The sequence below is a fragment of the Rhizobium sp. BK289 genome (assembly GCF_014193575.1).
Taxonomy (GTDB): Bacteria; Pseudomonadota; Alphaproteobacteria; order Rhizobiales; family Rhizobiaceae; genus Rhizobium; species Rhizobium tropici_C.
The window spans coordinates 743240-828498 of the sequence record NZ_JACHZO010000001.1 but is presented as its reverse complement, the minus strand read 5'-3'; the positions used below and the strand labels follow the sequence as shown (position 1 = coordinate 828498).

Here is an 85259-nt window from a genome sequence, read left to right as displayed (position 1 = left end):
CCGGCATCCCAAATCCCATCCGAGATGAAATGATGTAGGCGGTCGTAGCGATCAGGTGCCAGACGTTCCGCCATCGGCTCGATACTCTTGCGATCGCCAGGTCCGATGAGGCCCGAAATATAGACCGGGCACATCTGCCGCCGCTTCTTGTGACCAAGCTTCTCGACGAACGGCTTCAGCCAATCTGCCAGCGCAACATCCAGTTCCGACATCTCGCGCACCCCTGTGAAAGTGCCCAAGATGGCCCATCATCGTAAATGACCGGTTAATCTGCCAAAGTAGTGTTAGTCTTTGGTGATGAAATCCACGAGCACGATGGCGTGATTGTGCTCGCTGTCTTTCGCACCGTAAAGAAGCGTCGCAGTCGATTGTCCGATCTCGTCTTTAAGCTGATCCACCGCTTTGGCGTTCTTCTTGAGTTCATCCTGATAGCGATGGCGAAACTCGTTCCATTTGTTCGGATCGTGAGCGAACCACCGCCGCAGATCAGCGCTTGGTGCGACGTCCTTCAGCCAGACGTCGATATGGGCATCGCTCTTGGCTATGCCGCGGGGCCATAATCGGTCGACAAGGATACGCTTGCCGTCATGCTTGTCTGCAGGTTCATAAATTCGCTTGATGCGCACGGACATATCGGATCTCCGCCTTCAGCAGATGTCGCCACGAGAACGCCACAGGCATCTTATGCCTGTGCGCGGCGTAGCTCCGTCGGTGATTGCCCAAATAGCCTTCGGAACAATCTGGCAAAGTGCGACGCACTGTCAAAGCCCACTTCAAGTGCAATTTCGATGAGCGGCGCCTGCGTCTGAAGAACCAGTTGCTTGGCGCGCTCCATGCGAATGCGCGTGTAGACAGCTCCGGGAGACGTCTTCATTTCCTCCAGGAATAGGCGCTCGAGTTGTCGCCGAGACAGGCCGACGGACGCGGCAAGATCTTCGGTCGGCACGACGTCCTCGATATGGCTTTCCATGGTGATGAGCACGGCTTTCAGACGCGGGTCCTGGCATTCGATGGCGAGCGGCTTGCGCGGCTGGATATCCAGGCCGGATCGAGCCCGCTCGATCTGCAGCACTTCTAGAGCATTTCGTTCGGCATCCCTGCTGATATGCCGTCTGACAAGGAAGGCCGCCATATCGGCAGCGCTGCTTCCGCCGGCACACGATCCGCGGCTGCGATCGAGATTGAACAGGCGGTCGGAACGAACCGGATTGTCGGGAAATTGCTCTCGATAGGCCTGGTAGTGCAGCCAGCTGACGCAGGTCTGGTGTGTTTTCATCAGGCCGAGGCGCGCCAGAATGAAGGTGCCGGTGCAAACGCCGATGAGCGGGATTTTTTGAGCCGCGGCCTTCTTCAAATAATCGGCGGTCTGATTGTCTATCGTGATGTCCGTGTTCAAAAGTCCACCGACCACGACGATGTAGTCAAACTCCCGCGGCTCGATAAAGTCCGATGTCGGTGCGACCTGAACCCCGCAGCTGGAGGTGATGAGATGCCGTGTGCTACCCAACACCTGCCAGTCGGCCAGGACCCTGCCGGACTTATCGGCCTCATCGCTCGCCAGTCTTAGCGTATCGATAAACAGCGCGAAGGCGGAAAGGGTAAACGATCGCGCGAGAATAAATCCGACCTTCAAAGGACCATGCTTCAATTCATGCTTGCCGGATTTCATCTAATGCCTCGCCTGATCAAGCCCTTCTACTTGATCTGGAAACCATACGCCAAGGGATAACGATCGTCGACGAAGATCGTATTGTGACCGACGATCCGCGCGCATCCGCTAACGCTCGGCTTGATGCCCTTGAAGTGCCCGATGTCGGCCTCGGCTCTCGAATTCGCACGATTTGATCCGCTTGGAGCGGGCGGCGCCTCTATTGGATTGCCGTTCCCTTTTTGAATAGGCAATGTGGATAGCGATGATGGTAGTCCGTTTGATGAAACATGGAACGATATGAGCGTATCGCATTTGGAGAGCAGCGGTCTGCGCAAGACCAGGCTCTATGAGGAGCTTCACGGGCGATTGAAGGCCGAGATCTTGGCGGGAGCCGTGCCGGATGGACTTGTGGTGACGGAGGCGGCACTTGCCGGCCTGGTCGGCAGCAGCCGCGCGCCGGTGCGCCAGGCGCTGCAGCTGCTGCTTGAGGATGGTCTTATCGCCCGGTTCGATGGCCGAGGCTTTATTGTCGGGGTGCCGGGAACACCGCCGAAACGGGTTAAGCTCGACAATTATCTCGGCAACTTGCTTGATGAAAACAGCGGCAGGCCCGCATTTGCCTGGCAGGCGCTTTATGAAGATGTCGAGCGCATCGTCGTCCATCGCTCCGTCTTCGGTCGTTATCGCATCAATGAAAACGAATTGGCGCGGCATTTCGGCGTCGGGCGCGGGGTGGCGCGCGATGTGCTGCTAAAGCTCGAGACGCTCGGCATTACCGAGAAGGACGACAATTTTCGCTGGTCGATCGTACCGCTCGACGCTCAGCGCATCCGCGACCTATATGAGGTTCGCGAGCAGATCGAGCCGGTGGCGCTCGCCAGCGCCTTGGATGGACTTTCCAGCGACCACGTCGAGGCGATGCTTGCGCGGCTGTCGCAGGCGCTTGCGGATTATCCCGATGTCACGGCCTCGACAATGTACGAACTCGAGCTCGATCTTCATCTGCGCAGCCTGCAGGCCTGTCCGAACAAGGAATTCCTGAATATTCTGAAGCGGACGCATTGTATCCTGACGTTGAGCAAGCACATCGTCGGTAGTCGCATCAAGAGGCCGGACCATGAGCCGTTTCTTGCGGAACATATCGGCGTGTTCGAGATGGTGCAAAAGCGCGACGAACAAGGGCTGCGGAAAGCCATGCGCGATCACATAAGCAATTCGCAGCCTAATGTGCAGGCGCGTGCCGCCTATATCCGCGAGCACTACCAGCCGGACGAATACAGCTTCATCACCTGATTTTGACGGCGTCAGGTAATGGCGCCGACCTGCCAGGGAACGAATTCATTGTCGCCATAGTCGAAGGTTTCGCTCAGCGTCTTCTTGCCGGAGGCGACAGCGATGATTTCCTCGAAGATCCGTTCGCCGGCCGCCTCGATCGTGTCGTCGCCGCTGACGATGTCACCGCAGTTGATATCCATATCCTCGCGCATATGGTTGTACATCTCGGTGTTGGTGGCGATCTTGACGCAGGGTGCCGGTTTGAATCCGGACACCGATCCCCGGCCGGTGGTAAAGCAGATCACATTGCAGCCGCCGGCCACCTGGCCGGTGACGGCAACGGGATCGTAGCCGGGGGTATCCATGAAGACGAAGCCGGGTTCATCGACGATCTCCGAATATTCGTAGACGGCCTTCAGCGGCATGGAGCCGCCCTTGGCGACCGCACCGAGCGACTTTTCGAGGATGGTCGTCAATCCGCCGAGCTTGTTGCCGTAGGATGGGTTGTTGTTGAGTTCCGCGCCGTTGCGGCGGGTATAATCGCGCCACCAATCAATTCTGGAGAGCAGCTTTTCGGCGACTGCGGGCGTGACCGCTCTGCGCGTCAGCAGATGTTCCGCGCCATAGATCTCCGGCGTTTCCGCCAGAACCGATGTACCGCCATTGCGCACGAGAAGATCGGAGGCATAGCCGAGCGCCGGATTGGCCGAAATTCCCGAATAGCCATCGGAGCCACCGCATTCCAGGGCGAGCTTGATGCCCGAGAGGGGCTGAACGGTGCGCTTGGCTGAGTTCACCTCGGGCAACATGTCCTTGATCATTTCCGAAGCAGCCGCGATCGTTTTGCGGGTACCGCCGAGATCCTGGATCGTCATGGTGCGCAGCCGGTTTCCTTCCTCGAGCTTGTAATGTTCGAGAATGGGCGCGATCTGATTGGTTTCGCAGCCAAGGCCGATCATCAGGATGCCGCCGAAATTCGGATGACGGGCGTAACCCTGCAGGGTGCGGGCGAGATAGCGATAGCCTTCAGACTGGGTATTGATGGCGCAACCGCCGCCATGGGTCAGTGCCACCACGCCGTCGACATTGTCGAAGCCGTCCAGGCCTCCGGTGCGATTGAAATGCTCGGCGATATATTTTGAGACGGTCGCAGAGCAGTTCACCGTGGTGATGATGCCGATAAAGTTGCGCGTGCCGACACCGCCTGCTCCGCGATCGAAGCCCATGAAGGTCCGACAGTCCTCGCGCGGCAGCATGCCCGTCTCTTCGATATCGACGCTGAACTGGTAGGGGTGTTCGGATTCGATGACTGCCAGGTTCTGCAGATGGACATGGCCGCCGGCCGGAATGAACTGCGTCGCAACGCCGATCGGCTGGCCGAATTTGCGGATTTCCTGGCCCGACTGGATGTCGCGGACTGCAACCTTGTGGCCGCGCGGGATCTGGTCTGCAGCAATCAAGCCGTCGATGCCGGTGGCGCTGCCGGCGCGGATCATCACGCGGGCAACCGCGACATCGTCGATGGGATTGAGCAGGATGACAGGCGAAACGGCGGACATGAGAAATTCCGTATGGTTGGATTAATGTCTATTGCTAGCAATAGACAATTATTCGGTAGAAGACGTCAAGCGTGATCGACGCCGGCGGCAAATTCTGTCACTCAATCGTGGGGCTGGCGGGCGAGCCAGCCGGTAAGATCGGTTTCCGCCCGCTCCAGAGCACTATGATTGAGCAGCTTTCTGAGAAACGCCACGGCCACGGCGCGGGCTCTTAGGTTGAAACGGCTGTCGTCGTCCTGATTGCCGAGCGGCTGATAGACCCCGAGCTTGATGTAGAGCTGCTGTAATCGATTTTGAACGCTGCGCACTGAGAGATTGCGCCTTTGGGCAATGGCGCGGTCGGTCAATCCCAGTGCGATATCGACCAGGATCTCATATTCGGCTTCGGTGAAGCCGTTGACATTTCCAAGGCTTCTTTGCTGCATGCCACGCACTTCGCGGTCGATCACGCACTGGCTCTCGATGAAGATGCTGCGCAGCGCCAGCTTCAACCTGTCATCTGAAGCCGATTTCAAAACATAGCCATAGACGGCACCGGCCGGCACGATGCGGGAGACGCCGCGAACATAGGCTTCATCGGAATAGTTCGACCAGAAGAGGATACGCGTCTCCGGCCGCTCCTTCCATATGGTGCGCGCCGCCTCGATGCCGTTGCGCTGGCTCATCTGCAGATCCATGACGATATGGGCAGATTTGCAATCCCGCGCCAGCCGTTCGCCGCTGTTGCCGTTTTCGGCTTCCAGCACGCCATCGCATTCGGGAAGTGCGGCTCGGATTGCTTCGTTGAGATAGGAGCGATGAAGCGGATCGTCCTCGATGATCAGAACCTTCATGCCGCGGCTCCTCCCACCGGCTGCGCCTTGGCGGGCAGGGTGACGCTGACCAATGTTCCTCCGGATGCGCCGGCCGGTTTGATCGCAAAGCGTGCCGAGATCAGCCGCGCGCGGGTCCGCATATTTTCGATGCCGCCACCTGACGGCCTGCGGGCATTTCCAAGTCCAAGACCGTCATCCGTGACGTCAATGGTCACCGCGCCCCCGGCCGCTTTCAGGTGAACATCAATGTTGCTGGCATGGGCATGGCGTATGGCGTTATTGATGGCCTCCTGCGCGATGCGGAAAAGGGCAATGGAAACTGGCTGTTCGAGGCAGTCGATGGCGCCGCCGGTCTCGTCTTTCAGCGTCCAGGCCAAAGTGGCGCCGCTCTCCTGAATCGACCGCTCAAGATGGTTTTCCACCGCTTGCGCAAAGCCGAACAGCTGAAGGACCGAGGGCTTGGCCTCCTCGATGATCTGGCGAAGATCGTGCATGCTATGCTGCAAACCGCGAAAAAGCGGTTCAAGAGCCTCACCGGTGACATCGGGCTGGCTGGCAAGCCTCTCCAGCCGGCGGGAGAGGCGGGTCAGATCGGCCAGAATCTGATCGTGCAAATCCATGCCGATACGTTGCCGCTCGGCCTCCAATGCCTCAGTCAATTTCAGGGCACCGAGGCGAAGACCTTCTTCGCGGGCGCGGGCTTCGGCTTCGACGATGGCCGAGAGCTTAGCCTGGTCGGCGGCACGGATGGCGAAGAAATGGGGTGCCAGCAGATCGGCAATGACGCGGGCGCTTTCGACATGCTGCATGGTGTAGAAGCCGGTCTGATGGCTCGAGCAGGAAAGCGCGCCGATAACGTGCCCCTGTACTTTCAGTGGTACGTGCACGCGGCTATGCAGCGATTGGTGAAAGATCGGGTGTGAAAAAGCGCCCTGGAAATGGAACTGCGGGTCGCTCCAGGCATCGTCGGTCAGCAGATAATCGCTCTCGCCCCAGAGAAGCGTGCGGATGGGGCTGTTGCTGACCGGCGCCGGAAACCGGCGTCCCCAATCGGTTTCGAGCCCGCTCTCGTAGGCCGTGTGAAATTGCTCGTCCACCAGCAGGATACAGACGTCGAGATGATCGTGCGGGATCACGTGGCTGATTTCGGCTGCGACTGCTCGGATGACGGAGTGAAAGTCGAGCTGGCCGGCGAGTAGCCTCGATATGTTGAGATAGTGGTCGAAGACCGATTGCGGCGCCAGATCGCGCAAGGCACGCCCTCCCAGGCAATGCGTCGACCGCTTCTCCTCCGGTCGATCGCAGCATAAGGATTTCCGACGCTATTAAGCGCCGATCCGAGCCGTTCGTCCTGCGGGCTTGCGCATTTTTTCTGCGGGATCCCGCAAGGTCCCGCAGCTTAAGCGCCTGTACAATCGAAACAATCTCGGACATCCTGTTTGTACTGACAGGGGAACCTTCAGTGCAAATATTATTTTCGGTCGTTCGTTGAGGAGCGCGCTCGAAAATCTTGGCCTGGAAGAGGAAGTACGGGCTCATTGGGAGGAAAATATGAATATTGCCAAGATGCTGCTGGCATCCGCCGTCATCGCCTGCGTTGCCGTGCCGGGTTCCGCTTTTGCTGATACATCATCCAAGAAAATTGCGTTGTCGAACAATTACGCCGGCAATTCCTGGCGCCAGGCCATGCTGACCAGCTGGCAGAAAGTCACGGGCGAAGCCGTGAAAGCCGGCGTGGTGGCTGCCGCCGATCCGTTTACGACGGCGGAAAATCAGGCAACCGAACAGGCAGCGCAGATTCAGAACATGATCCTGCAGGGCTATGACGCGATCGTCATCGACGCCGCGTCGCCGACGGCGCTGAACGGTGCGATCAAGGAAGCCTGCGATGCCAAGATCGTCGTCGTTTCCTTCGATGGCATCGTCACCGAACCCTGCGCCTGGCGCATCGCCGTCGACTTCAAGGGCATGGGCGCCAGCCAGATCGAGTATCTCGCCAAGAAGATGCCCAAGGGCGGCAACGTCCTCGAAATTCGAGGCCTTGCCGGCGTTTCCGTCGATGACGAGATTTCCGCCGGTATCCATGCGGCTGCCGCCAAATATCCGCAGTTCAAAATCGTCGGCTCCGTGCACGGCGACTGGGCGCAGGACGTCGCGCAGCGCGCCGTCGCCGGCATCCTGCCGAGCCTTCCGGATATTGCCGCGGTCGTGACGCAGGGCGGCGACGGCTACGGTGCTGCACAGGCATTCGCCGCTGCCAAGCGCCCTATGCCGACGATCGTCATGGGCAATCGTCAGGACGAGCTTGCCTGGTGGAAGAAGGAGAAGGATGCCAGTGGTTATGAAACCATGTCCGTCTCGATCGCCCCCGGCGTTTCGACGCTTGCCTTCTGGGTGGCGCAGCAGATCCTCGACGGTCAGCAAGTGAAGAAAGATCTGGTCGTGCCGTTCCTGCGCATCGATCAGGACAATCTCGAAGCCAGCCTGGCCACCACGCAGGCGGGAGGCGTCGCCAATGTCGAATACACGCTCGATGACGCCAAGAAGGTCATCGCCGCAGCGAAGTAATCCATATCGACAAGCAAATGAAGGCCGGTGCCGCCGATAGAGGGCGGCGCCGGTTGGATACAACGCCCGGCCGGACGATCCATGATTGCAGTCAAAGACAATAGTTCGATGAAGGAAGACACCGAGCCGCATGCCGTCGTCTCGGCGAGAGGCATCAAGGTGCATTTCGGCGCGGTGAAGGCGCTCGATGGTGCCGATCTGACCATTCACGCCGGCGAATGCATCGGCCTTGTCGGTCACAACGGTGCCGGCAAGTCGACGATCGTCAACGTCATCAATGGCGGTCTTAACCCGCATGAGGGAACGATTACCTACGACGGCAACGACAAGGCGCACGGCATCAATGCCGCACGGGCATACGGCATTCGTTGTGTCTTTCAGGAGCTGTCTCTTGCTCCCAATCTGACCGTTGTCGAGAACATGCGGGTCGTTCATCACGGTCTTTCCGGCTGGAACTGGCGCCGGCAGGCGGCTGGGATCGTACGCGCCAAGCTCGACGAGATTTTTGCCGGCCACAAGATCGATGTTATGCGCAGCGTCGGTGAGCTTTCCATCGCCGAACGGCAGATGGTGGAGATTGCGATCACCTTCTGCACCGTCGGTCAGAAGCCGAAGCTGGTTATTCTCGACGAGCCGACCTCATCGCTGGATGCCGGATTGGCCGAGCAATTGATGACCTATGTGCGGGCATTCGTGCAGGCAGGCGGCGCGGTGATGCTGATCTCGCATATTCTCGGCGAGATTCTTTCGACGGCGAGCCGCATTCTCGTCATGAAGGATGGCCGCGTCGTCGCCGATCGCGCCGCCCAGGACTTTAATGTCCGAAGCCTTGTCCAGGCCATGGGCAGCGTCGTCAAGGAACAAGACCGCAAGCACGGGAATGAGGAGCGTACCGCTACACCTCCCATCCTCACCTTGCCGTCGCGCAGGGGCAGGGGCCTGACCTTCGAGGTCCGAAAGGGGGAGGTTGTCGGACTTGCCGGACTTGCCGGTCATGGCCAAACCGACATGCTGCTCGATCTCCATCGCTCCTTGTCGGGCAATTGGCTGCCGGGCAGGCGGGAGAATATTACCTTCGTCGCCGGCGATCGCAGCCTGAACGGAACCTTTCCTCTGTGGAGCATCTTGAAGAACCTGAGCATCGCATCGCTCGGTGATCTCTCGAAGATGTCGCTCGTCAACAAGGAGAGTGAGAAAAGCCTCGGAGCCGAATGGAAGGGTCGCATCGAAATCCGCACGCCAACGATGGAAAACGGCATCCTGTCATTGTCCGGCGGCAATCAGCAAAAGGTCCTGTTTGCCCGCGCGCTTGCGACGACGGCACCGATCGTGCTGATGGATGATCCCATGCGCGGTGTGGATATCGGTACCAAGCAGGAGGTCTATCGCATCCTGAACGATGAGGCTTCAGCCGGCCGGACCTTCATCTGGTACTCCACTGAAATGGATGAAATCCGCCTTTGCGACCGTGCCTATGTCTTTCGAGACGGCGTCATCGTTGCGGAACTGGTCGGAGAGGAAATCACGGAGGAAAACGTGCTGGCAGCGTCCTTTGCCGGAGAGGGCGCATGATCCGTCCATCGTCCACCACCTTGCGCCTGCTTATCCCCGCGCTGTCGCTTGCTGTCTTGCTGATCGCGGTCTTCTATCTCCAGCCGCGGGCCATGAGCTATATCGGGCTCAATCTGCTCTTCAATCTCGCCGTCCCGATTGCGCTCGCGACGATCGCCCAGATGATGATCATGTCGGTGAACGATCTCGATCTGTCGATGGGAACATTCGTCAGCTTCACCGCTTGCGTGGCGGCGACCTATCTTCATTCGTCACCGCTCCTGGGCATCCTCATTCTCGCCGCGGCAATCGCCGTTTACGCCATCATAGGGGTGATCATCTATGTCAGGGACCTGCCGTCGATCGTCGTCACCCTCGGCATGAGCTTCGTCTGGGGCGGCTTTGCGGTGCTGCTGCTTCCCGCGCCGGGTGGCACGGCGCCCGACTGGGCCCGCTGGCTGATGACCTCGAAGCCACCGTTGGTTCCTATGGCGATCGTTGCGAGCGTCGTCATCGCGCTGATGTCCCACCTGATCGTCATGCGCTCTTCCTTCGGCGTGCTGATCCGTGGCGTCGGCGGCAATCAACGTTCGCTTGAGCGGGCCGGCTGGTCCGTCGTCGCCCTGCGTGCGGCAGCCTATGGGCTGGCCGGCCTCTTTGCGGTGCTATCGGGCATCGCGCTGGTCGGGCTTACCACCTCGGCGGATGCAAATATCGCGTTGCGCTATACGCTTCTGTCGATTGCCGGCGTCATCCTTGGAGGCGGGGAATTCATAGGCGGCCGCGTTTCCCCGATAGGGGCCGTAATCGGTGCACTGACCCTGACCTTGGCAGGTTCGTTCCTGTCGTTTCTGCGGATCTCGCCGGATTGGCAAATCGGTGCCCAGGGCGCCATCCTGATCATCGTGCTGGCGCTACGGCTCTTGCTCAACCGCGTTGAAAAGCGGGAGAAACAATCATGATCGCTTTTCGCGTGCTTGGCCGGAAGCCCTGGATCTGGTCCTTCTTCGCCACCATCATCGTTTGGCTCGTCACCGTGCTCTTCACGGGCGGCGCGAGCTCCATCGGCCTCTCGCAGGCAGCGCTGACCTTCGCCGCTTTTTCCGTGATCGTCGGCATCGGCCAGATGTTCGTCATTACGCTCGGACCGGGCAATATCGATCTGTCGGTACCTGCCACGATGACGCTTGCCGGCACGGTCGCGCTCAAGCTGATGAATGTCGAGGACGGCATGATCGTGCCCGGTCTCTTGGTGTCGATCCTCATTGGCCTTGGCATCGGTATCGGCAATTATGCCCTGATCAAGCTTTTGCGCATCCCGCCCATCATCGCGACACTCTCGATGAGCTTCATCGTCCAGTCGACCGCCATCTGGAGCAATCGCGGCCTGCGCATCAAGCCGCCGGATCAACTGGCCGATTTCACCACGTCCGGTTTCCTCGGTGTGCCGAATGTCGCGATTGTCGCTCTTCTGCTCTCGGTCGTTGCCTGGGTGCTTTTGGAGCGGACGATCTATGGCCGCTGGATATCGGCAATCGGGCAGAGCATGTTCGCGGCGCGCATGGCGGGCATTCCTGTCGACGGAACACGGCTTGCAACCTATGTGCTTTGCGCTGTGCTCGCCTCGATCTGCGGCTATCTGCTCGCGAGTTTTTCCGGCGGCGCCGCTTTGAACATGGGGGCCGAATATCTGCTGATGTCGATCGCCGTCGTTATCATCGGCGGAACGGCGGTCGCCGGCGGCGATTCGAACGTGCCGGGCATATGGGGCGCGTCGCTTTTCATGTTCCTGGTGGTCTCGATGCTGAACACCTACGGCTTCGGCGCCGGGCCGAGGCTCATTCTGACCGGCCTCATCATCATTGCCGTCATTCTCGTTGCAGGCGGCCGCCCCATCGGCGGGCGCTGACACTGTTCTCCAGCAGTTTTAGGACAATCAAATGTCGAACGACTCCTCGTCCCTTTACGAAATCTACGATACCCGTTTCCGGAACCTCATTGTTCCAAGTGCCGGGCTGGAGGAGCTTTATTCGGACTGCCGCTGGGCGGAAGGACCTGTCTGGTTTGCCGATACCGGATGCCTGATCTGGAGCGACATTCCCAATGAGCGCATGCTGCGCTGGGTGCCGGGCGGCGGCGTCTCGATCTTCCGCGCGCCGTCGAATTTCGCCAACGGCAACACGCGCGACCGGCAGGGGCGATTGATATCCTGCGAACATGGTGGCCGCCGGGTCACACGCACGGAAATCAACGGTTCGATCACGGTGCTTGCCGACAGCTACAAGGGCAAGCGCCTGAATTCGCCGAACGACGTGATCGTTCGTTCCGACGGATCCATCTGGTTCACCGATCCGACCTATGGCATCCTGTCGAACTACGAGGGCTACAAGGCGGAGCCAGAGCAGGCGACCCGCAACGTCTACAGGCTTCATCCGTTGACAGGCGAATTGGACGTCGTCGTCGACGATTTCCGCCAGCCGAACGGCCTGGCATTTTCTCCCGACGAGACGAAGCTCTATGTTGCCGACTCCGCCGCCAGCCACGACATCAGCGCCCCGCGCCACATCCGCGTCTTCGATGTCGTCGATGGGAAGAAACTCGCAAACGGCCGGGTCTTCTGCAACATCGATACCGGCATACCGGACGGTTTCCGCGCCGATATCGATGGCAACATCTGGACCAGTGCCGGCGACGGCATCCACTGCGTCGCGCCTGACGGCACCCTGATCGGCAAGATCAAAATACCCCAGACGGTCGCCAATCTGACTTTCGGTGGTCCGCGCCGCAATCAGCTGTTTATCACTGCGACGCAATCGCTTTATCGGATCTACACGACGGCGACCGGGGCGCAGGTGCCGTGAAGGCGCACTTGTTTGTGCTTGCCAGTGGGGCTGGTGATACCGCTGGCCTCAATAATCCCCCCCCGGCTGCGGATGCTTGGCGAGCATGAGGTCTCTAAGTCCGCGGCTGCCGTCGCGGTTGCCGGTGGCGGCGACGGCGGTGAAGATGCGTTCGGCGTCGTCGTACATTTTGAGATTGAGATAGCAGTATCCGCGTAGCACCATGAGATCGACCCGCTCCTGTTGCAGTTGCGCGCGCTGGTCGAGATAGAGCAGCGTCTCGTGATAGCGTTTGCCCGAGAAGGCTGACAATGCCCGATCGGAGAGTATCGCCACCTGCAGTTCGGCGGCACGTTGGTGGCTCATCGAGGCCTTGGTCGCGGCAACGGCCGCATTGTTGGCGAGGCCGGCGCGGAGATAGGCGAGGCTCTGGCCATAGGCGGCCTCTTCCCGGGATTTGGGATCGGCATTGTTCAACGCGACGCCGAAGGCTTCCACCGCCTCCATCGGCCGATTGAGGTTCATCAGGCACCAGCCGCGCGACAAGGCATTGGCCGGTGTGAGCAGCTCTGCATTGGTTGTGGTCGCGCATCCGGACGGCTGTCGCGCTGCGCGCGCAGCCGTTCTCGTGCGGGGTGTCGGTTCGGCATAGTCGACGGACGGGGCTCGACGAGCAGGCGTGAGCGGCTGCGTGGCATTCGGCGCGTTGACGTTAGATTGCGCCATGGGGGCTTGAGTCGCCGCTTGAGGAGTGACCGGCGCTGTATATTGCGGGCTACCCTGTTGTGTTGTCTGGGACGTTCCTTGCGGTGATGCCTGCTGTATTGTCTGCGCCGCCTGGTTGGGAGAGGGCAATGGTGCCGAGGCAGGTGCGCGCGGCGCCGGCTCACCGAGAACGGCGATGCGCTGCGAGCGGCCGGCCCAAAGCCGTTGGATCTCGGCGACACCCTGCCGGTCATTCAACTGATCGCGTGTGATTGCGAGGCCATAGGCGGAAGGTTCGTCATCCGGTTTCCAGCGCAGCGCCGTCTCGAACCAGCGGGCGGCCGCCTGCGGCTGATTGAGCGTGCGGGCATACCAGCCGAATTGCTGCGCCGTCGGCACATATTTCTCCTTCACGATCTCAGCGGCAACACGCTGCAGCACGTCCTCGCCAAGATTGGCGGGCGGTTGCAAGGCCATCAGATTGGCGGTCGCAGCGAGATACGTCGCCATCGCATCCTTGGATTCGTTGCGCCATTTGTACATGACGTCTTCGGCTTCCTGCGGCTTGTGATCGGCGATCAGAACCAGTGCCAGGCCCTGCGAGATCGTTGCGGAATCCTTTTTCTCATGTGCTGCTTTGAACCATTGTTCCGCATCGCCGTAGTTGCTGCGCCGCAGATAGTACCAGCCGAGGAGCGCATCATCCGATGCCAGGCCCTGGCTGCGGGCGATACGCTCGACCTGAGACAGATAATCCTGTGCAATGGTCAGCTTCGGGTCTTCATTGCCCTGGGCCACGAAACGGCGGGCAAGATCGATCCTTATGCTGTCGAACTCCCGCCCACCATTGCCGTCGGGTTTTTCAAGCGCCAGCAGCTCCTGCATCGGTTGATACGACAGCAGGCTCGCGGCCTTCTGAATGGTGGCAATTCTTTCCTGCGGGTTGGTGCAGGTCTTTAGAATATATTTGTAGGCATCCTGGCCGCGCGCGGCGCGATCCGTGCGGATGAAGGCTTCGGCAACGCGCCAGAGGATGTCGATGTCGCTGCAGGTCAGCAGGCTTGGCGTATTGGCGCCGACGGCGATCACGGTCGCGTATTGCTTGAGGTCGGAGGCGTTGACAAGGCGGGTGCGGGCTTCCGCTATCTCGAGGCGCTCAAGGAGATCAGTGGGCGGCTGCCAGCCGGTTTCGGCCGTCTGGCGATCGGCAATGGCCTTGCGCACCTCTGCATAGCGGCCCTCCGAATAGAGCTGCCACATGGCCTCGAGCTGCTTGTCGCCATTTTGCGGGACGGCCAGCGGATCGGCGGGCGGCGTCCAATTGGGATAGAGCGCCTGCAGGCGCGAGATCTCGGCCTGTAGCCTTGCCTTGTCGCCACGGCTGGCAAAATAGCGCAATGCGCTTTCATCCACCTTGGGCGGGTTACTGCCTGGTTGAGCCTCGCCCTGTTGCTGCGAGGATGGCTGCGGCTGTGATTGCGATGGCGGCGTGGTCTGTGCGACGACGTCCGGTTCGGCCGAGCCCGCCTGCTGCGTGCTCGAAGGCTCGGAGAGAACCGCAGAAGGCGCGTTTGCCTGTATGTGATCGGCAAGCGCCCGCAGGTCGACAGGCTGTTCGGGGGTGTCGCCCCGCGCCATCTCCCCAGCGAGCGCGATCTGCGGTTCCAGGCGACTGGATTTTGCCAGCCTGATCTTGTCCTCAGGCGAGTCATGATCCTTCGTCGCGAGCGTGAACCCCGCCATGGCGACGGCCATGAAAGCCATGATCAAGGTGGACTTTATAAACACTCCGGGTGTTTCTCCGCGATGAAAGCCAGGCTCAGCAGTTGCAAGGTGGCTGGATAGTAAAGCGATGGTGCGAACTGCCTGACCGAAGCTGGCAGTTTTGTTCCGTTCACCACACACGCCACAACATGGTTAACAATTTCATAACCGGGATCGGAAAGCAGGTCCTTCGGCTTGCCGGTTGTAAGGTCGATCGTCGCCGGCACATCTCCCTCGACACTCATGCCTTGCCGCAGACGCGTGAGCAGGGCTTTGTCGTCTATGCCAGCTCGCGCCAGGTAGAGCGGGATCCTGACGGCATTATAGCCGAATTCCGCCTCGAAGCCGTCGGCGGGCTCCGGCTTGGCCCTCAGGCTGATCCAATCGGCCGGGAGCTTGCGTGGGCCGAACTGTATCGTGTGCAGCAGGGCCAGACCATCGTCGCTCAGCTTCCGCCAGCGATCGGAAGGCGCCAGCAGGGCCATGACGGGAAACGCTTCGAAGATCCAGTAGGACGGATTGATGACGGGGCCATCCTTGCGCCCAGGCGGCAGATACCCATCCACACCCGGGATGAGCAGCGTCCGCCCTCCGGAATTGACGACTACATGCGAGAGAATTGCCTTGGCCATATTCGCCGCCGCCTGCAGGTAATCCTTCCTGTCCCAGGCCGATCCCGCAAGCGCCAGGGCATAGGCGATCAACAGGTCGCCATCGGAGGCGTCATTCGTGTCGGTGACGTGAGGTGTGACCGCCGGATCCCATTTCCAGACGGCGAGACCATCGTCGCGGAGCAGGAGTTCCGTGCGGGTAAAATACCAGATCTGCTCGAAATCAGCCTGGCTATTGGCAAGATAGGCAAGAAGGAGACCGTAGCCTTGCCCTTCGCTGTGGCTGACACCATTATTGCCATTGTCGATGATACGGCCGTTCTGATCGAGAAACTTCGCTTTATAGGCAGCCCAGGCTTGCGCATCGATCGCTGCGCGCTGAGCGGCGACCGGTTGGGCCACCATCAGGGCGGTTGCGGTGCAGATCGCAAGAAGGGAGCGCCAGCCTCTCATTCACGCCTGCCGATCTTGGAAAGGACGCTCGCCGTGCTGACGCCGAGCAGAAAAGAGGCGGCTACAAAAAGAAGTGCGTAGGACAGGATGTTGCTGGAAAGCCAGTTTGCAGCGATCAATCGATAGTTTGTCAGCGACCAGGGCTGGGTTGTGACAAAGGTGAAGCGGCTGATAGGGACCGTATCGATCTTTCCGGTCTTGCCGGAATAGACGGTGATGCGACCGCTGATCTCAGGCCAGGTGCTCTGCATGGTCATTGCCTCGACACCGGAGCGCAGGTCTTGGGCGCTCGGTGCGGTCACGGCGGTCCAGGTTGCATCATTGGTCGGATTTGCCTCCTGGGCGATCAGAAGGCTGTTGGCGTTCGATGGCGTGAACACCTGCTCCGAGCTGGGCATGAAGCGCAGCGAGCTCAGCGTGATATCGAAATTGCGATGCATCCATTGCTGGAAATGTTCCATCTGCCCCTGCAGCAGTCCGCCGCTGATACGGGAGCGCCAATCGGCGATCGTCACGGAAGCCTCCGGCGTGCCGGTCTGCCCCGGGGCTGGCGGGCGCCATGCCACCTGGGTCGATGAGGCGATGTTCATTTGCGTGAGGACCGTCGAGGGCAGTTGCGAGACGGAGCCGATGAACAGCGCATTGCTGGACCCGACGGTGTTTGAGGAGACCGTCGGGTCCACGCCGATGGGATGTCCGGCAACGAGCGCCATTCGACCGAGGAGTGTCGCGGCCGCAGATAGCGTGTCGGCATCCGCCCGGTCGATGAAGAGTGCGGTCGGTTCACTGCTGCGATTGTAGGGATAGCCGGTACCGGCAAACGCGGCAAGGTTGGGCCGCTGTGCGACCCTTGCAAAATCCGGCACGCGGAACTGGCTGGTATCGAACAATGCAAAACGCGGTGTCGTGCTCGATGTTGCCGCAGGCGTACAGGCTCGATCCTCGTCTGCGAGCAATATGGCTTCCAGTGTGATTGTGTTCAGGCCCGGCTTGAAATGGCGCATGGTGATGCGGACGGGCAACTGCCGGAAGATGCCGCCTCCGGTCGCCGTGATCGGCTTGGTCGTGGCGATGCTGCCGTTGACGTAGACGTCGATATGGCTGCCCGGCCGCACATCCCTGGCGTAGGCTGCGTCAAGCAGGATGGTGGCTTCCCCATAGGCGTTGGCATAGAAATCGGATGGAATTGCCACATTGAAGCTGGTGTGGAAGCGCCGCCCTGAGAATTCGGTGGTCTTGATGCCCAGCTGCTCGAAGGAAAGGCTGGCGCCGGAGTAGATCAGCGGCGCATCCGGAGCCGACCATCGTTGCGTCACCAGCACATCCCGGCGGGTATCGGGATCTCGGTCGGTCGGAGAAACCACCATATCGATCGCAGAGGAAATCGCCTGCCAGGATGGACCGCTGATAAGCAAAAGCTGCTGACCGCTGCGCGGATCGGTCGCAAACGTCGCCAGAGCTCCATTCTGCGCCGAGGCCGGAACGGCAAAGATCGGTTGCAATTCCGCCGGCGTGCCGACGATAACAGCCATTTTGCCGGAACCGGGCGGGGGCAGTGCGTCCGTATCGAACGAGAAGATCTCGTTCGGCATGCCGCTAAGGAGTGCAAGGCCCTGTGCGAGACGGAGGATCGGCTTGGTCGTTCCGGGTTGTGCGAGCGCCGGCACGACAAGATTGAACTGCGTCTTGCCGGCTCCGTCGACGCCGATCGCGCGGATTGCATCGGTCGTCGACAATTTTTCCGCCTCACTGCTGGCGAAGCTCAGATAGGTTCTCGCGGGATCGATGTCCGACCAGAGCTCGTAGGTCGAGGGGATATCGCAATCGACGCGGTGGCGTTGCGCCGCCTCGAAGATCAGCAGATTGGCGCCGGGTTGCAGGAGCCCGCGCGGGATGTCGAACGTGACATCCGATTCACTGTCGGAAGAGCCGATCTGCTGTTGGTGGACTACGCGATCGTTCAAGAGGACGGTAAGCTGCGATGCCTCCGGAGCAACGACGACGGCGTTCTGATAGGCAAAGCTCAATCTCGCCGGTGCGGCTGCCTGTTCCGGCGTCAGATAGATCGACCAGGACCTGCGATCGGCCTCCCCCTCCAATCGCAATTTGGCGAAGGGAACGACATAACGCCGAAATGGCGTGGGTGCGACAGCGGCTGCCGGTTTTGCCTTCGGCATTGTCTGTGGGCTTGTCTGCGCCGGGGCGGCGGGCGTTGTGGCCTGCGGCGCAGCGGTTTGCGGCATGGCGGCGGGCGGCGCCACGACCAGGGGCTGGGTAACCGGTGGAGCAATGGCCTTAGGTACAACGGCCGGAGGAATTGCGGCTGAAGGCGCCGTCGTCTTGGGCCGTTCGGCCTGTGGTACTGTCGTGCGGGGTGTAGTGATCTGCGGCACCGTCGGCGATGCGTCTTTGGGCCGCTCGCCCGACATGTCGAAGGGGGCGGTCTGCGCCTGCGCGGCCGCAGGGCCCCAGAGAACAAGGAGAATAGCAAGAGCAGGAAGGATAAGGGTGGACAGGATACGGTTCATCAGCTTCTCGCCTTCGCCTCCTGCCGCTGCTGGGTGCGATCCGAGCCGACGCCCCTGAAAAGGTAGATCAAACCGCGACTGGTCTGATAGAACGACAGGCTCAGGAACCAGATCGTTCCCCGGATGATGCCGGGATTGCGCCGTCGCGCTTGCTGGAACTTCGTCCATTGGTCGGAATTGGCGAAGACGAGATCGGCGATCAGGCGATGGTCGGCCGCGCCCTTCGGAACATACTGGCATCCAACGGCCGTGATATCGCCCGTTTGTTCGATATTGCGGATCACGACCGACAAGGTCACCATGTCGGCGCCACTATAGGGCTGGAAGCGAATGGTGGCTTCCGAACCGACCTTGATCGGTTCCATCCCCCTGTTGAAGACGTTCAGCCTGGCGCCATGGACGGAAACATCCTCGATGGATGCGGAGTTCCAGTTGCCGTCGGTCCCGAATTCGCTGCGCCGATCCACCCTGACGCGCCGCGAGGAGGCGCGCTCCCCGCGTTCCGAGACGACGCCAAGTGCGCAGCCGGACAGGATAAGGTTGATGAGGTTCCAACCACCGACGACGAGCGTGACATCCGCCTTATAAGGTTCCGCATAGACGCGGTATATGGTGACCGCCAGCGCGATGATCTGAACGGCGAAGATGACGAAAAACGGACGGCTGATCTCCGAGAGCCGGCTGACGGCGATCGATTCGTCCTTGGCAGTGACCTTGAAGGTCGGCTTGCGCGGATTGAGCATGACCGAAACGACGGCAGGCAATAGATGCACCGTCTGGACATATTCATAGAGCTCGGAAATCCATGGCCAGCGGAACGAGCCGTAGAGATAATTCTGCATCATCAGGTTCACGAGCATGTAGGCAAGCGTATAGGCGAGGAACTCGCTGCCCGACGCCGTAAAGATCTCGAGGTCGAAGAACAGATAGAAGAGCGGCGCGAACAGGAAAATGACGCGCGGGAACGGAAAGAGCCAAAAGAGCGTCGACGACATGTAGCAGAGGCGCTGCGGCAGCGTCAGGCCGCGCTTCAGGAGAGGAAAGCGGAAGCGCAGGATCTGCATCATGCCCTGCGCCCAGCGGCTGCGCTGGCCGATGAAGCTTGCAAAGGTCGCCGGCTGCAGGCCGGCAATAAGGGGCTTGTCGACATAAATGCTGTTCCAGCCGGCCCCGTGCAGGGCAAGCGCGGTTTCGCAATCCTCGGTGATGCTGATGCCGCTGAAGCCATTTTGCGATTCCAGCGCCCGGCGGCTGAGCACGGCGGCGGACCCGCAGAAAAAGGCCGCATTCCATTTGTCCAGGCCGCGCTGAATGATGCCGTAGAACATCTCGTTCTCGCTCGGCATGTTGTCGAAGGTGCGCAGGTTGCGCTCCAGCGGATCCGGATTGATGAAGAAATGTGGCGTCTGCACGAGGAAGAGCTTTGGATCGTCCTCGAAATATCCGACCGTTTCGCGTAGAAAATCGCGAGCGGGCGCGTGGTCGGCGTCGAAGACGGCAATCAATTCGCCGTTCGAATGCTCCAGCCCGTTGTTGAGATTGCCGGCCTTTGCATGTTCGTTGCGCTCGCGTGTCAGATATTCGACTTCCAGATCGTCGCACAGCTGCTTGAGCTCATTGTGGCGTGCGATCGCAGCCTGTGATTCCAGAACCTTCGTCGAGTTGCGCTTTTGCGCGGTACCACCGTCGTCCAACAGCCAAACCCTGAGCTTGTCGGGCGGATAGTCCATCGCCTTGGCCGAGGCGAGCGTATTGGCAAGCAGGTTGGTGTCTTCATTATAGGATGGTACGAAGACGTCCACCGTCGGGAAGTTCTGTGTCTTTGCCGCGCGTGCGGTACGCGGGGGCAGGGGTGTCGCGACGATGAAGAGGCTGAGCATCAGCATCGCGACGTTGTACATTTCGGCGAGATAAAGCAGCAGGCCCGGGATGAAGTTTTCCAGCTGGTTGACCGGCGGCAGCGTGTAGGAGGTGCGCCAATAGACATAGCGCAGCACGATGGCGGTGCCGAAGGCGAGGGCGACCAGGCGCCATGTTCCCTGACGCTTGAGAACCTTGATGATGGCCATGATGGTAACGACCACCGTGCCGGCAATCAGCTGGGTTTGAAGGTTGACCGGCAATGTGATCAGCACGATGCCGCATAGCGCTATCACGGCCCATATCAAGATGCTGCGTGCTGTGTGCATCGGTGTCCCTTCAAAGGTATTGCCAGACGCCATCCTGGCGTCCCTAAGCCGTTCCGCCTGCTAGCGGCACTCCTGGGATATGCCAGCTTCTCCGTTACAGTCGGGTAAAGGCACGACGATATTGCTTGCCGTATTGATTGACGGCGGCTGCCCGATCGAGGTTGGCCCGCTTGCACCATTCGTCTGTGGCGGCACACCTTGTCCGTCGGGCAAGGGTACCCGCGGTCCGATCATTGGCGGCAGGGTTGGCTGGACCGGCGGCTGCGGCTGCACCGCGGCCGGGCGGCGGATGACAACGGTGCGCGCTGGTGCGGGGCGGTTCTGGTAGCCGATGCCGATCGGCGCCGCACGATAGGTCGTCGCATCGGGATAGACCAGTTCGCCCGGCTTGCCCAGAACTGCATCGGCTCCGCGCGGCCCGCCGAAGGGGTTCAACGCGGCACCGGCAAAATGGCCGGCGATCGTATAGCCATAGACGGTGCTCAAGAGCTGGCGTTCGGTCGCATGGGCGTCGCAGAGCCGGATGCGCACCTGCACCATGCCGAAATTGCGTTGCTCCTGCGAGGGGGCAAAGCCGGCCTTCACCTGCTGCCAGGCATAGAGACAGGTATCGCCGGCCCTGCTTTGGCCGGAGGCATAGCCAAAGGGACCGTAGCTGTTCTGGACGAATATCGCCGAGCGAGAGAGCCGCACGCCGGGGATTGCAGCCGCCATTTCACGCGCGATCGCGCCCTCGCTGACCGTCTCGAAGGGCCTGCTCCCGAGCCCGGGATTCGAGCCGGTTATGCCGAGAAACTGAACCTTGAGAAAATTCTGGCCGGGAACTGAAGATGAGGTGTAGAGCGAGATTGTCTGCTCGACATCTTTCGCGCGCCTGCGCTCCACCACATTGACAATCGCCGGTCCGCCCGGAGGCGGAAAGGCCAGCGCCTTGTCGGCGGCAATGGTTTCCACGCCGATCGACTGGCGAACCTGGCCGGTTGTCGTGCATCCGGCACCGAGGCAAGCCAATATTATCAACGCTATCGCTTTTGAAAAATGCATCTCGGGATCGCGGCAATCGTGTGTGGTCGCATTCATCGCAAATTGCGCGACGCTCTTTAGAATCAAGCCCTTGTATTCAATATAGCAAAGAAAGGTGATTATGGTTAACCAGGGGTTAATTTTGCTTGATCGACTCTCCGAAATGACGGGAAATCCGCGCCGAATACGCCTGTCGCGCCGGCTACGCGAGCAGGCGACGTTGCTGAAGAATGCGGTGAAGCCGCAAGTGGCAAGCGGATGAATTTTCTAACTATTTCATCCTGCGAAATGCGATCTGTACAGCCCGGTTCAAAGCGACCGGAAGCACCGACATATGGTTCTCTCCGGCGTATTCCTCAAAGCTTATAGCTCCTGTGGATGAGGTCAGCTTAGCCCATCTGTGCGCCATCTCGCGGGCGAGTTCCACCGTGCGCGTGTCCTTTGCGCGTTCCAACCGCTTTTGTTCTTCCGGCGTACCCTTGTGGAAGGGCGCAAGAGTCTCGCCTTCATACTGGCCGGCGGAGAGGTGCAGTTCGATATCGATAGCGTCGTGATACTTATCTAGGAATGCACTCTCGGTCGAAAGAATGGCAGCGTCTTCCCAGTAGATCGCGGGGCTTGCCGAAATCCAGCTGCTGAAAGCAGTTGGTTTCGTCATCAGCGCGTAGAGCACGAAAAGGCCACCGAATGAATGGCCGAAAAGTATCTGACGCGATCGGTCGATCGGAACCTGCTCTTCGACCCAGGGTTTCAGTTCGTTTTCGATCAGCGTCAGGAAATGCTTCCCTCCGCCTGTCCTCACGTCGGGTGTGTCTGGAAAAAATGGTGGATAAACCCGGCCCGGCGGTGGGCTTAGATCCCAGGAGCGGCGAAGCGGATCATACGGCTCGTCCGTGGGATAGCCGATGGCGACGATGACGCCTTCGCCGACATTGGTCCCATTCGGGTAGCTCGCCTGCACCTTCAGCGCATCGACGGAGGTGGCAAAGCAGGCGTTGCCATCCGTCAGATAGAGGACCGGCCATCCCTCCGGCGGCGCCGGCTTGCTGGGGCGATAAAGAAAAATCCTGTGCGGCTGATCGGCATTCTCAAACGTCAGATCGGCAAACGTGCAGCCGCCAAGCGTAACGGGTGCCTGGACACCGGCTGTTTCAGGTAATGACGGTTCGGACATGATTTCTCCGGCTGACCGAATATTTGGAACATCGAATTGCGCGGCGTCCCGACGAAAAGATGATTTTATCCCTCATATTATCGGAGACGCAATCTGACAAGCCACTCAAATGAAGTGGCAATGCAAATTATGGTTGTGCATTTTCTGCCGGCCGTGGACCAGGCAGGCCATTTTGCAACAAGGATTCGGAATTCAGAAAAAAAGATGACTTAATAACTCATGTATTCTTGACGCCGGCTGCACCCGCGAACTAGTTTGCGCCATCTTTTTTCAGGAACGGGCAGGCGAAAAGGGAATATGAAGCAGGGATCGTATAATTATATCAATAACTTGACGCGTCGGAGATTCCACCTTACGGGCAGTGCTACAGCACTTGCCACTGCGCTTGCGCTGGGCGGAAATGCCTTTGCGCAGGATTCCAATGCGGACAGCGGCAACGCGACCAAGCTAGCGCCGATCGTCGTCAGCGGTCAGTCGAGCGATGCAAGCGACAATACGACGATAGCGGCAAAGAAAAGCCAAGGCGCCACCAAGATCAGTACGCCTCTGGTTGAAACGCCACGCTCCGTTTCGGTCATAACCAAAAAGGAGATGGAAGAACGAGGCGCGCAGGATATCATCGAAGCGGTTCGCTATTCTGCCGGCGTCCAGACCGGCTCGTACGGCTTCGATCCGCGTTTTGACCAGATCTATATTCGCGGTAACGACGTCACCACTAATGGCGACTACCGCGACGGATTGCGGCAGCCCTACATGAATTACGGGATGTTCCGAACCGATTCCTATGCGCTCGATCGGGTTGAAGTGATCAAGGGGCCGGTATCGGTGCTCTATGGCGCCGGATCGCCTGGTGGTATCGTCAACAAGATCTCGAAGCTGCCGACGGAAGAAACGATCAGGGAGGTCGGGGTTCTCTGGGGAACGTCGGATCGCGCCCAGACGATGTTCGATTTCGGCGGGCCGGTCAGCAAGGATGACGACACCATGCTGTACCGGATCGTCGGCCTGGCGCGAAAGGGCGACACCAATTTCGATATCGCCGACGACCGCTATTTCATCCAACCTTCCTTCACCTGGAAGCCTGACGATGCGACGAAATTTACGGTCTATGGATCAGCGCAGTCCACCGAGACCGACGCCAATGTCGGCGCACTGACCGGTCCGGACGGTAATGTTCTCAATCTCCGCGACAGCGATCCGGACTATGACTATCAAAAGACTCAGCAGCAGCAGGTCGGCTATCAGTTCGAGCACGAATTCGATGGCGGCTTCACCTTCCGTCAGAACCTTCGCTTCTCGCATCTTGATCTGAAGTCGCGTTATCTCAGCACTTACAGCTGGATCGGCGACGTTGCGCAGCGCGGCGCGACCGCGATCGGCGACAAGATGAATGTCTTCCAGGTCGACAACCAGCTTGAATCCAAATTCGATACCGGCCCTGCTGCCCATACCATGCTGTTCGGTCTCGACTATACCCGCATGAACGATTCGTTCGCATATGGGATGGATGGAACGACCAGCCCCGCCTATGACTTCGATATCAACAACCCTACCTACGGAGTATCGGGTCCGACGCCGGCCTATAATCTCAGCCGGGTCGATGGCAGCCTGCAGCAGTTCGGCGCCTACGCCATGGATCAGATCGAAGTCGACAAGTGGCGCTTCACGCTCGGCGGGCGCCAGACATGGGTCAAGCAGTCGACCGACACCACTATCGTCTCCACTGATACGACCACTGGTGACCGCCTCGACAAGAATGCATTTTCGTACCAGGCCGGCGCCCTCTATCTCTTCGACAACGGCATTGCGCCCTTCACCAGCTATTCGACCTCCTTCAACCCGGTTACCCAGCGATCCGCATCGGGCAGCATCCTCGATCCGACCAAGGGCGAACAGTATGAACTGGGCGTGAAATACCAGCCGCCAGGCACCGACATTCTGCTCTCGGCCGTCGCCTATCATCTCGCCGAGAAGAACAAGCCCGTTCTGGTCGATCCGCTAACGGGCATCTATGCCTCGCTCGGCGAGGTGACCAACAAGGGCATCGAGCTGGAAGCCAAGACGACTATCAGCGACGGCTGGGATGTGATTGCCGCCTACTCATACAACCATTCCGAAATCACCCGTGGTGACGATGCCGGCAATGCGCCCGCAGTGACGCCCAAGAGCATCGCCAGCCTGTGGTCGAACTATACCTTCCAGGAAGATTCGGCAGCAAAGGGCCTCACCGTCGGCGCCGGTGTCCGCTACACCGGCGAGACCTATACCAGCACTGCCAACACCGCCAAGAACGACGCAAGCTTCTATCTGGACGCAGCACTCTCCTACGACTTCGGCGCAATCGACCAGAAATACAAAGGCCTGACCGCCTCCGTCGACCTCCGCAACATCGTCAATCGCCGCCTGACGGTTTGCAATGAGGGTTATTGCTATCTCGGCCAGGGGAGAAACGTCACGGCGTCGTTGAGGTACAGGTGGTAACGTTGCGTAATAGGCGCGCGTTTTTTCGCGGCGCCTGATGTACCTACCAATTCGGCGAGATTTGTCGCTTACTGCTAACTGCATTCTATAGAAGCGGCCAAGATTTTGAGCATCCACTGTCCTTTTTCGCCGTGCTCCACCGGCTCTGGACTGGGCAAGGATGAGGCGGAACAGATTGATAACTCAGCCAAGGTCGGCTTTCTGCGCCAACGTGGTTGGAGTTTTCCGGCGCCTCTCTAAGCGGGATTGCAGCCAGCTTTCAACTTGCAAATCGGTTGCGTTGGACAATGGCATAGCTTCTACAGAAGGTCATACCATCGTTGAGATCTTACAAAGCTTACATGTGAGTTGGATCGAATTTAAAGAATGAAGCGATCATTTTGATCGCTTCATCAGCATCACCAGCAGCAGCGGCGCCCCCACGAGTGCCGAGATGAGGCCGGCGGGCATTTGATAGGGAAATGCGATCATTCTGCCGAACCAGTCTGCAAGCACCGTGAGGCCGCCGCCGGCAAGGGCGGCGCCGGCGAGTTGGGGTGTGGCGCGGCGCAATCCGAGCTCGCGCGCCAGATGCGGGCCCATGAGGCCGATGAAGCTTAAGGGGCCGAGGACGAGGGTGGCGGCGGCGGTCATGGTTGCTGCCAGCGCAAAGAGGCTAGCGCGGGCGAGATTGACGCGGATACCGATCGCTTGTGCTGCCTGCGGCCCGAGCGGCAGCAGATCGAGCCAGCGATGGGCGAGGAAGGCAAGCGCAAGGCCCATTATCGCAGCCGCAGTTGCGGAAATTGCCTTTGGCGTGTCGACAAGATAAGTCGATCCGCTCATCCATTGCATGACGATCATCGCACGTGGATCGCCGCCTGCGGCGAGCACGCTGATGAAGGCATCGAGCATGGCTCCGAGCGCGATCCCCGTTAAAAGGACACGCTCGGGTGCGAAACCGGATCGGATGCCGAAAAGGAAAATGGCAACGAGAACGGTGAAAGCGCCGATACCGCCGAAGCCGAGTTGCGCGGCAATGCCAGGAGCTGGCAGGAGAAAGAGCGCGGCAGTGACGCCCAAGGTGGCGCCCGCGGAAATGCCCAGCACCTCGGGGCTTGCCATCTCGTTGCCGCTCAGCCGCTGCAGGATAGTGCCGACCACGCCCAGCATCGTGCCGGCCGCAAAAGCACCGGCGATGCGCGGCAGCCGATAGGGCAGCACGTCGGGCCAATGCATATAGGTGAGGAGAGTCCATGCACCGTCCGGTGCGCGCCCGAAGAAGACCGCACCGGCCAGCAGAAGGACGAGCGCCGGAACTGAAGCAACCAGCAGCGCTTTCGATGTTCGAATGGCATGGTTCGCATCCTGCGATGGATGCGCAATGTTGCGCTGCACTGTCTTCAGGCGCGGCAGCATCAGAAGCAGCAGCGGCGCGCCGAGCAGGGCTGTGATGGCGCCTGTCGGAAGGAAGGTCGAGGATGCCCCGGAAAGGAGCACCAGTGCTTCATCCGTCAACAGCAATAGGCCGGCTCCGATGAGGGGGGACCAAACGAGCTGGCTCTTCATCTGCCGGGCGCCGGCAAGCTGGGCGATCCGCGGCGCGATCAAACCGATGAAGCCGATGACGCCGACCGCGCTGGTGACGATAGCGGCAAGCGCGATCGCAATGCAGACGGCGGCGATGCGCGTGCGCTTCACCGACAGGCCAAGTCCGCTAGCGCCGCTATCGCCGAGCTCCATGAGTGACAGCGGTTGCGCCATCAACAGGGCAGCTCCGGAGAGGACAGCGATTTTCGGGAGGAGAGACAGCGGAATGGTCCAGCTTTGCTGTGCCAGCGATCCGGCGCCCCAGATGAAGAGGCCGGAGAGATAGCGATCGTTCATCAAGACGAGAATGGCGGCCAGTGCGCCGCTCCAGACGCCGACGATCAGTCCGGCAAGGACGAGTGCCAAGGGCGAGAAGCCGCGTCTCGCGCCGATGAGAAAAACAATAGCCGCGGCGGCAGTACTCCCGAACAGGGCGACAGCATCGCGGCTGAGGCCCTGCAGAGCGGGAAAGGCGAGCATGACGGTGACGAGCGCGAGATTGGCACCCGCGGAAATGCCGAGCGTCGAGGGGGAGGCCAGCGGATTGCGCAGCACCTGCTGCAACAGGCTTCCCGACAGCGAAAGCGCGGCGCCGGCCAGCAACGCCGTCGCGATTCTCGGCAGCGTCGAATAGAGCAGCAGCAGACGCTGCGGATCATTACCTGCTTCCTGCTCGGTCAGCCGTGCGAGATCAGGTGCCAGCTGATGCCAGGAAAGGAGTCCGGCGAGCGCCAGCAGTGTCAGCGCCACAGCCGGAGCGCCGAGGATATTGTTCGCTTCGATGCGGGTCATGCGAATGTTTCCAGATGATCGAGCAGGATACGCGCGAAACGCTCCGCTTCCTGCACCATGCCGAACATCAAGGTGCCTGGCAGCACCGAGACGCGCCCAGCACGCACAAAGGGGAGGCTGGTCCACAGCGGACTATCCTGCAGGTTGTCGAGCACGTTGGGCGGAAGCAGCGGCTCGAATGCGATCAGCCTCAGGCTTTGGTCGAGCGTTGCCAATTGCTCCAGGCCGATCGCTTCAAAGCCCCAATAGTCTCCCGGTCCGGTCCATGCATTCTTCAGGCCGATCCTGGTCATGACGTTCTGGTAGAGGCCGTCGCCGCAATAGATGCGGGCGTGGCGCTGGTCGACGAAATTGATCAGCGCCAGAGGCGGCGGGTTGAGCTTCTTCACCCGGTTTGCGCAATCGTCGAAGAATTGCTCGGACCGGGCGAGGAAATCTTCTGCTTGTGGCCGACGGCCGATGGCGTCGGCAAGCAATCGCGTCGCCGTGATGGAGCGCTGCAGTGCCTCGCCGCCCTCGGCATAGATCGTCAGTTCCATGACCGGCGCGATCGCTTCCAGCCGCGGCTTCAGGGGGGCGAGATAGGGCGTCGTCAGGATCAGTGCCGGCTTGATACTGGCGAGGACCTCGAGATTGATCTCGCTGGTGGTGCCGAGGTCGATGACGCCATCAGGCATTTTCGGCTCGACGACCCAAGTATTCCAATCGGCAAGCGAGGCGATAGCGGCCGGTGTGACGCCGAGCGCAAGCAGTGTCGAGGCCAGACCATAATCCAGAGAGACGATCGGGCCTGATATCGCTTCGGCCGCCATTCCCGCCCGCGGAACGGCACAAAGTGCAGCGGCGGCAAGAAACAACGCGCGACGGGATAATGCCAGAGTCTCGAAGCGACGTTCAGATGACATAGGCGAGCGGCGTTCCATGCACGGGGTGGGCCGTGACGCCCATATTGGTGCCATAGATCGTATGCAGTGTCTCGGCTTTCATGAGGCTTGGCGAAGGCCCCGCGGCAATCAGGCGTCCTTGCTTCAACGCATGAAGATGATCGCAGAAATGCGCCGCGACATTGATGTCGTGCAGGACGAGAATAACGCTCAATTCCTTCGTCCGGCAAAGCTCCCGCACAAGCCCGAGAATTTCCATCTGATGGGCGATGTCGAGCGCCGAGGTCGGCTCGTCCAGCAGCAGGCAGCGGCTATCCTGGGCGACCAGCATCGCGATCCAGACGCGCTGGCGCTCGCCGCCGGAGAGTGTATCCACCATCCGCCCCGCAAGCGTATCGACATGCGTCAGCTTCATTGCCGTCTCCACCTTTTCCCGGTCGCGATCGCTGAAACGGCCGAGCGCTCCGTGCCAGGGATAGCGCCCGCAGGCGACAAGCTCCTCGACCTTCATGCCGGCAGCCGATGTGGTGTCCTGCGGCAGATAGGCGACGGCGCGCGCGAAAGCACGCATGTCGTAGGAGCCGGCGGCTACGCCGTCGAATAGAATGCGGCCGCCCGTCGGCTGGATCTGCCGGGCCAGCAACTTGATCAGCGTGGATTTGCCCGAGCCGTTGTGACCGATCAGACCGGAAATCTCGCCGGCATTGAAGCTGATATCGAGCGGGTGAAGAATGGTTTTGCCATCGACCTCGAAACGCAGGCCTTCCGTCTTGAAAACCGTTGCATGACGCTGATCGTTTCGGGCGCTAGTTTCGTCTTTCATTATCGTTCCTGCTGAAGCCCGGCGGCTCGCTGACATGTCGACTGCCGCTGGGGCGGTTTAGTTAATTGATTGGAATCAATGGTTTGACGAAGAAAAGACATGGATCGCTCTCGCGCCAGAGCGTCGGGAATATTTCGGCGCGGATGAAGCCGTTCCTGTCATAAAAGGCGCGTGTCTTTTCATATTGCGGTTCGTCTCTGCCGCGCGGCGCAAGCGTCTTCACCGTCAAGAGCTTGCAATCGGAAGATCGCGCGAATGTCTCGGCTGCCGCCAGCAATCGCTTGCCGACGCCGCTGCGATGGTATTGGCGTCGCGTCGCAATCACCAGGATCTCCATGGCAGCCGGCGGATGCGCACGCAACGAAACGAAACCGGAGACGGTGTCTGTCTCGACGCAGCCGAACATCGGCAGGGTTTCCACAGCTCCTGCGCAGGCTTCGACGACATTGGGGTCGGTGAACCACTCCGTAAGCTCCGACATGATGTCACGACAGATGGCACCTTTGGATTCGGTTATCTCGATAGCTTCCTGCATCTACTTTTCCTTACCTGTCGGTTGAGCGTTGTTGGCAGAAGATGGCGGTGTATTCCCATCAGGCGCGCATTTCCCGAACCCGTGCGGATCGGTGGCGGCGGTGGTTGCTGGTGGCGGCACAATCATGATCGGCTTCAAGCGAGATGGCGGCAAGGCAACGCGAATGCGCCTCCCGCAGAAGGCCGCAGACGAGGGCGCAGGATACGCCTGCCTCCTTGGCGATGATGTTCTGGGGAATGTCGTCGAAATAGTGCTCCTCGTAGAACTTGCGGGTTCTGGCAGGCATGGCTTCGACCGTGCAGCGAAAGGCCTTGTAGGCTTGGGCCTCATGGAGATGTTCTTCAGGGCTTCCATAGGCCGAGGTATTGCCCCCGACCTCTTCCTCGACGAACAGGCCGCGTTCATATTGCTGCCGCCGCATATAATCGGTGGCCAGATTGCGCACCATGCGCATCACATAGGACGCAGGCGCCGCTATGTCTTCTCCCAGCGGCTTTGAGACCAGCTGCAGGAGAACCTCCTGCACGACATCCTCGGCCGTGGTCATGGAGCCCGTGATCCTGCGCGCGACGGAGAGAAGTTTCGGGTAGGCGTGAAGTGCTGTTTGGAGTTGCTCATTGGAAGTCGACTGCGAATGGTTGGCAATCATGTCGGGCTCTCGCTGAAATCCAAAGTTGCATTTCTGTGTGCCCCTCTTTTTGAGAGGGAACCTATAAAACATGACAATGATAGTCAAGATAGCGGAGTGGAAAAGTGCAGCATCTCCTAAATCATGGCGTATGCGCCTGATTCTATTTCAACTTTCCAATGCGATCTATAAGGAAATCCCGTTTATGTGATGCCGCCATTGCGGCTCTGTCACGAGCCTCGATGTCGCGATTGCCCATTGGAAATCCCCAATTTCTCCGTCGCCGACCCGGCCGGAATTGATGAAAATCGGCTCGCTTGATAGCTGGCTTTTGCTGCCAAAAGTTGCATAATCGGGTGAGAGCGTCACGCATCGCGGGTCGGCGAGGAAGCCCCGGCCAAGGCATTTCAGGGCAGCCTCCTTCTGAACCCAGCGGGCGAGAAGAGCATCGCGGCGATATTGCCCGTCCAACTGACGAACTTGATCGAACTCGTATTCGGAAAGGATCATCGGCATGATTTCGCCGGCCTCCTCTTCCGAAAATGCATCGACGCGTTCGATATCGATGCCGATCAGGCCGCCGCGACAGATCGCGAGAGCCACTCGGTCCCGCACATGCGAAATATTGAAGTCGATATCGGAAAAATCGGACAGGTAGGGCCTGCCCGACTGTGTAATCGCAATGGAGAGCGCCTGTGGCGCGCAGCCGAGCAGATCGCCGAGGATGCGGCGACAAAGGAACCGTCCGGCAACAAAAAGACGCCGCGCTTCGGCCGATCGGAATGCCGCCGCTCGGTGTCTTTCCTGTTCACTTAATATCCAGTCCGGGACATCAACTCGGTCGCGCAGATGCAGGCTGTGAAGCTCGACCTGCGCGACGCTTTCTCTCTCTCGGAGGGGAGGCACTTTATTCTGCCGCCTGTCCCATATGAGAGGCGATTTCCGACGAATGCCCCTTCGTTTCCCACTGAACGATAGGATCGAGCTGGCCGATATTGAAATGCTGACGGCCGAGAAGGGTATTGGCGATGACGGCGCTGCGCCACGCAGCCAGGCTGAGCTGCGGTTCCGCGATGCCGTGGCTATGGCGGCCGGCATTGAGAACGAAAATGCGGTTTTCACGCGGGCCGTCCCATGCCAGCGAGAAGTCGCTTTCCAGCACCGGCTCGCCGATGGAGCTCAGTTCGATGCGGTTTTCGAGCGAGTGCAGAAATTCCGGAAGCACGAAGCGATAGCCGGTCGCAAGGACGATCATATCGACAACAAGCGTTTCGATACTGTCGTCGAAGCCGTTGCGCATGGTCAGCCGTATTTCGGGGCCATCCTGCTCGGCCGCGACGACGTTTCGGAAGGGACGCAGAGAGATGCCATGATCCGCGCCGCCTGCGGTATCGAGCTTGCGCTCATAGAGGCGGCGATAGAGCTTTTTCAATGTGGAGGCGGAAACGCCGTCGCTCGCCAGCACCTGCCGGCGCGTATGAGTGAGGCGTAGCTCCTCGGGCAGCCCATGGAAGCGTTCCATATAGCCAGGCGTGAACAGTTCATTGGTAAAGGGCGTGGCATCGAGCGGCTCGAAATTCGGCCGGCGGCTGATCCAGTGAAACGTCGAAACGGCATTCAGATCCAGAAGGGCATCGAGGATCTCGGCCCCACTCTGGCCGCCGCCAATAACGGCGACACGCGGAGCCTTCACGTCGCCGAGGCGCTGCGTCGCTTCGCTGCTGTGGAAGGTCATGGATCTCGATAGCTGCTCGGCCCAGGCTGGACGAGCCGGGACCTTGCCGACGCCGACGGAAAGATTGCGGGCGCCGATGGCGTCATCGTCGGTCGTGATGGAAAAGAAGCCATCATTGGCATGGACTTCGCGCACGCTTGCGCCGAAGCGAAGCGAGGTCAGTCCGCGTGCCACCCATCCAAGATAATCGGCGAATTCCTTGCGCGGAACGGCTTCGTATTCTGCATTAAGAAACTGATAAAAGCGTTTATGAGCAACAAGATAGGAGAGAAAGCTCCAGGGGCTTGTCGGATTGGTCGCGGTCACCAGATCCTTGAGGATGGACGTCTGCATCTCGGCGCCCGGCAGCATCATCCCCGGATGCCAAGCGAAGGATGGGCGCCGCTCGAAGAAGCGGACCGCGAGTTCCGGGACGGAGTCGAGCTGGGCGGCGAGGCTGAGGTTGAACGGACCAATTCCGGCCCCGGCGAGGTCGAGCACGTGCGATGTCATGATGCAGCTCCAGAACGATATCGAGAGAGGGATTACTTGATGATGCCCGCAGGAAGGGGCGCGGGTGCAAAAGCGTGATCGAGCCGTCGCGCAAATCGCTGGTGAAAGGGCGTCTTGCCGATGATCGTCAGGTGGTTTGTGCCGGTGACGATCTCCGAGGCCGTGGCGTTTTGCGAATAGCGCCGCCAGTCGATGACATTGAGGGCGCGTGTAAGGGAATCCTCAGCCGCAAACGCGTGGATGCGGAAATCGGATTGCTGAAGGCGATAGTTTCGGAAGATCATCGCATTGTCGATGAGGATCCAGAACGTATGCTCCTCGGAACCGATATCGGGACCGTCCGTCGGCAGTTTGACATTATGCTTGACGACATGGTGGAGGAACTGTTCGTAAACCTCCTCGTTCATGGCGGCGAAAAGCCTCTTCCAGTCCTCGCGCATCGGTGTGGTGGCAAGCCAGCTCTGCACGGCAGCATGGGTGCGATCGCGAATACCGTCTTCGAAGCGCGGCATGATGCCGACGGTGAATTCCTCGTCCATGTCGCAGACATCGACCATGCCGATCATGCGCAGGTCGATGTCATTGCCGAGCTGACGCGCGGCCTCATAGGCGAGCAGTCCGCCCCACGACCAGCCGAGAAAGGCGCAGGGGCGACCTTTGGCTTTCCTGCGCACAGCCTCGGCGTAGCGCGCCGTGATATCTTCGACGCGGGTGCTCAGCGTCTTGGTCTCGGTCAGCGAGTAGCAGATGAACCCCGTTGCGGGTTGTTCCGGGCCGAGGTAGTCGACGAGGCGCATATATTCGCGCGTGCTGACGAGAAGCCCCGGGAAGCAATAAAGCACCGGCCGGTCACCATTTCGCCGAAGATAGACCACGTCGACGCCGGCCTCGTCGCGATTGCCATCGATCGCGAGCGCAAGATCGCGCACGGTGGGATGATTGAACATATCGGCGATCGTCAGCGGCCATTCGGGATGGCGCATCTTCAGGCGCGAGACGATGCGCACGGCTGCCAGCGATTGGCCGCCAATATCGAAGAAATTCTCCGTAACCCCGATGTCGCCGATGTCGAGGATTTCCTTCCAGGTGTCGAGGATCGCCTTTTCCTTGTCATTGGCAGGTAGCGCCATCTCGCGTTCGATGCGCGGTGTCGGCAGGGCGGCGCGGTCCAGCTTGCTGTTCGGTCCCATCGGCAGCTTGTCGATCAGCATGATCGTTTGCGGCACCATATAATCGGGCAGGGCCGTCATGGCGGTACGTCGCAGCTCCGTCACGCTCAAGCTTTCGCCTTCGCGCGGCACCACATAGGCGACAAGCGAGCTGCGACCGCCTTCATTGTGCAGCAGGATGACGGCCTCTGCGACACGCTGGTCAGAGCGCAGCACGGCTTCGATCTCGCCCGGCTCGATGCGGAAGCCCCGCAATTTGATCTGATGATCGACGCGGCCGGCGAATTCGACGATGCCGTCTTCCCGCCAGCGGCCGAGGTCGCCGGATTTGTACAGTCGTCCGCCCGGTGTGAAAGGATCCGGAATGAAGCGTTCCGCCGTCAGCTCCGGCTGACCGAGATAGCCGCGTGCCAGGCCGCTGCCGCCGATATAGATCTCACCGATCACGCCGACCGGAACGGGCGCAAGATCGGCATCGAGCACATAGATGCGACGATGGCCGACGCCGCGCCCGATCGGTGCGACAGTCCCCTCGAAGCGGGTTCCAGCAGGGATCTTCCAGATCATCGGCGTCATGATCGTTTCGGTCGGACCATAGCCGTTGATCAGCAGCTGTGCCTTCAGGTTCTCGGTGATCATGTCGAACACCGCCTGCGACAAGGCTTCACCGCCGAAGGAATAGAGCCGCAGTCGGGGTATCTCGCTGTTCTCGCCGGCATATTCGGCAAGGCCGCGTACATAGCTCGTGGGCAGGCTGGCATTGTTGACGCCATGGCGCTTCATCATCGCGAAGGCATCTTCGGGCGTGGCAAGCTTGTCTGGTGTCAGCACCACCCCGCCGCCCGCCATCAGCGGCACCATCCAGCGCTCATGACCGCCGTCGGAGGTAAAGGGAAGAACGGGATATTCGCAGGACTCCTCGCTCATCTCGTAGATGCGCAGGGTCGCCTTGCAATGATGCGCCAGCGGGCCATGCTCGACCACGACGCCCTTCGGCACACCTGTCGAGCCCGAGGTGTAGATCACGTAGGCAAGCTGCTGTGGCGCAATGACGGTAGCAGGCGCCTCGCTGCCTTCCGAGGAAAGGTCGACGGCGTCGAGATTGAGGAAGGGGGTCGCAATGTCGCTTGGAAGGTTTGCGATATGGCGAGCGCGCGAAATGACCAGCGAGAGCCCCGGCGCCGTCAGAATATGACGATTGCGCGCTTCCGGGTGATCGGGCTCGACCGGTGTGAATGCCCCGCCCGACTTCAGAACGGCCAGAATGGCGATGATGGCGTCGATGGACTTCTCGAGTGCGATGGCGACGCGCTTCTCTGGGCCTATACCCAGCGCCATCAGGCGGTGGGCCAGCCGATTGGAGGCTGCCTCGAGCTCACCATGCGTTACCGATTTTTCGCCCTGGGCCACGGCGAAGGCATTCGGTCGTCGTTTCGCCTGCGCGGAGATGACCTCATGGATCGGCGTGCCATCGTCCGGTTCCGGCGCGTCGGGATAGGGCGCCGAGAGCTTGTCCAGTTCTTCAGGCGAAACGAACGGAACATGCTTGATCTGCTCGTCCGGACTGGTGTTCAGCCGCACTAGCGCGATGGCGAGATCGTCGGCAAAGCGGAGGATTTGCTCTCGGTCATGCTTTTGCGGATCGAAACCGAAGCCGATGCGCAACGTTCCACTGTGTGCCGGGGAAACGGTGATGACCAGTTCGGCGTCGCGGCGCGCCCGGGGCTCCATGACGCTGTGGCTTGCCATGCCATCGGGCGTTGCTTTCATGAAGCGCAGGGCAGGTCGCACATCGAGAAGCGTCTTGACGAGGCCGGTCGTGTCGAACAGCTCATCCCGGCGCAGCAGGGCATCGGCAAGCGCTTCGAAGGGCAGGGCCTGTTGGGCGGCGGTCTCGATTTCCTCTGCAAATGCCTTACGGACCTCGTGAAGCGTCATGGCGCCGTTGAGGTCTGTCGTGAGGATCAGCACATCCTCACTGCGTGCTGCGACCGTCTGACTTTCCGGCCGAGTGACGAGGCCGATCCTTTGCGTGCCGTAGCCCGAATGCCGGCGAAGGGCGATCGCGAGCGCGGCGAGAAGATCTCGGGAGATTTCTGCGGTGGCCGGCGTCCGGATAAGCCGCCCCGTCACAGGCACTTCAAGCAGATGCTCGAACCACGCCTCGTCGACTATATTCTTCCCCGTCGACGTCTGTGGCGGCAGCGATGCGATATTCTCCTGCCCTGTCAGCCGCTGGAACCAGAAGTCGATCAGCTCCGGTGGCGGATTGCGCGGTGCGCCATTGCCGGTCATCCACGATGCTGCGTCGGCCAATGTGGTTTCGGCGATGCCGGCCGGCCGGCCGCTGTCGATATAGCAAAGGAAATCCGTTGCCAGCAAATCCAGCGTCACCGCATCGGCAAGGATGGCATGCAGCGAAAATACGGCACCAACCGCCTGGCCGTTCTGCACGGCGAGAATGAAGCGCGCCGGATTGCCTTTCGTCAGATCGATCGGGCGGGCCTGTTCGGTGGTCGCGACTGCGGTCAGCGCCGCGTTCAGATCGCCACCGGTAGTCAGTTCCGTCTCGATGATATCGACCGTGCGATCGTTCCTCAGGATCTGCTGAACGGTGCCGCCCGGCCGAGCCTCGAATTCCGATGTGATGAGGGGATGCTGGCGCGAAAGCATTGCAAGAGCCTGATGCGCCAAAACGAGAGAGATTGGAGGGAAGGTGACGGCGAGTATTTGCCGGCCATAGACGGCTTCGTTACCCGTCTCGGACAGAAGCCAGATGCGCGATTGCGTCGGTGACAGCGAGCATTTTGCGAGGTAATCGGAGTCATTCATTGCCTTGGCATTCCGATTATGAATGGTCATTTCTTCGCCGCTCTCCGTCAATATTTCTGAATACATATCCGGCCATTCTGAATACAATAGCGTATGCATAACAATGTCTTGAAATAGACATTGAGTTTAACTTGCCGCTTATGCTGACTTTCTTGTGTCTGTAAGTTCCGATGTTTCGGAAATTACCTTGTTGTAGCTGCATGACGAACGGCCGATGGCGAAATTCAGAGGAATCTCAAAAAATATTTTCGGAAAATATTTTGAATTCTGTCTGACGCCGTTCGTCACTGCGGAATGAACGCCTGTACGGCTTGCCGCTTTAGAGAGTGTGCGGTTTTCGAAATATGGAGAGAAATATGGATGCTTCCGTGGCATTGAGGGGCGAAAAGGCGGCGGAGCGATCATTTGATTTGCGCCTGCCGGCAGCGGGGTTCGCAAGCCATGCACGCGCTTGTGTTCAGCCCCTCATCGTGTCGCCGGGGCAGCTATCCGGCAGTTTCCGCGTCGAGCAAGATGGCCTTGAGGTCGCCTCGGGCTTTCTCTCGAGGCCCGCCGCCAATCTGTTGGTCTTTGACACCATATCTTCAGCCGCTTCGCCTGCTTCCGGTGAGGATATCATCAACGCCGTCTTGGAAGCTATTCTCATATGCAATCCGCACCTGGTTTGCTTCGAGATCGAGCTTGCGGACGGCGGCCTTGCGAAGCGCCTCACAGAAGCGGGCGCGATCGAGCGTCGCGGCGATCGCTTGATCGTGCGCCCCGAATCTTTCTTTCAGCAGGCAAGACCCTGGATTGGAAGCGGAGCCGCTGCCTATCCGGAAGTACCGGTCCTGACAAACAATGTCCTTCATCCGCAAAGGCCGCCGAAGCCCGTCGGTTCCGTATATAACCGCTTCATTCCCTGGCTGAACACGCAGCTTGGCTTCCATGTCGCCGATGTCGAGGCCGATCTTCCGCATTTCCATCGCTGGATGAACGACCCGAGGGTCGCCGCGATATGGGAAGATAGTGGTGATCTTTCCTATCACCGGGATTTCATCGCGGGCCGCCTTGCCGATCCGCGCACTCTGCCGCTGATCGGAACGTTTGGCGGTGTGCCCTTCGGTTACTTCGAACTCTATTGGGCGAAGGAAGACCGGATCGGACCGCATTACGACGCCGACGGCTATGACCGCGGCTGGCATGTGGCCATCGGCGAGGATGATTTCCGCGGAAAGGCCTTCGTCAGCGCCTGGCTGCCATCGCTGATGCATTACATGTTTCTCGCCGATCCGCGCACCCGGCGCATCGTCGGCGAGCCGATCCATCATCATGCTCAGCAGATCCGCAATCTCGACCGTTCGGGTTTTGCCAAGGTCAAGCACATCCAGTTCCCGCACAAGAAGGCGCTTCTGGTCATGCTTTTGCGCGAACGCTTCTTTATGGATCGGTTGCTGTCGCCCGATCTCACCGGCCTTTCCAGCGAGGATGGCCGGCCTGTTCTGGGTTCGCTGCCGCGAGATGCAGCGCGATGAAGGCAGCCGTCGATATGAACGATCCGCGCATCATGCGGCTCGTTCTGGCGGTCGCTTTGCCGGCGGTGGCGGGATTGGCCGCCAGCGCCGGCCATCATGCGATCAATGCGATCTTTCTCGGCGCGCTGGGACCGGATGTGCTGGCTGGCATCAGCCTGGTCATGCCGCTGTTCCTGCTTGTCGCGGCGGCTGGGCAGGGGCTTGGCATCGGACTTGCCACGCTTTTGGCGCGCCATCTCGGCGAAGGCGATCTGAAAGCCGCTTCCTCGGTTGCCACAACCGCGCTCGCGGCAACGATCCCGCTCGGCATAGCCCTCTCCATACCGATTTATCTCGGGCTGCCCGATTTCGTCGGTGCACTCGGCCCAAGCGACAATCTTCTTGCCCCGGGGCTGGACTATGGGCGGCTGCTCGCCTTCGGCGTAACGCTCGGGCTTTCGCAGGCAGTCTGCGATTTCATCGCGATTGCCGAAGGCAATTCACGCTTCTCGATGATCGTGCTGATTGCCAGCTTCGCCCTGAACGCCGCCCTGGATCCAATTTTCATTTTCCTCTTCAAGCTTGGTGCCTCCGGCGCGGCACTGGCGACCGTCGTTTCGTCCATTGCTGCACTCGCCTGCTATCTTGTCTACTTTGCCCGCAAGTGGGGAACGGTTGGCATCACCGCCGGCCTGATACGTTGGCAGCTGTTGCAGCCGATCGCGAGGATCGGCATTCCCGCCGCCGCCGCCAGCATCATGACCGGCTTTGGTTTTCTCGTCCTGATGCGGGAGGCCGCGGTTCAAGGCGGCGACACGGGTGTGGCCGCGACTGCGATCGCCATCCGCCTGATGACTCTGGGGCAGCTTCCGTTGTTCGGCTTCTGCCTGGGCGCCCAGGGTGTCGTCAGTCATGCCTTTGGCGCGGGCGATGCCGAGCGCCTGAAAGCTGTCATCCGGTTCATGCTGGCTGTGACGATACCGGTCGCATTGCTCTATTCCATCTTGCTGTTCCTGGCGGCGGAACCGATCGCACACCTGTTCACCGATAGTTTGCAGGTCGTCGAAGAGGCAGTGCCGTGGCTGCGAGCACTCTTTCCGGTCTTCCCGCTGGCAGCCTTTCAATCCGTACTGCTGGTGATGCTGCAATCGCGGGGCAGGGCCGGCTTGTCCGCCCTGGTCGGGCTCGCGCCGCAAGGCTATCTGCTAATCCCGCTTCTTCTTCTGCTGCCGCCTTGGATGGGTTTTGACGGTGTTTCCGCAGCACCTGCAGCCGCCGCCATCCTCGCCGCCGTTCTTGGCCTTTTCGTCGCCCGGCGGGAATGGCTCGCCATTCTGCCGGTGGATGTACCAAGCCTCGCCGGCCAATCGACACTTCAACCCTGACCCTAGAGGAATGCCATGAACGAGACGCCGAGATTCGATGCCTACAGACACGCCATTCCAGATGCGCTGATGCCGCCGCGCGACGATCCGTTCGACGCGGCAGTACCGCCGATCTACCAGACGTCGCTCTTTCTGTTCGATAGCTATAAGGAGCTGGAGGACGTGTTCGCCGGCCGTTCGAAGAAGCCGATCTATTCGCGCGGCGACAATCCGACCGTGCGGCTTCTGGAGCGCAAGATCGCCGAGATGGAAGGCGCGGAAGAGGCACGTGCCTTTTCGAGCGGCATGGGTGCAATTGCTGCCGCGGTTCTCGCTTTCGTCGGACCCGGCGACCGTATAGTCACCGTACGGCACGTTTATAGCGATGCCTTCCGCTTCTTCGAAAAGGTCCTGAAGCGCTTCGGCGTCGTCGTCGACTATGTCGACGGCACGGATACCGAGGCGATGATCGCAGCGCTTCGGGGCGCCAAGCTTGCCTATCTTGAAAACCCGACCTCGATGGTTTTCGAGCTGCAGGATCTGACCGCCATCGCGGAGGCGGCGCGCCGTCATGGCGTCGTGACCATGGTCGACAATTCCTGGGCAACGCCGCTCTACCAGAAGCCGCTCTCCGTCGGCATCGATATCGTCATCCACGCCGCCTCGAAATATCTTGGCGGACAGAGCGATACCGTGGCTGGTCTCGTCGTAGGCTCCAAGGTGCATATCGACCGGATCAACAGCGAAATTTACCCCTATACGGGTGCGAAGCTCGCTCCTTTCGAAGCGTGGCTTGTCCTGCGCAATCTCGAGACCCTGCCATTCCGCATGCGCCATCATCACGAAGCCGGTCTGGAGGTGGCATCCTGGCTGCAGGCGCAGGGGGACGTCACCAATGTCATGCATCCGGCACTCGGCGATCATCCCGGAAAGCGCACCTTCAGTGGTTTCGGGGCGTTGTTTTCCTTCGAGGTTTCCGAGCGTATCGACGTTGCCGATTTCGTCGACGCGCTACGCCTTATCCGCATCGGCGTCAGCTGGGGTGGGCCGGAAAGCCTGGTGGTGCCGGCAAAGGCAGCGCTCAGCATTTCGCCGGAGACCAATGTTTTCGCGCGCTTCGGCGTCAGCGACCGCACGATCCGCCTGAATGTCGGGCTGCACGCGGCAAAGGACGTCATTGCCGATCTCGAGCAGGCGCTTTTGGCAACGAGACGCTAGGCGGGCTCTTTACCTTGACATCGCAAGGCTGGTGGAGTGGCACTGCCGCTCCGCCCATATTATTATTCATTGTTGATCTATTCCCGCCCTGACCCGATCGAGACAAGATGACCATCCCTTCCAATGAAACGTTAAGCGCGCTTGCCGCCGAATATGGAACGCCGCTTTGGATCTACGACGCTGCCGCAATTCGCCGACGCATCGCGCAACTCTCCGCTTTTGACGTCATTCGCTTTGCGCAAAAGGCCTGTTCCAACATTCATATCCTGAAGGAAATGCGCAGGGAGGGTGTGCATGTCGATGCCGTCTCGCTCGGCGAGATCGAGCGGGCGATGCGGGCCGGCTTTGCTGCCGGCAGCGCCTCGGGCGCGGCGGAGCTGGTCTTCACCGCCGATGTCTTCGACAGGCCAACCCTTGATCGCGTCGTTGCCGACAAGGTCGAAGTGAATATCGGCTCCATCGACATGCTGCATCAGCTCGGCGAGCGCTCACCGGGCCATAGGGTCTGGCTGCGCATCAATCCCGGTTTCGGACATGGCCATAGCAAGAAGACCAATACCGGTGGCGAAAGCAGCAAGCACGGCATCTGGTTCGAGCAATTGCACGAGGCCGTGGCCCTGACGCGTCAATATTCCCTGACACTGGTCGGCCTGCATATGCATATCGGCTCCGGCGTCGATTACGGGCACCTGCAGCGTGTCTGCGGTGCGATGGTCGGCTTCTGTCGTGCGCTTGATGTCGATATCGAGGCGATCTCGGCCGGCGGTGGTCTTTCCGTGCCCTACAAAGAGGGTGAGGAGGAGATCGATCCCGCTCACTATTTCTCGCTCTGGGATGCGGCCCGCCGAGAGATCGAAACGCATTTCGGCCATCCGATCCGGCTGGAGATCGAGCCCGGGCGCTTCCTGACCGCGGATTCCGGCGTATTGCTGGCGGAAGTGAGGGCGGTGAAGATGATGGGCCGCAATCGCTTCGTGCTTGTTGATGCCGGCTTCAGCGACCTTGCCCGACCGGCCATGTATGGCAGCTATCACGAGATATCGGTGATCCCGGGCAAGGCACCTCGCAATGCTGCAGGCAAAATTTTCCCGACCGTCGTTGCCGGTCCCTTGTGCGAATCCGGCGATGTCTTCACGCAGACGGACACCGGCACGGTCGAGACCCGCGATCTCCCGGAAGCCCATGTCGGCGACTATCTCCTATTCCACGGCGCCGGCGCTTACGGGGCGACAATGTCATCGAACTACAACAGCCGCCTCTATGCACCCGAGGTGCTTATAGACGGCGCTGCCCACCGATTGATCCGTAGGCGGCAGAGGTTGGACGAGCTGTTGATGCTGGAGAAGGTATAGCGAGAGCCATGCCGTTGCCTTTAGGTGCCGTCAGAGGCCGCCTTGCAAGGCAATAGACCATCTTAGCATCCAAAGCTTTGCAAAGCGTCACCCTGCTATCCCCAAAACGGCGTTTAGCCGACGGATTTAATGACGCTTTGCCGCAATTAGATGTTCTTAAATCTGCACCTACCCGATCATGGACAGCGTAAAAAGCGCGAAAATGCTTAAGACGCCGAAGATTGGCAGAAGCGTTAGCATGATGCGACGAGCGAGCATTTTTTCGCGGGCAGTCATGAAGTTGCACTGAAGAGTTCCAACCTGTTTAATTTCTAGGAACATGTGGTCGCGTTCGAGCAAACGTTCGGATCGTCGCGGTTCCCAGCCCTGTCGTGGCCCGCACTGGACCCGCTGTCACCGATTCGACATTTCGAACTACGGATGAAAGCGACTGAATACCGGGCTGGAAGAACTACTTTTGGGTTGGTCCATTTCCTTGTCGCTTGATAGCGACAATGGCGAGCGAAGGTCATCCGACAAGAAACTCTGGTCGTCGGACTTTCTTTTGTGACTGCAGGGGCAATGCCTTGAGTATCTGCTCGCCAAATCGTACTTCAGCAGACTGTCGAAGCGTATGGGTTGCCGAGAAGCTGGCAAGGTGGCTACCGCCGCCACTTGAGAGATTTCAACACTTTATCAGATTGCTTTCGACGCGGGGCCAATCCACAGGATTATAGGCAACAATACGCAGGCGAGTATACGGTTTTTTGGCCTCTCGTATGACGATGTAATGACGGTGAAATTAGGTATTTGTCCCGCCGCCGCTTTTTTTCTAGACCCTTTGAGGCGCACCCCACGGATTCTTCGAGCGGAATGTCAACGGAGAGCTCGCCGAACTCGCCCTCAGGCATCAGTTCGCGCGACTGATCGGCACACTTGGGCTTTGCCGCCAAAAATGCCACCAGATTTTCGTGCGCTATCTCCAGTTCGTCAATCAATACGAGCGTGACGGCCTGTCGCTCGACCGCTGTGGTTTGATCCCATCATAGGTGACAATCCGCCTTCCGGTTGTCTGTTGGTAGCATTTTGCCACTGTAACGGCATCAACCACCGAGACACTTCCAGACGTGACTTGGCCGAAAAGCCTCGAAACTCGAAAATAGAGATCTGGTTTATTGGTCTAATGGATCAGAAAGAGAAGCGGCTTTTTCGAGCTATCATAGCCGATCGAGATGTTTTCAAGCTGATCCACAACGAAAGCCCGTTACACCATGGCGTTTCTTTTGATTCTGCCGTTATGTTCGCGCTCCGCATCGAAGCCATCGCGCACAGGTGCAAAGTCGATATCACTGCCCGCCGTAGCCTATTCAGTGCTTTTTCCTGCTTCAAGCTGAAAAGCTCATCGTCAAAGAGGCTCTTGGTATCGTAAAAAGCGTCCTGAGAGTGTTGATTGTGGACCATCCACCGAGCCAAATGTCATGAAGCGAAGCAGTGCTTTGTTGTCGTGAAACATTGGCGTCAACATCATTACGTCTGGAACGGTGAAAACCAGCCCACCAAGCAGCAGCATTTAGACCTCGATTATGGCCTTGATCACTCCCATCTCAGGCCGCAGCCACTCGTTGAACAACGTCGGCGCATCATCAAGCGAACCCCGATGCGTGTTCAATGCTTTCGTTGGCACCCGGCCGTTTTCCATTTGCTTCACGACCTCGGCGAAATCGTCCGGTTGCGCATTGCGGCTGGCGAAGAGGGTGGTTTCGCGTTTGTGGAATTCCGGGTCGGAGAAGGTTATGTCGTCGCGCACGACGCTGACGAGGACGTAGCGGCCACCGTGGGCGACGAAGCCGAAGCCGCGTTGCATGGCCTTGGTGTTGCCGGTTGCGTCGATGACGACGTCGAAGAAATCGCCGTCGGTGAGGCGTTTTGCATGGGCTTCGGCTTCGTCATTGGCAATGAGTGTCCGATCGGCGCCGAGCGCAGCGGTGGTGAAATCCAATCGGTCTTCGCGGACATCCATGACGGTGACGTCGGCGCCGCGTGCCTTAGCGAAGATGATGGCGGACATGCCGATCGGGCCTGAGCCGACGACGAGCACTCGGTCGGCGGCGGTGATGCCGCCACGCTTGACGCCATGGGCGCCGATCGCCAGGAACTCGATCATCGCAGCCTCCTCCAGCGAGGCCTTGCCGGCGGAGATGACATTCCGCTCGGGAACGCAGAGGAATTCGGTCATGCCGCCATCACGATGTACGCCAAGCACGGCGATGTTTTGGCAGGCATTGGTCACGCCGCGTCGGCAGGCAATGCATTTGCCGCAGGCAAGATAGGGAACGATATAGACATTTTCTCCCTTCTTGAGGCGGCTCGAACCATTTGCATCCTCCACCGTGCCGGATAGCTCATGCCCCATGACGCGCGGATATTCGAGAAAGGGATGCTTGCCCTGATAGATGTGGAAATCCGTGCCGCAAATGCCGACGCGTCTGATGCGCACCAGCACCTCGCCTTCGTCGGGCGTCGGAACATCGCGCTCGATCAGAGTGAGCCGGCCGGGTTCGTTGCAGATCAATGTCTTCATGGTAATGCACTCTCGAAAGGCTGGCGATGCCGGCCGCTGGTGTTAAATGTATGCTTGCCGACTTTCCCAAAACGGCGAGCCGACAGTCCTCGGTTCATTCATCATTGCTTCGCGGCGCCTGCGCCTATTTCGAGCGCTTGCCGCACCCTATGGCGCCGCTTCAATCGGGCTATAGCGGGCGGTGATTTCTTTAAGCACAGGCGCATCCAAGGGCTCGTCTGCCTTGTCCGCCCAGTCCAGGAAGGTGCGAATGCGGCGAGCCACTTTCTCGCCGTGGTGCTGAGCGATGTCGGCGATGCGATGGTCCAGAAAGGGATTGAGGAAGCGGTCGAGCGTTGTTGCCACATAGGCTTTCGCATCATCACCCAGGCCGTTTGCGGCAAAGCCGGGCAGCACTTCGTTCTGATAGAGCGCATCCAGCCTTGCGCGTATTTCCCTGTCGGCCAGTATGGCGCGCACCGTCTCGTCCGCCGGCCGGTTTTCGCGTTGCCAGATTTCGGCAAGGACGGTATGGCCGAGATTGAGGATATGCAGCTTCAGGCGCTCGTAGGGCTCAAGATCGTCGGTCAGCACGATGCTCGGATGATTGCATGGCAGGCGGACGCCCGGGGCGCGCTTGATTGCCCACAGCGCATAGGGTTCGGCAACGGCGCCGATCGGCTCTATCGGTTCGGAAACGATACGGTCGACCAGGGTCTCGGCAAAGGCGACATGCTCGTCGAGCCAGGTGAAGAACTCCGCCGGTAAAGCGTTGAGCTTGGCGCAGTCGATCACCGCCTGCTTCAGGATGCGGCCATTGCCTGTCACCAGCTCGCAGGGAAGAATGACCAGGGGGCGAGCCGATATCTGCCAGCGCTTGACAAGCAGCGCGGCTAGCTTGGCTGGGAAGGAGCGCGGCACCTGACGAGCCGCGCCGAAACCATCTTCCTCCGGCCATGTCTGGTAGCCGGTATCGCCGGTATTGGAGATGACGAATTCGGCTTCCTCGGCAAAGAGCTTCGATAATTCGTCCCAGTGTTCGAGGGCGGAGAGACCATGATCGACGCTGGTCACTTGCACGGTGCGATCGACGGGCTGCCCGCCCTCCATGCCGCGAATGATGACCGGATATCCTTCCGCATTGCCAAAGGCGCCGACGCGGCCGCTGCGGCTGCTGGCGCCGGAAACCTGAACGACGGTGATGGGGCCGACATCCTGGCCTGATTGTCTTGCCTCATGCACGAAGAATGCCGCATGGGCCTGCAGAAACCGGCTGGTGCCGAATTGAATGATCCGCGAGCTCACGCCAGGCTGCTCCTACCTTCGATGTTGATTGATAACGCTGGATGGGAGAGTGCCAATATTCACCAGTCCAGTCAGCGTTTGTTTTTTATCCATAGAAAACAGCTAGGCCATCAGTCGTCAAATGTTTTTTATATCGATAAGCAAATGACGGAACGTCGCCGTTTGAAGTGAGGGCGGCGCAGGCGGAATCCAGTCGCGGCTTGAGTTCGCGGCGGGAGATCGAGTGATCTATCTTCGCGGAATTCGAAATGGGCCGCCATAATCCAAGGCAATTTTCTTATGGAGTCACAAAAAAATGTCATAAAAACTGTGATTTTGTTATTTTTATTTGTTATGAATGCTGGCGCGGCAGGAGCGCTGGTTTGTTAATCCTTGGAGACGAGGTCGGGTATCGACGGCATTCTGTTTCTGTAACCGCTCACCGGCGTTGTCCGCGCGATTTTGACCGCCCATCAGGGCCAGGGGAGAATTGAATGGCACGTATCACCTTAAGGCAATTGCTCGATCACGCCGCTGAAAACGGCTACGGCGTTCCCGCTTTCAATATCAACAATATGGAACAGGCGCTCGCCATCATGGAAGCGGCCGATGGCGTCGATGCGCCGGTGATCATGCAGGCGTCGAGAGGTGCCAGGGCCTATGCCAACGACATCATGCTGAAGCACATAATGGATGCCGTCGTCGAGATCTATCCGCATATTCCCGTTTGCGTGCATCTCGATCACGGCAATGATCCTTCGAGCTGCATGACGGCGATCCAGGCTGGCTTCACGTCGGTGATGATGGATGGTTCGCTGAAGGCGGATGCCAAGACCCCGGCCGATTGGGACTATAATGTCGGCGTGACAAAGACGGTGACTGACATGGCGCATCTCGGTGGCATTTCCGTTGAGGGCGAGCTTGGCGTGCTCGGCTCGCTGGAGACCGGCATGGGCGAGGCTGAAGACGGTCATGGCGCCGAAGGCAAGCTCTCCCACGACCAGTTGCTCACCAACCCGGACGAGGCGGTCAAATTCGTGCGCGAGACCAAGGTCGATGCGCTGGCGATCGCCATGGGAACCTCGCATGGTGCCTATAAGTTCACGCGCAAGCCGGATGGCTCGGTGCTGGCGATGAACGTGATCGAGGAGATCCACCGCAAGCTGCCCAATACGCATCTCGTCATGCATGGTTCCTCCTCGGTTCCTGAGGAGTTGCAGGAGATCATCAACAGATATGGCGGCCGGATGAAGCCGACCTGGGGCGTGCCGGTCGAAGAAATCCAGCGCGGCATCAAGAACGGCGTGCGCAAGATCAACATCGACACCGATGGCCGCATGGCGATGACGGGCCAGATCCGCCGGGTGCTGCAGGAGGATCCAAGCGAGTTCGATCCCCGCAAATATATGAAGCCGGCCATGGCGGCGTTGACGAAGCTCTGCAAGGAGCGGTTCGAGCAGTTCGGAACAGCCGGACACGCCTTGCGCATCCGGCCGTTGACCGTCACCGAGATGGCCAGGCGCTACACGTCCGGCTCACTCGATCCGGTTTTCTCCTGAGCCAGATGATCAGCGCATAGCCGGGCCTGCCGCCCGGCGCACGCTGTCTTCGCTCAGCGTCTGGCCGTGGAATTTCGATAGCGATACAACGACATCGTCGATCTCCTTGGCCAGTCGCTGCGCATCCCACTGCAGGGCGGCTGCGGCGATCGCGCCGATTTCCCGTAAACCCTGGATGGTCAGCAGGCCCTCGATCGCCATGGTCGTGCGGCGGAAGACGATATCTGACAAATGAACGACCATCTCCTGCCGGGCGATCCAATCGATCTCGAGCGCGCTATGACGTTGCGCGCCGCTGATGCGCTGACTGTCGCTATAGGTTGAAGGATAGGCGAGGATTGCCGCTGCCGTCGTGCCGTATCGGCCGAGCAACTCATCCACTCTGCTTGCCTCGGCCCCGGTCTTTGCGGCGACCGATCGGATCCAGCTCGCCCGCTCATTGGAATTGACCGGAAAATCCCGGCCGCCGCCGATCGCAAGACGCTCCGTGGATGTCTTGCGGCCACGCTGAAGGCGTGCCAGCACGATATCGGCCACTTCCTCGGCAAAGCCGCGGAATGTGGTCCATTTGCCGCCGACCAGAGAGATGATGGGGAAGGGACGTCCGGCCTGCGGCTCGAAGACCGGTGCGGAGTGATCGCGGCTGATCAGGCCCGGCGAAGAGGCGTCCGAGGCGGGTAGGGGGCGGATACCGCTATAGCTGTAGGTCACTTGATCGCGGTCGAAGCGAAGGCTCGGAAGCAGCGACCTGACGCTGTCGAGGAAATAATCGATCTCCGGCTCTTCGCAGCGGACATTGTCGGGATCGTCGCAAGGGATGTCGGTCGATCCCACAAGCGCCTGGCCGAGATAGCCGTAGACAAGGCAGATACGGCCGTCATCGGCTTCGAAATAGATCATATGGCCGTTCAGGCTGCGCACCAGCTCCGGATGGTCGAGCAGGATATGCGATCCCTTGGTGCCGCCGATCAGATGGGCCGGTGCGCCGAGAGCGGCGTTGACGTGATCGATCCAGGGGCCTGCGGCATTGACGACGAGCTTCGGCTTGACCGAAAAAGCATAGCCGTCCGCGCGCTGGAAGGTCAGCACGCCATCGGCAGCAGAAACGAGCCGGGTCGAATTTGTCGCCAATGAAGCCTTGTTCGCCTCCAGTCCGTCGTTGACCAACTCATAGACCAGCCGTTCCGGCCGGCTGATCTTGGCGTCGTAATAGATGCCGCCCGCCACGATCTCGGGTGTCACATGCGGCATTTCCTTCAGCGCCCGGCGCTTTAAAAGGAACCGGTGGCGCGGCATGACACGGTTGCGCGAACCGAAGAAGTCATAGAGCGCAAGCCCGATCTTGATAAGCAAGGCACCACGGCTGCGCGGGGCGGTGGCCGAGCCCGTCAGCGTGCGGAGGGCTGCCCAGATGCCGCGTGTCCATGAGAAGATCGGCACGAAGGTCGGCAGTGCTTCGACGCAATGCGGCGCGTTCTTGAGCAGAAGGTTTCGCTCAAGCGCCGATTGCGCAACCAGGCCGAATTCGCCGGTTTCCAGATATTTCAGGCCACCATGGATCAGCCTGGATGGCGCTGCACTCGTTCCCGAGCCGAAATCTGATTTATCGACGATCAGGCAGTTTATGCCCTGCAGCGACAGATCGCGAAACAGGCCGGCACCGTTGACTCCGGCGCCGAGGATGACAACATCGACATCTCCGTCTTGAAGTTGAGAGAAGCGTTGTTTCAGATCGGCGGCCATATCGGTCATAACATCATTGTCCTGGTGAACTGCCGCGACAGATGCTGCCTGCGCGGTGCAATTTAGGTTTAGCCTTGGGAGTGCTGGGTTGCGAGATTGCCGATCCGCGGCCAGAGCGGTGTCATTGCTTCGGCGATGTCGCGAAAAAGCTCGTAACGGATACGATAATCGGCGCTACGGGCCGGGTCCGGGTGATAGGTCCTGGCGATTTTGCCGACATCGCGCGGATCGCTCTGCGGGGTAGCGTAGACACCGATACCGGCGCCGGCGCAAAGGGCAGCACCCCAGGCCGCAGCTTCATCGGTTTCCGTCACGGTGACGGGCATGGCGAAAATGTCGGCGAACATCTGTACGACCATCGGATTGCGTGACACGCCGCCCGCCAATCTTGCCTGATCGAAGGAAAAACCGTCACTTAAGGCATCGACGTGAATCTTGTGGTTGAAGGCGATGCCTTCGAGAACCGCTCGCAGCATGTCGCCGCGATCATGCCAGCCACCAAGTCCGAAGAAACTGGCGCTGGCATCGGCACCAAAGGGCGAGCCGAAGAGATAGGGGTGGAAGAGCGCGCTCGACGGCCGGTTGAACGCTGCCTCGATCTCGGGGCCGAGCACGGCGTGGATCGACTGGCCCGCTGCCTCGGCGCTTGCAATTTCGCTGGCACAGAGCTTGTCCAGGAACCATTCATAATTCGCCGATGACGCGGGCGAAATCGACATGTTGTTCCATTGCCCCGGCGCGATGGCGTTCCGGCAGAACCAGCGGCCGTCGACGCGCGGTTCTGAGGAAAGCGTTTCGTTGATCGAATAGGTGCCGGCTATGACGGCGACGACGCCGGCTGCGTAGCCGCCGGCCCCAAGCGCAGAGGCGGTGACATCATGCAGGCCGGCAACGACAGGCGTGCCTTCGGCAAGGCCCGTCCGCTTCGCGACGGCTTCGGTCACGTATCCTACAATTTCGTCGGATCGCGAGACAGGCGGCAAGGCGCCCGTCACCTCGGCAACGCCGAAGAGCTTCAGCGCATCCGGGGAATAATCCTGTGTCGAGACATTGGTGAAGGAGGTGCTTGCTTCGGTACGGTCGGTACCGGCAACGCCAGTCAGGCAAAAGCGGAGCCAGTCCTTGCAGCTTAGAATATGTCCTATCGCTGCGAATCGCTCAGGCTCATTGGCCCTGATACAGGCAAGCAGCGCCGATGGCGCCGAGACGTGTGGCATCTGGCCTGTGAGTGTCAGGGCTTCGTCGGCGAGCGGGCTTTTCAGCCATTGTTCCACGATTGATCCGGCGCGGCTGTCGAGAGAGAGGATGGCGCGTCCGAGCGGCTTTCTTGTCTTGTCCAGCAGATAGATGCCATCGCCATGAGCGGTGGCGGCAATCGCCTGAATATCGCTGGCAGGACGGTTGCTGAGCTTGATCGCCTCGGCAATGGCGTCGGCCGTCCGGGCCCAGAGTTCGTCCATGTCGCGTTCGACATGGCGGGCTTTCGGCATGAACTGGGTTACGCGGCGGCGGGCGACTGCAAGCGGCGTTCCATCGACGTCGAAGATGACGGCCTTGGTGACGGTCAAGCCGCTGTCAATTCCGAGCAGACTCGGCATTCTCGATACTCCTGATCGTGAACGATCCCTGGGCCGGCGGCATGGGCCGGATCGTCAGGATCGCTTCTCGTCGCCTTTGGCGACGACCACATTGATGTTCTTGTTGCGCATGCGCTCCAGGTGCGGGGCGGGTGTCTTCTCGTCGACGATGACGACATCGAATTCACTCAGATGTGCGAAACTATGCAGCGCCCGCCGTTCGAATTTCGTATGATCCATTAGCAAGATGCGCTTGGCGGCGCTGTCGAACATTGCGCGCTTGATATCGACGATCTCGGGTGACTGATGGAAAACGACATCGTCGATGATGGCTGACATCGAGATGAAGGTGACATCGGCTCGCAAACGATTGATCTCGTTGATCGTCATGCGGCCCATGAAGGCGTTGCACCAATTATAATATTGCCCCCCGAGCGCCAGAAGCGTCACGTCATGCATGTCCTTCAGGGCGTTCATCAGTGTCAGCGAATTGGTGATCGCCGTCAGCGGCACCTTGGTGGGCAGCAACGAAGCCATCTGCAGGACAGTGGTGGAATCGTCGAGAAAGACCGCCTGACCGGGCTCGATGAATTGCATTGCGGCAGCCGCGATCATCTTTTTTTCGCTGGCCTGCCGATTGGCGCGGTAGACGTCGCTGGATTCGATGAGGCTGGTGGCAGCGGCGGAAACGATGCCGCGCGTCTTTCGAAAAAGGCCCCGGCTGACCAGCTCGTCGACATCGCGATGCGCCGTCATCAGGCTGATGCCGAAGCGCTCGGTCAGATCCTCGATCCGCATGGAGCCTTCCGCCATCACGGCTTCGGCGATCATCTGGCGCCGGGCGATCTGACGGGAATGCCGGCTGTCGCTCGGCAGTTCATCTTGCAGGAATGATACGGGGCTTGTCTTATCTGTCACGTCGGCCTCTAGCGCTGAGCCTTGCGGATGTTCCTTGCCGCAGCGAATGCCATGCTATGGGAAAAGGCATAAAAAGCAATTCGCTGCTGGCAATTCTGCAAGTCCTGCCTGATGTTCTGGCAGAGTGTCGCCGATGGCGGTCAAAGGGTGGGAGCGCCGGCTTCCAGCGCCCCCGATCGCATTATTCGGACAGAACGAAGGGTGCCGTGTACTTGTCGACATTGTCCTTGGTGATCAGGATGCAGTCGAAGAGTTGCTTTTCGCTGGTGGCACCGGTCTTGCCGGTCTTGATGAAGCTATCGGCCTGCTTGACGGCTTCTGCCGAGAAAGTGGCGACCGGCTGCAGGACGGTGTACTGCAATTCACCGGCCTTGATGGCGGCAACAGCATCAGGCGAGCCGTCGAAGCCGCCGACCTTGACGTTGGCGAGCTTGCCGGCTTCCTTGAGTGCGGCAATCGCGCCGAGTGCCATTTCGTCATTGCCGGAGATTACGCCGGTGATGTCCGGATGCGCCTGCAGGATCGACTGCATCTTGTTGTGGCCCTGGGTGCGGTCCCAGTTGGCAACTTCCTTGGCAACCTTCTTCAGGTCGGGATACTGGGTCAGAACGGTTTCGTAGCCGTTCGAGCGGGTTGCGGCGTTGTTGTCCGAAGGAGCGCCGAAGAGTTCGGCGTAATTGCCCTTGTCGCCAACGGCTTCGACCCACTGCTGAGCGCCGATAGCGGCACCCTGGGCATTGTTGGAGACGAGCTGAGCCTTGGCGAGGCCTTCCTGGTTGATTTCAGCGTTGACCAGGAAAACCGGGATGCCGGCCGCAACGGCCTTCTTGACCGCGCCGACGGAGCCGTCGGCATTGGCGGGATCGAGAATGATGGCAACCGACTTGTTGGTGATTGCCGTATCGATCAGGTTGCTCTCGGTGTTGGTATCGCCCTTGTGAGCGCTAACCGTTGCCGTATAGCCGAGCTTTTCGGCGGTCGCCTTGGCGACATTGCCTTCCGTCAGCCAGTAGGGATTGGATGGATCGTTGACGATGACCGTCATCTGGCCGGCAGCCCATGCTGCTCCCGTCAGAAGCGGTGCCACGGCAACTGCTGCCATGACGGTACGCAAAGCTTTTTTGAACATTAGTCTCTCTCCCTTTTGATGAGCTCTGGTGATGCCGGCGAACCGGCGGTTCTCTCCCCGATCGGCACTCTTCACCGATCGGTGACAAGTTCGTGCGGGCGTCAGCCGGACTTGGTCCGGCGTCCGTACTGGATGCTGTTCATGAGCACGGCGAGCACGATGACCGCGCCGGTAAAGACTGTCTGCCAATAGGCCGACACGCCGATGATGACGAGGCCATCGGACAGGAAGCCGATGACGAAGGCGCCGAGCATGGTGCCGCGCACCGTGCCACGGCCGCCCGTCAAGGCGGCACCGCCGATGACGACGGCGGCGATCGCCGTCAGTTCGTAGGTGGTGCCGGCGGTTGGGCCGGCGGACGTCAGCTGCGAGGACAGGACAAGGCCGGCGATGGCCGCGCAGACGCCCGACAGGACATAGACGATGATCTTGACACGCTTGACCGGAACGCCGGAAAGATCGGCGGCGCGCTCATTGCCGCCGGAAGCGTAGAGCCAGCGGCCGAAGGCGGTGCGGCTGAGAACGAGACCGCAGATGATCGCAAGCACGGCAAGCACGATGACGCCGATCGGGATGCCGGCGAGGCGGTTGAAGCCAAGCCAGTCGAAGCCGGTATTGCCGAGTTCGGGACGGCCGCCGAGATTGTTGTAGGTGAGGCCGTTGGTCATCAGCAGTGCGATGCCGCGGGCGACATAGAGCACGCCGAGCGACGCGACGAAGGCCGGGACGCGCAGGTAAGCAATGAGCACGCCGTTGACGGCGCCGACCACCGCGCCTAGCGCGCAGGTCAGCACGACGACGGCCCAAACCGGGGGATAGAGAATGACGCCGAAACTAGACAGCGTGACACCTTGCATCAGGAAACCGGCGATACAGCCGGCAAGACCAAGGGTCGAGCCGACCGAAAGGTCGATGCCGCCGTTGAGGATGACGAGCAGCATGCCGATGGCGAGGATGCCGAAGATCGCGACATGTGAGGCCATCGTCAGGAAATTGCTGAGCGAGAAGTAATAGGGCGACAGGAAGGAGAAGACCGCGATGATGACGATCAGCGCGAAGAAGGCGCGCCCTTCCAGGATCAGCCGCACGAGACTGAAATTCCGCCGCTGTCCGTTCGAAATTGGTTTCTTTTCTGTGATGTTCGTGACTGACATAATCAGTGCTCCATGAATGCGGCTAGTGCGCGACCACTGCTTCGCCGGAGGCGGCCATGATCTTCTCTTTGGTGACGTCGGGTCCGAATTCGGCGGAAATCTTGCCGCGGTGCATCACGATGATGCGGTGGGCGATGCTGAGGCATTCGGCGACTTCCGACGTCGAATAGATCACTGCGAGACCTTCCTTGGCGCGCTCGGCAAGCAGCTTGAAGACTTCGGCCTTCGCGCCGATGTCGATGCCGCGGCTCGGCTCGTCGAGCAGGATCACTCTCGGCTTGGTCGCCAGCATCTTGCCGATGACGACCTTCTGCTGGTTGCCGCCGGACAGAGAACCGATTGCGGCCTCGCCGCCATCGGTCTTGATGTGCACCTTGCGGATGGAGTCGTTCACCAGCGACCGCTCGCGGCCGCCCGAGGTGAAAAGACCCTTGGTGAAAGTGCCGATGCTGGCAAGCGACAGGTTCGAGCCGACGGTCATCGTCTGCACGAGGCCGTCGCGCTGCCGGTCTTCCGGCACCAGCACCAGGCCTTGCGCGATGCGGCCGGCGATGCTGAGACCGCCGACGTCGGTATTGCCGAGCAGCACACGACCGCCGCTCGATCGCAGGCGTCCCGCCACGCATTCCAGCAGTTCGGTGCGCCCGGCGCCCATCAGCCCGTAGATGCAGACGATCTCGCCTGCGCGGACTGCAAGCGACATGCGGTCGACGGCGTTGTAGGCAGCACCCGAAGGGCCTGGCACGGTGAGATTGTCGATCGTCAGCGCCACATCGCCTATTTTGTGGCCGGTCGGCGGGCTGCCGAGGTCGAAGTTGTCGCCGACCATGTTGCGCACGATCCATTCGAGATCGATGTCCTTGCGCTCGGCATAGGCCGTCATATTACCGTCGCGCAGCACGACGGCATGGTGTGTGATCTGCAGCGCCTCTTCCAGGTGATGCGAGATATAGACGATCGAGACGCCACGGTTCGTCAGGTCGCGAATGACCTTGAAGAGGACTTCGACTTCGCTGGCGCTCAATGCCGAGGTGGGCTCGTCCATGATCAGGATGCGGGAATTGACCGATAGCGCCCGCGCGATCTCGACGATCTGCTGCTGGCCGAGGCGAAGATCCTCGACCGGTGTCATCGGATCGATGTTTTCTTCCAGCTCCTCCATGAGCGCCCGGGTCTGGCGCTCTTCCTCGGCAAAATCGACCACGCCGTTCTTCATGATCTCACGACCCATGAAGATGTTGTCGCGGACACTGAGATTGGGTGCCAGGCTCAATTCCTGGTGGATGATGGAAATGCCGCAGGCGCGCGCATGCGTCGATGACGCAAAGCTGATCGGGTGGCCATCGAGGATGATATCTCCCGAGGTCGGCTGGATGACGCCGGACAGGATCTTCATCAGCGTCGATTTGCCGGCGCCGTTCTCGCCGAAGAGCGTGGTCACTTCGCCGCGGCGAATGTCGAAATTGACGCCCTTCAGCGCATGGACGCTGCCATAGGATTTCGCGACGTTGCGGGCGGCGAGAACGACTTCGCCGGTGGTTGCGCCATTGTGCTGGACCTGGCTCATTTCACGTCGACCTTTACCGGGGTGACGAGCCAGTTCTTCGGATTGATGAGCTTGAAAACGCCGATGACAGTTGCCGTCTTACCCGTGAGCTTTTCGGGGTCCAGGCTGCCGAGGGTCGCCTTCTTCATCTCGTTGTTGATGGCGGAACCGGCGTCCTGATATTCGATCTGGTTGGTGAATTGCCCGAATTCGATCTTGCCCGTGGCATCGCGAAGATCGGTGCCATTGATCGCGGGGCCTGTTTGTACCCGGATGGTGACACCGTCAGGCAGGCCGTCGACCTTGAACTCGTTGAGATTGGCCTTGCGCTCGCCAAAGGTGCCGGTCAGAGAAACGGGAAGAACGGGTCCGGTGGTGGTGGCAACGCCGTATTTTGTGCCGGCCGCCTTCTTGTCGGCCAGAACTGCATTGGCGAGCGTCACGGCATCGACGGCGCGCTTCTCGACATCCGCCTGCACCTTCGGGAATTCGGCAGCGCCATAAGTCTCTGGCTGGAAACCTTGTTCGCGTACGTCATGTTCGGAGCCGATCTTGACGACTTTGGTATCGGCCGCGATGGCGCCGAGCACGATTGCCACGGCGGCGACACCAGCCGCGATTTTGAACTTGGAGCCCGCCTGTTTGGCGGTTGCGTATTGAATCTGCGTATTCATGTTCAAACGACCTTCGGCATATCAGCCGGATTGCCTGATGGAGAGGGGAAAAAGGCGCCGTGATCCGGTTAGCGGAAGCCGCGCCTCGGATTCGGGGCTTGTAGGTGCTCCGTTCGGCTTGCGCTGTCGGAATGGAAATTCAACATCAGGAGCCTCCTCAGCATGCGGGCAGCTGTCTCCTCCAGTTACCCAATTCAGCTTCACAAGCATCGCATGTATGCGACAATTGTGATATAAGTATGTTAATAACTTCGTTTTGTATGTTATAAATTCCCAGACCTGTCAACTGTGGTTTGGCATGTTGTATCTGTCATGCGCCTTCCTGCACTCCAATGTTTTCTTTCTCAGATGAACCGCAACTTCCGCTTGGCGTGCGCTATTCAAGGCTTTTATCGCGGGATTTCTCAGATCGAATTCCTGTAAAGAAATTTTGCTAACTATGTGATTATAAAAATCATAATGGAACCTCATCCGTGATGATTCGGTAAAAGCCCTGTCGTCGCCTGTCGATTGCCGGCGTGCGAATTTCCTCCCATTCGCGGTTCTTGCTGTAGGCGCTTGTGGAATTGACAGCGCTCATTTTATATGAAAAAAATTACAAGACCAGAAAAATTTTACTGATGCAGTGATATCTTTGTGTTATAAGATATGCGTTGTCCGATGGATCGCCATTGCGTCGGATGCGGGTGCTCGGAGTGTCGAGTGTGCAGAATGGCCGTTCACGCTGCTCCCGTGGGCTTGGACGTGGCGGCGATGCGCGCGAGTTGGCAGAGCTGTGCTCGTGATCGTGTGGGAGGAATGAAGATGTTCGTGATGTACGCCAAAGTCCCTATCGTGGGGCGCATGATGGTGGAGCCGGCGCGCAATGCCTAAGGGTGACGGGATCATCATCGGCATCGATGCAGGTACCTCCGTTCTGAAGGCGGTTGCCTTCGAATTGTCCGGCAAGCAGATCGCTTCCGCGTCGGTGCGAAATCGCTATGCGACGGGGGAAGACGGTTCGGTCACGCAGTCGCTCGACCAAACATGGTCGGATTGCGTCAGTGCGTTGCGCGGCCTTGGCGAGAAGGTCGAGCATCTTGCCGCCCGAACGGCCGCGATCGCGGTCACAGGCCAGGGTGACGGAACATGGCTTGTGGGTTCCTGCAATGCTCCGGTCGGCGATGCCTGGCTATGGCTCGATGCGCGGGCCGCATCGACGGTGACGCGGCTGAGCGCCATGGCTGGCAACCGCGCGCGTTTCGAGGCGACCGGCACGGGTCTCAATACCTGCCAGCAAGGTGCGCAGCTCGCCCATATGGACCGTTTCATGCCCGAGCTGCTCGATCGGGCTGAAACCGCCTTGCACTGCAAGGACTGGCTCTATCTGAACCTCACCGGCGTACGGGCGACCGATCCGTCTGAGGCGAGTTTCACCTTTGGTAATTTCCGCAATCGCCAGTATGATCCTGTTGTCATCGATGCGCTCGGGCTCGCCCGCCGGCGTTTTCTTCTGCCCGATATTCTCGATGGAACAGAGATTAGTCATCCCCTGACGGAGGTGGCGGCCAAGGCTGCCGGGCTGCTTGCCGGAACGCCGGTCTGCCTCGGCTATGTCGATATGGTCATGACCGCGCTCGGCGCCGGCATTCGCACCGGCGGCCTGAATGCGGCCTGCTCGACGATCGGATCGACGGGCGTGCATATGCGCGCCAAGGCCGTGCGCGATGTTCAGCTCAACGACGAGGGTACCGGCTACGTGATCGCCCTGCCGATTCCCGGTATCGTCACGCAGGTCCAGACCAATATGGGTGCGACCATCAATATCGACTGGATCCTGGAGATCGCAGCCGATCTGATGTCCGCGGGCGGCAACAAGGTCTCCTATTCGGATCTCATTCCACGCATCGATGCCTGGTTTGCCGAGGCACGTCCGACGAACCTTCTCTATCACCCCTATATTTCCGAGGCGGGCGAGCGCGGTCCCTTCGTCAATGCGCATGCGCGCGCCGGCTTCACCGGGCTTTCGACGCGGCATGGCTTTGCCGACATGCTGAGGGCCGTGGTCGAAGGGCTCGGTATGGCAACGCGAGACTGTTACACCGCTATGGGCGACATGCCCTCAGAACTGCGCATCACCGGAGGAGCCGCGCGTTCGCATGCGCTGCGCGGTTCGCTCTCTGCCGCCGTCAAGGCGCCGGTGCGTATTTCGGACCGGGAAGAGGCGGGTGCGGCCGGTGTCGCGATGATGGCCGCCGTCGCCATCGGCGCCTATCAGGACATGGATAGCTGCATTGCCGATTGGGTGACGCCGTTGCTCGGGGCGGCAGAGGCGCCGGATCCGGAAAACGTTGAGCGCTACGACCGTTTGTTCGATGCCTACAAGGACGTGCGGCAGGCGATTGCGCCTGCCTGGGACAAGCTGGCCGAGCGCTAGCCTCGTTGCCGGCCGGCGAGAGCGTCGCCCAGGAAGATTGATTTGATGATGCCCGGAACATTCGAACAAGGGCATTCGAACGAGGGTATCCGAAGGAGCATGACATGATGGAACCGGAAATCTTTGATCTTTTCGTGATCGGTGGAGGCATCAATGGTGCCGGCATCGCCCGCGACGCGGCCGGCCGGGGTCTTTCGGTTGTCATGTGCGAGAAGGGCGATCTGGCAGAGGGCACCTCTTCGCGCTCCGGCAAGCTGGTGCATGGCGGCCTGCGCTACCTTGAATATTACGAATTCCGTCTGGTGCGCGAAGCGTTGATCGAACGCGAAGTGCTGTTGAGCTCGGCAAGCCATATCATCTGGCCGATGCGCTTCGTGCTGCCGCACAGCCCGACGGATCGTCCGGCCTGGCTCGTTCGCCTCGGCCTGTTCCTCTACGATCATCTCGGTGGCCGCAAGAAGCTGCCGGGCACGCGGTCGCTCGATCTTCATCGCGATCCGGAAGGCGCTCCGATCCTCGACCAATATTCGAAGGGTTTCGAATATTCCGACTGTTGGGTCGATGATGCCCGGCTCGTCGTTCTCAACGCTCTCGATGCCTCCGCCAAGGGCGCACAGATCCTGACGCGCACAGCTTGCGTCAGCGCGCGACGCGATCAGGGCAACTGGGTCGTCCAGACGCGCGACCAGCGTTCCGGCGAAGTGCGGACCGTTCGCGCCCGTGTGCTGGTGAATGCCGCCGGCCCCTGGGTCAATGACGTTATCGGCCGTGTCGTCGGCTCAAACAGCCAGCGCAGCGTCCGGCTCGTCAAGGGCAGCCACATCATCGTCCCGAAATTCTGGGCTGGCCAGCAGGCCTATCTCGTCCAGAACCACGACAAGCGCGTCATCTTCATCAACCCCTATGAAGGTGACAAGGCGCTGATCGGCACGACGGATATTCCCTATGACGGCAAGCCGGAAGAAGTAACGGCCGACGAGAAGGAAATCGATTACCTGATCACGGCGGTCAATCGCTACTTCAAGGAGAAGCTGCGCAGGTCTGACGTGCTTGAAAGCTTCTCCGGCGTCCGCCCGCTGTTCGATGATGGCAAAGGCAACCCTTCGGCCGTGACGCGCGATTACGTCTTCGATCTCGACGAGACCGGCGGTGCGCCGCTCTTGAGCGTCTTCGGCGGCAAGATCACGACGTTCCGCAAGCTCTCGGAACACGCAATGCAGCGGCTTGCAAAATTCTTTCCGAAGATGGGCGGCGACTGGACGCGGGGCGCCACGCTTCCGGGCGGCGAAATCCCGAATGCCGATTACGTCGCCTTCGCCGATACGCTGCGGGCGGCCTATCCCTGGATGCCACGTGCGCTCGTCAATCACTACGGCCATCTCTATGGCGCCCGCAGCAGGCAGATCGTCGGCAGTGCCACGTCGCTGGCGGACCTCGGCAGGCATTTTGGCGGCAATCTCTATGAGGCCGAAGTCCGCTATCTCGTCGCTTCCGAATGGGCCCAGGCGCCCGACGACGTCCTGATGCGACGCACCAAGGAAGGTCTGCGCATGACGGCTGAGGAAAAGGCGGCTTTCGCCGCCTGGTTCGATGCCGAACTGGCGCTGGCCGCCTGAACCACCAGATCTTGCCGGAGAATACGCATGCCCTTGACGCTTTCACTCAACACCAACCCGCTTGTCAATCGCTTTGCCGAGCCGGCCGACCTGATCGAGACGGTTGCGCGTGACCTGCGCATCCGCGATCTGCAGCTGACGCACGAATTCATCAATCCGAGCTGGCAGGCGCCGGTCATTCGCCGCCTGACGCGCGATATGCAGGCGGCACTGAAGCGCACCGGCGTTCGCGTCACGTCGGGCATGACCGGCCCCTACGGCCGTCTCAATCATTTCGGCCATCCGGACAAGGATGTTCGCCGCTATTATATCGACTGGTTCAAGACCTTTGCCGATATCACTGCCGATCTCGGCGGTCATTCCGTCGGTACGCAGTTCGCGATCTTCACCTACAAGGATTATGACGATCCGGTCCGCCGCCAGGAATTGATCGAGATCGCGATCGATTGTTGGGGCGAGGTGGCCGAACACGCACGGGCTGCCGGCCTCTCCTACATCTTCTGGGAGCCGATGAGCATCGGCCGCGAATTCGGCGAGACGATCAATGCCTGCCTTTCCCTGCAGGACAGACTAACGAAGGCGCCGTTCGCCATTCCGATGTGGATGATGGCCGATATCGATCATGGCGATGTCACCTCGTCCAATCCCGACGATTATGATCCCTATGCCTGGGCGCGTGTCGTGCCGAAGGTGTCTCCGATCATTCACATCAAGCAGAGCCTGATGGATAAGGGCGGCCATCGCCCCTTCACTGCGGAATTCAATGCCAAGGGCCGCATCCAGCCGGAACCGCTGTTGAAGGCATTTGCCGAAGGTGGTGCCAAGGACAACGAAATCTGCCTGGAACTGTCGTTCAAGGAGCGTGAGCCCAACGATCGCCAGGTCATCTCGCAGATTGCCGAAAGCATCGCCTTTTGGGCGCCTCATATCGACACCGGTGCCGGCGACTTGCATATCTAGCTGCCGGAATGGCCGAGTCTCGATTCCACCTGAGCTTATCCTTGCGAGAGGACTGTGGATTCGGGGGCATGGTCAGATAAAAAGCAGGCGAGGGGCCATGCGTGACGAAATGAAAGGGAACGGTTGATGACGGATGCGGATGCTTCGCTCGCCGTGCGGGCGGCCTGGTTGCACTATGCCGGCGGGCTGACGCAGTCCGAGGTGGCAAAACGTCTCGGCGTTCCCTCGGTGAAAGCGCATCGCCTGATCGCGCGCGCGGTCGCCGAGGGCGTCGTCAAGGTGACGATCGACGGCGATATCGTCGAATGCGTCGAGCTTGAAACGCAGCTTTCGGCACGTTTCGGCCTGCAATATTGCGAGGTCGCGCCCGACCTCGGTGAAGAAGGCTTCGAGTTTCGCGCGCTCGGCCAGGCAGGAGCCGGCTTTCTGCGGCGCGAAATCGAGAGCGGCAACAACAAGGTCATCGGCCTCGGTCACGGGCGGACACTCTCTTCCGCGGTTCATCACCTGTCGCGCGTCAGTGGCAAGGATCTGCGTTTCGTCTCGCTGCTCGGTGGTCTGACCCGAAACTATGCGGCCAATCCCTATGACGTGATGCATCGCATCGCCGAAAAGACCGGCATGCAGTCGCATGTGATGCCGGTGCCTTTCTTCGCCAATACGCGCGAAGACCGTGACGTGCTGCTCGCCCAGCGCGGCGTCAAGGAAGTCTTCGATCTCGCAAACGGCGCCGATCTCAAGCTCGTCGGTCTCGGTACGGTCGATACAGACGCACAACTGGTCTTATCCGGCATGGTCGAGCCGAAGGAGATCAGGGAGATCACCGCGGCCGGCGGCGTCGGCGAAATTCTGGGTCATTTCTTCGATGTCGATGGCAAAATCCTCGAGACAACGCTGACGGCGCGCACGTTGTCCGCCTCCTTGCCGCGGACGAAGGGCGAGCGGCTGGTCGCATTGTCCGGTGGATTGCCCAAGGTCGAAGCCATTCGCGCCGTCCTCAAGAGCCGCTGTCTCTATGGGCTGATTACCGATGAGAAAACGGCGAAGGCGCTGCTGAAAGCCTGAGCCATTGCGATCTGCACGGAAACATAAAATCATCTCAACGTAACAAATAAAATGTTGAATTGTGAGATTTGGATGTTATATTTTCTCTAGTTCCTTTCGGACTGGTGGCCGGAGTGTAAAGTGAAACGGGAAGAGCGTCAGCAATCGATCATCAATCTGCTCATCGAGCACAAGACCGTCGATCTCGACGATCTGGCCGACCGCTTTACCGTGTCGAAGATGACGATCCATCGCGATCTCGATGATCTCGAGCAGGCCGGTGTGTTGCGCAAGGTTCGCGGCGGGGCGACCATCGATGCCGGGACACAGTTCGAAAGTGATTTTCGCTTCCGCGAGCGTCAAGGCCATGACGAAAAGCTGGCGATGGCGCGCGCAGCACTCGATCTTGTCGAGCCCGGCATGACCGTCATGATCAATGACGGCTCGATGGCGGCCGTTCTTGGCGAGATGCTGCTGCAGAAACGGCCGCTGACGCTGATCACCAACAACGCCGCGATCATAGACCGCATGAAGAACGAAAGCGGCATTACCCTGATCGCGCTCGGCGGCGTCTATTCCGCCAAGTTCAATGCCTTTCTCGGCGTCGTCACCGAGGAAGCACTGTCGCGCCTGCGGGCCGATATCGCCTTCCTGTCGACGCCGGCCGTTTCCGGCAGGCTCGCCTATCATATGGACGATAACGTCGTGCGCACGAAGCGGGCGATGATTGCGTCGGCGACCAGGAGCTGTCTGCTCGTCAGCCATCAGCGCATCGGGCACACGGCCCTGCATGTGATGGCCGACCTTACCGATTTCGACGCCGTGATTACCGATCACGCGCCGGACGACGCCATTCTCGCGCAATTCCGCCGGGACGGTATCACCCTCACCATTGCCTCGAACCAGGATATGACATGACAGACAAGCCTCGCTATTGGATCGGCACGAGCTGGAAGATGAACAAGACGCTGGCCGAGGCGCGTGCTTTCGCCGAGGCCCTGCGCGCTGCCGATACCTTGCGCGATGCCCGCATCCAGCGTTTCATCATTCCGCCGTTCACTGCGGTGCGTGAGGTCAAGTCGATCCTTTTGGGCAGCTCCGTCAAGGTCGGCGCCCAGAACATGCATTGGGCCGACCAGGGTGCATGGACGGGTGAGATTTCGCCGCTGATGTTGAACGATTGCAATCTCGACATCGTCGAACTCGGCCACTCCGAGCGTCGCGAGCATTTCGGCGAGACCAATGAGACCGTCGGATTGAAGACCGAGGCGGCCGTCCGTCATGGGTTGATCCCGCTCATCTGCATCGGCGAGACGCTGCAAGATCGCGAAAGCGGTCGTGCAACCGAGATCCTGAGCGAGCAGGTTATCGGCGCGCTATCGAAGCTCTCCGACGCCCAGAAGCAGGCTGAAATCCTGCTGGCCTATGAGCCGGTCTGGGCGATCGGCGAAAAGGGGATTCCGGCCGAACCCTCCTATGCCGATGCACGCCAGGCCGAGATCGTCGCGGTCGCGCAGGATATGCTCGGCCGCAAAATTCCGTGCCTCTACGGCGGATCGGTCAATCCGCAAAACTGCGAAGAACTCATATCCTGCCCGAACGTAGACGGGCTCTTCATCGGCCGCTCAGCCTGGAACGTCGAAGGCTATCTCGACATCCTCGCCAAGTGCGCCGCCAAACTCTGAGGAGACATCTCATGAAGCTTGCTATTGCTGGAGACAGCGCCGGCGAGGGCCTCGCCAAGGTTCTTGCCGACCATCTGAAGGATCGTTTCGAGGTGAGCGAAGTGTCGCGCACTGATGAAGGTCCCGATGCATTTTATGCCAATCTCGCTGACCGCGTGGCTTCCGGCGTCATCGACGGCACCTATGACAAGGCGATCCTTGTCTGCGGCACCGGCATCGGCGTCTGCATCTCGGCCAACAAGGTGCCGGGCATCCGTGCGGCGCTGACCCACGACACCTATTCGGCAGAACGTGCAGCTCTTTCAAATAACGCCCAGATCATCACCATGGGCGCTCGCGTCATCGGCACCGAACTTGCCAAGGCCATCGCCGACGCTTTCCTGGCGCAGACCTTCGACGAAAACGGCCGCTCGGCCGGCAACGTCAAGGCCATCAACGAGGTCGATGCGAAGTACAACGCCCGTTAAGCCAGTCCCAAGACGCAGACAAGCCCGGCGATCCTTCCGATCGGCCGGGCTTGTCCGTATCTAGGCGATCCTCGCACGTCTGTTATCGAAGGCTATCTGGGCGCGCCCGGTGCGTCGTCTTTGATGTCATCAGCGAATTTGCGCATGAGCCGCACCAGGTCTTCGATATCCCGTTCGTCCCAATTGGCGAAAATCGCCAGACCAATTCTCTCACGCGCCGCGTCGACACGATCAGTCATTGCCTTTCCTTGGCCGGTAATGACGGCCTCGCGAATGCGGCGGTCTTGTGTGCTTTCCTGGCGGTCGACCAGCCCGAGGCTCTCCAGCTTGGCAACCTGTCGGCTGACGGTGGTGTAGTCGCGTCCCACGCGGTCGGCCAGTTCGACAACTCCGATGGGGCCGAGCCTCTCCACCAGAACAAGCAGCGGGAATAGGGCACGGTCGAGCGATATCCCCGCCTCGCGAACCATCGCTTCGTCACGCTGAGGCCGGTTCATGACGCCGACGATTTCGATCAGCGCACTATGAAGCTCACGCAGTTGAGCGCTAATACGTGTATTTTGCACCTTTTTCATTGACGCCCGCTCATGTCTCTCTTAATATGTGCATATTACACATATTGAGGGCGAAATGACAGAGGAATTTGCAGCCGATGTGCTGATTTGCGGTGCGGGCGCAGCCGGTCTGGCGCTGGCGATCGACCTGGCGCGAAGAGGCATTTCCTTCCGCCTGATCGAGAAGATGGGTGGCCCGTTCCACGGCTCGCGCGGCAAGGGCATTCAGCCGCGAACGCAGGAAATATTCGAAGATCTCGGTATCCTCGACAGGCTCGTCGCGATCGGCGGATCGTATCCGCCCGAACGGCGACATCGCGATGACGGCAGCTATGTCGACTCCGACGCGATGACGCATGAGCCCCCGACGGCCTCCGAGCCTTACCATCTTCCGCTGATGGTGCCTCAGTTTCTGACCGAAGGCCTGATGCGCGAACGCCTGGAGGAACTGGGTCATCGACCCGAATTCGGCCGGGAACTGGTCGGCTTCGGACAGGACGCGGATGGTGTGACGGCGCATGTTGCGGGCACGGCCGGCGACGAGATCTTGCGCGTGCGCTGGCTCGTTGGCGCCGATGGTGGCCGCAGCTTCGTGCGCCATGTGCTTGGCATCGATTTCCCGGGCAAGACCCTGGGTGTGCGTGCCATCGTGGCTGATGTCGTGCTGACAGGTCTCACTCGCGACGCCTGGCATCGTTTCAATGAAGGAAACATGGCGCGGCAGATAGCATTTTGTCCGCTCGCCGGGACTGGGATGTTTCAGATTCAAGGCCCGATCCCTCTCGAAGGCGATATCGATCTTTCCGTCGAAGGGCTGGCAGCCATGGTGGCGGAGCGCACCAATCGCAATGATATTCATATCCAATCCGTGTCCTGGGCATCGGCATACAGCATGAATGCACGGTTGGCCGATCGCTACCGCGTTGGTCGCGTGTTCCTCGCCGGCGATGCCGCTCACATTCATCCGCCGACTGGTGGTCAAGGCCTCAACACCAGCATTCAGGATGCCTATAATCTGGGCTGGAAGCTGGCCGCGGTCGCCGACGGTGCGCCCGAGACACTGCTCGACACCTATGAAGAGGAACGCAGGCCGGTCGCCGCAGCAATGCTCGGCCTGGCGACAAAACTTCTCGATGCCTTAAAGCGTGGCGACATGCGTCGTGGCCGCGAGGTCCATCAACTCGATATCGGTTATCCCGAATCCTCGCTTGCGCTGGAGCAGCCAAGCCGGATTGGCGGTCTCCTTGCCGGCGACCGTGCGCCGGATGCACCGATCCGTGGTGCAGCCGGCCAAAGCATTCGGCTGTTCGATTTGTTGAAAGGGGCGCACTGGACGTTGCTCGGCTATGAGGTAGAGCGAGGGGCCGTGCCTCCGCGTCGGGGCATGCATATTCACATATTCGGTTCGAAGGGTGATATGTTCGATGACGAAGGTCACTTCCGTGACGCCTATGCCCCTGCCGCCGGCGATTGGATACTGGTACGTCCGGATGGCTACATTGGTGCCATTGTCGCGAGCGGCGATATGGAGACCTTGGAGACCTATCTCGCGCAGGTAGGGCTCGGCTTGGTCGGCGCCGGTTGCGACTAGCGTTATTTTATCTGCTCAGGCTTAACGGCCCGCCAGCCAGCGTTTGAATTCGACATTCGTGTCGGTCTGGATCGCGCCGACGCCGGCGGCGATAAGCGTTCCCCAGACGCCTTCGGGGTCTTCAAGCGCGCGGCTATCATTGAAGTCGAGATTGTAGGAGACGTCGAGCGTATTGACCCACAGTCTGATGTTCTGGCGTTCCAGCTCGTCGCGGCCCGCGATGAGATCTGCGATGTCGGTAAACTTCACCTCGATCACCGGCGCACGCAGTGCTTCGATTGCCCGCAGGTCCTCGATGAACTTCCCGGGACGGACCGGAAACATCGGCATATGCGGAATAGAGCCGAACCAATCGGCATTGAGAACCGGGAAGTTGTCGCTCTGCGGCTCGACATCCGATTTGATGATGACGTGATCCTCGGCGCCGAGGCGTCGAACGGTGTCAATGACCAGCGGCAATTCATGCGGAAACTTCGTGTCGATATTGACGAAGACGCGCCCGCGCGCCTCTTCAAGTGCTTCCTCGAGCGTCGGCACACGCTCATCCGTCACGTGAGCGGTTTGCCCACCCGCGCCGGCGCGCAGCCGCGCGTCACGGACCGTCTCGAACGTGCTTGCGTCAACGACACCTTTGGCCGACGTGGTGCGGTCCAGCGTCTTGTCGTGAATGACGACAAGATGGCCGTCGGCTGTTGTCTGCGTATCGATTTCGACGAATTCAACACCAAGTTCGGCAGCAGCGCGGATTGATGCCAGCGAATTTTCCGGCGCCGCCGACCAAAGACCGCGATGCGCGATCGTCAGAATGTCGGAATTGGCCCGGGACAGGAGATCATAAATATCCGAAAGACGGGGCGAGGGCGAGGCGGCAGTATGCATGGGGAGTGGCTTTCGTGATCGTTCTGACGGTATGTGCCGCGTGATGTCCGTCATGGAATGCAGACGCCGTTGGCTGCGCGCCGACGCGATGCTCATTGGCACCGGTCGCCTCCATGGCTATTAATACACATAAAGTGTAATATTTATGACGGCTGCCTCGAATATGTTGGACGGGCCGGATTGCGGGCATGGATATAAGAGGGAAGGCGAGTTCAAAGGGGTTGGAATCGCAGTCATGACAGTGCTTGAGAAATCCCCACTGGCAAGCGGAAACGAACGCCTCATCCTCGATATCGTTCGCCGGCATGAGCCGATCCCGCGCGCGACCATAACGGCCCACACCAATCTGACACAACAGTCGGTACACCGCCTGGTCGAAACCTTGATGGCGCGGGGTCTGCTCCGCGCCGGTGCGCCTCTCAAGGGCACGCGCGGGCAACCGAGCCCGACGATCGAATTGGCAAGGCAGGCTGCTTACTCGATCGGCATTTCCGTCAATACCGACGCCGTAATACTGTCGGTTGCCGATTTCGGCTGCGATATTGTCGGTCAGGAGACGCTTCAGGGAGTGCCTGGTGACCGCAAGGCGACGCTGACTGCGCTTGCCCGAAAACTGAACTCGATCCTGACGCGATGCGAAATACCGCGCGAAAGCCTTATCGGCCTCGGCTTCGCCATGTCCGGCTTCTTCGTCGGCGATGATCGTCATTTCAATGCGCCGGAACCTTTGCGGGACTGGTCGCTGATCGATCTGCAGCCGGAGCTCGAGGATGTGTTCCGACTTCCGGTTTGGCTGGAAAACAATGCGACGACCGGCGCTATCGGCGAAAGCCTGCGTGGCGTCGGGCGCTGGTGCCCGACCTTCGCATATCTGTCTTTCAACTACGGATTTGGCGGCGGTCTTGTTCTTGAGGGCAGGCCTTATTTCGGTTTCCACGGCAATGCAGGCGAGTTCAGCGTCATCTACAACCCGGATGAGGCGCCGCGACGGCCAGCTCTGCAATATCTTATCCGCAGATTGCGCGAGAACGGTATCGAGATAGGCTCGGTTGAGGAACTGAAGCAAGCCTTCGATCCTTCCTGGCCGGGCGTGGAGAGCTGGCTTTCCGAAACCATGCCGATGCTCGATCGCCTGATTGCCACGCTGACCGCAGTAATCGATCCGCAGTCGATCGTCTTCGGCGGCCAGCTGCCGCCGGCCCTCGGACGGATGATGATCGAGCGCGTGAACCTGCCCTCGCAACGCCCGCACCGTTATGGCGTTGCGCCGCATGGGCCGCGGCTGGTTCTCAGCGAAACGCAGGGCGATGCCAGCGCGATCGGTACGGCGCTGCTGCCGTTGAAGTTCCGGTATTTCCTGTAGGCTTGGCGAAGAAGGCTGGTTTATCTTTCGGCGTATTCATGCGGGATTACTGGAGTGATGCCGCTTACATATTCGGTATTCGCCATCTTTCCGGTAAGTCGGCAAAATAACCCCACGAGGCCCAAGGGAGATCATTTCTGTTGCTGGGTCGCGTCGCCAACCTCCATTCGGGGGGATCGGGAAACCCATGCCACATCAGCCGCATCAAAAGCATGTCTTCACCGTCGCAGGTCGCATAAAATTCAACATCTGATCCGCGAAGGTCTCCTATTTCGGTGCCGAATACCGACTGGCCGGCATCGAGTATCGAAGCCCAGCTAATTGCCTTGGCTGCCCTGTCCTCAAATCCGGCGAATTGTAAATCCGCCAGCTTGTCGGAAGCATCCCATGGATCAGCCTCCCAGATGTTGGACGCCGAGTTCATGCGATCCGTTTGCTTCATAAACTGTCCACCCGAACTAGCCCCGGCATTGAAAGCGACAGTTTACGGAGCTTTGGCGAGTTCTGCCAGAAGGCCTCTCTTCTTATCGTTGGCCGGCGGGGGCGGTAAACGTGCGTATTTGGCAAACAGTTCAAATTTGATTTCAGTTCCGCATCATCAATGTTTCAGGGCTCTGTCAGACGGCATTGCTAATTCACGGCCGTATTTCGCTGGACAACCGCATTGGCGCGCAAGACTGCAATCATCGTTGGGAATGCTGAGCTCGAGCGCGATCTCTCAGGGGTCGTGGACGACGCGCAATTCGTGATGCGCTTCAACGAGCCGAACCTTGCCGGGGGCATGAGCGGCGAGCGCACCGATATGATCATGATGGCCGCGTCGAGCAAGATCCTGTATCGGCGGCTGCTCGATCCCGGCTTCCTGGACAATGCGGCACTGAAGGCAGCCAAGGTGCTGATGCTGGCTTATCATCCGAACATCATTCGCAAATATCATCCGCGCCCCAACATATTTCAGCGCCTGCGGGGCCAGAAGGCCGATTGGACGATGCAGGCGATCGAACGGATGGGCAATGTCGGCAAGGAAATCCGCATCATGCCGCCACAGACCTATGTTGACAGCTGTAACGAGCTCGGCATTGCCAGGCCTCGGATGCGCGAAGTCTTTCCCAGCACGGGTTTCCTCGGCATCGGTTATGCGCTGGCGAAGTTTCCGCTGTCCGATTGGGACGTCAAACTGTGCGGCTTCAGCTGGGAAGGATGGAAGCGGCACGATTGGCAGAGCGAGAGGCTCTGGGTCGAAAACAAGATCGCCAACGGCCGCGTCACCCTGCTCGCGTGAGCTATCCGATGCGATCAGATTCGAGAACTTTGCGAGACCTCTCCCGCGATTACCGCTCTCCCAGCAAGCCGCGCAGTTCCGGCAGCCGGTCGTTTACCAGCCAGCCATAATAATTCTCTTCCGGCAGCTTCTTGCCGCCTGAAGCATCCGCTGCCTGCCGCAAGGCAAGTGCGCGGCGTCGCGGCTGCCCGACATTATAGAGCGTTGCCGTCAAACCGGGATTGCCGGTGATGTCGAAACCTTGGGCGCGATAGGCATCGATCGCGTCCCTGACGATCGCGGCGATATAGATCACGCTGCGATCGGGGTCCATGATATCTCGGTAGATTGCCTGAGGGTCGTCGACAGACAGTTTCGGCAAACCGCTGGTGGCATGCACCAGATCGGTGACCTCGAGCGCGGTCAGCGGGCTGATCTGGCCGAGACCGAAGGTCTGGCCCGCGAAGAACGGCTGGAAGAAGGCGCGCTGGAAGGTCATGTTCTCATAGGTGACGCCGTCGATGATCTTGCCGCGAAAATTCTCGTCCCAGGTTTCGTCACGGCATTCCCAGAGTTCGGCGCTACCCGTGAAGGCATCGCAATGGGCGAATTCCGGCTTCTTCAGGAAAGTCTGGACGGTCACGTCCTTGTAGGCGAACTTGAAGTCGGATTGCGAATAGGCAAGCGCCTTGATGTAATAGGATTTCACCCTGTTCACGATGGTGATGTTGTAGGTATGTTCGCCGACAAGCGCGCCGACAATATGGATAGGATCGATCTGATAGGCTGCCGCGGCCTTCTTGATCGAAGCCATCAGGTTCTCGTCCTCACGCAGCACGCCGACGATCTTCTGGTATTTTTCCTCATAGGTCGTGTTGAACGCCTTGGCCCGCAGCACCGAGGTGTTGGGTATGGGGGGCTGAACATTGTCGCGATTGCCCGGAGGAACGCGCACGAGCTCATACGCGAAGCAGGCATTCGTCAGGGCGAGGACAAAAAGGAAACCGAGTGCCGGGAGTGTCGACAGGCGTGTTCGCATTCGCAAGATGACTTTCAAAATGTTCCCCGGCACGGGGACAATCTTCATACGCGATCGAGATGCGAAGACAAGCGCGGCTTCTTCTGCCGCCCCGCGAATCACAATAAACTTTCCGCAGAGCAGCTGGCGGCTGTAGAGACCTGCGGCGATCTCACCGCAACGGGTTGCAGCCGCGTCATTCTGGGTGCGGGAGAATGCTGGTGAAACATCTCGTCATGGCAGGCAGCATTCTGCTTGCGGCCGCGCCGGGTGATGCAGTGCCGACGATGGCCGATGCACCAGACCTGGCCAGGGCGGCGGTCGCGCGACGAATAGATGTGCCGCCCGCTGCCATTCACATATTGGCGGCCAAACCAAGCGAACGAATGCCCGGCTTCGTCGTTTGCGGGCGGATCGACCCTTCAGCGGGTGATGACGCCGGAAGTCCCAAGATTGGTCAACGTTTCTTCGTGATCATCCCAGGGGATTTCGCCATTCTGGACCAGGACGGCAAAAGCCTTGTCGATACCTATTGGTCTGCCAATCACTGCGAATGAGCGGCCAGCGCCTTGCTGATCATTGCGAGCTCTTCGGGCGTGCGGCCTGATTCAAGCCGAACCCACTTGTTCGGATCATCGGCAGACTGGCGCTTGATGAAGGTATAGCCCGTGGCGTCCCAGGCTTTGATCGTATCGGTGAGATTATCCAGGATCAGGTCGCCGTCATTCGTGCGGGCCATCAACACGAGATGTCCTTCATTATGCGTGTCCAGAACGACCGTCAGCAGAAGGGCCGAGCGCGGCCAGCCGGCCTCCACGAGCAGTTTCTTCTTCAGCAGGACATAGTCATTGCAGTTGCCGGCGCCGTCGTCCGGATAGGTCCACCAGTTGATAATGCCGAGCTTGTAGATGCCGTAATGGTCGTTATCGCCGATGCCCTGGATTTCGCGATTGACCAGGCTGTTGATCTGCTGCAGCTGCCCCTTGAGCTGGCTGTCGATGGCAACGGCTTCTTCGCTCTTCCGGTCAGCTTCGCATTCGGCGGGCTGAGCCTTGCAGAAGCTGGTCCAGCCGACCGGCACGCTTGCATCCGCCACCACACGGGCGAACTGGTGCGGGTGCACGGTAGTGATGTTTGCCACAGGTTTCGCAGTTGTGGCCGTCGAAAACAACAGACCGGTAACAAAGAGAAAGCTTGCAGCGACTAGGAACGAACGCATACTCGGCTCCATGAACTGGGCTCATGAAATCCGATGCGGTCAAATTTATTCGAAAGAAGATTATTCGCATTTTAGCGAACCGGTTCTTTTGGCCGTTGTGCGGACGAAGGCGTCCGATCCAGCCGCAGAATTTATGATCTCTGGCTGTTATGACGTTGACCGAGGACGAGAAAAGATATGTGATTTCATCAACATATCAGACTAGCAGAAGATCATCAGGCGCGTTTATGATTTGTTTGTGCTAAACGCGAAACTCCGCCAATCCGTGGCGAGGAAGCGACCAGCCATAGTTCGGGAGGTTTTATGATTGACGATATTCTCGACCGGATGACGCTTGAAGAGCAGGTTTCGCTGCTGTCGGGCGCCGACTTCTGGACCACGGTGCCGGTCGAGCGTCTTGGTGTTCCGAAGATCAAGGTCACGGATGGCCCGAACGGCGCGCGCGGTGCGGGCTCGCTGGTTGCCGGCGTCAACGCCGCCTGCTTTCCCGTCGCCATTGCGCTTGGCGCCACATGGAATCCGGCGCTCGTCCAGCGCATGGGCGTGGCGCTCGCTGGTCAGGCCAGGAGCAAGGGTGCATCGGTACTCCTGGCGCCAACGGTCAATATTCACCGGTCAGGCCTGAATGGCCGCAATTTCGAATGCTATTCGGAAGATCCAGTGCTGACGGCCGAACTCGCCGTCGCCTATATCCAGGGCGTGCAGAGCCAGGGTATCGCCGCCACCATCAAGCATTTCGCTGGCAATGAATCCGAGATCGAGCGGCAGACGATGTCGTCGGATATCGGTGAGCGAGCGCTTCGCGAAATCTATCTGCCGCCCTTCGAACAAGCGGTGAAAAAGGCGGGGGTGATGGCGGTCATGTCCTCCTATAACAGGCTGAACGGCACCTATACCAGCGAGCATCCCTGGCTGTTGACCAAGGTTCTGCGGGAAGAATGGGGCTTCGACGGCATCGTCATGTCCGACTGGTTCGGCTCGCATTCGACGGCGCCAACGGTCAATGCAGGACTCGATCTGGAAATGCCGGGCCCGACGCGCGACCGCGGCGACAAGCTTGTGGCGGCTGTGCGCAACGGCGAGGTCAAGGCGGAGACGGTGCGCCAAGCCGCTCGCCGCATTTTGATGCTGCTCGAGCGTGTAGGCGCTTTTGAAAAGGCACCCGATTTGAGCGAGCATGCGCTGGATTTACCGGAGGACAGGGCTCTGATCCGTCAGCTCGGCGCCGAAGGTGCAGTCCTTTTGAAGAATGACGGCATTCTTCCTCTGCGGAAAGCAGGGCTCGGGCATCTGGCAGTCATCGGACCGAATGCGGCCGAAGCCCGCGTCATGGGCGGCGGCAGCGCCCAGATTGCCGCGCATTATAAAGTCAGCCCGCTTGAGGGTATCCGCGAGGCGCTGTCGAATGCCAACAGCATTCATTATGCAGCAGCCTGCCGCAACAATCGGCTGATCAACGTCTTTTCCGGCGAGATGCGGGTGGAATATTTCAAGGGCCGCGATCTCGCCGGCCCGGTAATGGCAAGCGAAACGGCAAACAAGGGCGAGTTCTTCTGGTTCGAGCTGCCGTCTTCGGAACTCGATCCCAGCGATTTCTCCGCCCGCATGATAGCTTCCTACATTCCGACGGAAAGCGGCGAGCATCTATTCGGCATGACCAACGCGGGCCTCGCCAGGCTTTATGTCGACGGCAAGCTCGTCGTGAATGGCCATGACGGCTGGTCGCGCGGCGACAATTATTTCGGCACGGCCAATGTCGAGCAGCGGCAGGCTGTTCATCTTGAGGCCGGCCAGCGATACCAGATAATCGTCGAATATTGTTCGCCGGCGACGAGCGAGGAGGGGATCAACCTGACGGCGGTCCGTTTCGGCGTCGAAAAGCCGCTCGGTGAAGCCGATATGCTGGATGCTGTCGCAAAGGCCGAGGATGCGAATATCGCCCTGCTCTTTGTCGGTCGTGACGGCGAGTGGGATACCGAGGGGCTCGATTTGCCCGATATGCGCCTGCCTGGCCGGCAGGAGGAATTGATTGAGCGCGTGGCGGCCGTCAACGCCAACGTCGTCGTCGTATTGCAGACCGGCGGTCCCATCGAAATGCCCTGGATCGACAAGGTCAGGGCCGTGTTGCAAATGTGGTATCCCGGCCAGGAGTTGGGGCATGCCGTTGCCGACGTGCTGTTCGGCGATGTCGAGCCCGGCGGCCGCCTGCCGCAGACTTTCCCGAAGCGCCTGTCGCACAATTGCGCCATGGTTGGAGATCCGCAGGTTTATCCCGGAAAGGACGGGCATGTGCGATACGCCGAAGACGTTTTCGTGGGCTACCGTCATCATGATACGCGCGGTATCGAACCTCTGTTTCCTTTCGGCTTCGGTATCGGCTACACACGCTTTTCCTGGGACAAGGCAAAAGCCTCGGCAACGCAGATGGGCCTAGACGGCATCGTGGTTACGATCGACGTCACCAATATTGGCGAGAGAACGGGTTCGGAACTCGTGCAGCTTTATGTGCGGGCAATCGATTCCCTGATCGAACGCCCGGAAAAGGAGCTGCGTGCCTTTGCCAAGCTGCGATTGGCGCCCGGCGAAACGGGCACGGCGTCGCTGGTCGTACGGTTTCGTGACCTCAGCTATTTCGATGAGGCAACGAAGACCTTCCGCGCGCCCGCCGGCCGCTACGAGCTCCTTGCTGCCGCCAATGCCGCCGATATACGCTCCGCCGTGGCGATCGAGCTCGCAGATGAATGGATCGGCGAAACCGGCGATCGTTCGATTTGACGTTGCCGCGCGGCGTCGTGTAGCTCCGGGATAGCGATGGAGCGCAAGACATGCGCTCCGGACGATCGGCTCGCATGCCGTTACATCCAGAATATTGCTAACGGCGACGCATGCGTTGTGGCGGGACGCGGCCGGAAAATTGTGATGCTTCGTCCTGGTCGGCCGCCGTCATTTGAAAGATCTGTGCGACGGGCTTTGGGCGGCCAAGAAAGAAGCCCTGCGCTTCGTCGCAGCCTTCAACGCGCAGGATTTCCAGCTGGTGATCGGTTTCCACGCCCTCCGCCAAAACCGGAATCTCGAGGCTCTTGCCGAGTGTCAGCACGGCGCGAACGATCGCCTTTGCCTGTATGCTCTGGTCCACTTCGTTCATGAAGGACCGGTCGAGCTGGATCTTGTCGAATGGGAACGAGCGCAGTGTGTCGAGCGACGAATATCCGGTTCCGAAATCATCGATGGCAATGGTGACGCCGAGCGCCCGAATCTGCCGCAGCACATGCAGGGTGCGGCTCTTGTCGGCGATGATGGTGGACTCGGTGATTTCCAGCTCCAGCCGCGTCGGCGACAGGCCGGTTTCGAGAAGGATCGAGTGAACCAGCCGGGCAAGATCCGCGTGGGCGAATTGTACCGGCGAGAGATTGACGGCGATCTTGTAGGGCTTGTCCCATGATGCAGCCTCCTTGCAGGCGGTGCGCAGCACCCATTCGCCGATGATAAGGATCGTGCCGCTTTCTTCCGCGATCGGAATGAATTCCGAGGGTGGCACGGCGCCGTGCTCAGGATGATGCCAGCGGACCAGAACCTCATAGCCGCAGATCTCGCCGGTGCTGACCGAGGTCTGTACCTGATAATGCAGTTCGAGTTGATCCAACTCGACGGCGCGTCGCAGATCCTGCGCCAGCGTGTGCCGGGCGCGCGCCGCCTCGTCCATCTTGGACTCGTAGAAGCAGACCGCACGACCGACATCGGCCTTGGCGCGGTACATGGCGAGATCGGCATTGCTGACCAGGCGCTCCTGATCGATGCCGTCATCTGGATAGATGGCGACGCCGATGCTCGCGCCGGTCGCCGTTTCGAAATCATCGATGCGGATGGGCTCGAACAGGGTCTTTTCCAGGCGAGCCACGAAATCCAGAAGCTCGCTTTGGCTCCGGAACCGCTTGGCTGCTGCGAACTCGTCGCCGCCGACACGCGCGACGAACTCTCCATCCTTGACGAGACGCGCAAGCCGCCGACCGATTGCCTTGAGGGCCTGATCGCCGGCCTTGTGGCCGCGCAGGTCGTTGATTTCCTTGAAGCGGTCGAGATCGATGCCGATCACGGCAAGCTTTGCGCCGTCTTCTTCGGCATGCTGCATTTCGCCCTGAAGATAATCGGCGAAGCTGCCGCGATTGGGCAGGCCGGTCAGCAGATCATTCAGTGCCATATGCTGGAGCTTCTGGATGGATTCACGCGAGGCGCGCTCATCGATCATATAGCTTGCGACGCCCGTGCCGATAATGATGAGCCCGCCGCCGGCAACCGCCACGGCCATGGCCTTCAGCGCATAGGAATCAGCAAGTCCCGCGCCGGTTGCCAGCGGTGTGACCGATACGGCTGTCATCGCCGTAAAGTGAAGCGACACGATGGCAACGACGAAGAGGATAAGTGCCGCAAATCCCGAAAAATGCCAGGGACGGCGGATCGCCTGATGATGGGCCAGCGCAGCGAAGATCACCGAAAGCACGACGGAGGCGACGACATAACCCTCGTTCCACTCAACAATGCCATCGACGTGATAGGCCATCATACCGGTGTAATGCATGGCGACGATCGCAAGGCCGACGATGGCACCTCCAAATTCCGGCGCCACCCGCGGCAGGCTGGACAGGGCGATTGCGAAACCGAAGGCACAGCCGATCACGGCCAGGAGAAAGGAGGCCATGGTGAGGATCGGATCGAAGGTGACCGGCGCCTCGACCTGATAGGCCAGCATGGCGATAAAATGCGTGCACCAGATCGAGGAGCCTGCCGCGACGGCTGTCAGGAAAATCCATCCGCCCCGTTGAAGTTCGCGCGTCTTTCCCGCTTGCCGCAGCAGGCCGAACGTAATCCATCCGCCGCTGACGCAGACAAATGCTGCAAGAAGGACAAGCCACAGATTGTGTTCCGTGAAAATGCAGGAAAGAACGCGCACGCAAAAAATCCCAATTATGGTCAATAGGTGAGGGGAGCCCTCAACCAGAGCGCCCGTCTAAAATCAACGCGACTGCTTTCGCGGGTGAACACTGAAAATCGGGTAAAGATATTTTCATCAAGACTGCAACAGGGGCGTTATTCCACGATCAGCTCTACCCGGGTTTTCAACCTTGGCTATACTACTTTTTCGCGGAGCCACCGATTGCAGTTCAAGCGGGCATCATTTCCGGACAAAAGAGATTTTTATTTCGTTCTTCCGTCAGGTGGTTTCGCAAACATAGTTCGGGCTTTGGTAAATTTTCCGTGGAAGTTAACAATATAAAATAGAGATATAGCTTTTATCGGAATTTCAATATTTCCATGTGATACTATTAATTAGTATATCTGAAAATGATAATACTTAAAATTGGTGAATATTTTGAGAATGCAACTTTTATAATAGAGAGCTTGCTTGCTGAGGAAATTCTGGATTCGCTCGCAGTCGTTCGATGCAATGCATAGGCTTTTGCGAAAATTGCTCGCGGAGAGATCGGGCAACTTTGGGATGACGACTGCCCTGGTCGCTGTTCCGCTGATCGCGGCAGGCGGCTTGGCGCTTGATGTCACCAATGCCATGCTCGTCAGGACGGAATTGCAAAACGCTGCGGATGCAGCCGCAGTCGGCGCAATCGCAGATTCATCCCCGGCAGTCGCGGCTGCCATGGCCATGACGAAGGACGGCACCGTCACGATCGGTCAGGATGATGCCAACAAGCTCTTCTTCGGCCAAACATCCAGCGATCTTCAGGCCATATCAGTCAACGTCAGCGCTGCGGTGACGCGCACCGGCAATATCGTCTCTTCGACGGTCAATTTTTCTACGAACGTGCCGACTACGCTCAGTCAGGTCATCGGCAAGACATCCATTCCCGTCAGCGGTTCGGCATCCGCGCAGTATCAGACGGCGAATTTCATGGATTTCTACATGTTGCTGGACAATACGCCTTCCATGGGTATTGGCGCTACCCTGGGCGATATTCAAAAGATGGTGACAAACACGCCGGATAGCTGCGCCTTTGCGTGCCATATTCAAAATTCAACGAACGATTATTACAATCTTGCGAAGAATGTACTGAAGATCAATACGCGTATCGACGTCGTTCGTCAGGCGACGCAGTCTCTGACCGATACTGCCGTGAGGAACCGAGTAACATCCGATCAATACAGAATGGCCGTCTATACGTTCGGTCCTGACGCCACGCAAATTGGCTTGACCAATGTATCGCCGCTCTTATCCGATATGGCGCAGGTCAGCAAAGCCACCAGTGCGGTAGACCTGATGGCTGTTCCCAAACAAGGCTATAACAACGACCAGGATACGAGTTTCGATACGATGCTGACGCAGCTCGCGCCGATCATCGGCAACGGCGGCAGCGGTAAAACCGGTTCCGATCGTCAGAAGGTTCTTTTTCTTGTCACTGACGGCGTCGGCGACAGCAACAAGCCCACCACCTGCACCAAGCCAACCACGAACGGGCGTTGCCAGGAGCCGCTCGCCACTGCCTTCTGCCAGCCGCTGAAGAATCAGAACATCAAGATCGCCATCCTCTACACGACCTATTTTCCCCTGCCGACCAACGGCTGGTACAATCAATGGATCGCACCCTTCCAATCGCAGATCGGGACCAATCTGCAGAACTGCGCCTCGCCTGGCCTCTACTTCGAAGTCAGCCCGACACAGGGCATTTCCGACGCCATGAACGCCCTGTTCCTGAAAGTCATTCGCACACCACGCATTACGAGCTGACGACAGGGACCGCGATCGCCAAGGACATAAGAACGATCTAGGCCAGGGTAAGCGATTTGATCAGGCCCACGATCTTTTGACGTGTCCTTGCATCCTTGATCTTTGCAAAGGCGCGGTTGAGTTCGACGCCCTCTTCGGATGAAAGGAACCTGACGAGGTCGTTCTTGAGCGCGTGCGCCTCATGCGTCGAAGCATGGCCGTCCGATGTCGGATTGTCGAAGAAATGCGAGATCGGAACGCCGAGGCTCTCCGCCACGCGTTGAAGGCGACTTGCGCCGACGCGGTTGGTGCCTTTCTCATATTTCTGCACTTGCTGGAACGTCAGATCCAGCTTTTCGGCCAATGCCGATTGGCTCATGCCTAGCAGGCGCCGTTGCGCGCGGATGCGCTTGCCAACTTCTACATCGATGGGACTGGGGAGTTTTCCTTTAGGGCTGTCTTGCACTGGTTCCTCATGTCTTGACCGTGAAACCGCCCATCAAACTTGGGGAGCCGATGGATGGAGGCCGCGAAACTTCTTAATCGGATTCTTGGCGAGCCTTCCGTCTATGACTGCCGGGTGTCATCAAAAACGGCAACGTCAATTCACCTCGATAGAGGCAGAACCATCCGTTTGGTGCGCATTCGGTACAATACCTGCGCAATCTGACTATTCCCTGGAAGGGCTGAGGCTGAAAAGCGCTCCCGCCTAACGAGCGGGCGACTCGCGGCCGATCTGCCGCACCGTGTCGATGAAGGCCCGGAGCTTTGGCGCCAGCTCGGCGCGACGCGGGAAGTAAAGGAAAAGGCCGGCCTCGGTGACGGCATAGTCGCTCAAAAGCTGAACAAGCCTGCCGGATTGGATTTCCGGCTGCACCAGCGGTTCGAAGACATAGGCCAGCCCCACGCCGGCCAATGCCAGTTCGATTGCCGAATGCGATTCCGTGACGATGGCCTGGCCGCTCACCGCAACCGCTACATCCTGCCCGTTCTCGATGAATTCCCATTGATAGAGACCGCCGGAACGCATGAGGCGATAGCCAATGCAATTATGGTTGGAAAGATCGGAAACCGTATTCGGGCGGCCGAAACGTGCGATGTAGCCGGGGGAAGCGACGATGACCGATCGGAAAGGCGGGGTGAGGCGCACGGCCACCATGTCCTGTGCAATCATTTCGCCGATGCGTATGCCGGCATCGAAACCCTCGGCGACGATGTCGGTCAGCCGCTCATCGGAGAAGACCTCGATCTCGACTTCCGGATAGCGCTCGGCCATGGCGGCTATTACGCGGGTGAGCGCAAGCGGCAGGCAAACGCGCGACGCATTGATGCGCAAGAGGCCGCTTGGCCTTCCCTTGACGGCCTTTATGCGCTCGATGCGCTCATGGATGTCCTGCAGCGCCGGGGTGATGGTGCCAATCAGGCTCCTGCCTGCCTCGGTCAACGCCACGCTGCGCGTCGTGCGGGCAAAAAGCGGCTGTCCGAGCCTTTCCTCCACCAGCCGCACTGCATGGCTGACGGCCGATGCGCTCATTCCCAGCTCACTGGCAGCCGCCGCGAATCCACCCCGGAGTGCAACCGCGGCGATAATAGGCAGATGTGGCAGCAGATCCCGGTCCATTCATGCATGATATCGCATAATGCATGCAAATTGAATGGTCTTATCGAATGACCAAAAAGCAGCGAAATTGGATGCATCACAAATTACAGCCCATTCATTCGATCATCGAACTCGGACTGGTGTCAAAGAGGAGCATACAGATGAGCATGGAGTTTTACACACTTGGCAACAGCGGCCTGAAAGTGACGCGGCTTGCCCTTGGCACCATGACGTTCGGCACGGAATGGGGCTGGGGTTCGGACAAGGCGGCGGCACGCGCCATCTTCAATGCTTATGTCGATGCCGGCGGCAATTTCTTCGATACGGCCGATGCCTATACGGGCGGCACGTCGGAAACGTGGCTTGGCGAATTCATCGCCGAACGGGGCTTGCGCGATGATGCGGTGATCGCAACCAAGTTCACCATGAACCTGACCGCCCGTACGCCGAACGCGGCCGGCAATGGCCGCAAGAACATACTTCGGGCCGTCGAAGGCTCGTTGAAGCGGCTCAATACGGATCACATCGATCTTTATCTCCTGCATTGCTGGGATCGCCTGACCCCGCCGGAGGAGGTGATGCGCACCTTCGACGATCTCGTTCGCTCCGGCAAGGTACTTCATGTCGGCCTGTCCGATGTGCCCGCCTGGTACGCCAGCCGTGCCCAGGCAGTTGCCGAGCATCGCGGCTATGAGCCGATTTCGGCGCTGCAGCTCGAATATTCACTGGCTGAGCGCAATATCGAGAACGAGTTCGTGCCGTTCGGCACACGCTATGGCGCGGGGATCATGGCCTGGAGCCCTTTGGCAAGCGGCCTCTTGAGCGGCAAATATCGCCCCAGCGGCGAGGGAGAGACGGCGGGCCGGCTTGAGACGGTCCGCGGCACCACCAATCCCGGTTTTCAAAAATTTACCGATCGCAACTGGGCCATCGTTGCCGAGTTGGAGAAGGTGGCGGCAGAACTTGGGCGCAGCATGGCGCAGGTGGCGGTCAACTGGGCGATGACTCAACCCGGAATAGCCTCCATCATCGTCGGCGCCACGAAGCTTGAGCAATTGAACGACAATCTTGGCGCCTTGGACTTCACGATACCGTTAGAGCTGCGCCGCCGTCTCGACGAGATCAGCGCCTTGCAGCCGAGCTTTCCCTATTCGTTCTTCGGGCCGGAGGTCCAAGGCGGCCTCACCGGCGGCCAGACTGTTGGAGGCAAGCCCGCCGATTACTATCCGGACCTGAATATCTCCGGCCAATTTGCCGGCGTCAGCTAACTCCCTGGCAATTGCCACCAGCGCGCCGGCATTCGCCGGCGTGTTGTCGTGAAATATTATCGGTGCCTTGTTTCCTCCGAGTTCTGCTGCTACAGACCCGCCATGGCTTCGAAAGAGCCAAGAAATCCGGTCGCAGCCCACCCGGTCAAAACAAGGGATCCTGTTTTATGAAGACTATCGTCATCTGCTCCGGCGGATTGGACTCCGTTTCGCTCGCCCATAAGGTCGCAGCCGAACACCAGCTTATCGGCCTCGTCTCCTTCGACTACGGCCAGCGGCATCGCAAGGAACTCGACTTTGCCGCTGCTTGCGCAGCGCGCCTTGGCGTCCCTCACCAGATCATCGATATCACCGGAATCGGCAGACATCTCACCGGATCGGCGCTGACCGATGACGTCGACGTGCCGGACGGGCATTATGCCGAAGAAACCATGAAGGCGACGGTCGTACCGAACCGCAACGCTATCATGCTCGCGATCGCCTTCGGGCTCGCGGCCGCGCAGAAGGCGGATGCGGTTGCCGTTGCCGTTCATGGCGGCGACCATTTCATCTATCCGGATTGCCGTCCCGGTTTCATCGATGCATTTCAGCAGATGCAGAACCACGCACTCGATGGTTATGCAAACGTTTCCCTCTACGCACCCTATGTGACCATCTCGAAAGCGGATATCGTCACGGATGGCGCTCGGCATCAAACACCCTTTGCCGAGACTTGGTCCTGTTACAAGGGCGGCGAACGCCATTGCGGCCGTTGCGGCACCTGCGTCGAGCGGCGCGAAGCCTTCCATATCGCCGGCATCGCGGATCCCACCGATTATGAAGACCCGGATTTCTGGGTATCGGCGACGTCGGGTTTCGTCGCGGCGGAGGTAAAGTGATGTTCCGCATCACCAAGGAGTTTCACTTCTCCGCCTCGCATCAGCTCTCGCATCTTCCTGACGACCATCAGTGCGCGCGCATGCATGGGCATAACTACATCGTCGTGGTGGAGCTTTCCGCCGCCGAGCTCGACGCAAACGGCTTTGTGCGCGACTATCATGAACTGCAGCCGCTGAAGCGCTATATCGACAGTGAATTCGATCATCGTCATCTCAACGACGTGCTCGGCCACGACCGCGTCACTTCGGAATATCTGGCCAAGCATTTCTACGACTGGTGCAAGTCCCGCTTGCCCGAGACATCGGCGGTGCGCGTCAGCGAGACGCCGAAGACCTGGGCGGAATACCGGCCATGAGCGAAGTGCGCATTCGCGTCAGCGAGATCTTCGGGCCGACGATCCAGGGCGAGGGTATTCTGATCGGCCTTCCGACGATCTTCGTGCGCACCGGCGGCTGCGACTACCGCTGTTCCTGGTGCGATACGCTGCACGCAGTCGATAGCGAGTATCGCGATCAGTGGCTGCCGATGTCGGTTGATGAGATCTGGTCGGACGTGACGCGGCTTTCCGGCGGCAAGCCGTTGACGATATCGCTTTCCGGCGGCAATCCCGCAATCCAACCCCTCGGCCCGCTGATCGCGCGTGGTCATGGCGAAGGCTATCGTTTCGCGTTGGAAACGCAGGGGAGCCTGGCGAAGGATTGGTTCGCCGAACTGGATGTGCTGGTGCTGAGCCCGAAGCCGCCGTCGAGCGGCATGGCAACGGATTGGGGCGCATTCGACGACTGTCTGCGCATGGCGGCTGGCAAGCCGCAGGTCGCGCTGAAGATCGTCGTGTTCGACGACGTCGATTACGCCTATGCGCGGGAGGCCGCATCGCGCTATCCCGAATTGCCGCTTTATCTGCAACCCGGCAATCACACGCCGCCACCGCCGGAAGCCGATGATGCTATCGTCGATATCGAGGGCATCGTCGAGCGCATGCGCTGGCTCGTGGACAAGGTCAGCAGCGACCGATGGTTCGAAGCGAGAGTGTTGCCGCAATTGCACGTGCTGATTTGGGGCAACAAGCGCGGCGTTTGAGCCGTTGCGCTTTGGCCATTCCTCACCCTTGAGCCTTGCAGCCTTAAGGGCGACAAGCTGCCATCACGACTTCTTGCCTTGAGCATCCTTGTCTTCGGCGTCCGGCGACATTGGCCCGAGTTCGGCATCGAACAGCTTCGACAATGTCTTCAGGATTTGGTGAACGCCGGGGTGATCGCAGGTATAATATCTGAATTGCGCCTGGCGGCGCACCTTTACGATACCGGAATGATGCAGTCGCGTCAGATGCTGGCTTAGCGCCGATTGCGATATTCCCAGCTTCTTGGCCAGGCTGTTCACATCCTCTTCCTGGCGTGAGAGATGAATGCAAACCTCGAGGCGTTTGGGATTGGAAAGCTGACTGAGAAGATCTGCATGATAGATGAGGCGCTCATCTTCTGTGGTCTGATCTGAATACATGGCGCGGCCGATCGTTGATGTTTAAACTGCAGAGCCCCGGCACCGCGCGATGATAAACGCAAAAGTTGCAAAATTATATCCTAAATTATTGCAAAAACGTTGCACCTTCGCGGAGCAAACGGACCTCCCATCCAGGCCGATCGCCACCGATCGACCTTTCTACAACCGACAACTAGGGTCCTGTTGCGGTTTGGGAATATGTTTCACCTTTCGTTTTGCAATTATTCTGTAACAAAATCGAACGAACTGCCTTGTTTTTGTCCGTCTTTTGACATCGCGCTGCTAATTAAACTGTTTATCTTCTGCTCCAGCGAACAGGAGGTAACCATGACCCATAGGGACTTGACGATCGCCGAAGTTCTCAAAGATCCGCTGATCCGCCAGGTCATGCGCGCAGATCGCATATCCGTCTCCAGGATGGAAAACCTGCTTCATGATGCTGCCCGCAGGCAGGCGCTTGCCTTGTCGGCCAATCTTGCATCGGCCAACATTGCACCGATTGCGCACGTAGCCACGCCCTCCGTGCCGCGGATCGATTTGCGCTGATAGTATCGACTTGGTTTTGCCTGTTTCGAGCGTTCCCACTCTCGTTTTTCGCAACGCGTTGCGCCTGCCGTCAGAGCGCTCCGCTCCGATTGAGCGAGATCGCATAGACACTGGTTGTCGCCGTGATGAAGAGCTTGTGCCTGCCACGGCCGCCGAAGCATAGATTGGAGACGGTCTCCGGCACCAGGATTTTGCCCATAAGATGACCATCGGGCGCGATGCAATGCACACCATCGGCAGCTGAAGACCAGAGATTGCCGTCGCTGTCGAGGCGCATGCCATCGGCGCAACCCGGTGAAATCGCGTGAAACACTTCGCCGCCGGACAACTGCCAGTTTTCGCCGACATTGAAGACGCGAATGTGCTGCGGGTCGCTGCCGTGCATGCGGCCGGTATCGGCAACATAGAGCTTTTTCTCGTCGGGGCTGAATGCCAGTCCATTCGGGCAATTGAAATCCGTCAGGACGGCGGTGACCGTGCCG

At 59.6% G+C, this 85259-nt stretch carries 69 protein-coding genes and 1 pseudogene (1 of these 70 cut by a window edge); 30 read left to right on the top strand and 40 right to left on the bottom strand.

Going from position 1 to position 85259, the window contains the following annotated elements; translation table 11 throughout:
• From FHT84_RS03740 to FHT84_RS31340, 4 genes and pseudogenes are all read right to left on the bottom strand, one after another.
• Positions 1-212: transposase (locus FHT84_RS03740; protein ID WP_183768547.1), on the bottom strand; the 212-nt coding region annotated here is incomplete at its 3' end.
• Between the two features lie 72 nt (positions 213-284).
• On the bottom strand, positions 285-632 hold the full coding sequence (locus FHT84_RS03735; RefSeq protein ID WP_112345132.1) for a DUF488 domain-containing protein: 348 nt from the start codon (positions 630-632) through the stop codon (positions 285-287).
• Positions 633-682: 50 nt separating this feature from the next.
• Positions 683-1669, bottom strand: coding sequence for a GlxA family transcriptional regulator (locus FHT84_RS03730; RefSeq protein ID WP_113250290.1), 987 nt, complete (start codon positions 1667-1669; stop codon positions 683-685).
• 26 nt (positions 1670-1695) lie between these two features.
• Positions 1696-1824: pseudogene (locus FHT84_RS31340) on the bottom strand (proline racemase family protein); the annotation flags it as partial.
• A 124-nt stretch (positions 1825-1948) separates the two neighbouring features.
• On the opposite strand from FHT84_RS31340, the gene FHT84_RS03720 reads away from it, so the two are divergent.
• Positions 1949-2944, top strand: coding sequence for a GntR family transcriptional regulator (locus FHT84_RS03720; protein ID WP_112345130.1), 996 nt, complete (start codon positions 1949-1951; stop codon positions 2942-2944).
• A gap of 11 nt (positions 2945-2955) precedes the next feature.
• On the opposite strand, the gene FHT84_RS03715 is transcribed toward FHT84_RS03720, so the two are convergent.
• From FHT84_RS03715 to FHT84_RS03705, 3 genes are all read right to left on the bottom strand, one after another.
• Positions 2956-4485, bottom strand: a complete 1530-nt coding sequence (locus FHT84_RS03715) for an altronate dehydratase family protein (RefSeq protein ID WP_112345129.1) — start codon at positions 4483-4485, stop codon at positions 2956-2958.
• 101 nt (positions 4486-4586) lie between these two features.
• Positions 4587-5318, bottom strand: a complete 732-nt coding sequence (locus tag FHT84_RS03710; RefSeq protein WP_112345128.1) for a response regulator transcription factor — start codon at positions 5316-5318, stop codon at positions 4587-4589.
• Positions 5315-6553 (bottom strand): sensor histidine kinase, encoded by a 1239-nt coding sequence (locus FHT84_RS03705; protein WP_112345127.1) that lies wholly within the window; start codon positions 6551-6553, stop codon positions 5315-5317. Before FHT84_RS03705 ends, FHT84_RS03710 begins: the two co-directional genes overlap by 4 nt.
• Before the next feature lie 298 nt (positions 6554-6851).
• On the opposite strand from FHT84_RS03705, the gene FHT84_RS03700 reads away from it, so the two are divergent.
• The 5 genes from FHT84_RS03700 to FHT84_RS03680 all read left to right on the top strand — a co-directional run bounded on the left by FHT84_RS03700 (position 6852) and on the right by FHT84_RS03680 (position 12280).
• Entirely contained in the window at positions 6852-7868 is a 1017-nt protein-coding gene (locus tag FHT84_RS03700; protein ID WP_112345126.1) for an ABC transporter substrate-binding protein, read from the top strand.
• Between the two features lie 81 nt (positions 7869-7949).
• A complete protein-coding gene (locus FHT84_RS03695; RefSeq protein WP_112345125.1) occupies positions 7950-9440 on the top strand; it encodes a sugar ABC transporter ATP-binding protein in 1491 nt (496 codons plus the stop codon).
• Complete coding sequence (locus FHT84_RS03690; protein ID WP_112345124.1) at positions 9437-10381, top strand: ABC transporter permease; 945 nt, start codon at positions 9437-9439, stop codon at positions 10379-10381. The genes FHT84_RS03695 and FHT84_RS03690 overlap by 4 nt, the downstream gene beginning before the upstream one ends.
• Positions 10378-11328: an ABC transporter permease gene (locus FHT84_RS03685; RefSeq protein WP_112345123.1), complete on the top strand. Its 951-nt coding sequence runs from the start codon at positions 10378-10380 to the stop codon at positions 11326-11328. Before FHT84_RS03690 ends, FHT84_RS03685 begins: the two co-directional genes overlap by 4 nt.
• Before the next feature lie 31 nt (positions 11329-11359).
• Positions 11360-12280: an SMP-30/gluconolactonase/LRE family protein gene (locus FHT84_RS03680; RefSeq protein ID WP_112345122.1), complete on the top strand. Its 921-nt coding sequence runs from the start codon at positions 11360-11362 to the stop codon at positions 12278-12280.
• Between the two features lie 48 nt (positions 12281-12328).
• Here FHT84_RS03680 and FHT84_RS03675 read toward each other — a convergent pair whose 3' ends face one another.
• The 6 genes from FHT84_RS03675 to FHT84_RS03650 form a co-directional block, all read right to left on the bottom strand.
• Positions 12329-14752: a cellulose synthase gene (locus tag FHT84_RS03675; protein WP_183760817.1), complete on the bottom strand. Its 2424-nt coding sequence runs from the start codon at positions 14750-14752 to the stop codon at positions 12329-12331.
• The gene (locus tag FHT84_RS03670; RefSeq protein ID WP_113250289.1) at positions 14743-15792 is read right to left on the bottom strand and encodes a glycosyl hydrolase family 8; all 1050 of its coding nucleotides are present in this window, start codon (positions 15790-15792) and stop codon (positions 14743-14745) included. The genes FHT84_RS03675 and FHT84_RS03670 overlap by 10 nt, the downstream gene beginning before the upstream one ends.
• Positions 15789-18320, bottom strand: coding sequence for a cellulose biosynthesis cyclic di-GMP-binding regulatory protein BcsB (locus tag FHT84_RS03665; protein ID WP_183760820.1), 2532 nt, complete (start codon positions 18318-18320; stop codon positions 15789-15791). Before FHT84_RS03665 ends, FHT84_RS03670 begins: the two co-directional genes overlap by 4 nt.
• A complete protein-coding gene (gene bcsA, locus FHT84_RS03660) occupies positions 18320-20509 on the bottom strand; it encodes a UDP-forming cellulose synthase catalytic subunit (protein WP_145644278.1) in 2190 nt (729 codons plus the stop codon). The genes FHT84_RS03665 and bcsA overlap by 1 nt, the downstream gene beginning before the upstream one ends.
• Positions 20510-20569: 60 nt before the next feature.
• A complete protein-coding gene (gene bcsN / locus FHT84_RS03655) occupies positions 20570-21553 on the bottom strand; it encodes a cellulose biosynthesis protein BcsN (protein WP_112345226.1) in 984 nt (327 codons plus the stop codon).
• A 250-nt stretch (positions 21554-21803) separates the two neighbouring features.
• Positions 21804-22706 (bottom strand): alpha/beta hydrolase-fold protein, encoded by a 903-nt coding sequence (locus tag FHT84_RS03650; protein ID WP_112345118.1) that lies wholly within the window; start codon positions 22704-22706, stop codon positions 21804-21806.
• A 297-nt stretch (positions 22707-23003) separates the two neighbouring features.
• Between FHT84_RS03650 and FHT84_RS03645 the strand changes: the two genes are divergently transcribed.
• The gene (locus tag FHT84_RS03645) at positions 23004-25187 is read left to right on the top strand and encodes a TonB-dependent siderophore receptor (RefSeq protein ID WP_183760823.1); all 2184 of its coding nucleotides are present in this window, start codon (positions 23004-23006) and stop codon (positions 25185-25187) included.
• A 375-nt stretch (positions 25188-25562) separates the two neighbouring features.
• Here FHT84_RS03645 and fhuB read toward each other — a convergent pair whose 3' ends face one another.
• From fhuB to FHT84_RS03605, 8 genes are all read right to left on the bottom strand, one after another.
• Entirely contained in the window at positions 25563-27548 is a 1986-nt protein-coding gene (gene fhuB / locus FHT84_RS03640) for a Fe(3+)-hydroxamate ABC transporter permease FhuB (RefSeq protein WP_112345116.1), read from the bottom strand.
• A complete protein-coding gene (locus tag FHT84_RS03635) occupies positions 27545-28453 on the bottom strand; it encodes an iron-siderophore ABC transporter substrate-binding protein (protein ID WP_112345115.1) in 909 nt (302 codons plus the stop codon). Before FHT84_RS03635 ends, fhuB begins: the two co-directional genes overlap by 4 nt.
• Positions 28443-29255 (bottom strand): ATP-binding cassette domain-containing protein, encoded by an 813-nt coding sequence (locus tag FHT84_RS03630; protein ID WP_112345114.1) that lies wholly within the window; start codon positions 29253-29255, stop codon positions 28443-28445. Before FHT84_RS03630 ends, FHT84_RS03635 begins: the two co-directional genes overlap by 11 nt.
• A 61-nt stretch (positions 29256-29316) precedes the next feature.
• On the bottom strand, positions 29317-29790 hold the full coding sequence (locus FHT84_RS03625; RefSeq protein WP_112345113.1) for a GNAT family N-acetyltransferase: 474 nt from the start codon (positions 29788-29790) through the stop codon (positions 29317-29319).
• Between the two features lie 58 nt (positions 29791-29848).
• Positions 29849-30439 (bottom strand): sigma-70 family RNA polymerase sigma factor, encoded by a 591-nt coding sequence (locus FHT84_RS03620; RefSeq protein ID WP_112345112.1) that lies wholly within the window; start codon positions 30437-30439, stop codon positions 29849-29851.
• 165 nt (positions 30440-30604) lie between these two features.
• Positions 30605-31324: a 4'-phosphopantetheinyl transferase superfamily protein gene (locus FHT84_RS03615; RefSeq protein ID WP_112345111.1), complete on the bottom strand. Its 720-nt coding sequence runs from the start codon at positions 31322-31324 to the stop codon at positions 30605-30607.
• Position 31325: 1 nt separating this feature from the next.
• Positions 31326-32645 (bottom strand): lysine N(6)-hydroxylase/L-ornithine N(5)-oxygenase family protein, encoded by a 1320-nt coding sequence (locus FHT84_RS03610; protein WP_113250286.1) that lies wholly within the window; start codon positions 32643-32645, stop codon positions 31326-31328.
• A 32-nt stretch (positions 32646-32677) separates the two neighbouring features.
• Entirely contained in the window at positions 32678-36676 is a 3999-nt protein-coding gene (locus FHT84_RS03605) for a non-ribosomal peptide synthetase (protein WP_112345110.1), read from the bottom strand.
• Between the two features lie 326 nt (positions 36677-37002).
• On the opposite strand from FHT84_RS03605, the gene FHT84_RS03600 reads away from it, so the two are divergent.
• The 4 genes from FHT84_RS03600 (at position 37003) to lysA (ending at position 42073) form a co-directional block, all read left to right on the top strand.
• Complete coding sequence (locus FHT84_RS03600; protein WP_112345109.1) at positions 37003-38160, top strand: GNAT family N-acetyltransferase; 1158 nt, start codon at positions 37003-37005, stop codon at positions 38158-38160.
• Positions 38157-39524, top strand: coding sequence for an MATE family efflux transporter (locus FHT84_RS03595; protein ID WP_112345108.1), 1368 nt, complete (start codon positions 38157-38159; stop codon positions 39522-39524). Before FHT84_RS03600 ends, FHT84_RS03595 begins: the two co-directional genes overlap by 4 nt.
• Positions 39525-39539: 15 nt before the next feature.
• Complete coding sequence (locus FHT84_RS03590; protein WP_112345107.1) at positions 39540-40721, top strand: PLP-dependent transferase; 1182 nt, start codon at positions 39540-39542, stop codon at positions 40719-40721.
• A gap of 107 nt (positions 40722-40828) precedes the next feature.
• Positions 40829-42073, top strand: coding sequence for a diaminopimelate decarboxylase (gene lysA / locus FHT84_RS03585; RefSeq protein ID WP_112345106.1), 1245 nt, complete (start codon positions 40829-40831; stop codon positions 42071-42073).
• A gap of 1549 nt (positions 42074-43622) precedes the next feature.
• Here lysA and FHT84_RS03580 read toward each other — a convergent pair.
• Entirely contained in the window at positions 43623-44633 is a 1011-nt protein-coding gene (locus FHT84_RS03580) for a zinc-binding alcohol dehydrogenase family protein (protein ID WP_112345104.1), read from the bottom strand.
• 147 nt (positions 44634-44780) lie between these two features.
• A complete protein-coding gene (locus FHT84_RS03575) occupies positions 44781-45917 on the bottom strand; it encodes a mannitol dehydrogenase family protein (protein WP_112345103.1) in 1137 nt (378 codons plus the stop codon).
• Positions 45918-46390: 473 nt separating this feature from the next.
• On the opposite strand from FHT84_RS03575, the gene fba reads away from it, so the two are divergent.
• Complete coding sequence (fba, locus tag FHT84_RS03570; protein WP_183760826.1) at positions 46391-47455, top strand: class II fructose-bisphosphate aldolase; 1065 nt, start codon at positions 46391-46393, stop codon at positions 47453-47455.
• A 9-nt stretch (positions 47456-47464) separates the two neighbouring features.
• Here the strand turns inward: fba and FHT84_RS03565 are convergent, their stop codons facing one another.
• The 7 genes from FHT84_RS03565 to FHT84_RS03535 all read right to left on the bottom strand — a co-directional run bounded on the left by FHT84_RS03565 (position 47465) and on the right by FHT84_RS03535 (position 56196).
• A complete protein-coding gene (locus tag FHT84_RS03565; protein WP_112345101.1) occupies positions 47465-49207 on the bottom strand; it encodes a glycerol-3-phosphate dehydrogenase/oxidase in 1743 nt (580 codons plus the stop codon).
• A gap of 59 nt (positions 49208-49266) precedes the next feature.
• Positions 49267-50796, bottom strand: a complete 1530-nt coding sequence (locus FHT84_RS03560) for an FGGY-family carbohydrate kinase (protein ID WP_112345100.1) — start codon at positions 50794-50796, stop codon at positions 49267-49269.
• 54 nt (positions 50797-50850) lie between these two features.
• Positions 50851-51606: a DeoR/GlpR family DNA-binding transcription regulator gene (locus tag FHT84_RS03555; RefSeq protein WP_348628032.1), complete on the bottom strand. Its 756-nt coding sequence runs from the start codon at positions 51604-51606 to the stop codon at positions 50851-50853.
• A gap of 268 nt (positions 51607-51874) precedes the next feature.
• Positions 51875-52822 (bottom strand): D-ribose ABC transporter substrate-binding protein, encoded by a 948-nt coding sequence (locus FHT84_RS03550; protein WP_112345098.1) that lies wholly within the window; start codon positions 52820-52822, stop codon positions 51875-51877.
• 101 nt (positions 52823-52923) lie between these two features.
• Entirely contained in the window at positions 52924-53976 is a 1053-nt protein-coding gene (locus FHT84_RS03545) for an ABC transporter permease (RefSeq protein WP_112345097.1), read from the bottom strand.
• Between the two features lie 22 nt (positions 53977-53998).
• On the bottom strand, positions 53999-55543 hold the full coding sequence (locus FHT84_RS03540; RefSeq protein ID WP_112345096.1) for a sugar ABC transporter ATP-binding protein: 1545 nt from the start codon (positions 55541-55543) through the stop codon (positions 53999-54001).
• Positions 55540-56196, bottom strand: a complete 657-nt coding sequence (locus FHT84_RS03535; protein ID WP_112345095.1) for a DUF2291 domain-containing protein — start codon at positions 56194-56196, stop codon at positions 55540-55542. The genes FHT84_RS03540 and FHT84_RS03535 overlap by 4 nt, the downstream gene beginning before the upstream one ends.
• Before the next feature lie 865 nt (positions 56197-57061).
• On the opposite strand from FHT84_RS03535, the gene FHT84_RS03530 reads away from it, so the two are divergent.
• The 7 genes from FHT84_RS03530 (at position 57062) to FHT84_RS03500 (ending at position 64384) form a co-directional block, all read left to right on the top strand.
• Positions 57062-58612 (top strand): FGGY-family carbohydrate kinase, encoded by a 1551-nt coding sequence (locus FHT84_RS03530; RefSeq protein ID WP_112345094.1) that lies wholly within the window; start codon positions 57062-57064, stop codon positions 58610-58612.
• A 104-nt stretch (positions 58613-58716) separates the two neighbouring features.
• Complete coding sequence (locus FHT84_RS03525; RefSeq protein WP_112345093.1) at positions 58717-60228, top strand: glycerol-3-phosphate dehydrogenase; 1512 nt, start codon at positions 58717-58719, stop codon at positions 60226-60228.
• Between the two features lie 27 nt (positions 60229-60255).
• Positions 60256-61188, top strand: a complete 933-nt coding sequence (locus FHT84_RS03520) for a TIM barrel protein (RefSeq protein ID WP_112345092.1) — start codon at positions 60256-60258, stop codon at positions 61186-61188.
• 126 nt (positions 61189-61314) lie between these two features.
• Positions 61315-62253, top strand: coding sequence for a sugar-binding transcriptional regulator (locus tag FHT84_RS03515; RefSeq protein WP_112345091.1), 939 nt, complete (start codon positions 61315-61317; stop codon positions 62251-62253).
• A 120-nt stretch (positions 62254-62373) separates the two neighbouring features.
• Positions 62374-63150 carry a DeoR/GlpR family DNA-binding transcription regulator gene (locus FHT84_RS03510; RefSeq protein WP_112345090.1) on the top strand — a complete coding sequence of 259 codons (777 nt, stop codon included), beginning with the start codon at positions 62374-62376 and terminating at the stop codon, positions 63148-63150.
• Positions 63147-63917, top strand: coding sequence for a triose-phosphate isomerase (locus FHT84_RS03505; RefSeq protein WP_112345089.1), 771 nt, complete (start codon positions 63147-63149; stop codon positions 63915-63917). The genes FHT84_RS03510 and FHT84_RS03505 overlap by 4 nt, the downstream gene beginning before the upstream one ends.
• A gap of 11 nt (positions 63918-63928) precedes the next feature.
• Complete coding sequence (locus FHT84_RS03500) at positions 63929-64384, top strand: RpiB/LacA/LacB family sugar-phosphate isomerase (RefSeq protein ID WP_069615612.1); 456 nt, start codon at positions 63929-63931, stop codon at positions 64382-64384.
• Positions 64385-64476: 92 nt separating this feature from the next.
• Here the strand turns inward: FHT84_RS03500 and FHT84_RS03495 are convergent, their stop codons facing one another.
• Positions 64477-64959, bottom strand: coding sequence for a MarR family winged helix-turn-helix transcriptional regulator (locus tag FHT84_RS03495; protein ID WP_113250283.1), 483 nt, complete (start codon positions 64957-64959; stop codon positions 64477-64479).
• Positions 64960-65014: 55 nt separating this feature from the next.
• Between FHT84_RS03495 and FHT84_RS03490 the strand changes: the two genes are divergently transcribed.
• The gene (locus FHT84_RS03490; protein ID WP_113250282.1) at positions 65015-66529 is read left to right on the top strand and encodes an FAD-dependent oxidoreductase; all 1515 of its coding nucleotides are present in this window, start codon (positions 65015-65017) and stop codon (positions 66527-66529) included.
• Between the two features lie 21 nt (positions 66530-66550).
• On the opposite strand, the gene FHT84_RS03485 is transcribed toward FHT84_RS03490, so the two are convergent.
• Positions 66551-67408 (bottom strand): glycerophosphodiester phosphodiesterase family protein, encoded by an 858-nt coding sequence (locus FHT84_RS03485; protein ID WP_113250281.1) that lies wholly within the window; start codon positions 67406-67408, stop codon positions 66551-66553.
• Positions 67409-67643: 235 nt separating this feature from the next.
• Here FHT84_RS03485 and FHT84_RS03480 point away from each other — a divergent pair, with 235 nt between their 5' ends.
• Positions 67644-68771 carry an ROK family transcriptional regulator gene (locus FHT84_RS03480; RefSeq protein WP_113250280.1) on the top strand — a complete coding sequence of 376 codons (1128 nt, stop codon included), beginning with the start codon at positions 67644-67646 and terminating at the stop codon, positions 68769-68771.
• A 64-nt stretch (positions 68772-68835) separates the two neighbouring features.
• Here the strand turns inward: FHT84_RS03480 and FHT84_RS03475 are convergent, their stop codons facing one another.
• Positions 68836-69213 carry a hypothetical protein gene (locus FHT84_RS03475; RefSeq protein WP_113250279.1) on the bottom strand — a complete coding sequence of 126 codons (378 nt, stop codon included), beginning with the start codon at positions 69211-69213 and terminating at the stop codon, positions 68836-68838.
• 222 nt (positions 69214-69435) lie between these two features.
• Here FHT84_RS03475 and FHT84_RS03470 point away from each other — a divergent pair, with 222 nt between their 5' ends.
• Positions 69436-70053: a hypothetical protein gene (locus FHT84_RS03470; RefSeq protein ID WP_113250278.1), complete on the top strand. Its 618-nt coding sequence runs from the start codon at positions 69436-69438 to the stop codon at positions 70051-70053.
• 49 nt (positions 70054-70102) lie between these two features.
• On the opposite strand, the gene FHT84_RS03465 is transcribed toward FHT84_RS03470, so the two are convergent.
• Positions 70103-71071, bottom strand: coding sequence for a DUF1402 family protein (locus tag FHT84_RS03465; protein WP_183761270.1), 969 nt, complete (start codon positions 71069-71071; stop codon positions 70103-70105).
• A gap of 194 nt (positions 71072-71265) precedes the next feature.
• On the opposite strand from FHT84_RS03465, the gene FHT84_RS03460 reads away from it, so the two are divergent.
• Positions 71266-71607 (top strand): hypothetical protein, encoded by a 342-nt coding sequence (locus tag FHT84_RS03460; protein WP_210260429.1) that lies wholly within the window; start codon positions 71266-71268, stop codon positions 71605-71607.
• On the opposite strand, the gene FHT84_RS03455 is transcribed toward FHT84_RS03460, so the two are convergent.
• Complete coding sequence (locus tag FHT84_RS03455; RefSeq protein ID WP_113250277.1) at positions 71595-72269, bottom strand: transglutaminase-like cysteine peptidase; 675 nt, start codon at positions 72267-72269, stop codon at positions 71595-71597. The two genes, FHT84_RS03460 and FHT84_RS03455, sit on opposite strands and share 13 nt — an antisense overlap.
• 303 nt (positions 72270-72572) lie before the next feature.
• Here FHT84_RS03455 and FHT84_RS03450 point away from each other — a divergent pair, with 303 nt between their 5' ends.
• Entirely contained in the window at positions 72573-75044 is a 2472-nt protein-coding gene (locus FHT84_RS03450; RefSeq protein ID WP_113250276.1) for a glycoside hydrolase family 3 C-terminal domain-containing protein, read from the top strand.
• 97 nt (positions 75045-75141) lie between these two features.
• Here the strand turns inward: FHT84_RS03450 and FHT84_RS03445 are convergent, their stop codons facing one another.
• Positions 75142-77217, bottom strand: a complete 2076-nt coding sequence (locus tag FHT84_RS03445; protein ID WP_113250275.1) for a bifunctional diguanylate cyclase/phosphodiesterase — start codon at positions 77215-77217, stop codon at positions 75142-75144.
• A gap of 495 nt (positions 77218-77712) precedes the next feature.
• Here FHT84_RS03445 and FHT84_RS03440 point away from each other — a divergent pair, with 495 nt between their 5' ends.
• Positions 77713-79005 carry a pilus assembly protein TadG-related protein gene (locus FHT84_RS03440; RefSeq protein WP_113250274.1) on the top strand — a complete coding sequence of 431 codons (1293 nt, stop codon included), beginning with the start codon at positions 77713-77715 and terminating at the stop codon, positions 79003-79005.
• A gap of 37 nt (positions 79006-79042) precedes the next feature.
• Here FHT84_RS03440 and FHT84_RS03435 read toward each other — a convergent pair whose 3' ends face one another.
• Positions 79043-79450: a helix-turn-helix transcriptional regulator gene (locus FHT84_RS03435; protein ID WP_112345078.1), complete on the bottom strand. Its 408-nt coding sequence runs from the start codon at positions 79448-79450 to the stop codon at positions 79043-79045.
• 243 nt (positions 79451-79693) lie between these two features.
• The gene (locus FHT84_RS03430) at positions 79694-80605 is read right to left on the bottom strand and encodes a LysR family transcriptional regulator (RefSeq protein WP_183760830.1); all 912 of its coding nucleotides are present in this window, start codon (positions 80603-80605) and stop codon (positions 79694-79696) included.
• 140 nt (positions 80606-80745) lie between these two features.
• On the opposite strand from FHT84_RS03430, the gene FHT84_RS03425 reads away from it, so the two are divergent.
• From FHT84_RS03425 to queE, 4 genes are all read left to right on the top strand, one after another.
• The gene (locus FHT84_RS03425; protein WP_113250272.1) at positions 80746-81852 is read left to right on the top strand and encodes an aldo/keto reductase; all 1107 of its coding nucleotides are present in this window, start codon (positions 80746-80748) and stop codon (positions 81850-81852) included.
• Positions 81853-82019: 167 nt separating this feature from the next.
• Positions 82020-82730, top strand: a complete 711-nt coding sequence (gene queC, locus FHT84_RS03420; protein WP_113250271.1) for a 7-cyano-7-deazaguanine synthase QueC — start codon at positions 82020-82022, stop codon at positions 82728-82730.
• Positions 82730-83086: a 6-carboxytetrahydropterin synthase QueD gene (gene queD / locus FHT84_RS03415; protein WP_112345074.1), complete on the top strand. Its 357-nt coding sequence runs from the start codon at positions 82730-82732 to the stop codon at positions 83084-83086. The genes queC and queD overlap by 1 nt, the downstream gene beginning before the upstream one ends.
• The gene (gene queE, locus FHT84_RS03410) at positions 83083-83811 is read left to right on the top strand and encodes a 7-carboxy-7-deazaguanine synthase QueE (protein WP_112345073.1); all 729 of its coding nucleotides are present in this window, start codon (positions 83083-83085) and stop codon (positions 83809-83811) included. Before queD ends, queE begins: the two co-directional genes overlap by 4 nt.
• Before the next feature lie 63 nt (positions 83812-83874).
• On the opposite strand, the gene FHT84_RS03405 is transcribed toward queE, so the two are convergent.
• Positions 83875-84231 (bottom strand): metalloregulator ArsR/SmtB family transcription factor, encoded by a 357-nt coding sequence (locus FHT84_RS03405; RefSeq protein ID WP_113250270.1) that lies wholly within the window; start codon positions 84229-84231, stop codon positions 83875-83877.
• Between the two features lie 327 nt (positions 84232-84558).
• Here FHT84_RS03405 and FHT84_RS03400 point away from each other — a divergent pair, with 327 nt between their 5' ends.
• Positions 84559-84777, top strand: a complete 219-nt coding sequence (locus tag FHT84_RS03400) for a hypothetical protein (RefSeq protein ID WP_113250269.1) — start codon at positions 84559-84561, stop codon at positions 84775-84777.
• 70 nt (positions 84778-84847) lie between these two features.
• Here FHT84_RS03400 and FHT84_RS03395 read toward each other — a convergent pair whose 3' ends face one another.
• On the bottom strand, positions 84848-85259 hold the 3' portion of the coding sequence (locus FHT84_RS03395) for an SMP-30/gluconolactonase/LRE family protein (protein ID WP_113250268.1). The gene runs 479 nt beyond the window's last position; only the last 412 of its 891 coding nucleotides appear in the window; its start codon lies beyond the right edge, outside the window — the gene reads right to left on this strand; its stop codon occupies positions 84848-84850.

Excerpts from the sequence above, each read along its gene's own strand:
- FHT84_RS03530 (WP_112345094.1), top strand. The coding sequence starts at position 57,062 with ATGCCTAAGGGTGACGGGATCATCATCGGCATCGATGCAGGTACCTCC.
- FHT84_RS03450 (WP_113250276.1), top strand. The coding sequence starts at position 72,573 with ATGATTGACGATATTCTCGACCGGATGACGCTTGAAGAGCAGGTTTCG.
- FHT84_RS03720 (WP_112345130.1), top strand. The coding sequence starts at position 1,949 with ATGAGCGTATCGCATTTGGAGAGCAGCGGTCTGCGCAAGACCAGGCTC.
- FHT84_RS03735 (WP_112345132.1), bottom strand. The coding sequence starts at position 632 with ATGTCCGTGCGCATCAAGCGAATTTATGAACCTGCAGACAAGCATGAC.
- FHT84_RS03500 (WP_069615612.1), top strand. The coding sequence starts at position 63,929 with ATGAAGCTTGCTATTGCTGGAGACAGCGCCGGCGAGGGCCTCGCCAAG.
- FHT84_RS03495 (WP_113250283.1), bottom strand. The coding sequence starts at position 64,959 with ATGAAAAAGGTGCAAAATACACGTATTAGCGCTCAACTGCGTGAGCTT.
- bcsN (WP_112345226.1), bottom strand. The coding sequence starts at position 21,553 with ATGCATTTTTCAAAAGCGATAGCGTTGATAATATTGGCTTGCCTCGGT.
- FHT84_RS03485 (WP_113250281.1), bottom strand. The coding sequence starts at position 67,408 with ATGCATACTGCCGCCTCGCCCTCGCCCCGTCTTTCGGATATTTATGAT.
- FHT84_RS03505 (WP_112345089.1), top strand. The coding sequence starts at position 63,147 with ATGACAGACAAGCCTCGCTATTGGATCGGCACGAGCTGGAAGATGAAC.
- queE (WP_112345073.1), top strand. The coding sequence starts at position 83,083 with ATGAGCGAAGTGCGCATTCGCGTCAGCGAGATCTTCGGGCCGACGATC.
- FHT84_RS03550 (WP_112345098.1), bottom strand. The coding sequence starts at position 52,822 with ATGTTCAAAAAAGCTTTGCGTACCGTCATGGCAGCAGTTGCCGTGGCA.
- FHT84_RS03710 (WP_112345128.1), bottom strand. The coding sequence starts at position 5,318 with ATGAAGGTTCTGATCATCGAGGACGATCCGCTTCATCGCTCCTATCTC.
- FHT84_RS03400 (WP_113250269.1), top strand. The coding sequence starts at position 84,559 with ATGACCCATAGGGACTTGACGATCGCCGAAGTTCTCAAAGATCCGCTG.
- FHT84_RS03555 (WP_348628032.1), bottom strand. The coding sequence starts at position 51,606 with ATGATCGCCGAAGCCGTGATGGCGGAAGGCTCCATGCGGATCGAGGAT.
- FHT84_RS03580 (WP_112345104.1), bottom strand. The coding sequence starts at position 44,633 with ATGAAGACATTGATCTGCAACGAACCCGGCCGGCTCACTCTGATCGAG.
- FHT84_RS03700 (WP_112345126.1), top strand. The coding sequence starts at position 6,852 with ATGAATATTGCCAAGATGCTGCTGGCATCCGCCGTCATCGCCTGCGTT.
- FHT84_RS03600 (WP_112345109.1), top strand. The coding sequence starts at position 37,003 with ATGGATGCTTCCGTGGCATTGAGGGGCGAAAAGGCGGCGGAGCGATCA.
- FHT84_RS03520 (WP_112345092.1), top strand. The coding sequence starts at position 60,256 with ATGCCCTTGACGCTTTCACTCAACACCAACCCGCTTGTCAATCGCTTT.
- FHT84_RS03425 (WP_113250272.1), top strand. The coding sequence starts at position 80,746 with ATGAGCATGGAGTTTTACACACTTGGCAACAGCGGCCTGAAAGTGACG.
- lysA (WP_112345106.1), top strand. The coding sequence starts at position 40,829 with ATGACCATCCCTTCCAATGAAACGTTAAGCGCGCTTGCCGCCGAATAT.
- fhuB (WP_112345116.1), bottom strand. The coding sequence starts at position 27,548 with ATGACCCGCATCGAAGCGAACAATATCCTCGGCGCTCCGGCTGTGGCG.
- FHT84_RS03625 (WP_112345113.1), bottom strand. The coding sequence starts at position 29,790 with ATGCAGGAAGCTATCGAGATAACCGAATCCAAAGGTGCCATCTGTCGT.
- FHT84_RS03630 (WP_112345114.1), bottom strand. The coding sequence starts at position 29,255 with ATGAAAGACGAAACTAGCGCCCGAAACGATCAGCGTCATGCAACGGTT.
- FHT84_RS03515 (WP_112345091.1), top strand. The coding sequence starts at position 61,315 with ATGACGGATGCGGATGCTTCGCTCGCCGTGCGGGCGGCCTGGTTGCAC.
- FHT84_RS03545 (WP_112345097.1), bottom strand. The coding sequence starts at position 53,976 with ATGTCAGTCACGAACATCACAGAAAAGAAACCAATTTCGAACGGACAG.
- FHT84_RS03650 (WP_112345118.1), bottom strand. The coding sequence starts at position 22,706 with ATGTCCGAACCGTCATTACCTGAAACAGCCGGTGTCCAGGCACCCGTT.
- FHT84_RS03525 (WP_112345093.1), top strand. The coding sequence starts at position 58,717 with ATGATGGAACCGGAAATCTTTGATCTTTTCGTGATCGGTGGAGGCATC.
- FHT84_RS03535 (WP_112345095.1), bottom strand. The coding sequence starts at position 56,196 with ATGAATACGCAGATTCAATACGCAACCGCCAAACAGGCGGGCTCCAAG.
- FHT84_RS03440 (WP_113250274.1), top strand. The coding sequence starts at position 77,713 with ATGCATAGGCTTTTGCGAAAATTGCTCGCGGAGAGATCGGGCAACTTT.
- FHT84_RS03560 (WP_112345100.1), bottom strand. The coding sequence starts at position 50,796 with ATGCCGAGTCTGCTCGGAATTGACAGCGGCTTGACCGTCACCAAGGCC.
- FHT84_RS03455 (WP_113250277.1), bottom strand. The coding sequence starts at position 72,269 with ATGCGTTCGTTCCTAGTCGCTGCAAGCTTTCTCTTTGTTACCGGTCTG.
- FHT84_RS03490 (WP_113250282.1), top strand. The coding sequence starts at position 65,015 with ATGACAGAGGAATTTGCAGCCGATGTGCTGATTTGCGGTGCGGGCGCA.
- FHT84_RS03595 (WP_112345108.1), top strand. The coding sequence starts at position 38,157 with ATGAAGGCAGCCGTCGATATGAACGATCCGCGCATCATGCGGCTCGTT.
- FHT84_RS03685 (WP_112345123.1), top strand. The coding sequence starts at position 10,378 with ATGATCGCTTTTCGCGTGCTTGGCCGGAAGCCCTGGATCTGGTCCTTC.
- FHT84_RS03645 (WP_183760823.1), top strand. The coding sequence starts at position 23,004 with ATGAAGCAGGGATCGTATAATTATATCAATAACTTGACGCGTCGGAGA.
- FHT84_RS03680 (WP_112345122.1), top strand. The coding sequence starts at position 11,360 with ATGTCGAACGACTCCTCGTCCCTTTACGAAATCTACGATACCCGTTTC.
- FHT84_RS03695 (WP_112345125.1), top strand. The coding sequence starts at position 7,950 with ATGATTGCAGTCAAAGACAATAGTTCGATGAAGGAAGACACCGAGCCG.
- FHT84_RS03690 (WP_112345124.1), top strand. The coding sequence starts at position 9,437 with ATGATCCGTCCATCGTCCACCACCTTGCGCCTGCTTATCCCCGCGCTG.
- FHT84_RS03565 (WP_112345101.1), bottom strand. The coding sequence starts at position 49,207 with ATGACCGATATGGCCGCCGATCTGAAACAACGCTTCTCTCAACTTCAA.
- bcsA (WP_145644278.1), bottom strand. The coding sequence starts at position 20,509 with ATGCACACAGCACGCAGCATCTTGATATGGGCCGTGATAGCGCTATGC.
- FHT84_RS03540 (WP_112345096.1), bottom strand. The coding sequence starts at position 55,543 with ATGAGCCAGGTCCAGCACAATGGCGCAACCACCGGCGAAGTCGTTCTC.
- FHT84_RS03590 (WP_112345107.1), top strand. The coding sequence starts at position 39,540 with ATGAACGAGACGCCGAGATTCGATGCCTACAGACACGCCATTCCAGAT.
- FHT84_RS03460 (WP_210260429.1), top strand. The coding sequence starts at position 71,266 with ATGCTGGTGAAACATCTCGTCATGGCAGGCAGCATTCTGCTTGCGGCC.
- FHT84_RS03610 (WP_113250286.1), bottom strand. The coding sequence starts at position 32,645 with ATGACATCGCACGTGCTCGACCTCGCCGGGGCCGGAATTGGTCCGTTC.
- FHT84_RS03430 (WP_183760830.1), bottom strand. The coding sequence starts at position 80,605 with ATGGACCGGGATCTGCTGCCACATCTGCCTATTATCGCCGCGGTTGCA.
- FHT84_RS03480 (WP_113250280.1), top strand. The coding sequence starts at position 67,644 with ATGACAGTGCTTGAGAAATCCCCACTGGCAAGCGGAAACGAACGCCTC.
- FHT84_RS03465 (WP_183761270.1), bottom strand. The coding sequence starts at position 71,071 with ATGCGAACACGCCTGTCGACACTCCCGGCACTCGGTTTCCTTTTTGTC.
- FHT84_RS03620 (WP_112345112.1), bottom strand. The coding sequence starts at position 30,439 with ATGATTGCCAACCATTCGCAGTCGACTTCCAATGAGCAACTCCAAACA.
- FHT84_RS03665 (WP_183760820.1), bottom strand. The coding sequence starts at position 18,320 with ATGAACCGTATCCTGTCCACCCTTATCCTTCCTGCTCTTGCTATTCTC.
- FHT84_RS03670 (WP_113250289.1), bottom strand. The coding sequence starts at position 15,792 with ATGAGAGGCTGGCGCTCCCTTCTTGCGATCTGCACCGCAACCGCCCTG.
- FHT84_RS03635 (WP_112345115.1), bottom strand. The coding sequence starts at position 28,453 with ATGTCATCTGAACGTCGCTTCGAGACTCTGGCATTATCCCGTCGCGCG.
- FHT84_RS03405 (WP_113250270.1), bottom strand. The coding sequence starts at position 84,231 with ATGTATTCAGATCAGACCACAGAAGATGAGCGCCTCATCTATCATGCA.
- FHT84_RS03730 (WP_113250290.1), bottom strand. The coding sequence starts at position 1,669 with ATGAAATCCGGCAAGCATGAATTGAAGCATGGTCCTTTGAAGGTCGGA.
- queC (WP_113250271.1), top strand. The coding sequence starts at position 82,020 with ATGAAGACTATCGTCATCTGCTCCGGCGGATTGGACTCCGTTTCGCTC.
- FHT84_RS03475 (WP_113250279.1), bottom strand. The coding sequence starts at position 69,213 with ATGAAGCAAACGGATCGCATGAACTCGGCGTCCAACATCTGGGAGGCT.
- FHT84_RS03605 (WP_112345110.1), bottom strand. The coding sequence starts at position 36,676 with ATGACCATTCATAATCGGAATGCCAAGGCAATGAATGACTCCGATTAC.
- FHT84_RS03715 (WP_112345129.1), bottom strand. The coding sequence starts at position 4,485 with ATGTCCGCCGTTTCGCCTGTCATCCTGCTCAATCCCATCGACGATGTC.
- fba (WP_183760826.1), top strand. The coding sequence starts at position 46,391 with ATGGCACGTATCACCTTAAGGCAATTGCTCGATCACGCCGCTGAAAAC.
- queD (WP_112345074.1), top strand. The coding sequence starts at position 82,730 with ATGTTCCGCATCACCAAGGAGTTTCACTTCTCCGCCTCGCATCAGCTC.